115 protein-coding genes and 1 riboswitch (2 of these 116 cut by a window edge) are annotated in these 115,343 nt (G+C 32.6%); of the genes, 80 read left to right on the forward strand and 35 right to left on the reverse strand.

Annotated elements, in window-relative coordinates:
* The 10 genes from ER639_RS07040 to ER639_RS07085 form a co-directional block, all read left to right on the forward strand.
* Positions 1-793, forward strand: partial view of an inorganic phosphate transporter gene (locus tag ER639_RS07040; protein WP_129065075.1) — the 3' portion only. It extends 209 nt beyond the left edge of the window; 793 of the gene's 1,002 nt are visible here — the last part of the coding sequence; its start codon lies off the left edge, out of view; its stop codon occupies positions 791-793.
* A gap of 69 nt (positions 794-862) precedes the next feature.
* On the forward strand, positions 863-1,408 hold the full coding sequence (locus ER639_RS07045) for a PGAP1-like alpha/beta domain-containing protein (protein WP_129065076.1): 546 nt from the start codon (positions 863-865) through the stop codon (positions 1,406-1,408).
* 326 nt (positions 1,409-1,734) lie between these two features.
* Positions 1,735-2,400 carry a GntR family transcriptional regulator gene (locus ER639_RS07050; RefSeq protein WP_129065077.1) on the forward strand — a complete coding sequence of 222 codons (666 nt, stop codon included), beginning with the start codon at positions 1,735-1,737 and terminating at the stop codon, positions 2,398-2,400.
* A gap of 12 nt (positions 2,401-2,412) precedes the next feature.
* Positions 2,413-3,942 carry a gluconokinase gene (gene gntK, locus ER639_RS07055; protein WP_129065078.1) on the forward strand — a complete coding sequence of 510 codons (1,530 nt, stop codon included), beginning with the start codon at positions 2,413-2,415 and terminating at the stop codon, positions 3,940-3,942.
* 13 nt (positions 3,943-3,955) lie between these two features.
* Complete coding sequence (locus ER639_RS07060; protein WP_129065079.1) at positions 3,956-5,323, forward strand: gluconate:H+ symporter; 1,368 nt, start codon at positions 3,956-3,958, stop codon at positions 5,321-5,323.
* Between the two features lie 113 nt (positions 5,324-5,436).
* Positions 5,437-6,069, forward strand: a complete 633-nt coding sequence (locus ER639_RS07065) for a Bax inhibitor-1/YccA family protein (protein WP_129065080.1) — start codon at positions 5,437-5,439, stop codon at positions 6,067-6,069.
* Between the two features lie 94 nt (positions 6,070-6,163).
* Positions 6,164-6,883 carry a YebC/PmpR family DNA-binding transcriptional regulator gene (locus ER639_RS07070; RefSeq protein ID WP_129065081.1) on the forward strand — a complete coding sequence of 240 codons (720 nt, stop codon included), beginning with the start codon at positions 6,164-6,166 and terminating at the stop codon, positions 6,881-6,883.
* Between the two features lie 62 nt (positions 6,884-6,945).
* On the forward strand, positions 6,946-7,428 hold the full coding sequence (locus ER639_RS07075; RefSeq protein WP_129065082.1) for a cupin domain-containing protein: 483 nt from the start codon (positions 6,946-6,948) through the stop codon (positions 7,426-7,428).
* A gap of 18 nt (positions 7,429-7,446) precedes the next feature.
* Positions 7,447-7,854: a VOC family protein gene (locus ER639_RS07080; protein WP_129065083.1), complete on the forward strand. Its 408-nt coding sequence runs from the start codon at positions 7,447-7,449 to the stop codon at positions 7,852-7,854.
* The gene (locus tag ER639_RS07085) at positions 7,821-8,231 is read left to right on the forward strand and encodes a GNAT family N-acetyltransferase (protein WP_240664008.1); all 411 of its coding nucleotides are present in this window, start codon (positions 7,821-7,823) and stop codon (positions 8,229-8,231) included. The genes ER639_RS07080 and ER639_RS07085 overlap by 34 nt, the downstream gene beginning before the upstream one ends.
* On the opposite strand, the gene ER639_RS07090 is transcribed toward ER639_RS07085, so the two are convergent.
* Positions 8,228-8,746, reverse strand: coding sequence for a DUF1697 domain-containing protein (locus tag ER639_RS07090; protein ID WP_129065084.1), 519 nt, complete (start codon positions 8,744-8,746; stop codon positions 8,228-8,230). The genes ER639_RS07085 and ER639_RS07090 overlap by 4 nt on opposite strands.
* Before the next feature lie 76 nt (positions 8,747-8,822).
* Between ER639_RS07090 and ER639_RS07095 the strand changes: the two genes are divergently transcribed.
* The 8 genes from ER639_RS07095 to ER639_RS07130 all read left to right on the forward strand — a co-directional run bounded on the left by ER639_RS07095 (position 8,823) and on the right by ER639_RS07130 (position 17,333).
* Positions 8,823-9,602, forward strand: coding sequence for an SDR family NAD(P)-dependent oxidoreductase (locus tag ER639_RS07095; protein ID WP_129065085.1), 780 nt, complete (start codon positions 8,823-8,825; stop codon positions 9,600-9,602).
* A gap of 273 nt (positions 9,603-9,875) precedes the next feature.
* Entirely contained in the window at positions 9,876-10,262 is a 387-nt protein-coding gene (locus tag ER639_RS07100) for a GntR family transcriptional regulator (RefSeq protein WP_129065086.1), read from the forward strand.
* Positions 10,237-11,139, forward strand: coding sequence for an ABC transporter ATP-binding protein (locus ER639_RS07105; protein ID WP_129065087.1), 903 nt, complete (start codon positions 10,237-10,239; stop codon positions 11,137-11,139). The genes ER639_RS07100 and ER639_RS07105 overlap by 26 nt, the downstream gene beginning before the upstream one ends.
* Positions 11,111-13,006, forward strand: a complete 1,896-nt coding sequence (locus ER639_RS07110; RefSeq protein WP_129065088.1) for a hypothetical protein — start codon at positions 11,111-11,113, stop codon at positions 13,004-13,006. Before ER639_RS07105 ends, ER639_RS07110 begins: the two co-directional genes overlap by 29 nt.
* 49 nt (positions 13,007-13,055) lie before the next feature.
* Positions 13,056-14,522, forward strand: coding sequence for a phospholipase D family protein (locus tag ER639_RS07115; protein ID WP_129065089.1), 1,467 nt, complete (start codon positions 13,056-13,058; stop codon positions 14,520-14,522).
* A gap of 102 nt (positions 14,523-14,624) precedes the next feature.
* Positions 14,625-14,731: riboswitch (SAM riboswitch) on the forward strand.
* Between the two features lie 72 nt (positions 14,732-14,803).
* Positions 14,804-15,826, forward strand: a complete 1,023-nt coding sequence (locus ER639_RS07120; RefSeq protein WP_129065090.1) for a methionine ABC transporter ATP-binding protein — start codon at positions 14,804-14,806, stop codon at positions 15,824-15,826.
* Positions 15,807-16,472, forward strand: a complete 666-nt coding sequence (locus ER639_RS07125) for a methionine ABC transporter permease (protein ID WP_129065091.1) — start codon at positions 15,807-15,809, stop codon at positions 16,470-16,472. The genes ER639_RS07120 and ER639_RS07125 overlap by 20 nt, the downstream gene beginning before the upstream one ends.
* Positions 16,473-16,484: 12 nt before the next feature.
* Positions 16,485-17,333 (forward strand): MetQ/NlpA family ABC transporter substrate-binding protein, encoded by an 849-nt coding sequence (locus tag ER639_RS07130; RefSeq protein WP_129065092.1) that lies wholly within the window; start codon positions 16,485-16,487, stop codon positions 17,331-17,333.
* Between the two features lie 42 nt (positions 17,334-17,375).
* On the opposite strand, the gene ER639_RS07135 is transcribed toward ER639_RS07130, so the two are convergent.
* Positions 17,376-18,680 (reverse strand): N-acetylglucosaminidase, encoded by a 1,305-nt coding sequence (locus ER639_RS07135; RefSeq protein WP_129065093.1) that lies wholly within the window; start codon positions 18,678-18,680, stop codon positions 17,376-17,378.
* A 92-nt stretch (positions 18,681-18,772) separates the two neighbouring features.
* Positions 18,773-19,315, reverse strand: a complete 543-nt coding sequence (locus ER639_RS07140) for a TetR/AcrR family transcriptional regulator (RefSeq protein ID WP_129065094.1) — start codon at positions 19,313-19,315, stop codon at positions 18,773-18,775.
* 129 nt (positions 19,316-19,444) lie between these two features.
* Here ER639_RS07140 and ER639_RS07145 point away from each other — a divergent pair, with 129 nt between their 5' ends.
* The 7 genes from ER639_RS07145 to ER639_RS07175 all read left to right on the forward strand — a co-directional run bounded on the left by ER639_RS07145 (position 19,445) and on the right by ER639_RS07175 (position 25,549).
* Positions 19,445-20,095 (forward strand): HlyD family efflux transporter periplasmic adaptor subunit, encoded by a 651-nt coding sequence (locus ER639_RS07145; RefSeq protein ID WP_129065095.1) that lies wholly within the window; start codon positions 19,445-19,447, stop codon positions 20,093-20,095.
* A gap of 12 nt (positions 20,096-20,107) precedes the next feature.
* Complete coding sequence (locus ER639_RS07150) at positions 20,108-21,799, forward strand: DHA2 family efflux MFS transporter permease subunit (RefSeq protein ID WP_129065096.1); 1,692 nt, start codon at positions 20,108-20,110, stop codon at positions 21,797-21,799.
* An 85-nt stretch (positions 21,800-21,884) separates the two neighbouring features.
* Entirely contained in the window at positions 21,885-22,421 is a 537-nt protein-coding gene (locus ER639_RS07155; RefSeq protein WP_129065097.1) for a ribonuclease FAU-1 family protein, read from the forward strand.
* A 31-nt stretch (positions 22,422-22,452) separates the two neighbouring features.
* Positions 22,453-23,196 (forward strand): TatD family hydrolase, encoded by a 744-nt coding sequence (locus tag ER639_RS07160; protein WP_129065098.1) that lies wholly within the window; start codon positions 22,453-22,455, stop codon positions 23,194-23,196.
* Positions 23,197-23,206: 10 nt separating this feature from the next.
* The gene (locus tag ER639_RS07165; protein ID WP_129065099.1) at positions 23,207-24,085 is read left to right on the forward strand and encodes a LysR family transcriptional regulator; all 879 of its coding nucleotides are present in this window, start codon (positions 23,207-23,209) and stop codon (positions 24,083-24,085) included.
* Entirely contained in the window at positions 24,078-24,737 is a 660-nt protein-coding gene (locus ER639_RS07170) for a GTP pyrophosphokinase (RefSeq protein WP_129065100.1), read from the forward strand. The genes ER639_RS07165 and ER639_RS07170 overlap by 8 nt, the downstream gene beginning before the upstream one ends.
* Before the next feature lie 8 nt (positions 24,738-24,745).
* Positions 24,746-25,549, forward strand: coding sequence for a hypothetical protein (locus tag ER639_RS07175; protein ID WP_129065101.1), 804 nt, complete (start codon positions 24,746-24,748; stop codon positions 25,547-25,549).
* On the opposite strand, the gene ER639_RS07180 is transcribed toward ER639_RS07175, so the two are convergent.
* Positions 25,544-26,185 (reverse strand): MOSC domain-containing protein, encoded by a 642-nt coding sequence (locus ER639_RS07180; RefSeq protein WP_129065102.1) that lies wholly within the window; start codon positions 26,183-26,185, stop codon positions 25,544-25,546. The two genes, ER639_RS07175 and ER639_RS07180, sit on opposite strands and share 6 nt — an antisense overlap.
* A gap of 82 nt (positions 26,186-26,267) precedes the next feature.
* Between ER639_RS07180 and ER639_RS07185 the strand changes: the two genes are divergently transcribed.
* Positions 26,268-27,470 (forward strand): sugar efflux transporter, encoded by a 1,203-nt coding sequence (locus ER639_RS07185; RefSeq protein WP_129065103.1) that lies wholly within the window; start codon positions 26,268-26,270, stop codon positions 27,468-27,470.
* A complete protein-coding gene (locus ER639_RS07190) occupies positions 27,467-27,949 on the forward strand; it encodes a DUF456 domain-containing protein (protein ID WP_129065104.1) in 483 nt (160 codons plus the stop codon). Before ER639_RS07185 ends, ER639_RS07190 begins: the two co-directional genes overlap by 4 nt.
* Before the next feature lie 10 nt (positions 27,950-27,959).
* Here the strand turns inward: ER639_RS07190 and ER639_RS07195 are convergent, their stop codons facing one another.
* Both ER639_RS07195 and rsgA read right to left on the reverse strand, forming a co-directional pair.
* Complete coding sequence (locus ER639_RS07195; protein WP_129065105.1) at positions 27,960-28,646, reverse strand: hypothetical protein; 687 nt, start codon at positions 28,644-28,646, stop codon at positions 27,960-27,962.
* A 517-nt stretch (positions 28,647-29,163) separates the two neighbouring features.
* Complete coding sequence (gene rsgA, locus ER639_RS07200; protein WP_129065106.1) at positions 29,164-30,249, reverse strand: ribosome small subunit-dependent GTPase A; 1,086 nt, start codon at positions 30,247-30,249, stop codon at positions 29,164-29,166.
* 243 nt (positions 30,250-30,492) lie between these two features.
* Between rsgA and ER639_RS07205 the strand changes: the two genes are divergently transcribed.
* Together ER639_RS07205 and ER639_RS07210 are read left to right on the forward strand one after the other, a co-directional pair.
* Complete coding sequence (locus tag ER639_RS07205) at positions 30,493-30,963, forward strand: DinB family protein (protein WP_129065107.1); 471 nt, start codon at positions 30,493-30,495, stop codon at positions 30,961-30,963.
* 129 nt (positions 30,964-31,092) lie between these two features.
* A complete protein-coding gene (locus tag ER639_RS07210; protein WP_129065108.1) occupies positions 31,093-33,120 on the forward strand; it encodes a cation:proton antiporter in 2,028 nt (675 codons plus the stop codon).
* 40 nt (positions 33,121-33,160) lie between these two features.
* On the opposite strand, the gene pflA is transcribed toward ER639_RS07210, so the two are convergent.
* Positions 33,161-33,913: a pyruvate formate-lyase-activating protein gene (gene pflA, locus ER639_RS07215; protein WP_129065109.1), complete on the reverse strand. Its 753-nt coding sequence runs from the start codon at positions 33,911-33,913 to the stop codon at positions 33,161-33,163.
* A 94-nt stretch (positions 33,914-34,007) separates the two neighbouring features.
* Positions 34,008-36,257 carry a formate C-acetyltransferase gene (gene pflB / locus ER639_RS07220; protein ID WP_129065110.1) on the reverse strand — a complete coding sequence of 750 codons (2,250 nt, stop codon included), beginning with the start codon at positions 36,255-36,257 and terminating at the stop codon, positions 34,008-34,010.
* A gap of 246 nt (positions 36,258-36,503) precedes the next feature.
* On the opposite strand from pflB, the gene ER639_RS07225 reads away from it, so the two are divergent.
* Together ER639_RS07225 and corA are read left to right on the forward strand one after the other, a co-directional pair.
* The gene (locus ER639_RS07225) at positions 36,504-36,980 is read left to right on the forward strand and encodes a GNAT family N-acetyltransferase (RefSeq protein WP_164993388.1); all 477 of its coding nucleotides are present in this window, start codon (positions 36,504-36,506) and stop codon (positions 36,978-36,980) included.
* On the forward strand, positions 36,973-37,920 hold the full coding sequence (corA, locus tag ER639_RS07230) for a magnesium/cobalt transporter CorA (protein ID WP_129065112.1): 948 nt from the start codon (positions 36,973-36,975) through the stop codon (positions 37,918-37,920). Before ER639_RS07225 ends, corA begins: the two co-directional genes overlap by 8 nt.
* Here the strand turns inward: corA and ER639_RS07235 are convergent.
* The gene (locus ER639_RS07235) at positions 37,917-38,423 is read right to left on the reverse strand and encodes a cupin domain-containing protein (protein ID WP_129065113.1); all 507 of its coding nucleotides are present in this window, start codon (positions 38,421-38,423) and stop codon (positions 37,917-37,919) included. The two genes, corA and ER639_RS07235, sit on opposite strands and share 4 nt — an antisense overlap.
* A gap of 121 nt (positions 38,424-38,544) precedes the next feature.
* On the opposite strand from ER639_RS07235, the gene ER639_RS07240 reads away from it, so the two are divergent.
* The 7 genes from ER639_RS07240 (at position 38,545) to ER639_RS07270 (ending at position 47,028) form a co-directional block, all read left to right on the forward strand.
* A complete protein-coding gene (locus tag ER639_RS07240) occupies positions 38,545-39,444 on the forward strand; it encodes a DUF5068 domain-containing protein (RefSeq protein ID WP_129065114.1) in 900 nt (299 codons plus the stop codon).
* A gap of 30 nt (positions 39,445-39,474) precedes the next feature.
* Positions 39,475-41,013, forward strand: coding sequence for a DNA-binding protein (locus tag ER639_RS07245; protein ID WP_129065115.1), 1,539 nt, complete (start codon positions 39,475-39,477; stop codon positions 41,011-41,013).
* Positions 41,014-42,696 carry an immune inhibitor A domain-containing protein gene (locus ER639_RS07250; RefSeq protein ID WP_129065116.1) on the forward strand — a complete coding sequence of 561 codons (1,683 nt, stop codon included), beginning with the start codon at positions 41,014-41,016 and terminating at the stop codon, positions 42,694-42,696. It abuts the gene before it with no gap.
* A 222-nt stretch (positions 42,697-42,918) separates the two neighbouring features.
* On the forward strand, positions 42,919-45,324 hold the full coding sequence (locus ER639_RS07255; RefSeq protein WP_129065117.1) for an immune inhibitor A domain-containing protein: 2,406 nt from the start codon (positions 42,919-42,921) through the stop codon (positions 45,322-45,324).
* A gap of 213 nt (positions 45,325-45,537) precedes the next feature.
* Positions 45,538-46,074, forward strand: a complete 537-nt coding sequence (locus tag ER639_RS07260; protein WP_129065118.1) for a GNAT family N-acetyltransferase — start codon at positions 45,538-45,540, stop codon at positions 46,072-46,074.
* Positions 46,071-46,547 carry a 2-thiouracil desulfurase family protein gene (locus ER639_RS07265; RefSeq protein ID WP_129065119.1) on the forward strand — a complete coding sequence of 159 codons (477 nt, stop codon included), beginning with the start codon at positions 46,071-46,073 and terminating at the stop codon, positions 46,545-46,547. The genes ER639_RS07260 and ER639_RS07265 overlap by 4 nt, the downstream gene beginning before the upstream one ends.
* Positions 46,548-46,563: 16 nt before the next feature.
* Positions 46,564-47,028 carry a GNAT family N-acetyltransferase gene (locus ER639_RS07270; RefSeq protein ID WP_129065120.1) on the forward strand — a complete coding sequence of 155 codons (465 nt, stop codon included), beginning with the start codon at positions 46,564-46,566 and terminating at the stop codon, positions 47,026-47,028.
* Between the two features lie 4 nt (positions 47,029-47,032).
* On the opposite strand, the gene ER639_RS07275 is transcribed toward ER639_RS07270, so the two are convergent.
* The 4 genes from ER639_RS07275 to ER639_RS07290 form a co-directional block, all read right to left on the reverse strand.
* Positions 47,033-47,494 carry a DUF188 domain-containing protein gene (locus tag ER639_RS07275; protein ID WP_129065121.1) on the reverse strand — a complete coding sequence of 154 codons (462 nt, stop codon included), beginning with the start codon at positions 47,492-47,494 and terminating at the stop codon, positions 47,033-47,035.
* Positions 47,484-48,152 carry a cell envelope integrity TolA family protein gene (locus ER639_RS07280; protein WP_129065122.1) on the reverse strand — a complete coding sequence of 223 codons (669 nt, stop codon included), beginning with the start codon at positions 48,150-48,152 and terminating at the stop codon, positions 47,484-47,486. Before ER639_RS07280 ends, ER639_RS07275 begins: the two co-directional genes overlap by 11 nt.
* A 144-nt stretch (positions 48,153-48,296) precedes the next feature.
* On the reverse strand, positions 48,297-48,716 hold the full coding sequence (locus ER639_RS07285; protein ID WP_129065123.1) for a MarR family winged helix-turn-helix transcriptional regulator: 420 nt from the start codon (positions 48,714-48,716) through the stop codon (positions 48,297-48,299).
* Positions 48,717-49,029: 313 nt separating this feature from the next.
* Positions 49,030-49,887, reverse strand: coding sequence for an undecaprenyl-diphosphate phosphatase (locus ER639_RS07290; RefSeq protein WP_129065124.1), 858 nt, complete (start codon positions 49,885-49,887; stop codon positions 49,030-49,032).
* A gap of 137 nt (positions 49,888-50,024) precedes the next feature.
* Between ER639_RS07290 and ER639_RS07295 the strand changes: the two genes are divergently transcribed.
* The 3 genes from ER639_RS07295 to ER639_RS07305 all read left to right on the forward strand — a co-directional run bounded on the left by ER639_RS07295 (position 50,025) and on the right by ER639_RS07305 (position 54,207).
* On the forward strand, positions 50,025-51,638 hold the full coding sequence (locus ER639_RS07295; RefSeq protein ID WP_129065125.1) for an ABC transporter transmembrane domain-containing protein: 1,614 nt from the start codon (positions 50,025-50,027) through the stop codon (positions 51,636-51,638).
* Positions 51,622-53,247, forward strand: a complete 1,626-nt coding sequence (locus ER639_RS07300; protein WP_129065126.1) for an amino acid ABC transporter ATP-binding/permease protein — start codon at positions 51,622-51,624, stop codon at positions 53,245-53,247. Before ER639_RS07295 ends, ER639_RS07300 begins: the two co-directional genes overlap by 17 nt.
* Before the next feature lie 123 nt (positions 53,248-53,370).
* Complete coding sequence (locus ER639_RS07305) at positions 53,371-54,207, forward strand: DegV family protein (protein ID WP_129065127.1); 837 nt, start codon at positions 53,371-53,373, stop codon at positions 54,205-54,207.
* Between the two features lie 27 nt (positions 54,208-54,234).
* On the opposite strand, the gene ER639_RS07310 is transcribed toward ER639_RS07305, so the two are convergent.
* Positions 54,235-54,669, reverse strand: coding sequence for a MarR family winged helix-turn-helix transcriptional regulator (locus tag ER639_RS07310; RefSeq protein WP_129065128.1), 435 nt, complete (start codon positions 54,667-54,669; stop codon positions 54,235-54,237).
* Positions 54,670-54,872: 203 nt separating this feature from the next.
* Between ER639_RS07310 and ER639_RS07315 the strand changes: the two genes are divergently transcribed.
* The 9 genes from ER639_RS07315 to ER639_RS07355 all read left to right on the forward strand — a co-directional run bounded on the left by ER639_RS07315 (position 54,873) and on the right by ER639_RS07355 (position 64,112).
* Positions 54,873-55,772 carry a CobW family GTP-binding protein gene (locus ER639_RS07315; protein ID WP_129065129.1) on the forward strand — a complete coding sequence of 300 codons (900 nt, stop codon included), beginning with the start codon at positions 54,873-54,875 and terminating at the stop codon, positions 55,770-55,772.
* An 8-nt stretch (positions 55,773-55,780) separates the two neighbouring features.
* On the forward strand, positions 55,781-56,656 hold the full coding sequence (locus ER639_RS07320) for an aldo/keto reductase (RefSeq protein WP_129065130.1): 876 nt from the start codon (positions 55,781-55,783) through the stop codon (positions 56,654-56,656).
* A 233-nt stretch (positions 56,657-56,889) separates the two neighbouring features.
* Positions 56,890-57,642, forward strand: coding sequence for a DeoR/GlpR family DNA-binding transcription regulator (locus ER639_RS07325; protein ID WP_129065131.1), 753 nt, complete (start codon positions 56,890-56,892; stop codon positions 57,640-57,642).
* Positions 57,639-58,553, forward strand: a complete 915-nt coding sequence (gene pfkB / locus ER639_RS07330) for a 1-phosphofructokinase (RefSeq protein WP_129065132.1) — start codon at positions 57,639-57,641, stop codon at positions 58,551-58,553. Before ER639_RS07325 ends, pfkB begins: the two co-directional genes overlap by 4 nt.
* Before the next feature lie 11 nt (positions 58,554-58,564).
* On the forward strand, positions 58,565-60,448 hold the full coding sequence (locus tag ER639_RS07335) for a PTS fructose transporter subunit IIABC (RefSeq protein ID WP_129065133.1): 1,884 nt from the start codon (positions 58,565-58,567) through the stop codon (positions 60,446-60,448).
* A gap of 204 nt (positions 60,449-60,652) precedes the next feature.
* Complete coding sequence (locus tag ER639_RS07340; protein ID WP_129065134.1) at positions 60,653-61,429, forward strand: alpha/beta fold hydrolase; 777 nt, start codon at positions 60,653-60,655, stop codon at positions 61,427-61,429.
* A gap of 271 nt (positions 61,430-61,700) precedes the next feature.
* A complete protein-coding gene (locus ER639_RS07345) occupies positions 61,701-63,050 on the forward strand; it encodes a hemolysin family protein (protein ID WP_483306233.1) in 1,350 nt (449 codons plus the stop codon).
* The gene (locus tag ER639_RS07350; protein ID WP_129065135.1) at positions 63,050-63,355 is read left to right on the forward strand and encodes a DUF3817 domain-containing protein; all 306 of its coding nucleotides are present in this window, start codon (positions 63,050-63,052) and stop codon (positions 63,353-63,355) included. The genes ER639_RS07345 and ER639_RS07350 overlap by 1 nt, the downstream gene beginning before the upstream one ends.
* 52 nt (positions 63,356-63,407) lie before the next feature.
* Positions 63,408-64,112 (forward strand): pseudouridine synthase, encoded by a 705-nt coding sequence (locus ER639_RS07355; RefSeq protein WP_129065136.1) that lies wholly within the window; start codon positions 63,408-63,410, stop codon positions 64,110-64,112.
* Positions 64,113-64,175: 63 nt separating this feature from the next.
* Here the strand turns inward: ER639_RS07355 and ER639_RS07360 are convergent, their stop codons facing one another.
* Entirely contained in the window at positions 64,176-64,961 is a 786-nt protein-coding gene (locus ER639_RS07360) for a TIGR00266 family protein (RefSeq protein WP_129065137.1), read from the reverse strand.
* Positions 64,962-65,100: 139 nt separating this feature from the next.
* Here ER639_RS07360 and ER639_RS07365 point away from each other — a divergent pair, with 139 nt between their 5' ends.
* Positions 65,101-65,937, forward strand: a complete 837-nt coding sequence (locus ER639_RS07365) for an aldo/keto reductase (protein WP_129065138.1) — start codon at positions 65,101-65,103, stop codon at positions 65,935-65,937.
* A gap of 193 nt (positions 65,938-66,130) precedes the next feature.
* Positions 66,131-66,859, forward strand: a complete 729-nt coding sequence (locus tag ER639_RS07370) for a YwiC-like family protein (protein ID WP_129065139.1) — start codon at positions 66,131-66,133, stop codon at positions 66,857-66,859.
* A gap of 94 nt (positions 66,860-66,953) precedes the next feature.
* Here ER639_RS07370 and ER639_RS07375 read toward each other — a convergent pair whose 3' ends face one another.
* From ER639_RS07375 to queC, 5 genes are all read right to left on the reverse strand, one after another.
* Positions 66,954-67,205, reverse strand: a complete 252-nt coding sequence (locus ER639_RS07375; protein WP_129065269.1) for a GlsB/YeaQ/YmgE family stress response membrane protein — start codon at positions 67,203-67,205, stop codon at positions 66,954-66,956.
* A gap of 146 nt (positions 67,206-67,351) precedes the next feature.
* Positions 67,352-67,954: a hypothetical protein gene (locus ER639_RS07380; protein ID WP_129065140.1), complete on the reverse strand. Its 603-nt coding sequence runs from the start codon at positions 67,952-67,954 to the stop codon at positions 67,352-67,354.
* A 67-nt stretch (positions 67,955-68,021) separates the two neighbouring features.
* The gene (gene queE / locus ER639_RS07385) at positions 68,022-68,741 is read right to left on the reverse strand and encodes a 7-carboxy-7-deazaguanine synthase QueE (RefSeq protein ID WP_129065141.1); all 720 of its coding nucleotides are present in this window, start codon (positions 68,739-68,741) and stop codon (positions 68,022-68,024) included.
* Positions 68,734-69,153 (reverse strand): 6-carboxytetrahydropterin synthase QueD, encoded by a 420-nt coding sequence (gene queD, locus ER639_RS07390; protein ID WP_129065142.1) that lies wholly within the window; start codon positions 69,151-69,153, stop codon positions 68,734-68,736. The genes queE and queD overlap by 8 nt, the downstream gene beginning before the upstream one ends.
* Positions 69,153-69,818, reverse strand: coding sequence for a 7-cyano-7-deazaguanine synthase QueC (gene queC / locus ER639_RS07395; RefSeq protein WP_129065143.1), 666 nt, complete (start codon positions 69,816-69,818; stop codon positions 69,153-69,155). The genes queD and queC overlap by 1 nt, the downstream gene beginning before the upstream one ends.
* Before the next feature lie 160 nt (positions 69,819-69,978).
* Here queC and ER639_RS07400 point away from each other — a divergent pair, with 160 nt between their 5' ends.
* The 5 genes from ER639_RS07400 to ltaS all read left to right on the forward strand — a co-directional run bounded on the left by ER639_RS07400 (position 69,979) and on the right by ltaS (position 75,689).
* A complete protein-coding gene (locus ER639_RS07400) occupies positions 69,979-70,551 on the forward strand; it encodes an anthranilate synthase component II (RefSeq protein ID WP_129065144.1) in 573 nt (190 codons plus the stop codon).
* The gene (locus ER639_RS07405; RefSeq protein ID WP_164993389.1) at positions 70,535-72,286 is read left to right on the forward strand and encodes a bifunctional chorismate-binding protein/class IV aminotransferase; all 1,752 of its coding nucleotides are present in this window, start codon (positions 70,535-70,537) and stop codon (positions 72,284-72,286) included. The genes ER639_RS07400 and ER639_RS07405 overlap by 17 nt, the downstream gene beginning before the upstream one ends.
* A 59-nt stretch (positions 72,287-72,345) precedes the next feature.
* Positions 72,346-72,564: a hypothetical protein gene (locus tag ER639_RS07410; RefSeq protein WP_129065146.1), complete on the forward strand. Its 219-nt coding sequence runs from the start codon at positions 72,346-72,348 to the stop codon at positions 72,562-72,564.
* A 71-nt stretch (positions 72,565-72,635) separates the two neighbouring features.
* Entirely contained in the window at positions 72,636-73,586 is a 951-nt protein-coding gene (locus ER639_RS07415) for a 5-oxoprolinase subunit C family protein (protein WP_129065147.1), read from the forward strand.
* Between the two features lie 162 nt (positions 73,587-73,748).
* On the forward strand, positions 73,749-75,689 hold the full coding sequence (gene ltaS, locus ER639_RS07420; protein WP_129065148.1) for a polyglycerol-phosphate lipoteichoic acid synthase LtaS: 1,941 nt from the start codon (positions 73,749-73,751) through the stop codon (positions 75,687-75,689).
* Positions 75,690-75,759: 70 nt separating this feature from the next.
* On the opposite strand, the gene ER639_RS07425 is transcribed toward ltaS, so the two are convergent.
* On the reverse strand, positions 75,760-76,572 hold the full coding sequence (locus ER639_RS07425) for a ZIP family metal transporter (RefSeq protein WP_129065149.1): 813 nt from the start codon (positions 76,570-76,572) through the stop codon (positions 75,760-75,762).
* A gap of 105 nt (positions 76,573-76,677) precedes the next feature.
* Between ER639_RS07425 and ER639_RS07430 the strand changes: the two genes are divergently transcribed.
* On the forward strand, positions 76,678-78,555 hold the full coding sequence (locus tag ER639_RS07430) for an ABC-F family ATP-binding cassette domain-containing protein (RefSeq protein ID WP_129065150.1): 1,878 nt from the start codon (positions 76,678-76,680) through the stop codon (positions 78,553-78,555).
* Positions 78,556-78,560: 5 nt separating this feature from the next.
* Complete coding sequence (gene recQ, locus ER639_RS07435) at positions 78,561-80,324, forward strand: DNA helicase RecQ (RefSeq protein WP_129065151.1); 1,764 nt, start codon at positions 78,561-78,563, stop codon at positions 80,322-80,324.
* 40 nt (positions 80,325-80,364) lie between these two features.
* Here the strand turns inward: recQ and ER639_RS07440 are convergent, their stop codons facing one another.
* Positions 80,365-80,892, reverse strand: a complete 528-nt coding sequence (locus ER639_RS07440) for a hypothetical protein (RefSeq protein ID WP_129065152.1) — start codon at positions 80,890-80,892, stop codon at positions 80,365-80,367.
* A 216-nt stretch (positions 80,893-81,108) separates the two neighbouring features.
* Between ER639_RS07440 and ER639_RS07445 the strand changes: the two genes are divergently transcribed.
* The 5 genes from ER639_RS07445 to ER639_RS07465 all read left to right on the forward strand — a co-directional run bounded on the left by ER639_RS07445 (position 81,109) and on the right by ER639_RS07465 (position 86,241).
* Positions 81,109-82,026: an ABC transporter ATP-binding protein gene (locus ER639_RS07445; RefSeq protein WP_129065153.1), complete on the forward strand. Its 918-nt coding sequence runs from the start codon at positions 81,109-81,111 to the stop codon at positions 82,024-82,026.
* A gap of 1 nt (position 82,027) precedes the next feature.
* A complete protein-coding gene (locus tag ER639_RS07450) occupies positions 82,028-83,545 on the forward strand; it encodes an ABC transporter permease/substrate-binding protein (RefSeq protein WP_129065154.1) in 1,518 nt (505 codons plus the stop codon).
* Positions 83,546-83,559: 14 nt separating this feature from the next.
* Positions 83,560-84,627: a histidinol-phosphate transaminase gene (gene hisC, locus ER639_RS07455; RefSeq protein ID WP_129065155.1), complete on the forward strand. Its 1,068-nt coding sequence runs from the start codon at positions 83,560-83,562 to the stop codon at positions 84,625-84,627.
* Between the two features lie 68 nt (positions 84,628-84,695).
* Positions 84,696-85,229 (forward strand): 5' nucleotidase, NT5C type, encoded by a 534-nt coding sequence (locus tag ER639_RS07460; protein WP_129065156.1) that lies wholly within the window; start codon positions 84,696-84,698, stop codon positions 85,227-85,229.
* 112 nt (positions 85,230-85,341) lie between these two features.
* Positions 85,342-86,241, forward strand: a complete 900-nt coding sequence (locus ER639_RS07465) for a diacylglycerol/lipid kinase family protein (protein ID WP_164993390.1) — start codon at positions 85,342-85,344, stop codon at positions 86,239-86,241.
* An 83-nt stretch (positions 86,242-86,324) separates the two neighbouring features.
* Here ER639_RS07465 and ER639_RS07470 read toward each other — a convergent pair whose 3' ends face one another.
* The 4 genes from ER639_RS07470 to ER639_RS07485 all read right to left on the reverse strand — a co-directional run bounded on the left by ER639_RS07470 (position 86,325) and on the right by ER639_RS07485 (position 91,273).
* Positions 86,325-87,824: a peptide MFS transporter gene (locus ER639_RS07470; RefSeq protein WP_129065158.1), complete on the reverse strand. Its 1,500-nt coding sequence runs from the start codon at positions 87,822-87,824 to the stop codon at positions 86,325-86,327.
* Positions 87,825-88,034: 210 nt separating this feature from the next.
* Positions 88,035-89,543 carry a peptide MFS transporter gene (locus tag ER639_RS07475; RefSeq protein WP_129065159.1) on the reverse strand — a complete coding sequence of 503 codons (1,509 nt, stop codon included), beginning with the start codon at positions 89,541-89,543 and terminating at the stop codon, positions 88,035-88,037.
* 181 nt (positions 89,544-89,724) lie between these two features.
* The gene (queF, locus tag ER639_RS07480; protein ID WP_129065160.1) at positions 89,725-90,225 is read right to left on the reverse strand and encodes a preQ(1) synthase; all 501 of its coding nucleotides are present in this window, start codon (positions 90,223-90,225) and stop codon (positions 89,725-89,727) included.
* 172 nt (positions 90,226-90,397) lie between these two features.
* A complete protein-coding gene (locus tag ER639_RS07485; RefSeq protein WP_129065161.1) occupies positions 90,398-91,273 on the reverse strand; it encodes a DMT family transporter in 876 nt (291 codons plus the stop codon).
* 393 nt (positions 91,274-91,666) lie between these two features.
* On the opposite strand from ER639_RS07485, the gene nrdI reads away from it, so the two are divergent.
* From nrdI to ER639_RS07505, 4 genes are all read left to right on the forward strand, one after another.
* On the forward strand, positions 91,667-92,071 hold the full coding sequence (nrdI, locus tag ER639_RS07490) for a class Ib ribonucleoside-diphosphate reductase assembly flavoprotein NrdI (RefSeq protein ID WP_129065162.1): 405 nt from the start codon (positions 91,667-91,669) through the stop codon (positions 92,069-92,071).
* Positions 92,034-94,139 carry a class 1b ribonucleoside-diphosphate reductase subunit alpha gene (gene nrdE / locus ER639_RS07495; protein ID WP_129065163.1) on the forward strand — a complete coding sequence of 702 codons (2,106 nt, stop codon included), beginning with the start codon at positions 92,034-92,036 and terminating at the stop codon, positions 94,137-94,139. The genes nrdI and nrdE overlap by 38 nt, the downstream gene beginning before the upstream one ends.
* A gap of 69 nt (positions 94,140-94,208) precedes the next feature.
* Complete coding sequence (gene nrdF, locus ER639_RS07500) at positions 94,209-95,177, forward strand: class 1b ribonucleoside-diphosphate reductase subunit beta (RefSeq protein WP_129065164.1); 969 nt, start codon at positions 94,209-94,211, stop codon at positions 95,175-95,177.
* 227 nt (positions 95,178-95,404) lie between these two features.
* Complete coding sequence (locus ER639_RS07505; protein ID WP_129065165.1) at positions 95,405-96,121, forward strand: FixH family protein; 717 nt, start codon at positions 95,405-95,407, stop codon at positions 96,119-96,121.
* 68 nt (positions 96,122-96,189) lie between these two features.
* Here ER639_RS07505 and murB read toward each other — a convergent pair whose 3' ends face one another.
* Both murB and ER639_RS07515 read right to left on the reverse strand, forming a co-directional pair.
* Positions 96,190-97,107 (reverse strand): UDP-N-acetylmuramate dehydrogenase, encoded by a 918-nt coding sequence (gene murB, locus ER639_RS07510; protein ID WP_129065166.1) that lies wholly within the window; start codon positions 97,105-97,107, stop codon positions 96,190-96,192.
* Positions 97,108-97,153: 46 nt separating this feature from the next.
* Positions 97,154-97,672 (reverse strand): GrpB family protein, encoded by a 519-nt coding sequence (locus tag ER639_RS07515; RefSeq protein WP_164993391.1) that lies wholly within the window; start codon positions 97,670-97,672, stop codon positions 97,154-97,156.
* A 67-nt stretch (positions 97,673-97,739) separates the two neighbouring features.
* On the opposite strand from ER639_RS07515, the gene ER639_RS07520 reads away from it, so the two are divergent.
* Positions 97,740-98,627, forward strand: coding sequence for an EMYY motif lipoprotein (locus ER639_RS07520; RefSeq protein WP_164993392.1), 888 nt, complete (start codon positions 97,740-97,742; stop codon positions 98,625-98,627).
* A 31-nt stretch (positions 98,628-98,658) separates the two neighbouring features.
* On the opposite strand, the gene ER639_RS07525 is transcribed toward ER639_RS07520, so the two are convergent.
* Positions 98,659-98,865 carry a hypothetical protein gene (locus tag ER639_RS07525; RefSeq protein ID WP_129065169.1) on the reverse strand — a complete coding sequence of 69 codons (207 nt, stop codon included), beginning with the start codon at positions 98,863-98,865 and terminating at the stop codon, positions 98,659-98,661.
* Between the two features lie 135 nt (positions 98,866-99,000).
* Here ER639_RS07525 and ytxJ point away from each other — a divergent pair, with 135 nt between their 5' ends.
* Positions 99,001-99,321, forward strand: a complete 321-nt coding sequence (gene ytxJ, locus ER639_RS07530) for a bacillithiol system redox-active protein YtxJ (protein ID WP_129065170.1) — start codon at positions 99,001-99,003, stop codon at positions 99,319-99,321.
* A gap of 54 nt (positions 99,322-99,375) precedes the next feature.
* Positions 99,376-100,431 (forward strand): glycerate kinase, encoded by a 1,056-nt coding sequence (locus tag ER639_RS07535; RefSeq protein ID WP_129065171.1) that lies wholly within the window; start codon positions 99,376-99,378, stop codon positions 100,429-100,431.
* 37 nt (positions 100,432-100,468) lie between these two features.
* On the opposite strand, the gene pepT is transcribed toward ER639_RS07535, so the two are convergent.
* The 5 genes from pepT to ER639_RS07560 all read right to left on the reverse strand — a co-directional run bounded on the left by pepT (position 100,469) and on the right by ER639_RS07560 (position 104,962).
* Complete coding sequence (gene pepT, locus ER639_RS07540; RefSeq protein ID WP_129065172.1) at positions 100,469-101,692, reverse strand: peptidase T; 1,224 nt, start codon at positions 101,690-101,692, stop codon at positions 100,469-100,471.
* Positions 101,693-101,770: 78 nt separating this feature from the next.
* A complete protein-coding gene (locus ER639_RS07545) occupies positions 101,771-102,220 on the reverse strand; it encodes a threonine/serine exporter family protein (RefSeq protein WP_129065173.1) in 450 nt (149 codons plus the stop codon).
* A gap of 10 nt (positions 102,221-102,230) precedes the next feature.
* Entirely contained in the window at positions 102,231-102,980 is a 750-nt protein-coding gene (locus ER639_RS07550) for a threonine/serine exporter family protein (protein ID WP_129065174.1), read from the reverse strand.
* A 45-nt stretch (positions 102,981-103,025) separates the two neighbouring features.
* Positions 103,026-104,090, reverse strand: a complete 1,065-nt coding sequence (gene gdpS, locus ER639_RS07555) for a GGDEF domain-containing protein GdpS (RefSeq protein WP_129065175.1) — start codon at positions 104,088-104,090, stop codon at positions 103,026-103,028.
* Between the two features lie 11 nt (positions 104,091-104,101).
* A complete protein-coding gene (locus ER639_RS07560) occupies positions 104,102-104,962 on the reverse strand; it encodes a YitT family protein (RefSeq protein WP_129065176.1) in 861 nt (286 codons plus the stop codon).
* 278 nt (positions 104,963-105,240) lie between these two features.
* Between ER639_RS07560 and ER639_RS07565 the strand changes: the two genes are divergently transcribed.
* Positions 105,241-106,296, forward strand: a complete 1,056-nt coding sequence (locus ER639_RS07565; protein WP_129065177.1) for a glycosyltransferase family 4 protein — start codon at positions 105,241-105,243, stop codon at positions 106,294-106,296.
* Positions 106,297-106,323: 27 nt separating this feature from the next.
* On the opposite strand, the gene ER639_RS07570 is transcribed toward ER639_RS07565, so the two are convergent.
* On the reverse strand, positions 106,324-106,953 hold the full coding sequence (locus ER639_RS07570; protein WP_129065178.1) for a YigZ family protein: 630 nt from the start codon (positions 106,951-106,953) through the stop codon (positions 106,324-106,326).
* Positions 106,954-107,072: 119 nt separating this feature from the next.
* Between ER639_RS07570 and ER639_RS07575 the strand changes: the two genes are divergently transcribed.
* The 8 genes from ER639_RS07575 to ER639_RS07610 form a co-directional block, all read left to right on the forward strand.
* A complete protein-coding gene (locus ER639_RS07575; protein WP_129065179.1) occupies positions 107,073-107,924 on the forward strand; it encodes a DegV family protein in 852 nt (283 codons plus the stop codon).
* 131 nt (positions 107,925-108,055) lie between these two features.
* Positions 108,056-109,303 carry a DEAD/DEAH box helicase family protein gene (locus ER639_RS07580; protein ID WP_129065180.1) on the forward strand — a complete coding sequence of 416 codons (1,248 nt, stop codon included), beginning with the start codon at positions 108,056-108,058 and terminating at the stop codon, positions 109,301-109,303.
* Positions 109,281-109,970, forward strand: a complete 690-nt coding sequence (locus tag ER639_RS07585) for a ComF family protein (RefSeq protein ID WP_129065181.1) — start codon at positions 109,281-109,283, stop codon at positions 109,968-109,970. The genes ER639_RS07580 and ER639_RS07585 overlap by 23 nt, the downstream gene beginning before the upstream one ends.
* Positions 109,971-110,056: 86 nt before the next feature.
* Entirely contained in the window at positions 110,057-110,614 is a 558-nt protein-coding gene (gene hpf / locus ER639_RS07590; protein ID WP_129065182.1) for a ribosome hibernation-promoting factor, HPF/YfiA family, read from the forward strand.
* Between the two features lie 142 nt (positions 110,615-110,756).
* Positions 110,757-113,285, forward strand: coding sequence for a preprotein translocase subunit SecA (gene secA, locus ER639_RS07595; RefSeq protein WP_129065183.1), 2,529 nt, complete (start codon positions 110,757-110,759; stop codon positions 113,283-113,285).
* A 2-nt stretch (positions 113,286-113,287) separates the two neighbouring features.
* Positions 113,288-114,398 (forward strand): peptide chain release factor 2 gene (gene prfB / locus ER639_RS07600; protein WP_483306234.1). Its coding sequence is split into 2 segments (ribosomal slippage): positions 113,288-113,344 and positions 113,346-114,398, totalling 1,110 coding nucleotides; the frame shifts between segments, so codons are not numbered across the junction.
* A gap of 12 nt (positions 114,399-114,410) precedes the next feature.
* A complete protein-coding gene (locus ER639_RS07605) occupies positions 114,411-114,731 on the forward strand; it encodes a c-type cytochrome (RefSeq protein WP_483306236.1) in 321 nt (106 codons plus the stop codon).
* Positions 114,732-114,946: 215 nt separating this feature from the next.
* On the forward strand, positions 114,947-115,343 hold the beginning of the coding sequence (locus ER639_RS07610; protein WP_129065185.1) for a C40 family peptidase. It continues 530 nt past the right edge of the window; the window shows 397 of its 927 coding nt (coding positions 1-397); its start codon is at positions 114,947-114,949; the stop codon falls past the right edge of the window.

The raw sequence follows: 115,343 nt of genomic DNA on the forward strand, positions 1-115,343 counted from the left end.
CATCGTTGACCCATTCACTTTACAGAATGGTTCAGTTGTTATTTTAGCAGCATTATTTTCAGCTATTGCTTGGAATTTAATTACTTGGTATTACGGAATTCCAAGTTCTTCAAGTCATACTTTAATCGGATCAATTGCAGGTGCTGCAGTAGCATCAGGTGGATTTGGTGTATTACAGTATGCAGGATTTACTAAAATTATTGTCGCATTAATCATCTCACCATTATTAGCATTTGGTGTTGGGTTTGTTATTTATACCATTATTAAAGTGGTATTTAAAAATGCAAACTTGACACAAACAAATAGAAACTTTAAATTCTTACAAATTTTCACAGCGGCAGCACAAGCATTTTCACATGGATCAAATGATGCACAAAAAGCAATGGGTATCATTACGATGGCATTAATTTCAGCTGGTATGCAAACAGGTAGTACAGAACCTTTATTCTGGGTACAAATGGCCTGTGCAACAGCAATGGGTCTAGGTACAGCAGTTGGTGGTTGGAAAATCATCAAAACTGTTGGTGGTAACATTATGAAGATTCGTCCGGCAAACGGTGTTGCTGCTGACTTATCATCAGCTTTAATCATTTTTGGTGCAACATACATTCACTTACCAGTATCAACAACACACGTTGTATCATCTTCAATTTTAGGTGTAGGTTCATCACACCGTGTTAAAGGTGTTAAATGGACAACTGCACAACGTATGATTATTACATGGGTAATCACATTACCGATTTCAGCATTAATCGCTGCGGTATGTTACTTTGTGTTAAATATTTTCTTTTAAAATTATTTTTGGGTAAACTACAAGTGTGTAGTTTACTCTTTTTTTTATATCAATTTAAGGAGTGAGGATATGAAACATATTGTATTTGTACATAGTGCAGGTGTTCAATCAAAAACAACTGGTAGTAATCCATTGATTCAAAAAATACAATCAAATGTGTTTGGATATGAATGGCATTTAAGTGAGTATCCTAGAGAACAAGGACAAATTTATGAAGCGTGGTTAGAAGTGTTATTGAAAGATTTAGCAACGATTAATGATGAAGATACAGTTGTGTTGATAGGACATTCATTTGGCGGTAGTGTCATCATGAAATACCTAACTGAAAATGAAATTGTCCATAAAGTAAAACAAGTGATTATGATTGGTTCACCATTTTGGGGTCATGATGAAAAGTTTAGTGATTCTTTAAACAAATTGAAAAGCGATGCATCAAAACATTTAGCAGAGGATATTGAGGTTTATCATATCCAATCAACAGATGATGATCGTGTAGATTTTAGCCATCAATCAGCATGGAAAAAAGCATTTCCAAGATTAGAAACGATACAATTAAATTCAGGTAAACATGAGTTTCATGATGGCATTGAAGTATTATATGATATTTTGAATTAAGCAAAGACAAATGTCTTTGCTTTTTTTGTTGGTTTGGTGATTCACTGAGTAGTTGAGTATTTGGGTAGTGGCACTCAAAATGAATCTGAGTGCCACAACTATCTGAGAAATAGGCGAATTCTTGAGTAGTGGCACTCAAAATGAATCTGAGTGCCACAACTATCTGAGAAATAGGCGAATTCTTAAGTAGTGGCACTCAAAATAGATCTGAGTGCCACAACCACAAGATACTAGTCACTAACAAAACAAATCAAAAGAAAACGTTTACAAACATCATGTTTTGTATTACCATACTTGTATACAAGTATACGAAAGGGGTTTCATAAATGATTCCAGAGCAATGGTTAGAAAATTTATCGAATGGCGAACGTATTGCCCAAGATTTACGTTTAAAGATTGTGTCTAATGCTTTTGCTCCGAATGAAAAGCTTTCTGAAAATCAATTGGCATCGATGTATGAAGTGAGCCGTTCACCCATTCGTGATGCGATTAAAATATTAGCTAATGAAAATTTAATTATCCCAGAACGTATGGGTGTAGTAGTTAAAGGTATTACTGATAAAGATATTAAGGAAATTTATGATGTCCGCTTAATGATTGAACGTTTTGTTTTCGAACGTCTTTGTAATGAAGATAAATCGGATTTACTAATCCAATTAAAAAAAACAATTGAAATGATGAAAATAGCTGTGAAGTTTAAGGATGCAAAAGATTTTTCATATTATGATATTCAGTTTCATCAAATTTTTATTCAATCGATTCACCATAATCAGCTGTTTTATTTATGGCAGCAAATCAGACCGTTAATGCAAATGTTAGTTTTAATTGATATGACGAAGCGTATGAATGATGCATATGATGACTTTAACCGTGTGATTGAGAATCATGAATTGTATTTGGATGCGATTGAAAAAGGAGATAAAGCGTTATTCAAAAAGGCGATGCATTTAAATTTTGATGATGTGGATGATAGTGTCCATCATTTATTCTAAGGAGGGAAGTCCATGTATTATATCGGAGTAGATATCGGTACAACAAGTACGAAATCAGTGTTGTATGAACGTTCAGGTAAAATCCTAGCAACACATCATGTAGAGTATCCATTACTCACACCTCAACCTGATATTGCTGAGCAAGAACCAAAAGCGATATTTGATGCGGTTTTAATGACGATTAAACATGTGATTGATACTGTATGTGCAAAACCTGATGAAATAAAGTTAATCAGTTTTTCGAGTGCGATGCATAGTTTGTTGGTGATAGATGAGCATCATCAGCCAATCACGAATAGTATTACATGGGCAGATAATCGTAGTAGTGCCTATGCGAAATTGATCAATGAAAAATACGATGGATTAAATATTTATAAACGTACCGGTACACCAATTCATCCAATGAGTCCGTTATGTAAAATCATGTGGATGAAAAATGAAGATCAAGCTACATTTAACCGTGCACATAAATTTATCGGTATTAAAGGATATGTTTTCTATCAATTGTTTGGTAATTATATTGAAGATTATTCTATCTTATCTGCGACTGGATTATTTAATATTCATCAACTTACATATGATCAAGAAGTATTGGATTTACTAGGTATTCAAGCATCGCAATTGAGTGAAGCTGTTGATACAACAACAATAGTGACTGGTTGTAAAGATTTATACTGTGATTTATTAGGCATTTCAAAAGAAACGAAATTTGTGATTGGTGCAAGTGACGGTGTGTTAAGTAATTTAGGTGTCGATGCGATTAAACCGGGTGAAGTGGCTGTTACGATTGGTACAAGTGGTGCAATTCGAACAGTGGTAAATGCTCCAAAAATTGATGATCATGGCAGATTGTTCTGTTATGCATTAACTAAAGATCAATGGGTGATTGGTGGCCCCGTAAACAATGGGGGTGTCATTTTACGTTGGATTCGTGATGAATTTGCAGCAAGTGAAATCGAAACGGCGAAAAGATTAGGCATTGAGACATATGATGTGTTAATGGAAATTGCAAAGCGTGTACCACCTGGAAGCAACGGTTTGTTGTTCCATCCATTCTTAGCTGGAGAACGTGCACCATATTGGAATAGTGATGTTCGTGGGTCGTTTATCGGACTCACATTAAGTCATAAAAAAGAGCACATGATTAGAAGCAGTTTAGAAGGTGTTATTTTTAATTTATACACAGTGTTCATTGCATTAAACGTATTGATGGAAAATGAAGTGAAGACTTTGAAGGCGACAGGTGGATTTGCTAAAAGCCCGCTATGGCGTCAAATGATGTCTGATATTTTCGAATCAGAATTAATCGTTCCAGAAAGTATTGAAAGTTCATGCTTAGGGGCGGTTGTACTTGGTATGAAAGCAATTGGTGAAATTGATGATTTTTCTGTAGTGAGTGACATGGTTGGAAAAAGTAAACCACATTATCCAATTCATGAACATGTGATTGAATATCGCAAGTTATTGCCGATTTATATGAATGTTGTGAAGCAACTTGAAATAACATACACAGAAATAAGTAAGATTCAAAACAAACATTAGGGAGGAAATCACAATGAATTTTTTTAGTGAGCAATGGCCATTAATTACCGTTGTCATTGCAATTATAATCTTATTAGTATTAATTATGGGATTAAAATTAAATACATTTATTTCATTAATCATTACTGCTTTTTCAACAGCAATTTTATTAGGAATGCCGTTAGATAAAGTTGTGCCAACAGTCGAAGCAGGTATGGGGGGTACACTTGGTCATATCGCATTAATCTTTGGTCTTGGTGCAATGCTTGGTAAATTGCTTGCCGATGGTGGTGGTGCAACACGTATTGCCCACACTTTAATTGATAAATTTGGTTTAAAACGCATTCAATGGGCAGTTGTAGTCGCTGCATTCATTATCGGTATTGCTTTATTCTTCGAAGTTGGTTTAGTGCTTTTAATTCCAATCGTTTATACGATTGCTAAAGAAACAAAAATTCCTGCATTACATTTAGGTATTCCAATGGCTGCGGCATTATCAGTAACACACGGTTTCTTACCACCGCATCCTGGCCCAGTTATGATTGCAAAAGAATATGGTGCTAATTTAGGTGATGTATTATTATATGGATTTATCATTGCAATTCCTGTAACAATTATTGCAGGGCCCTTATTTAGTAAACTTGCTAAAAAAATTGCACCAACAGCTTACACAAAAGAAGGAGATATTTCTTCTTTAGGTAAAAATGTTGAATTTAAATTAGAAGAAACACCAGGATTTATGATCAGTACGTTAACAGCGTTGTTCCCAGTCATTTTAATGTTAATTGCAACAGTAGTGAAATTAGTTGTTGAGGCTCAAAGTTTAACTGTTAACGGTTTTATTAAAGTGATTTACTTAGTTGGTGACGCATCAACAGCGATGTTAATTTCAATTTTAATTGCGATTTTTACTATGGGTATTATGAGAAATCGTACGATGAAACAAACGATGCAATCTGTGACTGATGCAATTTATCCAATTGGCATGATGATTTTAATTATTGGTGCTGGTGGTGCCTTTAAACAAGTATTAATCGATGGTGGTGTTGGTAAACACGTAGAAACATTATTTACAGATTCAAATGTATCACCAATACTACTTGCTTGGATGGTTGCTGCAGTGTTACGTATTGCATTAGGTTCTGCAACAGTGGCAGCAATTTCTACAACAGGTATTGTGATTCCTTTACTTGCGACAACTGATGTAAATTTAGCGTTAGTCGTACTTGCAACAGGTGCGGGTAGTGTAATTGCAAGTCACGTGAATGATGCTGGTTTCTGGATGTTCAAAGAATATTTCGGTTTATCAGTTAAAGAAACTGTATTAACTTGGACATTGCTTGAAACGATTATTTCAGTAAGTGGTTTAGTGTTCATCTTATTATTAAGTTTATTTGTATAAATTGATAATTATTGCGGTTTCATTAATGATTGAGAGAATTCATTAGACTTTAATGTTAGAACCCCTTAAACTAATATTATCCAAGAGGAAATATGAGTTTAGGGGTTTTTATTATGAACAATCAATATTATCAAGACATTTCTCGTAGTTCATCAATTCGCCAAGCGTGGCTTTATTTTATGTATTACTGGTTAATCTTTGCAGTGGGGACGTTTATCGGCCAATTCGTACCACCAGCAATTCACCAAACGATTTCAATCGTACTATTTGCTGTGATTATGTTATCACTTTTCACTAAAGCAGGACGAAAACACGGTGCTTTAATTGCGAACATTTATGCCTTAGCAATGGGTGTATTAAGTTATACTGCATTTATGTATTATTTAGCTGTATTAGGACAAGTTGCATTTTATCAAAATATCGGTCTTGCTGTAGGATCATTCTTTGCATTTGGTGCAGTAGGTTACTTTGTTGTTAAAGATGCTTCGAACTTAGCAAGAATTTTATTCCCTGCATTAATCATTTTAATCATCGCAAGTTTTATCGGTATTTTTATTCAAATGCCAATGTTCCAAGTGATGATTACAGTATTAGGTTTAGCAGTGTTTTATGGCTATACAATTTACGACTTTAACCGTATGGCACGTGGTAATTTCACACCAAGAGAAATGGGCTTTAACTTATTCATCAACTTATTAAATATCATTCTTGATATCTTAAGATTGGCTTCAATATTAAAAGACTAATGAAAAGACTGCTAAGGCGGTCTTTTTTTAATGTGCAAATGTATTTGTTAAGTGTATAATAATAAGAGATAAAATTAAGAAAGAAGCGTGTATTATGGGACGTAAATGGAATAATATTAAAGATAAAAAGGCTGCAAAAGACAAAAATACAAGTCGAATTTATGCGAAATTTGGACGTGAAATTTATGTAGCGGCTAAATCTGGTGAGCCAGATCCAGAATCAAATCAAAATTTAAAATTCGTTTTAGAACGTGCGAAAACATATTCAGTACCTAAGCATATTATTGACCGTGCGATTGAAAAAGCAAAAGGTGGTTCTGAAGAGAACTTTGATGAGTTACGTTATGAAGGATTTGGTCCAGGTGGTTCAATGTTAATTGTTGATGCATTAACAAATAATGTGAATAGAACTGCGAGTGACGTGCGTGCTGCATTCGGTAAAAATGGTGGGAACATGGGTGTATCAGGATCTGTTGCATACATGTTTGATAATACTGCAGTATTTGGTTTTGAAGGTAAAACAGCGGATGAAACGTTAGAATTGTTAATGGAAGAAGACATTGACGTTCGTGATGTCATTGAAGAAGATGACCATGTTGTTGTTTACGCAGAACCAGATCAATTTGCAGTAGTTCAAAATGCTTTAAAAGCAGCTGGTATTGAAGAATTTACAGTAGCAGAGTTATCAATGGTACCTCAAAATGAATTAGAATTATCTGCTGATGATTTAGCAGTATTTGAAAAATTAGTTGATGCCATTGAAGATCTTGAAGATGTACAAACGGTACACCATAACGTAGCTTTACCAGAATAAACATTTAAATACACAAAAAAGCATCTTGTTTGAGATGCTTTTTTATTACATTAGGAGATTTTATGAATAAAGAATCGTTAATTCGTCAATTAAATTTACAACCACATCCTGAAGGTGGATATTATCATCAAACTTATATATCTAAAGATTCAGTAGGTAATCGTGCATTATTTACAAGCATTTATTTCTTATTAGAATCGGGAAATATCTCACATTTTCATCGTATTGATGCAGATGAAATGTGGTATTTCCAAGGTGGCGATAGTTTAACAGTCCATATGATTTTAGAGGATGGCACGTACCAATGTGTACGTGTTGGTTTAGATGTTGAAAACGGAGAAGTACCTCAATTTTTAGTTCCTAAAAATACTATCTTCGCTTCAACAGTGGAGGATAACAATCAATGGAGCTTTGTTGGTTGTATGGTTGCGCCAGGATTTTTATTTGAAAAATTTGAACTGTTCACACAAGCGGAACTGATTGAACAATATCCACAACATGAAGCAATTATAAAAAAATATGCATTAAAGTCTTTACCTGAATAAGAATAAGGAAGTGCATTTATGAAACAAAAAATTACACCATTTTTTATGTTTAATGGTACTGCTGAAGCGGCCATTCATTTTTATTTATCTATTTTTCGTAACTCAGAACTTGTTACTATTCATCGATACGGTAGTGAAGGTCCTGGGCCAGAAGGATCTGTTAACCATGCCATTTTTAAATTATACGGTACAGAATATATGGCTATTGATAATTCGAATGCTGTAGACATTCCATTGACACCTGCAACAAGTTTTGTGATTCATTGTGAAACATTAGCTGAGATTGAATATTTATATGAATCTTTATCGGAGCACGGTAGGATATTAATGCCATTAAGTGAAATGCCACCAGTTGCAGAAAGATTTTGCTGGATACAAGATAAGTTTGGTGTGTGTTGGCAATTAAACTTACCATTACTCAGATGATTAGAGCATTTAAGTCGTCAGATATTGATGCTATTCAAGCAATGAATCAAAGCGAAGGTTGGGATAATTTAGTCGTACGGCATGAGCAAACATTGAACAGTTGGAAAAATAGTGTGGCGTTCGTATTTGAAGAAAATAATGAAGTCATCGGCTGTATTCGTGCAATAACTGATGGTTATGTGAGTTTGTATGTATGTGAATTATTAGTACATCAAAATCATCGTAAAAAAGGCATTGGCAAAGCATTGATGGGTTATGTTCATGATTTATATCCAACAACAAGAATGGAGCTACTCGCAACAAGCAGCTCCAAAAGTTACTATGAATATGATTTTAGACCTTTTTATGGTTTTAGAAGAACTTACGGCGAGTCTTAGTCTAATTTTTGAATGATCTTCTCTATTGTTCGTAAATTACGACTGGTCATAAATGGTTTATATTTTGCTTTACCTAAGCATTTTCCGAAAGGACTGTCTAATGTCAGTCTTTTTTTTACTGTCCAAAACAAGTAATCATCAGAAAGCTTTAATTGTTCAATCGTTGAATCAAATTCATGATGACTCAATTCGTTAAGTATAGAAGTATCATTTGAAAAAATAACATAAGGCTGCATTTCGTCGCTTAAAGTAAAAGGATAAAGTTGTAAAACTTTCTTTAGTGCTTCAGCAGTCATTAATATTATAAATGCTTCATAATGAAATGATTTACTTAATTGGTTTTCAATCATTATTTTTAACTGGTCCATTGGGAGTGTACTGTCAAAAATCATATTACCTGTTTGTAAAACGGGTATTACGCCTAAATCAATTTCTGCCATAGATACTTTTAATGCTTGATTCGTGATTTTAATACCATTGACATTAACTCCGCGTAAAAGTGCGACAAATTTCATAAATTCAGTCCTTTTTAAACAAAGTTTATCACGGAATTTGCTATAGTTATAGTATTAACATATAGGAGGCTTTACGATGGAATTGAAATTACAAAATAAAGTAGTAATTATAACAGGTTCTTCAAAAGGCATCGGAAAAGAAACAGCATTGTTATTAACACAAGAAGGTGCACATGTTATTTTGGCTGCAAGAAATGAATCAACTTTAAAAGAAGCCGTACAATATATAGATGAACGTACTGGAAAAGTCCTCAATTATGTCGTTATGGATGTAACAAAACCAGAAGATTGTCAACGATTAGTAGAAACAGCAATTGAAAAGTTTGGTCGACTTGATATATTAATTAATAATGCTGGAAGTGCATTTGCTCAAAATTTTGAAACTGTTTCATTGGAAGATTGGCAAAATGATTTGAACTTAAAACTGTTTGGTGCTATTCAAATGAATCAAGCAGCCATTCCACACTTAAAAAAACAAGGTGGTGCCATTGTAAACTTAACAGCAGTCGCAGGCAAAACACCACCTGCCAATACATCACCAACATCGGTGACACGTGCAGCTGGATTGGCACTCACTAAAACATTATCAAAAGATTTAGCACCATATAATATCCGTGTGAATGCAGTCTGTATCGGCTTAATTCGTTCTGGACAAATTGAAAAACGTTGGCAAAATGAAGCGCCAGATCAAACGTGGGAAGCATATGCGAGAGACCCAAAACATAATATACCTTTAGGCAGAATTGGAGATACAAGAGAAGCGGCAAATGTGATTGCTTTTTTAGCAAGTGATGCTGCAAGTTATGTGACAGGAACAGCCGTAAATATAGATGGTGGAGTAGCACCAGCGTTATAAACAAGAGGCTGGAACTGAAGTGTTCTGCCACAAGCAATAACCGATAAAAACGTATAAATCGCTTTTTGATTTATCGTTTTTTTGGTTTTTGTCGTAGTGGCAACTTCTGTTTCGCCGTTTATTCTAGAATTTATGAAGAGGTTTAGACATCAAATGATGTCTAAACCTCTTCTTTTCTATGCAAAAAAATAATGCTTTTACAAATGCTTGCAATTGCACTGTATTAACTGTATTATATTGTATAGTACAGATGATACAGAAGGAGGGTAACAAGTGATTCACATTGACCCAAGAAATAGATTACCCATATATGAACAACTGACTAATGCGATAAAAATGCAAATTATGAATGGTGTACTAGAACCAGATGAACAATTGCCATCTGTGAGACAGCTCGCTCAAGAATTAACGATTAATCCGAATACGATTCAAAAGGCTTATCGAGAACTAGAGCGATTAGGTTTAACTTATTCAGTACCTGGTAAAGGAAGTTTTGTCAATCCGGTTGAAGAAAATATACATAAGGAGCAAATCAATATGTTAAAAGAACAACTTGATAAAGTCATCCATGAACTCATGGTTTTAGGATTGTCAAAAGAAGAAATCATCGCACATATCAAAAGGGGGGAAACACATGATAACCATCAACAAAGTGAGTAAACAATTTGGCGCGTTTAAAGCGGTGAATGATACGTCATTACACATACAGGCGGGATCAATTCACGGTTTACTTGGCTCGAATGGAGCGGGTAAAACGACATTACTTAAAATGGTTGCTGGCATTTATCAAGTAGATGGTGGCGAAATTTTATTTGATGACCAAAATATTTACGAAAATGAAGCGTATAAAAGTCAAATGATTTTTATTAGTGATATCCCATATTTCTTTACGAATTCGTCGTTAAAAGATATGGCCAATTTTTATGCGGATATGTATCCAAGTTTTAGTTGGGAAAGATTCAATCAATTGGTTGAACTGCTTAAATTTAATCCAAATAAAAAGCTTTCTAAAGTATCTAAGGGGATGAAGCGTCAAGCTGCGTTTGTTCTAGCAATTGCTGCGAGACCGAATGTCTTGTTGTTAGATGAGCCATTTGATGGTTTGGATCCAATTATGAGACATACTATCAAAAACTTATTGATTCAAGATGTTTCTAAACATGAAATGCATTTATTTGTATCAAGTCATAATTTACGTGAGATGGAAGACTTTTGTGACAGCGTTTCTATTATGCATGAAGGAAAAGTACTTTTAGAACGTGATTTAGATGAACTTAAAGGTGATATTTGCAAGCTTCAAATGGCATTCAAACAATTACCAAACGATAAATTCTATCAATCATTAAACATTGTTGATAAAAAAATTAAAGGGCGCATCGTAACGTGTATCATTAAAGGTGACTTTGGCGACATTGAACAGTACATTACCCAGCAAGAGCCATTAATGTATGACATATTGCCATTAACCCTTGAAGAAATCTTTGCATATGAGCTAGGAGGTTACGGTTATGCAATTGAAAACATCATTGTTGAATAAAGCGTTATTTAGAAATTTCTCATCTGTTATTTTATTTTTAACCATCATTAATCTTATATGCACATTTTTATTGGTCCCTTTTAGTTATATTATGGTTTACATAGATGGAAGTACCATTCATCATTACAGTAAATACTTTGTAGGCGTCCCTGAAATGTTGAGGTTATATTTCTTTGGAGCAATGCTATACAGTGTTTTATGTGGTGTATTTATTACGTATTTCTTGAAAAATCAAGATGCAAGTGACTTTGTACATAGTTTACCTGTGAAAAGAAGTACAATATTAACAACGATTTATGTGACTTTCTTAAGTCATGGATTAGTAAATTTATTGCTAAATGGCTTCATAACATTCTTATTCGGTTTTAAATTTGCAAATATTAGTTTTGAGAAATTATGTTTTTGGATTGTGTTTAGTTTGGCGGTATACTTTATTTGTTTCACTTTTACAATGATGATGTCGCTATTCATTAATAATTTATTAACACATTTGATCTTAACGATTGTTGTTGCGATGTCACCGTTTATTATTGGTACATTGGTCTACACAACACATATGATGAACTTTGTTGGATTAAATCATTTTCCACAGAAATGGGTTACTTATTTAACTGTACCAGCAAAATTAATAGAAGAACTATCAACAGAACAATTTAATTGTGTTTATTGGTTTATCGTTATCGTTGTCAGTGGCATCATTACGGTGTTCAACTTTTACATTTACAAGAAAAGAAAGAATGAACGTATCAATGAAGCCTATTCAAATTACATTGTTCAATTTATCTTTTATTTAGTAACAATGCTAATTGCCACTTTACTAGGAGGCATCATATTTAGAGGATTAATCATTGATAATAAGTGGTTAATGATAATCGTTTATATTGTTGCATTTAATATTGTTTATGTCTTACTCGAAATGTTAGCACAAAAATCTGTACGCATTACATTTTACAAACAAATGTATGCAATCACATTTGTATTTGTAACAATCGGCATATTAGTGACCTTTTTTATAGGGCAAATGCGTGAAAATTACATTCCGAAAACTGAAGAAATTAGTAGTGTGAAAGCAAATATCCATCAGACAACATCAGATGACAAGGAAAACATATTAAATACAACAGCGATGGATGATACAAAATACATTGATAACATGACGAAAGTGCATCAATACTTGATTAATCATCATCGTGAAAATGGAGACAATCATTACAATATTACTTACCGCTTGAAAGATGGACGTACTGTAAAACGTCAATATTTTATTATGTCTAAGGATGAAAATAAAATAAAGAAAATGGCATATCAAGGTGTAAATAAAGATAAAATCATGTCTTCAATTAAATGGGATGAGTTATCTAAATTAGATATCTCAATTGCTGAAAATTCGGGCAGTGAACCTGAGGAAAAAAAACTCAATACGATGCAAGTTAAAGCATTATTGCCAATACTAAAAAAAGAACTCAATTCTGAAATGAGTGGCAATAAATATGAAGACTATGCAAATGGACGCTACTTTATCAATTTCACTGAAAATGAAAGAACTGTTATTTATAGCAGCTCTTACTCATATGGTATTGCGATGAATCTATACAACCAAGAGTTATTAAAAGCATATAATAAAATTGGCATAAAAGATTCACCGTCAGACTTTTTACCTAAAGGGGATGTTTATCTCATTGGTAAAAAGAAAGACTTTGATGCAGCAGTAAATAGCGATAATATGCTTGAAACATTTAATGTGAAAAAACAAGATCGAAAAGCTTTTGAAGCCAAGTTCAATCAATACGGTGCGAATACTGATGGCAATTACTTATATTTCATAAAAAGCGATTCAGGAACGACGTTATTATTAATGACAAATTAAGCGCATTTGCGCTTTTTTTGTTATGTTATAATCGGATTGAGGTGATCATTTGGCTAAAAAGAGACCAGTAAGAAAGAAGAAAAAGAAAAAATCGTTATTCAAACGATGGCTATATTTTATATTAATCATTTATTGTTTAGCATTTATATATGGATTAGTAAAACCAATGCCAGGTGGGAGTTCTAAATGGTATGAAGTGAGTAAGACGAATGATGCACAATTACTTTTGGATAATACGTATGAGAGTAATGGCCAAATGCATTACAATCATCATATTTTCCAGGAAATATTAAATACCATACGTGATGCAGATGATTTTATTATTTTAGATATGTTTTTGTTTAATGATACTTACGATGGGAAAGAAAATTATCCTAAATTGACGACACAATTGACGGATGCATTGGTGCAAAAGAAAAAAGAAAACCCAAATATTCGCATCTATATGTTAACGGATCCTATTAATAGTTTTTATGGAAGTTATACACCAAAACATTATCAAAAATTGCGTAATAACGGCATATTGTTGTATGAAACGAACTTAAATAAATTACGAGATTCCAACCCGATTTACTCAGCACTATGGCGCCCAACATTGCAGGTGTTCGGAAATGGTGGTAATGGAATGATTAAAAATATCTTCTCAAAAAATGCACCGAATGTTACAGTACGTGGTATGGCCAAATTGCTGAATATGAAAGCAAATCATAGAAAAACAATTGTCACTGAAGATGCAACAATCATTTCGAGTAGTAATCCTCATGACCCAAGTGGTCATCATCAAAATGTAGGACTTAAAATGAGCGGACAAATTCAAGAAGATGTGATTAAAAGTGAAATTGCTGCGATTAATATGAGCGGTGGGAAGCTAGAATTTAACGACTTCAAAATCAATAACCGTAAATTTAATAATCGTATGGATTATGATACGACTTTAGTCACTGAAGGAAAAATTCGTGATGCACTCATTGATGAAATTGAACGCCGTGATGACAATGATACGATTAAGATGGGGATGTTTTATTTATCAGATCGTAAAGTCATCAAATCGTTGTTACATGCAGCAGATCGCGGTGTAAAAGTCCAAATCATACTAGATGTGAATAAAGAAGCATTTGGTAAAGAGAAACCAGGTATCCCAAATAAATCAGTAGCGCATGAATTGGTTTCAAAATCAAATGATAAAATACAAATCAAATGGGCAGTCAGCCATGGTGAACAATATCATACCAAATTTACATTGCTTGAAGATAAAGATAAAAAAGAATCTCACTTAATGTTAGGGAGTGCCAATTTAACGAGAAGAAACATACAAGATTACAATATGGAAACCGATGTATTAATCACTGGAAAAAGTAACTTGCCAGTATTTAAAACATTAAATCAAGACTTTGATGCGAAATGGAACAATACATACGCCCACGTCACGGATAATTATAACGTTAAAAAAGATCCAAGCTTTATGAAAACATTGATTTATAGAATCCAAGAATTCAGTGGATTGTCGAGTTTTTAAATGATGTTATGAATATTAGATATAGTGAATATTCAAACAATTTTCAATTTACTGTTGACGAATCATTTTTTCACATGTAATATGAATATCAAATTTAATAAACACTTATCAAGAGAGATTGAGGGAAATGGCCCGATGACATCTCAGCAGCGGACTCTATTTAGAGCACTGTGCTAATTCCATCAAGCGTTATGCTTGGCAGATAAAATGTGATGTGCGGTTACGCCCATGTGTTTGCTAAGCAAATGCATGGGCGTATTTTTATTTTAGGAGGCGTAGTTATGATATATATTCAAAACGTAGTTAAACAATACCAAACTAAAAAAGGTGTTGTAACTGCTCTAGATGGTGTAAGTATCAAAATTGAAAAAGGAAAGATTTTTGGCATAGTTGGCTATTCAGGTGCTGGCAAATCTACATTGCTACGCATGATCAATAAACTTGAAGCACCAACCTCAGGATCAATATTTGTTGAGGGTGAAGATATTACTAAAGTAAGTGAAAAAAAGCTAAGAAAAAAGCGTCAAAATATTGGAATGATATTTCAAAGCTTTAACTTATTTAGATCAAAAACGATAGAAAACAATATTAAGTACCCACTTAAACTTACAAAACAATATTCAAAAGACGAGATTAATACACGGGTGGATGAATTACTAGAATTTGTTGGGTTAAGCGATAAGAAATATGATTATCCGAGTCAACTTTCAGGTGGTCAAAAACAAAGGATTGGTATCGCAAGAGCATTAGCTACAAACCCAGATATCTTACTTTGTGATGAAGCAACAAGTGCACTTGACCCAGAAACGACCGACGACATATTAGCGTTATTAAAGAAAATTAATAAAGAGCTCGGTATTACAATCGTTATCATCACACATGAAATGGATGTTGTAAAATCCATTTGCCATGAAGTGTGTGTGATGGAAAAGGGCAAAGTAGTAGAACAGAATAATGTGTTTGATTTATTTACAAATCCAATTCATAAAACAACAAAGCGATTTGTACATAGTGTCTTAAACGATGATATACCATCAGTCGTCAAAAATGATCGACATATCTATCGATTTATTTTCAATCAACAACAGATACTACAACCAGTACTCAGTAAGGTTGGAAGAATGTTTGAAGTTGATTTTAATGTACTTTACGGCAGTATCACTGAGTTAACAGATAAATTGTTTGGTAATTTACTGATCGAAGTTGTAGGGGAGACTGGAAATCAACAAAAAGCACTTCAAACGTTAGCAGCATATGGCATTGAAATTAAGGAGGTTGAAGGATTTGAAAACAGACTTAACTGAATTTTATCCCGTTATCATTCAAGAAACTTGGAATACCTTATTTATGGTCTTCGTTACTTTGATAGGTGCAGTTTTAATAGGTTTACCTTTGGGGATTTTACTATATGCATCAGGTAAAAACAGAGTGTTGGAAAATAAATGGATTAATACAGTATTAAATGCATTAATCAATACCATTAGACCAATTCCTTTTATCATTTTCCTCGTTGCATTGATTCCAATCACACGATTATTAGTAGGAACAACGATTGGAACATGGGCAGCGATTTTTCCAATGACGATTGCAGCAAGTTTATCAATCGCTAGAGTAGTAGAAAATAATATTATTTCAGTTGATAAAGGGGTTATTGAAGCTGCGCAAGCAATGGGAAGTTCAAAGTTCGATATTTTATTTAAAGTATTGATTCCTGAAGCAGCAGGTAGTTTGATACTTGGACTCACATTTGTAACTGTCTCATTAATTGAATTTTCGGCTGTAGCGGGACTAGTAGGTGCGGGAGGTATTGGCTATTTAGCATTTACATATGGCTATCAAAGATTTGATGTGGCGGTCATGTTTGTCACAGTCGTTGTATTAATCGTACTTGTACAAATCACACAATTTATTGGTAACAAAGTAGCAAATATATATACAAATAGATTATAAGGAGTGTTTTAAATGAAAAAATTATTCGTATTATTTTTAAGTTTAGTTGTATTATTAGCGGCATGTGGATCAAAAGAAAGTGGTAAACAAAATAAAGAAATTCGTATTGGGGTAACAGGCGTAGATGGAAAGGTTTGGGATGTCATTAAGAAAAAAGCTGAAAAAGACGGCATTAAAATTAAATTGGTAGAATTTCAAGATTATACAGCACCAAATAACGCGTTAGATCAAGGAGATATTGATTTAAATGCATTTCAACATTTTGCATTTTTAGATCAATTCAAAAAGGATCATCATTTAAAATTGTCAGTCGTTGGAACAACTGTATTTGCACCATTAGGCGTATATTCTGAAAAAATTAAAGATATTAAAGAATTGAAGAAAGGAGATACAATTGCAATTCCTAATGATGTAACCAATCAAGCACGTGCATTGAGATTACTTGAAAATGCAGGGGTATTGAAGTTAGAAAAAGATTTTGGATTATTTGGTGGGCCAGACAAGATTAAAGAAAATAAATTGGATTTAAAAATTAAAGCGATTGATGCGCAACAAACGCCAAGAGTATTACCAGATGTAGCAGCATCTATTATCAACAATGGTGTTGCTGGAAAAGCGGGATTAGATCCAGCAAAAGATCCAATCTTTAAAGAAGATCCAAAATCAGAAGCGGCAAAGCCATATATTAATGTGATTGCATCTAAAACTAGCGAAAAAGATAATAAAACATACAAAAAGATTGTAGAGTACTATCATTCTAAAGAAGCAATTGAAGCTGTAAAGAAAGATTCAAATGGTGGTGAGTTTGTTCATAAGTTAAATCAAAAAGAAATCGATAAGATTGAAAAAAGTTTGAAATAATTTTATAGGATATTGAAAAACACCTCGAAATTTTTCGAGGTGTTATTTTGTGTAATGAATAAATTGATAATTGTTGCCTGAAATTCCTAATCGATTGTAGAAACTAGCGATGTAATTTGCATTTGCGCTTGCCCATTGAATATCTGTTGCATATTGGCTATCTCCTGGTGCAAATGGATTCCATCTCATTGTATATAATGTGTTTTGGTTTTCTGAAACGAATCCTTTTGAAATGAATTCAGCACCACCGATGATGGCTTTCTCAGGTGTGTCCCAGCCTACATTTGCTGCATATTTTAATCCGTATTTTAATGCATCTTTGTCGTATGCACCTACACCATACATGTTGTAGAATTTCTTATTTGGATCTTCGCCTTTAACGTGACGTCCGTTAGCTAGGTGACTTCGTCCTTCGGCAGTTTCTAAAAATGCATGTGAGATTAAATAGATTTCATTAATATGGTACTTTTCACTCGCTGTTTTAAAGGCTTGTCCTTTACCTTCTAATATACCTTTACCTTGGAGTAACACATTTAATTGTTCAGCTGTTAATCCTTGTGATTGATTTAACACTAAAAATTGATACTTTTGAATCGGATCATTAATCAAACGCTCAGTATCCATAGCTCGAAGTACTAAACTACGTCTTGCATTTGTCCATTTCACACCGTTTGATACTTGTGGTTTTGGACTTAACTTCATTTGGATATTTGCTGCATCTGTTAATGTTGTTGGCACTGTTTGATGTTGTACGCCCGGTGTATTTACTTGATTAGTATTGGCAACGGGTTCTTTTTTAACAACGGGTTTAGGCAACGGTTTACGTTTAAGTTGGTCTGAACTTGTTTGAATCCATCCTGTAACACCATTTTTAAGCTGGCCATAAATAAATGTTTCATTACCAACTTTAATACTTTTCTTTACCGTTAATACTTCATTTTTGCCAACACGATCAATGACTTGTTGATCCGTACCATTCGGTGTGTTGTATAATTTCGTTGAAGCCGATTGAACGGTATAAATGTTATTTTGAACCTTAAGTGGTTTGATGGCATCGATCTTTAAGTCTTTTGCACGCACATATCCAATCGCGTTATTGATGTTTTCTGTAGTTTGTACACGGAAATACTTTTCGCCGTTAATAGTAGTTGAGTCGTTAATATACAATGTATAGTTCGCAAATGTACCAGCAATTTTTTTACTCATCGCTGCTTTATTCGTAATAATAATAGCTTGATTATTATTTATCTTACCAAGCTTTAACGTAGACTCTGCCTTTGCTGTTAACGGTATTATTATAGAAGAAAGTGCAACTGCACTGATAGTTATAGCTTTAAATATTTTCATAAGAGCCCCCAAATTTGTTGTATTATCACGTATTATAGCAAATTGTGCACGGCTAAAGAATCAATAATTGTAAAATTAACAATCTCTTAATATTACCTGTTGGTCTTTAATATATTATTGAACACGATGTCACTGATTTCACATGGATGCTCTTTACAATCTTGTTGTAACCAGAAGAATAGAACACCAAATTGTCCACCAATTGTGTAATTGACAAAGTAATCAGGGTTCTTTAAATGAAATTGGTTAATGATTTCAGAATAACTTTGTCTTAGACTGCCTATCAATTTTTGGGTAAAGTTTTGTGCTGGGTGTTTGGTTATTAATATTTTGAAGAAACGCTGATTTTCATAAATATATTGAAACAATGCATTGATATAATTTTTAACGTAGATTTGCTTATTTTGTGCATTGGTAATGCCTTCTGTTTTTGTCTTTACCATATTGATAATATTTTCAATGTGGAAGTCAATCATGCTGTCTAATAAATCGTATTTGTCTAAATAATATGCATAAAATGTTGAACGATTAATGTTTGCTTCAGTACAAAGCATTTTAATTGTTATTTCTCTAAAACGATATTCATCCATTAAATTTACCAAGCTGTTTTCTATGATTTGTTTTTTCTCTTTCATATATACTCCTAAAGCCCTATTTTTAAATATTTTAATCAATATCCGACAAATACACAAATTTTGTTGGTTGTATAGTTAAGATATCGATATATAATATAAAACATGTTTAAAAATTAGGAGGACATATCAATGAAAAAATTAATAATGATTAACATTATTACATTAATTATTTTAGCAGTTGGGGGAGCGACACTATTTCATTTCTATAATGAATCAGTGAATTATGTGAAAACAGATAATGCTAAAATTGATGGCGATCAATTAGCAATCGCTTCACCTGTTGCAGGTAAATTAGTGAAGTTCAATAAAGAAACAGGCGATAAAGTCGATAAAGACGAAAAAGTTGGTACTGTAATGGGTCAAGGGGCAGATGGAAAACCATCTAAAGTAGACATTACTATGCCACAAAACGGAACTATTGTTAAAACACAAGCAACTGAAAATGGTTTTGTAGGTGCTGGTACACCAATCGCTTATGCATATGATTTAAAAAAATTATATGTAACTGCAAATATTAAAGAAACTGAAATTGATGGTATTAAAAAAGGGCAAGACGTAGATGTATATGTTGATGGATATAAAGATACAACTTTATCAGGTAAAGTAAAATCAATTGGTTTAGCGACAGCTTCAAGCTTTAGTTTATTACCATCTTCTAATGGTAATGCAAACTTTACAAAAGTGACTCAAGTTATCCCAGTTAAAGTTGAATTATCAACAGATAAATCTTTAGATGTAATTCCAGGAATGAATGTAACAGTACGCATTCACAAAAACTAAGGAGGTTTTTTTATGACCTCAATGATTATATTTTATTGTGTGTTTTCAGCATTTGTTTTCTTCTTAATGAATCGAATTGTATTAAGACAAAACAAAAAGCAACAAACGCCACCTGTGAAAGTCGAAACTGAACAAACTGAAATTGATGTGAACAAACCAATTTACGAACAAGTGAAACGTCCACAAGCACAAGTTCAATTTGGTAAAGGTGTTACGTTACCAAAAATTATTGCTGCTTTAATGACAGGGATGTTCGTTGCGATATTAAACCAAACATTAATTAACGTTGCATTACCCGTTATGATTAATGACTTTAGTATTTCAACTTCGACAGCACAATGGTTAACGACAGGATTTATGTTAGTAAACGGGATATTGGTTCCTGTTTCTGCATATTTAAATCAAAAGTTCTCATATAGACAGCTATTCTTATTCGCAATGGTCTTTTTTACGATTGGTTCAATCATCTGTGCATTATCAGTGAATTTCCCAATGATGATGACAGGACGTGTGATTCAAGCGGTTGGTGCAGGTATTTTAATGCCTTTAGGTACAAACGTATTTATGACAGTCTTCCCACCTGAAAAACGTGGAGCTGCAATGGGTATGATGGGGATTGCCTTCATCTTAGCGCCAGCAATTGGGCCAACATTAACAGGTTGGGTAATTCAAAACTATCACTGGAACATTATGTTCTACGGGATGAGTGTTATCGGAATAATCTCTATCATCATTGGTTTATTCTGGTTTAAGATTTACCAACCGTTACGAAATCCAAAATTAGATGTGCCAGGTGTCATATTCAGTTCATTAGGATTTGGTAGTTTACTTTATGGATTCTCAGAAGCAGGTAACAAAGGATGGGATTCAGGTATTGTTGTAACAACAATGATTATTGGTATTTTCTTTGTTATATTATTCATTTACCGTGAAATGTCTATGAAAGTACCGATGATGGATTTACGTGCTTTGAAATATTCTGGTTTCTCATTTACTTTATTAATCAATGTTATCGTGACAATGAGTTTATTCGGTGGGATGTTATTATTACCAGTATATTTACAATCTATTCGTGGGTTCTCACCACTTGATTCAGGATTGTTATTATTACCAGGATCATTATTAATGGGATTAATGGGACCAATTTCTGGTCGTTTATTAGATAAAATCGGTATTCGTCCAATTACTATCTTTGGTTTATTAATCATGACATATGCGACTTGGGAATTAACAAAATTAAGTATGGATACGAGTTATAGTCATATTTTAAGTATTTATATCCTTCGTTCGTTTGGTATGAGTTTCATTATGATGCCAATTATGACAGCAGGTATGAATGCTTTACCACAACACATGATTCCACACGGTAATGCGATTAGTAACACAGTACGACAATTGGCAGGTTCAATAGGGACTGCCGTGTTGGTAACAGTAATGACACAACAAACAACAGCACATATTGGAGATATCGCCAATACATTAGACAAAACACATCCAGAAGTGATGGGACAATTTTCACAAATTGGACAAAGTGTAGGCTCTAGCCAAGCGGGCAGTCAATTGGTGATGGGATATATGCAAAAGTTTGCAACAATCAATGGTATCAATGATGCCTTTTGGGTAGCAACAGCCTTAAGTGCACTAGCTTTAGTATTGTCATTTTTCCTTAAAGGGAAAGATCATTATAGAGCTGAAGAACAATAATTCAATATACAAGTATAAACAAGTCGAAAATAATACTTTTTTCGGCTTGTTTATTTTTATATAATGAGTGTAAGGAGTGGTCGATTTGAAAACAAAGTATATCGATAAAAGGTCATGGCGACGTCTGTTGGATAAAACGTATAGTGAAAAGAGAATTGAAACAAGTACATTTGATGGCATCGTTGGATTAATTACGATGAAAAAAGTAAAATCACCATTAGAAGTAGAAATATTAGGGGAAAACGTTCGTGTTGTCGATGTAGGATATCAATGGTTACAAATATTGCCAAAGGATAAACATTATAGTATTACAGTAATGTACAATGAAAAGCATGAGCCGATACAATATTATTTTGATATCAACGAGAAAAATATTCTTGAATTAGGCAAAGCGCGTGCACATGATTTGTATTTAGACGTACTTGTATTACCAGATGGACGATATGAATTAGTAGATGAAAAAGACTTACATCGAGCTCTAAAACATCAAGATATTACAAAAGCGCAATTTGATTTTGCTTATCAAGAAGCAGAAGCAGTTATGGAAAGTGTCGAAACAAACTTTTTACAATATGTTGAATTAGCGAAGTATTGTAAAGGGGAAATTAGCAATCCTAATTAGGATTGCTATTTTTTGAATTAGGGGTGATCTTATGTTTGATAGTCATATTCATTTGGATCAGTATGATGATTTAGTTTTGGATAAGATGCTTATGGACGTTAATGGTGTTATCGCTGTGAGTATGGGGATGAAGAGTTTTGAAAGGTTATTAAATATAAAGCAAAGATATAACAAAGTTCATATCGCATGTGGATTCCATCCTGAGCAAGTGATTGATATGAATGAAGTGAATGCTTTATTAAATCAAATTGATAAGCATCATGATGAACTTATCGCGATTGGTGAAGTCGGTTTGCCGCAATATTTGATGCGTGAGGATGATTCTATTGATCAACAATCCTACATCGATGTTCTTGAATTATTTATTCAAAAAGCAGCCAAATATGATTTACCGATTGTATTACATGCCGTATATGATGATGCTTTGATTGTTTTGGATTTATTAAAGAAACACAATATTAAGCGTGCGCATTTTCATTGGTTTAAAGGTAGTGATGCGGTGCATGATGCTATTTTAAGTACAGAGTATATGGTGAGTGTAACGCCTGATGTGACTTGGGACGATAAAACAAGACGTGTGATTGAAAGGTTTCCATTAGAAAGGTTAATGATTGAAACGGATGGGCCATGGCCTCATAAAGGTTTTGTTAAAGAAGAGATTGCACAACAACTTTTTGGTATAATTGATGTGATTCATGATATAAAAGGTGTATCTACAAGTGACGTAATACATCAAGTCAATGAAAATACAAAGAATTTCTACCGATTAGAATAGAGGAATGCCAATGAAGATTGATGATTATAGGTTGCTTGTCGCTTTAAGTGAACAAGGCACATTACGTAAAGCAGCAGACACGTTGTATATTTCCCAACCAGCAGTAAGTCAACGTTTAAAGACGATTGAAGATGAATGGGGTACTGATATTTTCATTCGTACTAAGAAAAAATTAATAACGACTACAAACGGCGAATTGATTATTCAACATGCTAAGAAGATGTTAAAAGAAGAGACAAACTTAAAAGAGATGATTCAGTATTATGAAGGTACTGTGAATGGTAAGTTGTCGATTGGTGTTTCTAGTTTGATTGGTCAAACCATCTTACCGAAAGTATTAGAAAAATACATTAAATTATATCCTGAAGTTAAAATTAGTCTTCAAGTTGGCTCGAGTACACGCATTATGCGTAATCGCCAAGATTTTCATGTGTCTGTAATCCGTGGGACTCAAATTATGAACATGCAAAATGAAGTATTGATGAAAGATAGACATTATTTTATTTATCCAAAAGATAAAAGCGACCAACTTAATACATTACCAATGATTGAGTTTCAAGCGGATCCTATTTATTTAAAGGATATTGAAACTTGGTACACAGAGCAATTTAAAGAAACTTATGCGCCGCAAATTAAAACTGATCAAATTGCAACGTGTAAGGCTCTACTATTAGCCGGTGTAGGTATGACGGTATTACCTGAAGTGGTTGTAAATGATATTGATCAATCGTTATTTGAAGTACAACTTTTATCGGTAAATGAACATGATTTATTACGTGAAACATTTTTGTGTTATGAAAGTGATATGTTAAGTTTGCCTCAAGTGAAAGCTTTTATTGAAATGATGAAAGCTGAAGTGTCCTTATTAGGAGATGTGATGAATGACTGAGTTGAAATTTTTATTGGAACAAGTTGAAACACATGATTATATTCGAGATATTGCTGAGAAATTTAATTATTTCTTCAAAGAATATGAAATGGGCTTGTTAGAATTACAAAGTGATATTGAAATCATCGATCTTGAATGGCAAGCACGATATGGTTATTCTCCATTCGAACATATTAAGACACGTATCAAATCACCGATGAGTTTAAAGGAAAAGATTGAGAAAAAGGGTGTTGATTTCACTCCTGAAGCGATACGCGAAAATATATTTGATATTATCGGTGTACGTATAGTGACGAGCTTTGAAGATGACGTTTATCAAATTTATGAATTATTAAAGAATCGTAACGATTTACGTATTAAGCGTGTTAAAGACTATATCAAAAATCCAAAACCAAGCGGATATAAGAGTTTGCATCTTATCGTGGAAACAGAGCTTGTTTTATCAGAGGGTGTAAAGTGGATTCCAGCTGAGATACAAATTCGAACGCTCGCGATGGATTTCTTCGCTTCTACAGAGCATAAACTACAATATAAATATAATACGAAAGCATTAAGTGATGACATTAGAAATGAACTTAAGGAAATTGCGGATGTTTCAAGTGCGCTAGATCAAAAGATGACTGAAGTACGTAATACTATATTATTAGACTGAGGTGGCTTATGATTCAATCTGTATTAGAAAAAGGTATTGGCTTAATGAACGAAGATGCTTTAATAATTAATGATAAATTGAAAGTATACGGTGTTATAGATGGTGTCACGAGTCTTGCTGGTGTAGTGATTGATGGTAAGTCGCCAGGATTTTTGGCAAGCCAAGTGGTGAAGCAATCGTTTGAGTCAACGACTTTAAATAATTTAGACAAAATGACCATTGAAGCGAATGCGAATATTCAACGTTTGATGGATGAAATGCACATTGAAATCAATAAGAAAGCAGATCGATTTCAATGTTGCCATGCGGTCGTTCAATTAAAGGATGATAAAATCTTTTATACAAGTTCTGCGGATTGTGTTATTTATACAATAGGTGATACAGTGCAACAAATTGTTCCCACATTTAAAAAAGATAAAGAAAGTAAATCGGTCTCTAAGTGGTTAAAAAAGTATCCGAATGCATATGAACTAAAGGCATTACCTGAAGAAATGATTCAAGCTTCAAATACAGCTAAAGAAGCGGCGAATGAAATGGGTGGATACAGTGTCATGAATGGGGATGTGTTGTTTAATCAAGCATTTAATGCAGGTGAAATAAATAAAGCGAATATCACACACATTTTAATTACTACTGACGGCTTTTATGACATAGAAAATGTTGGGTTAGAAACATTTGTACGTCAATCATTAAATGGACTTGATGTTTTTTTAGAAGACATGATTACTAAAGAAATTGTAGACAAAACAAAAACGCTTTACCCGCGCGTAAAGGTACACGATGATAAAGCGGCAGTACTTATCAAACTATAGTTTTTCTAATTGTGATTGAAACTTTTCTTTATGACTTAACGGTAACGCATCGACTAAAAGCGCTTTTTCTAAAAGTGCTTTATTTTTTTTGTCATGATATTTCAGTGTATTAAATTCATCAATCGTAAATTGAACTGGATGTCGTTCAATAAGTTCTAAAGCATCTCCAGGATGTACTGTACCTTCTTTAAGCACTCGGAAATAACAACCTGTCGCATTTTTAGCGAGTATCATTTTTACGATATCTGGGACTCCATGGATTTGGGCAATAGTATTGCATGGACCACGTGACTCCGTTACTTGAATGATGCCTTCACCAAGTTTAAACGTATCGCCTATTGCAATATTATCCTTTGTTAATCCTCTTGTTGTGATGTTCTCACCAAATGCTGCATATTCTGGCATATTAGGGATGTATGATTCCCAAAGTGCATAATCATCTTTATCGTATAAACAAATGGCCTTATCAACACCGCCATGTAATTTATATACGTGTTCATCACCAACTAAACCTAATTTATTTAAATATGTAGGTTCAGTAATCGGTGTTTTTAAATAAGCTGTATGTATTGTTTTATCGCCAACATTGACATCTTTTGCTTTACCACTACATATTTGTAATATTTCGAATTTCATGACTACAACTCCTTTTCATTACAAAGTTACTTGTTTTCATCTATAATATATGAATACGAATAAAAATAAAAGTTGGTGAGTTATGTTAATCGGATTATTGAAGATTAAAAATTACAAATTGTTCTTAATGAACATGATATTACTCGGTATGGGACTTGCCATTACTGTACCGTTTTTTATTTTATATGCAACCAATGGATTAGGCATGTCTCGAGGTCAATATGGACTATTAATGGCGCTTGCAGCATTGGCAGGCTTTTCAATGAATACGATGATTGCAAGATTCTCGGACTCAGGAAAAGTGAACCGTAAATGGTTGATTATATTTAGTTTAATGATGGCAGCTTGTGGGTTTAGTGTTTATTTCTTTATACACTCAGTGTTTTGGTTTATTATTTTATACGTTTTATTTATTGGATTAGCTGCTCCCGCAATGCCTCAAATGTATGCTTCAGCAAGAGAGAGTATTAATGAATCTGCTTCTAGTAAACATGCAGTGTTAGCAAATACTGTTTTAAGATCAATGTTTAGTTTAGGATTTTTATTTGGACCATTAGTTGGCACGGTATTATTAAATAAATTTGGTTATGATGGTTTATTTGGTGGGACTGTGGTTTTATATGTTGTTGTAATGGTCACAATGTTATTCTTTTTCAAAGATATTAAAGTTACACCAGTAAAAGTAACATCAAGACAAGTAGAAACACGCGCACCGAATTTACTACGTGATAAATACTTACTTGTGCCATTTCTTGCATTTGTAATGCTTCATGTTGGTCAGTGGATGTATACATTAAATATGCCGTTGTTTGTAACAGAATATATCAATGGCAAAGAGGCGGATGTAGGTCATTTAGCAAGTTTATGTGCGGGTCTTGAAGTACCATTTATGATTATTTTAGGAGTGCTTGCAAGTAAGTTTCAAACGAGAACTTTGCTGATGATTGGTGCTGTTTTCGGTGGAGGTTATTATTTTTCAATAGGTGTATTTGATAGTGTTACTGCGATGTTAATCGGGCAGTTAGGATTGGCATTTTTCTTAGCGATATTGTTAGGACTTGGTATAAGTTACTTTCAAGATATTTTGCCGCAATTTCCTGGGTATGCATCGACGTTGTTTAGTAATGCTATGATTGCTGGTCAATTGATTGGGAACTCATTAGGTGGTGTGATGAGTGATATTGTTGGTTTAGGAAATGTCTTTTTCATATCTGCAGGCTTTATATTCATTGCATTTATTTTATTAATTTTTACAAAACCAGTGAACATGGAGGAATTACAATGAGTATGTTATGGTGGATTATTGTTATTTGCGCCTTTTTACTTGGGTTTGCAAGCTTATTAGTACCGATGATACCAGGTGTTGTCGTGATGTGGGTTGGTTTTTTAACGTATCACTTTGGCATTGATCATCATAAGTTATCGATTTGGTTTTGGTTAGCTATGGTCACATTAACAATCGTGATATTAGTAAGTGACTATGTGGCAGGAAGTTATTTTGTAAAGAAGTATGGAGGAAGTAAAGCAGGTGAAATCACAGCAGCATTAGCGGTATTTGCAGGAAGCTTTATATTCCCCCCATTCGGAATCCTTATTGTACCTTTTGTAGCAGTAATGGTTGTAGAACTAGTGTCACACCAAGATTTCAAAAGAGCATTTGATGCGAGTATCGGATCGTTATTTGGATTTTTAGCAAGTACATTGGCCAAATTTATGATTATGGTTGTTATGATATTATGGTTTATATTTGATATTATCGTATAAAAAAGTTCGCCTAATTTGGCGAACTTTTTTGTTTGGAATATTTTCGAAAAGGTTTTGTGAGTTGCTTGATGATAATGATAAGTGTGACGATAATAATCCAATAAATATACCAATGGATGTATTGTTTTGGACCTAGATGAATTTCATTTTTAAATTCAATTAAAATAATAGGTACTATGGCATAGATTAAATAAAGGATGAGATTATTAACTTCAAATATCTTCTTAGGCTTAAAAGCATTTTTGATCACATTATGTTTAATGATTTGAGCTGCAGAGTAAATCAATGCTGCTGCGATAATAACAGATATGAAGAACGGTATGATATAAATTTTGTTAAATTGATTGGCGTATAATTGTAAGTATGTTTCTTTTACACCGAAATATAAGAAATATGCAGTAACTAATATGCAGCCATATATATAGGGAATGAATTTATTTAAATCTTCATTGAATGAAGCCTCTATTAATAGGTGATCTGTGAAACTTTTTTGATCATGATTAAAGAAAGTTTCAGGATTAATATGTTCTAATTGAGCTTGTCTTAAATCATCAAGTAATTTGAGTAACAATGTATGAGCTTTGTGTATGTTTATATTTTGATGGGTAAGTAAATAATTTTTACTTTCAAAGTATGCGTTTTTGTACTCGCTATAAAGTAATAATAACTTTTCGTGTTCTTCTTTCTCAAAAGACATGGAAACACCTCGATAAATCGTAATATTTTGATTTATGATATCACAAGGTTGTTAATAAATGAAGTGATGGTGTTTTGGGTATGTTAATTTAATGAGTAGTGGCACTCAAAATAAATCTGAGTGCCACAACGACATGAAATCATGTGAAAAAATTGAGTAGTGGCACTCAAAATGAATCTGAGTGCCACAACGAAGTGAAATCATGGGAAAAATATGAGTAGTGGCACTCAAAATAAATCTGAGTGCCACAACGAAGTGAAATCATGGGAAAAATATGAGTAGTGGCACTCAAAACGAATCTGAGTGCCACAACGATATGAAATCATGTGAAAAAATTGAGTAGTGGCACTCAAAACAAATCTGAGTGCCACAACGACAAGAAACCATGTGAAAAAATTGAGTAGTGGCACTCAAAATAAATCTGAGTGCCACAACGTCAAGAAATCATGTGAAAAAATTGAGTAGTGGCACTCAAAATAAATCTGAGTGCCACAACGATATCAACCACATTAATTATCTATCTTCTATTTCCTTTTAACTTACGCATCTCTGCACCGATCTTAGTGTTTTTCTTCCATAAATCTTTTTGTTCACGCATCAATGCTTCATTATTTTTTCGTTCATGAAAGTCTAACTCGCGTTTGTATTTTAAATAACGGTCATAACGTGATGCATCAAGTGTTCCACTAGCTAGTGCTGCTTGTATTTGACATCCTGGTTCATTTTGGTGGGTACAATCATTGAATTTACATTGTGTCATTAGTGTTTCAATGTCTTCAAATTCTGTTTGTAGGCCATGGTTATCACCCGTACTCCAAAGTTGGAACTCTCTCATACCAGGTGTATCTATTAATATGCCACCATCTTCAATGATCAATAATTCTCGATGTGTTGTGGTATGTTTGCCTTTGTCATCACTTTCACGGATAGCTTGAGTTTGCATGACTTCTTTACCTATTAATCTGTTGATTAATGTTGACTTACCAACACCTGATGAGCCTAAAAGTGTACCTGTTTTATTAGGTTTCAAATAATCCTTTAATGCATCTATATTTGTATCTTCTTCTGTTGATACAAAATAAACCGGTACACCAAAAGCAACGTTTTGGATTTCAGCTTCCATGATTTCTTTGTCTAAATCACTCGCTAAATCTGCTTTAGTCATCACAATAATCGGTGTTGCACCTGAGTCATATGTTGCAATCAAGTAGCGTTCAAGTCGATGGATGTTAAAGTTATCGTTGCAACTCATTGTTAAGAATGCATAATCAATATTTGCAGATATGATTTGAGGCTTAGTTTCATTGCCAGCAGCATTTCGTATGAAGCTTTGAGTACGTGTAAGTATATGTTCAATTGTCCCTTTTTGTTCGTTATCCCAAGGTTTGATTAATACAAAATCACCTACAGCTGGTAGTAATGTAAGGTCAGTTAATTGATATTTGAATTTACCAGGTAACTCACATAAATATGTGCCTTCTTCAGTGATCACACGGTATAAACCTTTATGTTGGGTAGAGATGCGCCCTTTGATTAATGCAGCATCGATTTGTTGTGCTTCTTTATTTAATGATTCTGTAAATCCTAATTGAAATAAGTTCATATTCGTCTCCTTTTATAAAAAAATACCCGTGGCAAAGAACCACGGGTACAATGGAAACGTTTAAGAAACGTACGATGCCCATGATTCTATAGTGTCGATTGTCATCATTAACTTCATCATAAGGCATCATCCTTTCTTTTTTTTCAATAATATAAAAAATACCGTTTGAAGTCAACTTTTAAATTTGTCACAACATAATATATCCTTTAGAATGATATTATGAAAGATTATTAGGAGGCTATTATGTATACTTCAAAACAGCAATTAGTACAAGATGTAAAAATGCTAACAGCAACGACACAAACTTGTATCAATGAATTAACTGACGAATCTTTATCTCAAGCGGTATCTGAAAAAGATCGTACTTTAGGAGAAATTGCTTGGCACATTACAACAAGTGTTGTAGGATTTGCGAATCAAGCTGGATTAAAAGCTGAAGGTGCTGGCTTTGGTGCGGATATGCCTGAGTCTGCTGAAGCGATGAAACAAGCTTATCAAGAAAATGCGAATGCTGTTATCGAACAATACGAAGCTTTAACAGATGAAGATTTAATGAAAGAAGTAGACTTCTTCGGTCATCCAATGCCAATGGGGGCTTTGTTAAGTGCGTATACTTTACATGAAGTACACCACCGTGGTCAAATGACTGTATTAATGCGTCAAGCAGATTTGAAAGTTCCTTCTATTTATGGACCTTCACGTGATGGAGAATAATTAAACTTAAGCTTAAATGTGTAGGTTGCTACATTTTTAAGCTTTTTTATTATTGTACGTTTATAAGTATAATTTTGTATTAATTTTTAGTATAATTAAGCAAATCTGTATATACAAAGTAGGTTATTTATGGAAAATTTTATTGTAATGATTAGTTTAATAGTTGCGGTTATTATTTCAACTATCATACAAAGCTATTTGCCAAAAGTCCCATTAGCATTTATTCAAATCGGGTTAGGGTTGATGATATTTTTAACCCCAATACCTATCAAACTAGAGTTTGAACCAGAACTCTTTTTAATTGGGATTATTGCACCGCTGTTATTTTTGGAAGGTAACCATGTTTCAAGAATTACTTTGATAAAGTACTTGAAGCCCATCATATTAATGGCGATGGGGCTTGTATTTATTACGGTTATCGGTCTTGGCTACTTCTCACATGCTTTGATACCTGTGGTACCACTCGCAGCCTGTTTTGCACTTGCAGCAATTATTTGTCCTACAGATGCGGTTGCAGTCGGTGCGATTGCCAAAGGGAAGAAGTTACCTAAAGGTTTGATGACCATTTTAGAAGGTGAAAGCTTACTTAACGATGCTGCAGGTATTTTATGTTTTAATATTGCAGTCTTGGCATTAACAACAGGTGAGTTTAGTGCAGGCAATGCTGTTTTAAAATTTCTTGAAACGAGTATCGGTGGTGTACTTGTCGGTATCATTATTGGTGTTTTATTTGTTCAAATGCGTATTCGATTGATTCGTGCCGGATTTGAAAACGATTATATTTATATATTAATACAGTTGCTGACACCGTTTGTAATTTTTATGATTGCTGAAAGTTTTCATTTTTCGGGTGTTATTTCAGCGGTAATGGGCGGTATTATCCATGGTATGGAACGAGATCGTATGAGCCAAGCTACGACAAGACTTCAACTAGGTTATGATAATACTTGGGGCTTATTATCGACAGTTTTAAATGGATTAGTATTCGTTATTTTAGGCTACTTAATTCCAGACGTATCGATTCAAATTTTCCAAGCAGATAAAGGCTTTATGATGTTACTCTTTTACACAATCATTATTGCTTTAATCCTATACATCATTCGTTTTTCATGGGTTTATTTGTTATATGATATCTTTTATATTCCTGAAAGTAGGTTTGAGCGTATTTTAAACCGTGAAAAAGGGATTGTAGAAATTCGCCCATCACGTTTTAAATATGCACTTGTTGCATCGGTTTGTGGGATTCATGGTACGATTTCAATGGCCATTGCATTGACGCTTCCACACATGATACATAATCAAACCTTTGATGCGCGTGATGAACTATTATTTATTTCAGCAGGTATTATTGTAATCAGTTTAGTCGTCGCTCAACTGGTATTGCCATTTATAACTGAGTCTGAAGAAGAAAAAGAAAAATCATTAATGTCATATAAAGAAGCACGCATTAAAGTAAAAGAATTTGGCTTAAAGTATATTAATGAAAACACGACAACTGAAAATAATTTGGTTGCAGGGAACTTGTCACATCAATATTCGATGCAGATTAGTTTCATTAAAAATTTAGATTACAGAAAACAAAATACGAAAGAAATGGATCGATTACAAGCTATAGCGATGAGTTGTGAAATGGAAACACTAGATGATTTGGTTAGTCGCAATGAAATTACGGATACACAGTTTAATAACTACGTCCAATATACAGAAAGAACGAGAACTTTCCACAGTGTGAGTAGTTTTAGAAAAATGTTATTTATTATAAAAATGAATCGAAGAAGACGAAAAATTTTGCAACAAGTGAATGCATCAAGCTCGTTATCAATTAGAAACAACTTAAAGGAATTAGAAAATATAGCACGCATCGTTCATTATAATGTTGTGAATCGATTGTCTAAGGAAATGACGAGAGAAAACAGTTTAGAAGTGGCATTAATTTCAGATGGTTATTTAAGTAGGATTGATCAATTGAAACGTAATATTCAATCTGAGTCCATTGATGATGAAGAAACAATTTTAGCACTGGATGTTTTAGGTGCTGAGAAGAATTTAGTATATAAGCTTGTGACAAATAATAAAATTAGTACAAGTGTCGCTGTAGAATTAAGACAATCATTAAATTACGATGAAATGTTATTGTTAAATGGATATGATCATTAAAAAAGCATTGAAACATCCTAGGATGTTTCAATGCTTTTAATTATGATAATGGTGTTTTTCCTTTAAAGTTTACATAGCGATACGCTTGTTCAACTTCCTCATCAGTAGGGGGTTCCACATCTGTTAATTGATATGGTACACCTAATGCTTGCCACTTATGTACACCTAATTGGTGATAAGGTAATAATTCGAACTTTTCAACATTATCTAGTGAATTGATGAATTCACCCAATTTTTCTAAGCTTTCTTTGTCATCTGTTAATCCAGGAACAAGAACGTGTCTGATCCAAACAGGTTGCTTTCTTTCTGATAACATTTTAGCAAACTTTAAAATGTGTGTATTTGGCTTTCCTGTTAGTTTTAAATGTTTGTCATTATCAATATGTTTAATATCTAACAAGAATAAATCAGTATATTTTTGAAGTTCATCAAAATGATGCATAAACGCATGTGTATCATTGACACAACCAGCAGAAGTATCAATACAAGTATGAATATCATTTTCTTTTAATAACCTAAATAATTCTTCTAAGAATGGCAATTGTAGTAATGGTTCGCCACCACTTACTGTAACGCCACCACCAGATGATGCGAAGTAAGGTTTAAATGGTAAAATTTCTTCTAGCATTTCTTGTGCAGTTACTTCTCTTGATGGTTCACCAATTTCCCACGTATCCGGGTTATGGCAATATAAGCATCTTAAAAGACAACCTTGTGTAAAAATAATAAATCTTAATCCTGGGCCATCGACTGTACCAAGACTTTCAACAGAGTGGATATGTCCTTTAATCATAATTTCACCTAATTTCATTTAAAAAATAATACCAAGGTGCATGCACCTTGGTATTTAATTATAACTTATTTATACTTTTATGACTTGATTTTAATTACATTTTTTCGTGGAATGTTCTGTTAATAACATCTAATTGTTGTTCGCGAGTTAATTTGATGAAGTTAACAGCATAACCAGATACACGGATTGTTAATTGTGGATATTGTTCTGGATGTTCCATTGCATCAAGTAAAGTTTCACGGTTAAATACGTTGATGTTTAAGTGATGACCTGCTTGAGTTGCATAGCCATCTAAAATACCTACTAAGTTACGTTCTTGAGCTTCTGCTTCTTTACCTAATGATTTAGGTACGATTGAGAATGTATTTGAAATTCCATCTTTACAGCAGTCATATGGTAATTTAGCTACTGATGATAATGATGCAAGCGCACCTTTAGTGTCGCGTCCGTGCATTGGGTTTGCACCAGGTGCAAATGGTTCACCAGCTTTACGTCCATCAGGTGTGTTACCTGTTTTCTTACCGTATACTACGTTTGAAGTGATTGTTAATACACTCATTGTATGTTCAGAATCACGGTAAGTTTTATGTTTACGTAATTTAGTCATAAATGATTCTACTAATTCAACAGCGATATCATCTACACGTGGATCGTTGTTACCGTATTTAGGGAATTCGCCTTCAGTTTCAAAATCCACTACTAAACCTTCTTCGTTACGAACAGGTTTAACTGTAGCATATTTGATTGCTGATAATGAGTCAGCAGCTACTGATAAACCAGCGATACCTGTTGCCATTGTACGGATGATTTCAGTGTCATGTAATGCCATTTCGATTCTTTCATAGCTGTATTTATCATGCATGTAGTGAATGACATTTAATGAGTTGATGTAAACACCAGCTAACCAATCCATCATTGTATCTAATTGTTTGTAAACAGTGTCATAATCTAATACTTCGTCAGTGATTGGTGCGAAGTTTGGTCCAACTTGTGCACCTGATTTTTCATCTTTACCACCGTTGATAGCATATAATAATGTTTTTGCTAAGTTTGCACGAGCGCCGAAGAATTGCATTTGTTTACCAATTTTCATTGCACTTACACAACATGCGATACCGTAGTCGTCTCCATAGCTTTCACGCATTAAATCATCGTTTTCATATTGCACTGAGCTTGTTTTAATACTCATTTTTGCACAGTATGTTTTGAAGTTTTCAGGTAACATTGTAGACCATAAAACTGTTAAGTTTGGCTCTGGAGCTGGTCCTAAGTTATCTAATGAATGTAAGAAACGGAATGAGTTTTTAGTTACTAATGGTTTACCATTAATACCAACACCACCGATTGATTCAGTTACCCAAGTTGGATCACCTGAGAATAATTCATTGTAATCTGGTGTACGAGCAAATTTAACTAAACGTAATTTCATGATGAAGTGGTCAATGATTTCTTGAACTTCGATTTCAGTGATTGTACCTGCTTTTAAGTCACGTTCAGCATAAATATCTAAGAATGTAGATACACGACCTAAACTCATTGCAGCACCGTTTTGTTCTTTAATTGCTGCTAAGTAAGCTAAGTAAGTCCATTGAACTGCTTCTTTAAAGTTTTCAGCTGGACGGCTTAAATCGAATCCGTAAATGTTTCCTAATTCTTTTAATTCATTTAATGCTCTGTATTGTTCAGAAACTTCTTCACGTAAGCGAATAACGTCTTCTGACATTGTTGTTGAAATGTTATGGAAGTCTTTTAATTTTTGTTCCATTAAGAAATCTACACCGTATAAAGCAACACGACGATAGTCACCGATAATACGTCCACGACCGTAAGCATCTGGAAGACCAGTGATAACCCCAGCTTTACGACAAGCTAACATTTCTTTTGAGTAAGCATCGAATACACCTTGGTTATGTGTTTTTCTGTAATCAGTAAAGATGCGTTCTGTTTCTTTATCTAACTCATAACCATAAGATTCACAAGCAGCTTTTGCCATACGGATACCACCGAATGGTTGCATAGAACGTTTGAATGGTTTTTCAGTTTGAACACCAACGATTGTTTCTTTATCTTTGTCTAAATAGCCTGCAGCGTGAGAAGTGATTGTTGATACAACTTTTGTATCCATATCCCACATACCGCCACGTTCACGTTCTTCTTTAGATAATTGCATTACTTGATCCCATAATGCTTTTGTGTTTTCTGTAGCTGGTGCTAAGAATTCGTCGTTACCTTCGTATAATGTATAGTTTAATTGGATAAATTCACGAACGTCCACACGACGATTCCATTTTCCTGTTTTAAATCCTGCCCAAGCATTCGTTTTTTTAGTTTCTTCTTTAAACATAATTTTTCCCTCCAAGGAATTTTTATTGTTCATTATTTCACAATCTTATTATATCAAATGTACAGAAAAGCGTATTCTTTTTTTAAAAAATAAAGTGTCAAAATTAAAAATGTAGTATTATCAAGCATTTTACTGTAATAGTACAGGCGTAAAAATGCGCGATATTTATATAACAGTTTCATTGTAACAGTAATTGACTTCCTTATTCAAACAATCCTATGTAAAATGAGTAAGGGAGTGAAAACGATGGAGCTTCAGTATTTATATAAAAATAATGATAAAGTCATTAAGCAAATCGCACATATCCACGAGCATATCCCTTATCAGTATGATCAAAATTATGAAACGAATGCTTTAGAAATTGCACTTAGAATTGAAAGTATGAAATTATTATTAGCATACAACGATGAGATTTTCTATGTTACGGATGGCGATGATAATGAACATGCACCAAGGATTATTGCATATATTTGGTATACGATTGATTGTAATAAAAATGAGACATTCATTTATATTAAATCGACGTATGTTCATCCAGATTATCGTCAACAAGGATATGCAACCCTGTTAAAAGACAGCGTTAAAAATGTTGCAATACAAAAAGGGATTAATAGAATAGAAAGTAAAGTGCATAAAAATAATATAAGCATGCGACAATTAAATTTAAAATTAGGGTATAAAATAAAAGATAACATTATGTACTTAGAGGTGCCTCATGATTAGAACAATGTATATAGATGAAGAAAATAAAATTCATCAATGCCATACTCCACACGAGATGGAAATTCATCCTAAATTATTATGGGTGGATATGTCAGAACCAACACTAGATGAAAATTTATTATTAAGTCAGTATTTTCAATTTCATCCTTTATCGATCGAAGATGCGACAAGTGTGAGACAAAGACCAAAATTTAAAGAGTATGAAGATTATTTATTTTTCGTCTTTCACGCTATTGACTTAACGACAATGAAACCAGAAGAAATAGATGTGTTTATAAACGATAATATGATCGTGACGTATCATAAAGAGAATTCTGAAGAGGTTGATAAAGTTTGGGGACAAATTCCTTATTCAAAAGCCGCTGAAAAGTTAACGACAAAAGATATCATGTATCGTATTTTAGATGGGATTGTCGATAATTATTTTCCGTTCGTATATGATCTTGAAGATAAAGTGTTCTCGTTTGAAGATCGTCATTCGGTGAACATTTCTACTGAAGAGTTGATAGAAGAAACCTTTGATTTAAGAGAGGATTTACTATTAATCCGAAGAACGGTATTACCGATGAAAGAATTGGTTTATCGTTTGTTAGAAGGTAAGTTATTTATTATCAGTAAGAAGCAACGATTGTATTTGCATCATATTAATGACCATTTAATCAAACAGGCAGAAATGATTGAGTCTTCAAGAGAGATGACTTCTGATATAAGAGACAACTATATTTCATTAAACTCATTTAAAATGAATAATATTATGAAAATCTTAACGATTTATTCTGTCATATTTATGCCATTGACATTAATAGTAGGGATTTACGGAATGAACTTTGATTTCATGCCTGAGTTACATATGAAATATGGTTATCTTGCAGTATGGATTGTGATGATTGGCATCACAGTCGGTATGATTTATTATTTCAAATTAAAAAGGTGGTTTTAACCACCTTGAACGGTATTACAATGATATAAGTTATGCCATTCTTTAAACATCGGACCTTGTGTATTGTACACAGGGTCTGTTTTTGGTAACGGCACACTGTTGATTTCTGAATTCACTTTGCTGAGATCATTAATAGACGTTTCTATTTTTACGTCCACTTGTTCAGGATAACTTAAAGCAACTTTAAAATCTTTAGTCGATTCTAGTAAACGGTGCCCATAACCTGCAGGTAACAATAAAACTTGTCCTTGAGTTATTTTTTGTTTTTGACCGGATTCACCACCAATCATTAATGTAGCCTCGCCGCTTAAAACACCGATGGCTTCATGGGTATTTGGGTGATAATGATGATAATCAAAAACAGAACTCTCGAACAATATTTTCCATCCTGCTTGTTTAAATTGTGATTTCACATCAACAGTTTCTTTATAAACGATAGCTGGTAATATCATATGATTCGGTGTTGATTTTGATACGGGTGCGTGTATGATTGAATATTGCATAACATCCCTCCTTCCTTCATTTTATATAAATCTGAATATGGATGCATCCAATGTGTTTTTAGCAAACAAATGTGGTGGAATATGTTAAACTGTTACTAAGTATAATTAAGGTGGGATAACATTGAAAAAAGTATTCATTTCAATGGCAACAGCAAGTTTATTGCTTACAGCATGTGGCTCTGATGAACAAGATGCGAAATTAACAAAAGAAATTGACGCATTAAAAAAAGAAAAAGCGCAACTTGATAAAGATTATGATGCATTGAAAAAAGAAAATAAAAAAATAAAAGAAGATTTAGATAAAAAGAAATCTGACCTTGATGATGAGAATAAAAAACGTCAAAAAGCATTAGAAAAAGAAGTTGAAAAAGAGCAAAAAGAGAAACTTGAAAAAGAAAAAGCATTAAAAAAACAAAAAGAAGATGAAGAAAAAGAACGTTTGAAAGATAAAAAGGCAAAAGAAAAGGACATTTTAGAAGCAACAAAGCAAAAAGAAATGCCAAATACCATTGCTTCATCAACTAACGGAGAAACATCACTTGTATACACGAAAAATGATGTACCTATTTCATTAAATGATGCAGGTATGAAAGTTGAGATTGATAAGTTACAAATTTTTAAAGTAACGAAGATGCCTAAAGGACAAGTATTATTGTTTGATGGTGCGACAACTGGTTATGTCGTTTTATATCAAGTAAGAACAGAAAACACAACGAATGAAACGTTATATTACAACAACAACACAAAATTTACAGCGGGTAACCATTCGGTATTTTCAGATTTTGCTTCTTTTATTAAACCAGAGATGCACGAATCAGAAATGAAGACAACGAAAAATAATTACAATGCATATGCACCAAAAGAAAGTACTATCAGCTATAAATCTATCGCGATTAGCGAAGCGGATTATAAGTTATTAAAGAATAAAAAAGCTTCACTTGTTATACAAGGCGGCATTTCTAAATCAAAAACATTTGATAACCAATCACAAACAACATCAAAACCATTTACATTTGATTAAGTATAGTGATCAAATTGAAAGGACATACTATTGAAACGATTATTAATATTAGGACTAAGCAGTTTACTATTAGCCAGTTGCGCGCCACAAGTTTCTAAACTTGCCTCAGAACCGAATGCCGAGGCGGATGTTTTATTTGACGCGAGCCACGGAGAAACAGCCGGGGAAGCGGATTGGGTCATCGATGGCGGATTTTCTAGTTTTGCAGATATGATTCAAAAGATTGATTTAAAGGTTACATCAACAAAGTATGAAGATGAGATTACGTATGACAAACTCAAAAACTATAAAGTATTTGTCATGCCAGAACCGAATATACCTATGAAATCTAGTGAACAAGAGGCGTTGGTGAAATACGTAAAAGCTGGTGGCAGTGTGATGATGATTAGTGACCATTACAATGCAGACCGAAATTTAAATCGATTTGACGCTTCTGAAGTATTTAACGGATATCGTCGAGGCGCATTTGATGACATCACAAAAGGGATGAAGCAAGACGAAAAGGCTTCATCTCGAATGCAAGGTGTTACATCAAGCGACTTTTTAAATGACAACTTTGGTGTGAGATTCAGATACAATGCATTGAATAATGTTAAAATTCAAACGAACCAAAGTGATAATGCGTTTGGCCTTTTAGATGGTGTTAAACAAGTCAATATGCATGCGGGTGCAACAATAGCTATTACCAACCCAGATATTGCAAAAGGTATTATATATCCAGGTAAATTATCACAAAAAGATAAATGGCCTCATGCTGTAGATCAAGGCGTTTATAGCCAAGGTGGAACAGATGAAGGCGCTTTTGTTGCAATCAGTAAAGTAGGCAAAGGGAAAGCAGTTTTCATTGGTGATTCATCTATGATTGAAGATGATACACCTAAATATAAACGTGAAGATAATGGACAAACCAAAAACACTTACGATGGATTTAATGAAGCCAATCATAAACAATTATTAAATAATTTAATGAAGTGGTTAAGTAAGCAAGAAGATTATACGTCATTTAAAGGTAAAGTAAGCTTAAGTGAAAAAACATCATTACTTTCAATGGAATCACCACAAAACTCAACTGAACCGAAACATGAGCCATGGGGAACACCATCAAGTCATTATAAATGGTATGATCAAGCGACGTTTGCTAGCGGTAGTTTCGGTAAAGGATCTAAAATACCGAATGCGACGAGTACAAAGCAATCCAATAACATAAATAGCAACACTAAAGGTAATAGTAACAATCAAAGTAGCAGTAATCATAATAGTAATAATTCTGGTACTCATCAAGATTTAGACGTTCAAATAAATCTAAATCATCCATACATAAAGATTGATGTATTATCTCAAAAAGCATTAGATGATATACATGTTGAAATATTTAGTAATGGGCAACAAGTAGGCTTATTTGATGGTAATCCACCAGGACCATCTAGAAGTTACGATATGAGAAAAAATGGCGATACATACAAAGTGTATTTCAACGGTAAAATTGCAAGAGAAGCTGATCAAACCATAACTGTAGTTGTAAAATCTGGTGATAATATTTTAGAAGAAAAAGAAATGCAGGTGAATTAATTGAAAAGAAAATTGAAATTTATAATCCCGTTAACAGCGGTGTTAATATCAACTTCAGCAGTGGCGCATGCTGAAGACAATGTTGTATTAGACAATCAAGATAAAATAAAAACGCAAGAAAGTGTCGTTACCAAGTCTTTAGTAGCACCGAAAAAATCAAGTGTACCTGACTTTAAAAAGCGTATCTATAGAGGGAAAGTACATAAAGAAAAAGTCCTAGTTGTACTAATGGATTTTAGTAACAGTAAAAATTCAACATTAGCACCGTCTCAAACTAAAAATTATCATAAAAAATACGATAAAGCCTATTACCAAAATTTATTCTTTGGAAAAAATTCAATCGGTCCAGATGGAAAGAAATATCATTCTCTAAAAACGTATTATCAACAAGTGTCTGGAAACAGTTTAAGTCTTTCTGGGCAAGTTGCTGGATGGTATCGTGCCAAATATCCATTAGAATATTATGGTCATCATAATGATCAAAAGGTGACAACATTAATTAAAGAAGCGGCAAATAAAGTAGCGAAAGATAAATCAATCAATATGAACCAATATGATCAATATGACTACTATGATTTAGATGACGATGGTAATATCTTTGAACCAGATGGCATCATTGATAAATTGGTCGTTGTTTTTAGTGGAGTTGGTGAAAGTGAAGGTGGCGGTCAGTTTGGCAATAACTCAATTTGGGAACACGTGAGTGAAGTTGAGTTTGATAAGAATGGACAACCACAAACAATACCTAACACTAAAAGTAAATACTCTAAATTTTATAAAAATCGTTTAGCTGTAGCTGAATATGGTGTATTAGCAGAGGACAGCTCAATCGGTACATTTAGTCATGAATTTGGTCATATGTTAGGCTTAATTGACGAATATGATACTGCACCGAGTGCTAATAATCACGCCGGTGAACCGGTAAGATACTGGAGCTTAATGAGTTATGGTGCAGATACCGGAGCGATTGTTGGAACGAGACCCGCTGGATTATCCCCATTTGCGAAAAGTGATTTACAACAAATATATGGTGGGAATTGGCTATTAGGAACAGAATTGAGTTATAAAAATATCACATCTAAGAAAAAATACTATTTGATTGATCAAGCAAGTATTAAAGGTGTGAATAACGATGTCGTGAAAATTAATTTACCTCAAAGTAAAATTAAAACAAAAACAGGTACAATTAAACGTGCAAATCGTTATTACTTATTAGAATGGCGTTCACATAATGGTGTTGATAAAGGATTGTCACAAATAAGAGATCCATTTGGTTTAAATCAATACGGTAAAGGATTACTCATTTGGTATGTGGATGAATCTTATAGTGATAACTCGAATTTAGTGAAGCACCCTGGTAAAAGTTTAGTAGGTGTTGTGGACAGTACACCTAAACCTCATATTGCAAGTAATGACTTAATACCAATGACAGATACACAAATTTTTGATGCACCATTTAATACAAAATCATATGGCAATTATAATAATGATCCAAACTTCATGTTCAAAAAGTCAAATACTAAACCTGTTTCATTATTTAATGACAAAAACTATAGTCAAAAAATCATTAATACATTTGATATTCAAGATGCATCAAGAGTGTTACCACAGCTTGGCATCAAAATAAAAGTAGAAGACCAAAATGCCGATGGTACAGTAGGTAAAATTAGTGTTTATAAATAATTTACACAGATTCAAAAGCTATTAGCTGAGGATAGAGTGAGACACATGTCTCACTCTTTTTTTATAAATTTTATTCATTTTATATGCATTTTCTGTAAAAGTATTCATTTTTGTCATACAAGTGTAATGTCAGAAAATTAAAAATCTTATTTACAAATATTTCGGGATACGACATAATTGTACTATATTCAAAATATTCTAATAATTAATGGAGGACGGGTTATGACATTTAATCGTAAAAACAAAAAGGTGATTTCATCATTTCTTGCATTATCTCTAGGTATTTCTTCATTAGGTTTAACAAGTGGTGCAGCATATGCGGAAGAAGGACTAAAGTCAGCCAGCAGTTCAAGTTATTACAAAGGTTCAAACTTTGATTATTCAATTGCAAATGAAGAACGCATTATTAAAATGTTGAAAAAAGAAGGATTATTAGCGAAAAATGCATCTGATAAAGAAGCACAAAAAGCTGTGAAATCTTTCTTAAAGAAAAAGCAAGAAGCTGAAAGTGTTAAAACAAAAAATAAAGGTAAATTTGACAAGAAATATAAAAAAGTAAATGAAAAGAATGCAAACGGCAAAAAAAATAAATACTTAAAAGGTAAAGGAAAGAAAAAAGGGCATTCAAAAAATTTACCATCTGTACAAAAAGAAGCATACACAGGTGAAAAACGTACAGATAAAATCCTTTTGTTAGCGATTGATTTCCCGGATTATAAACATTCTACTATTAAAAAAGAAGATTCAGATATGTTCTATGAAGATTATCCAATGAGTCATTATCAAGATATGGTATTTGGTCAAAATGGTTATAAAGGACCAAATGGCGAAAACTTAATCAGTATGAAACAATACTACCAAAATCAATCAGGTGGTAGTTATGATATTGAAGGACAAGTGCATGGATGGTATACAGCTAAACATGAAGCAGCATATTATGGCGGGAACTATCCAGATGCCAACGGTAGCGATGCAAAACCAAAAGAATTGGTTAAAGAAGCATTAGAACAAGCGGCAAAAGATCCAAACATTAATTTAAGTGAATATGACAAATGGGACCGATATGATTTAGATGGAGATGGTGTATTAAATGAGCCTGATGGTCTTGTTGATCATGTTATGATCATTCATGCTTCTCCTGGTGAAGAAGCTGGCGGTGGTCAATTAGGAACAGATGCGATTTGGTCACACCGTTGGAGTTTAGATATGGATAGTAACGGGGAACCGTATACAATTCCTGGTTCAAAATCTAAAGTTGATAACTTTGGTGGAAAATTAGGTGTTATTGATTATACGATTCAACCTGAAGACGGTGCTGCTGGTGTATTCAGCCATGAATATGGACATGATTTAGGATTACCAGATGAGTACGATACAATTTATTCAGGTAAAGGTGAACCCGTTTCAAGTTGGTCTATTATGTCGAGTGGTAGCTGGGCTGGTAAGATTCCAGGAACAGAGCCAAGTGGATTTGATGCTTATATGAAAGAGCAATTACAAGGATTACACGGTGGGAACTGGCAGACAGGTTCAGAAATTGACATTAAAGATGTGACAAGTACACCTCAAGAATTTTTATTAGATGAAGCGTCGACAAAAGGTACAAATAACGATGTTGTTAAAGTGAATTTACCTGACAAGGTAACGGATGTTGTTAAGCCTGTAGAAGGTAGTAAAGTATATCACAGTGATGCCGGAGATGATTTAGAAACTTCAATGAAGACAACAGTTGATTTAACTGGTAAAAAGGCTGCAGAACTAACATTTAAAGCATGGTACGATATTGAAAAAGGATATGATTATGCATACGTTCAAGCATCTACTGATGGGGAAAAATGGACGAATTTAGAAGGTAATATCACAAACAATGATGATCCAGAAGGTGCTGGTGCGAATATGGGTAACGGTATTGATGGAAAATCAGATGGTTTTGTCGATGCGAAATTTAACTTAGATCAATTCGCAGGAAAAAAAGTACAATTACGTTTCTTATACAAAACAGATGCAGGATACACTGCACCAGGTCTATATATTGATGATTTAAAAGTAACTGCTGATGGTACTGTCATTGCAAAAGATGGCGCTGAAGGTGATGGCATTTTTGAATTAAATGGCTTTAAAGTTTCTGATGGTAAAAAGTATAGTAAAAACTATTACTTATTAGAATGGAGAAGTCATAATGGTGTTGACCAAGGATTAGCACATTTAAATAAAAATAGCTCAATCATGAGTTATAACCAAGGTTTAACTACAATTTATGTAGATGAAAGCTATAGTGATAACCATGTTGGGAAACATCCAGGATACGGTTATGTTGGATTTGTTGACGCAGATCAAAATGCATTGAAATGGCAAGGAGATACACCAGACTTTGCTTCAACACAATATCAAATTCGCGATGCTGCGTTTAGTTTAACAGACCAAGATCCTTTAAAAGTAACTTTAAACGATGGTTCAGTATTAACGGATAATAGCTTAAAAGGCAATCCATTATTTGACGATAGCCAAGACTACTCAAACCCATCTCAACCTCATGCAGGTAAAATCTTACCTAAATTAGGATTGAAAGTGAAAGTAGTTGGTGAATCAAAAGATAAATCAACAGGTAAAATTATTATCTATAAATAAAATTGTAAAGGGGATTAGACATTCATTGTCTTATCCCTTTTCTAATTTGTGGTAAAAGTGGCGCAAAGTTAGATGTGTTCGCACAAAGAATTCCAGGTTATAGAAAATATGGCACGAAGTAAGCTTTATTCCCATTTGGTTGATAAACGCTTTTGACCAAGTCTATTTATTTTTTGTTATAATAGTATTAAACCATTTTTCAAGGAGTCAAGGATGATTTACATTGAAACAGATCGTTTAATATTAAGAGATTATAAAGATAGTGATCTACCTATTTATCAAGAAATGAATAAAAATTTTAATGTGAGAAGATATTTTCCTGATGTGTTAAGTGATGAAAGAAGTCAACTTGCATTTGAACATACGAGAGATATTTTACAACGTGATGGCATTGGCTTATTTGCAGTTGAAGAAAAGAGTAGTGGTGCATTTATTGGTTTTGTTGGTTTACAATATTTAGTGCCATATACCAAGTTTGACTTGGATATTATGCCTTGCTATGAGGTTGGTTGGCGTCTTCATGAACCATTTTGGCATCAAGGTTATGCGACTGAAGCGGCTGCTGCAGTTCTTGAGTATGCAAAAGAAAAAGGGATAAATCGTATTTATAGTTTTACCGCGAAAATAAATTTACCGAGTATTCGTGTGATGGAAAAAATTCAACTAAAATATATTAAAGATTTTATGCATCCATTAGTCGATGAGGCATCTTTGAAGCTACATGTACTTTATGGAGGCGAATTGCAATGATATTGATTAGTAGTTGCTTAATAGGTGAGCCAGTGAGGTACGATGGGCAACACCAATTAAAGGGAAATTTAAAAACACTTCTAGAAAAAGGTGTAGCAATTCATGCATGCCCAGAGTTATTAGGAGGGTTACCAATTCCACGTCCTCCTGCAGAAATAATTGGTGGCGATGGTTTTGATGTACTAAAAGGTCATGCAAAAGTGATGACGCAACATGGTGAAGATGTTACGCCTATGTATATAGAAGGTGCTAAACGTACTTTGGCACTTATTGAAAAAAATGATATCCATGCAGTGATTTTAAAAGCAAATAGTCCGAGTTGTGGTAGTGGAGAAATATACAATGGCCATTTTGATGGGGTGAAAGTTAGTGGGGATGGCGTAACGAGTGCATTATTGAAACAAAATGGTATACAAGTATATGATGAGCTCAATGTACCTGACACATTATGGTCTAATTGTGATATGATATAGAAATTGGAGTGAGCATATGTTAAATATAAAACCTGTACATAATGGCAATGAAGTTGCATTATCACATTATGAATTACCTATTAAACAAATGATTTTTTCTGGACATCCAAGATATATCATCACACGTAAAAAAGAAAATTATTATCCTTATGTTATCGAATTAGACAACGAAGTTATCGGTGTATTTGCATTGGAAGTCGGTGGAATTTTAACCCAATTCCAATTTGATCCTAAAGGCATTTACTTAAGAGGATTATCAATCAGTTATCACCATCAACAAAAAGGTTATTTTAAAGACATTATCCAATTGATTGAACAAGAAATACAAAAAAGATTTAATGACAAAGAAAATTTATATTTGACTGTCAACGTAAGAAATAATGCTTATTTTGCATTCATTAAGTCTGGATTTATTGATGAGAAAAGAACAATCAAACAAGGTATAAGTCACTTAAAAGTAATGAAAAAGCACTTATCATAAAATTTTAAGATAAGTGCTTTTTTAATATGCGTTTAAAGTTTTCACGATCATGGTGTGTGAATTTTTTTGGACCACGAACGCGTTTTTTTGCTTTTCTTAATTGTAGGTGGTCATGTCTTGTTTGTAACAATAAATCAATGGTATCAATACTATAAAAAGTACCATTATGATGTAATACTTCTACGGATTTATTTAATAATAAACTTGCTAAACCATAATCACCTGTAATGACCAAATCATGTTCTTTTGTCATTGCAGTGATTTTATAATCTGCGCTGTCATGTCCAGTGTCGACGTAGTATGTTGCGACGAACTCCGGATAATCAGCATTAGTATAATGTGCGTAATCTTTAATTAATACCAACTTGATTTGTTGTTGTGTTTCTAAAAATAAATCTTGGATGACTTCAATGGTTTCTTCAATGACAGGAGAACTGTCCGCATCGATAAATATTTTATTGACCAAGATGCTGTTTCATTTCTTGACGATGTTTTTCAAATAACGGTGCATTCGGTATAATGACCGTTGCATTTGATTCTTGAGGTTCACGTCTAAATAAACCAAAACGTTTTTTTGATTGTTTCTTTTGTTGTTTTAATTCGATTTTACGTTGTTTTTCATTTTCTTTTTGACGTAATTTATCATCTTTTAAACTTGCTTGCATAGCTTTTATAAGACGCTCTTGTCTATCTTTAATCTTCTTTTGTTCAATATTTTGACGTTCTTCTTGTGTTGCTTTTAAATTTTTATTTAACGTTTCGATTAATTTTTGTTCTTTCTTTGCACGTTTTTCTTGTGCCTTTTCAAAATGTTTATGTTGATTCATTTGTTGATTGTATTTCACGCGTTTTTGAATTTTTTGATTGTTATTTGTAACAAAATTTTTAGTAGAAGTAGCAGCCGCTTTAATGTGTTGTGCTGTTTCAACTGTTTTATCTTTTGCTTCAATTGTTTTCACTTTTGTTTTATAAGCTAAATCTTTTGAATGATCATATGTTTTTAAAGTAAAAGCTTTTGCACGCTGAACTTCTTCATGATCTTTAATACGTTTTCTTTCATTAATTAAAGGCACTAATATTAATGCTGCCACGTTGATTGCTGATTTTACTTTTGTTTTATCCATAAGGCACCTCTTTCATCTATAAATAATTTCGTATTTTATTAAATAATATCACTCACAAGTCTTCATTATAAGGATTGATTATATTGTATCTTATATTGATAATATTTACCCTAAAAAAAGAAACAATAAACAGATGTTTATTGTTTAGTAAGTCATATTTGTTGTGATTTTATTTGCTAAATACATTAATCGATTATAATCTTCTGTGCTAAGTTTAGAGCAATGGTAGACGATTTCTGGTACGCCACATAATTCATTAATTATTTTTTCACCCTTTTTAGAGAGTCTTACTTGAACGACACGCTCATCTTCTGGCTTTCTTTCACGAATTACCAAATCATGTTGTTCCATTTTCTTTAAGATTGGTGTAATGGTACCTGATTGGAATGCCAGTTTTTCACCTAAAGTTAAGACGGGTAATGTACCAAATTCGAACAATACCATTAATACTAAGTAGTGTTGATAGCTGATATCGTAATCTTTTAAAAATTCTTGATTATATTTTTTTATCATTTCCCTTTGCAATAAGTACAATTGGAAATCTACAGTTTTTTCTTTAGTCATATGGACTCCTTTGTATATACAAAACAAATTTATTTAATATTAATACTACCATTACTTGGTTGTTAAATCTATATTAGCATAAAATCATCATAGATATTAAAGAATAGTGTATTACACAATTTTTATTTTAAAAAATAGAGAGAAATATAGCAAGTGTAGAAATGGTATATATACTAATACATATCATTGAGTGGTTTTATATATATTATTTCACTATTTTTATCGATAACAAAATTCTCAAACACTATAAAATAAAAAAGAGCAAGACGATACGTCTTACTCTAAAAATATATTAATTGATGAATTATTATACTTATAAATTATGGCCGATACCAAATCCGAAATACAATACTGCAATAATTGCAACTAACACTAAACGGTAAATGGCAAAAGGAATTAATTTAACACGATTGATTAAATCTAAGAATAAACGAATTGATAATACACCAAAAATAAAGGCTGCAATAAAACCAACGATGTAGAATAGGATGTCACTTGAATGAATGTATTCAATATTTTTGATTAAACTTTTTGCACTTGCTGCAAACATAATTGGTACAGCCATAATAAAAGTGAAATCACTCGCTGCTTTATGGTTCATTTTTAATAGCACACCTGTTGAAATTGTAGAACCTGAACGAGAAAAACCTGGCCATAATGCTAAACATTGCATAATACCTATAATCAATGCGTTTTTGTAAGTGATTTGGTCAACAGTTGTTGGATTTTGTACTTTTTTACTATATAAATCCGCAACAATCATTAAGATTGCACCTAATGCTAAACCAACCAATACAGTTGGTACTGAGAATAAATGTTCATCGATAAAGTCATTAAACAATAATCCTGTAATCCCTGCTGGTAATAAACCTAAGAATATATGTAATAAGTTAAGACGTTGTCTTTTACCTTCGATATTTTGTACTTCTTTTTTTACATGTAACATTTCAATAAAGCGATGTCTAAAAATCCATGCAGCTGCAAAAATTGAACCTAATTGGATTACAATTTTAAATGTGTTGGCTGCTTCTTTATTACCTAATACATTTGCCGAGTGTAACCACATATCATCTACTAAGATTTGATGTCCTGTTGATGAAACTGGCGCAAACTCCGTTAAACCTTCGACAATACCAAGAATTAATGCTTTGATGAGTTCAAAAAATATCATTTACTTTCCACCTTCTATATAAATTCCATAAAAGTATAACACACTCATTATGCACTGACTAATTTTAGCTTACAAATATGGTGTATTATTTTGTGTTTCATTTCGAATAAACATATAATAAATGAAGGAGTGATTATGTGAAAATTTTAACAAGAACTTTGAGGGAATATCCTCTCTATTTAATAGGTTTATTTATTTTTGCGATAGCTTTAAGTTTCGCCATTATTATTCAAAACACTACTATAGCAAAGATTATTAGTGAATTATTAATACATCATACAGTAGCACCTGTTTTTGCTATTTTATTTATCGTGTTAATGATGCGTATGTTTTGTAACTTTATAATGAAGCAATTTGGTACACGAATTGCATTTTTGGCTAAGCATCAATTAAGAAAAAGATTGATTGACACAAAGGGTGAAGTGGGCACACTTATGAATGCAATGAATGAAAGTATGGAACAAATTGATCCATTTTATAGTGAGTATGTGCCCCAAGTCTTTAAATCGATGATAGTACCAATGGCAATATTAATTTTTTTGTTGTATTTTCATATACAGACAGCGCTAATTATGTTGATTACATCACCTTTTATTCCAATTTTTTATATAATTATTGGTATTAATACCGAGAAAAAAGCACAGGCACAAATGTTGCAATTGAATCAATTTTCAAACTATTTTTTAAATACCTTTAAAGGGATTATGACAATCAAATTATTCCAATATGAAAAAGAAACCCTTCAAAAAATGGAAGACTATTCGGAAAGGTATAAACAAGATACGTTGACGATTTTAAAAACTGCATTCTTATCAACGTTAATGATTGAATTTATTGCAATGTTATCTATAGGGATTATTGCATTAGAAGTAGGTTTTGCTTTAATTGTATTTCATTCTGTTAGTTTTTATGAAGCGATTGTTGTTTTAATGTTAGCACCTGAGTTTTACAATGCGGTAAAAGCGTTAGGGATGGCATTTCATACTGGTAAAACGGCAAGTGGATACGCTGAGCAACTTCAACAAGATTACCAATTATTTAATGAACAACAAACGTCACTTGATTACAAACAGATGAATCTAAATCAAAAATATCAGCATCATAACGATAGAGAGAATGAAATTGTTTTTTCTAATATACAATTTCAATATGCAAACGGCTTTAATATGGCCATTAATCAAAGCGTGCCACTTCAATCGTATGTGATTACTGGACAAAGTGGTTCAGGTAAATCCACATTTGCAAAATTGATTTCGGGGATACATCAGCCAAATGTCGGAAAAATACAAATGCCAAAAGGTTATGATGGTGAAGTCGTTTATTTAGATCAACATATTCATTTGTTCCATGACACTGTATTAAATAATATTACAATGTATCAGCAAGTGGATATGCAACAACTTGAAGCTTACGCCAAAAAAGTAAATATGCACGAGCGCATCTTATCGTTACCCAATGGCTATGATACAAAAATTTCACCAAATGATTTTTCTGGTGGAGAACAAAAGCGTTTAATGTTACTAAGGTTGCTTGTATTAAAGAAAAAATTACTTATTATTGATGAGCCAAACGCTATGTTGGATGTAGAAACTGAACAATTAATTAGAAATGTTATTGAGGAATTGAAGAAAAATCATATTGTATGGGTAATTGCACATAGTAAAAGTTATTTATCAGAAGGTGCAACTGTAATACATTTTGAAAATGGGCAAATGCGTTTGAAGGAGGTCCAACATGAAGTGGATAGATAAAGAGACCTTAAGAAAAACTTTATATGCAATCATGATTGGCATCATTGGTGCGATGACTGCAATCATGATGTTTAACTTTAGTGGCATTATGCTCAGTAGAGCGGCTGTTGGTGCAAGTCTTCAATCACTGATGATGTTGATTGTATGCATTAAATTATTTGGTGTGATTAGAGCGATTAGTAAGTATTATGAGCGCATGATTAGCCATGAAGCAACATTTAATATGCTAAAAACGATTCGTGTAAACACCATAAGAACATTATTAAATCAACTTATTTATTTAAATAATAAAACCAATATACCGACATTATTAAATCGAGTAGTAACAGATGTTGAACAGTTACAAAATGTATTGCTTAGAGTTATTTATCCACCAGTTATTGCAATATTAACAAGCATACTTACTGCAATCGTGTTCTATCAATATAGTTTTATCGGTGTATGTGTCATGATGGTGGCAATGATCATTATGGTCGTTGGGCTACCTTTAGTATTTAGTGGATGGATTCAAAGGTTATCTCTTAAAAAGAATCAATCGTTTGAAAGTTATCGTACTGCTTTATATGATTATCGATTGCACTTAGATACTGTTCGTATGTTTGATAACAATCAACAATTTCAAAATCGAGTATTACAATTAATGAAGCAATATGAAAAACGTGTTTTTAAAGAAAATCGATTGCTAAGTATTTATGAATCATTGTTAGATAGTATTAGTATGTGTGCTATTTTCTTAGGGTTATATTGGATGGTAAAGGATCCACATTTAAATGAATTAATATTATTAAGCATGATGATGATCATGATTACATTATTTGAAATGGTGATGCCTATGGTACATTTCCCATTTCATCATTCAGCAAGTAGGCAAAGTATCAATAACTTAAATCAATTGACGACAAATGTTTCTATTGAAACTTATCCAACCGTGGAAAGTATTCAATTAAAATCAAGCTCATTAATAAAAACACATCCAATATTAAAAAATATCAATCTAAATATTAATACGAATGAAGATAAACGCATCGGTATAATTGGAGAAAGTGGTGCAGGAAAAAGTTCGTTAATTGAAGTGATACTTGGTTTACATCATATTGAGGGTCAATATTTTTTAAATCATAAAGAAATTAAAACACCAATTCAATTATTGGATGCAGTTAATGTGATGCAACAAGAAAATCATTTTATAGATGGCACTGTAAGTGAAAATATGTTTCAACCCGTTAGTAATGAAGAATTAGATATGTGGTTGAATCAATTGAATTTACCATTTAATCATGCAACTCACATTGAATCATTCGGTGAGAATTTATCGGGTGGAGAAAAGAAAAGGCTACATTTTATTAGGCTTTTACTGCGCAAAAGACCATTATGGCTTTTAGATGAACCGTTTGAAGGTGTAGATGAACAAAATAAAAAAATTATGCAACGTTTATTAAATGAGCATGCAAAGACACATATATTGATTTCGCATCATTTAAGTGATGTGATTGATTTTGATCAGATATATGTGTTGCAAGATGGAGGAATCATTGAATCAGGTTCATTTAATGAATTAATGAACAATTCAACAAAATTTCATGTATGGTTTAATAAACAATTATTATGAATAGAAAATAACGAAATATCATTTTGAACGTGTTTATACAATTTATTGACTGTATTTATAAAAAATATACTTTCAATTAAAAATAAAATGCTATAATAAACTGAATGGATAAGGAGGTAGATTATGAAAGTTGCATGGCTAACAGATACAGCATCAGGTATATTATTAGATGAACATCCAGATATTTACGTCGTTCCGATGGGTGTAATGTTAAATGAAGTACATTATACAGATCAAGTAGACATTACGACAGAACGCTTTTATGAATTATTACAACAATACGGTGATGGTGCCAAAACGACACAACCAAATTTTCAAAGTATACAAGAAACATATGAGTTGATTCAAAGTAAAGGATACACGCATGTGATTGCTGTACATCCTTCAAGTGCTTTAACAGGCTCATTTCAAAGTTCTACAATTGCGAGTAAAGAAGTTGATTTAGTAACAACAGTTATTGATTCTAAAATTGGGAGTTACCCAATTAAAGCAATGATTTATAAAGGTATTTCATTATTAGAAACTGGCCTATCTTATGAAGATGTAGTTGAACAAATAACAAAGTATACGGATGATGCCGTATTATTTCTACAACCTAAAAATCTAAGCCAATTAAAAAAGAGTGGTCGTGTTTCTAAAGCACAAAGTTTATTAGCTGGAATATTAAATATTCAACTGATATTAAAATTTGAAGATGGCAAGATATATCCTATTGATAAAGTAAGAACGAAGAAAAAAGTATTCGAAGGTATGAAAAAACATATATCTGAGGAAATCAATGTATTTAAGCCGAGTGAAATCGCTGTCATATATGCTGGTGATTTAGAGGAAGGCAATCAATACACAAATTGGTTAAAAGAAACATATCCAGACATCAATATTGTTACTGAAATTTTAGTGCCTGTGGCAGGCGTACATACAGGGTATGGAACAATCGGTATTAGTTGGATAAAAGCATAAAAAAAAAACAGGCCTCGGCCTGTTTTTTTATGCTTCAGAAATATTACCGATGAGTTTATCTAGTAATCGTTTTAAGTCATCGAACTCTGAATCCGTTAATAGAGAAGCTTCTCTAATGACTTGAGTTACATTTTGTAATTCGGGTTTTAAAGCTTCACTTTTTTCTGTCAAGTGAATGAATACTTCTCGTTGATCAAGTTCTGAACGTTCACGACGAATTAAATCATTTTGCTCCATACGCTTTAATAATGGAGAAATTGTTCCTGTATCCAATGCAAGTTCAGTTACTAATTTCTTAATATTTACAGGTGATACTTCCCATAAAATTGTTAAGACTAAATATTGAGGATACGTTAGATTGTACTGTTTAAAGATTTTATTAGAATAATATCTTGTCACTTGTCGTTGAGCGTTATACAAACTAAAGCACAATTGTTTTTCAATTTTCAAGTTTTCCGACATCCGTAAATCCTCCAAGCTAAATTCTTATCACATGAATATTTGCATAGTGTGATATTATGTTAATAAACATTAACTTTTTGTTTGACACTTATATAACATATTATATTACTGTACAAGTTGCAAGAGAAAAAGTAATACAAATAAATATTTTTTGTTAAAAAATTGAAAATAGTAACTATTACGATAAAAAGTGAGGCTTCATCATGAATAAAATGGAAATTGTTATTATTAGTGGGTTTCTAGGAAGTGGGAAAACGTCATTAATTGCCAACATTATTAATGAACAAAAAGATAAAAAAATTGCGATATTAATGAATGAATTAGGTGGCTTTAACGTAGACTCTAAAATTTTAGGGACAGATACACCTTATTCGGAAATATTAAATGGTTGTATTTGCTGTGATTTGAAGAGTGACGTAGAAGTACAATTGAATGATTTGTATTATAAACATCATCCTGATATGGTGATTATTGAAGCAACAGGAGTTGCACATCCGATTGAAATTTACGATGCATGTACAGCACCAAGCTTACTTAAATTTGCGACTGTCAATCAAATCGCAACAATCGTTGATTCAATCCGTTTTTTAAATCGTGATCAATATAGTATTACGACAAAACGTTTAATGGAAGAACAAATTCAATATGCGAATACATTAATTCTTAACAAAATGGATTTAATTGATAGTGTACAGTATGAAGCATTAAAAATAGCTTTAGACGATATTAATGATAAAGCAAAGCGTATTGAAACAACATACGGTAAAGTAGATGCATCATTTTTAAATATTACGGGGCATTTAGAGAAATCTCATCAACATCATCATCATGGCATTCAATCGATGGTATATACGTTTAATGGTGCGATTGATGCAAGACAATTTGTGAATTGGTTAATGCAATTAGAGGATAGTGTGTTAAGAGTGAAAGGCTATATTAAATTTAGAGAAAATCCTGAACAAACCGTATTGTTCCAATATGCATATGGCATTCCACAATATGAAGAAGAAATGATGAACTATCCTTTAAAGCTCGTTATTATTGGGGAACAATTAGACAAAAATAAACTTATGAATCAGTTAGATCAACTGCAATTCAGTTAGGAGAACTTATGGAAAAATTAGAGTTATCACAAGTGGTACAAGGATTTTGGCGTTTAAATACATGGCAAATGGACAGTCAAACTCTTAATCGTCATTTAAATGAATTGGTGGAAATGGGTGTAACGAGTATGGATCATGCAGATATTTATGGTGACTATACGTGTGAAGGCTTATTTGGGCAAGCTTTAAAATTATCACCAAATTTAAGAGATTCGATGCAAATTATCACTAAATGTGGTATCGAATTGGTGAGTAAAACTCAAAAGCTGCACGATTATCATCAATATAATTATACGAAAGAACATATTGAAGCTTCAGTTGAGCGTTCATTAAAAGAATTGAATATTAATGAAATAGATTTATTGTTATTACATCGCCCATCACCATTATTAAATCCAGTTGAAGTTGCCGATACATTAAAAGGGTTGCATCAAGGTGGTAAAGTAAAACATTTTGGTGTTTCTAACTTTAAACGTCATCAATTTGATGTTTTACAGAAAGCAATGCAATCAATCGGTTTAAACCTTGAATATAACCAAGTAGAAATTTCACCTCTTTGTTTAGAAAATATTGAAGATGGTACTTTGAATGATATGTTAACTCGAGATGTTGATATTATGTGCTGGAGCCCATTAGCGGGTGGGAATATTTTTAAAACGAGTGAAACAAATCGTGTATTACAAAGTGTGGCTAAAAAATACGAAACTACTATCGATGATATCAGTTATCGATTCATTAACCAATTACCTAATAAAATTCATCCAATTGTTGGATCACAAAACATCCAACGCACTCAAATTGCACAAAAAGCAATGAACAGTTCGCTGGACTCAAAAGATTGGTTTGAAATATATAAAGCTACTTTAGGAAGAGATATTTTATAAATTATTTTGACCGTATTTGAATGAAAATAGGATTCATGCCAACTATACAATATATAAACAAGCATATTCTCCTCAAAAAAATGAGGAGAATATGCTTGTTTTTTATTTTTTAATCAAATTTTGTGACTTATTTGTGAATTTTCGAACAAACTTTGGCTGTTTTTGAATGATTTTGATTGACTTATGAAACCGTTCGCATTATGATGAGATTGTATTCAAGAAGGAGTGTTCAGATGCTTACAATTGAACGACATGAAACCATTTTAAATTTATTACAATCACATGATATAGTCTCATTGCAATTATTGATGGAAGAAACCAATAGTAGTGAATCTACTATTAGAAGAGACTTATCTACTTTAGAACAAGAAGAGAAATTGATTCGTATTCATGGTGGTGCAAAGCGCATTATTGAAAAACATAAGGATGTTGCTTTAGCAATTAAATCTACGAAATATGTGAATGAAAAGAATGAAATTGCGAAACGTGCATCATTACATGTTCAAGATAATGATTGTATTTATTTAGATGCAGGAAGTTCAACTTTGGCAATGATTCCATACTTAACACATCAGCATTTAACGGTAGTAACCAATGGATTAACTCACGTACCTACGCTAGTAAATATGGGCATCGAAGTGTATATGATTGGTGGATATGTAAAAAGTGATACTTATGCTAATGTAGGTGTTCAAGCACGAGAAATGTTACAAGAATTTCGTTTTGATAAAGCGTTTATGGGTGCCAATGGGATTGACTTAGTACATGGTGTTACAACACCAGATATCGAAGAGGCTTCTGTTAAGCATTTGGCTATAGAAAAGTCACGAGAGACTTATTTCTTAGTGGATGAATCTAAGTTTGATGAAGTGACCTTTGCTAAGATTTGCGAACTGGATGAACATGTTAAATTAATAACGAATGAAAGTAATCCTCATATAAAAAAATATCAAAAATTCATATCAAGTAAAGGAGTGAAAAAATGATTTATACAATCACATTAAACCCATCAATTGATTATGTTATGTTTACTGAAAAATTTAATTTAGGTGGATTAAATCGTTCGAAAACGACATATAAATTTGCAGGTGGTAAAGGTATTAATGTATCACGTGTATTAAATACACACGGTATTCAGTCAACAGCACTTGGCTATGTAGGAGGATTTCCTGGGCAATTTATTGAAAATGAATTGAATCAAGCAGGTATTGAAACGAAATTCATTCAAGTTGATGACGATACAAGAATCAATGTGAAATTAAAAGGTGATACTGAAACAGAAATCAACGCTCCTGGGCCGCAAATTTCAGCAGCCAACAGGGAAGCATTGTTATCACAAATTAAAAAGTTAACAAGTGAAGACTTAGTTGTATTATCAGGAAGTATTCCAAGTTCAATGGATCAATTGATTTATAAAGAAATCGCTGAAATTTGTGAACAAAACCAAATTTCGTTTATTGTTGATGCTGAAAAAGCATTATTACAATCAGTATTTCCATATCAACCAGAATTGATAAAACCAAACAAAGTGGAACTTGAAGAAATGTTTGGTGCGACTTTAAATAATGATGCTGAAATGATTGCAATTGCACATCAACTTCAAGCCCAAGGTGTTAAAAATGTAATGATTTCACTTGGTGGGGAAGGTGCACTATTGATTACAAAAGAAGCGGTATATAAAGCAACAGTACCAAATGGTAAAGTGGTGAATACTGTAGGTTCAGGTGATTCAACCGTTGCTGGATTTATTGCTGGCTCGTCACAAGGTTTAGATATAGAAATGTGCTTTAGATTGGCAGTTGCATCAGGTACTGCTACAGCTTTTACTGAAGACTTAGCTACAAAAACACAAATAGATGAAATTGTACCACAAATTAAAATAGAGCAAATCAATTAGGAGGGAAAAAGATGAGAATTACAGAATTATTAACGCAATCAACAATTGCAATGGATTTAAATGCTAAAGATAAGTCATCAGTCATTGATGAACTTGTTGAAACACTTTATAGTGCAGGTAAATTAAATGACAAAGTTGCTTATAAAGAAGCGATTCATGCACGTGAAGCACAAAGTACAACGGGTATTGGTGAAGGGATTGCCATTCCACATGCAAAAACGGATGCAGTAAAAACACCAGCCATTGCATTTGGTAAATCTATTGAAGGTGTAGATTATGAAAGTTTAGATGCCCAACCTGCACACTTATTCTTTATGATTGCAGCGCCAGCTGGTGGTGCACAAACACATTTAGATGCATTAGCAAAACTTTCAGGCATCTTAATGAATGAAGATGTACGTCGTGAATTATTACATGCAACTTCTAAAGAAGAAGTATTATCAATCATTGAAAAACACGATGAGGCTCCTGAGGAAGAAGAAGTGGTATTAGTACCAGAACAGAAATCAACTGAAGAACCATTCATCTTAGCGGTAACAGCATGTCCAACAGGTATTGCACATACTTATATGGCTGCTGATGCACTTAAAAATAAAGCAGCACAAATGGGTGTGAAAATTAAAGTAGAAACAAATGGTTCTGGTGGTGTTAAAAATAAATTAACAGCTGAAGAAATTAAACAAGCTAAAGGGATCATTGTTGCGGCAGACGTAAACGTTGATACTGCACGATTTGACGGCAAAAATGTAGTTATGGTACCTGTAGCAGATGGTATTAAACGTCCGGAAGCGTTAATTAATATGGCTCAAGATGATTCAAGACCTAAATTTGTTGCAACAAACAACAAATCTTCTGAATCTTCATCAAGTGAACGTAAAGGATTTTATAAACACTTAATGAGCGGTGTTTCAAATATGTTACCGTTCGTTATTGCTGGTGGGATTTTAATCGCATTAAGTTTCTTTTGGGGTATTAAATCAGCTGATCCTAAAGACCCAAGTTACAATGAATTTGCGGCATTATTAAATTTCATTGGTGGTAAAAATGCATTTGCATTAATGGTACCAATTTTAGCTGGTTTCATTGCAAAAAGTATTGCTGACCGTCCAGGTCTTGCACCAGGTATGGTTGGTGGTATGATGGCTGTTGCCGGTGGTTCTGGATTCTTAGGGGGACTTGTGGCAGGTTTTATGGCAGGGTATTTAGTTGTAGGACTTAAAAAATTATTCAGTTGGTTACCGCAATCATTAGATGGTATTAAACCAACTTTAATCTATCCAGTATTAGGTGTATTAAGTACAGGGTTATTAATGAATTATGTGGTTAATCCACCTACAAAGTGGTTAAATGAAGCGATGGCAAATGGCTTAAACAACTTAAGTGGTACAAATATTATTTTACTTGGCTTAGTTGTAGCAGGTATGATGGCAATTGATATGGGTGGACCATTCAACAAAGCAGCGTATACATTTGGTATTGCAGCGTTAGAAAGTGGCCACTATGAACCAATTACAGCTGCTATGATTGGTGGTATGGTACCACCACTTGCAATTGCATTATCAATGATTATCTTTAAGAAAAAATATACAAAAACACAACGTGGTTCTATCATTTCAAATATTGCAATGGGCTTATCATTTATTACTGAAGGTGCGATTCCATTCGCAGCAGCGGATCCAGCACGTGTGATTCCATCAATGATGTTAGGTAGTGGAGTAGCCGGTGCATTAGCAATGGCATTTGGATGTAGTATCCCTGCACCACACGGAGGCTTGTTCGTTGCATTCTTAGACAAATCACATTGGCCAATGTTCTTATTAGCGTTAGTAATTGGTACAGTTGTATCAGCTGTTGTTTATGGTATGATTAAACCAAAAGTGAAAGAAGAAATTTAATTTAAATTATTAAAAAATAAATGCTATTTAACACCTGTCATTCATTTAAATGAATGACAGGTGTTTTTTATGCTTATTTTTAAATGTAATTTTGAACGAAAAACATACATTTATTGCTTTTTATTAATTTTTGTTCGATTAATAATTGAGTATTTCGGGTATATCTAATAATATTAAGTAAAGCTTAAGAATGGATGATGCAAAATGTTGTATTATAAAACATATATAAAACATGAAATGGCGCCTTGGGTAACATTTATTCATGGTGCAGGTGGTAGTTCTACCATTTGGTTTAAACAAATTAGATACTTTAGAAAACAATATAATATATTATTAATCGATTTACGTGGTCACGGGAAAAGCAATGAAGTACGCTGGAAAAAGGGTGATTCATTTAGAACATTAGCGGATGAAGTGATTGAAGTTTTAGATCATTTACAGATTCCAACGACACACATTATTGGTATGAGTCTAGGGACAATTGTGTCTCAAACAATTGCTGATAATTATCCAGAACGTGTGACGTCATTAATATTAGGTGGCGCCATTATCAGTTTGGATATTCGTACGAAGTTTTTGTTAATGATTGGACGCATTTCTAAAAACTTTATTCCTTTTATGTTGCTTTATAAATTATTTGCATACATTATTATGCCAAGAAAAGCACATGAAGAATCAAGGCTTGCGTTTATTAATGAAGCGAAAAAAATGAGTCAAAAGCAATTTGTAAAGTGGTTTAGTTTAACGCGATTAATCAATCCTTATTTAAGTCATTTACAAGTATCAACGAAAAAGATACCAACTTTATTTATTATGGGTGAAGAAGATTATTTGTTTATTCCACCAGTAGAAAAAGTCGTTAAAGATTATTCTAATTTTTCTCTAGAAATCATTAAAAATTCAGGTCATGTTTGTAACATTGATCAACCAGATGCGTTTAATGAAATTAGTAATCGATTCATTCAACAATATGCAGGTTAAAGTTGAGTCTTTGAAAAGGGCATTATGATGTCCTTTTCTTTTTTTATAAGTATTCTATGATTACATAGGCATATATTTTATGATAAAATAAAAATAACTATCGATAAATTTGGAGGAGGTGACTACCATTGGGAAGGCCATGAAAAATAATGGTGTTACGCTGTTAAGTAACACAAAAGTCAATATTTATAATATTTTAAAATTTTTTCAATGTGGCATTTGGTGTCACCAAACATTATCCGGAGGTGAATCCCTAGTATTAGGGAATTAATTGGACATATCAACCATAACAACCATTTCAAATTTATTATTATTCGTTTTTTTAATTTTGTTGACTGCGTTATTCGTAGGATCAGAATTTAGTTTAGTTAAAGTAAGAATTTCAAGAATCGATCAACTCGTATCAGAAGGCAATAAGAAAGCCAAACTTGTACAACACATGGTACATGAGTTGGATTATTATTTATCAGCATGTCAATTAGGGATTACAGTAACAGCATTAGGATTAGGGTGGATTGGTGAATCTACATTTGAATCTGTGATTCATCCAGTATTACATTTATTCCATGTACCTACTGAATTAAGTAAACCAATTACAGTTGCAGCAAGTTTCTTTATTGTGACGTTTATTCACGTCGTAATGGGTGAACTTGCACCGAAGTCATTAGCCATTCAATATGCTGAAAAAATGACTTTATCTTTTGCAAGACCACTTTACTTTTTTGGAATCATCATGAAACCATTAATTTGGTCAATGAACGGTACAGCACGTTTGATTTTAAGATTATTCGGTGTTCAGCCTGCTGATCATGATCAAGCGATGAGTGAAGAAGAATTAAAAATTATCATGACGCAAAGTTATCAAAGTGGTGAAATTAATCATACAGAACTTGCATATATGCAAAATATCTTTAGCTTTGATGAGCGATTAGCGAAAGATATTATGGTACCACGTACACAAATGATTTCTTTAACACAGCCTTTTAATATTGATGAGTTATTAGAAGTCATTAATGAACATCAATTTACACGTTACCCAATTACAGAAGATGGGGATAAAGACCATATCGTTGGGTTTATTAACGTAAAAGAATTCTTAACAAAGTATGCATCAGGGGAACCTGTTCGCATTAAAGATCATATTCATGATTTACCGTTAATTCATGAAGTCACACGTATCAGTGATGCACTAATCAAAATGCAACGTGAACGTGTACATATTGCCCTTGTCATTGATGAATACGGCGGTACAGCTGGTATATTAACAATGGAAGACATTTTAGAAGAAATTGTTGGAGAAATTCGTGACGAATTCGATGACGATGAAGTGAATGACATTATTAAAACTGGTGAAAATACATACCAAATTAACGGCCGTGTATTATTAGATGAAATTGAAGAGCAATTTGGTATTGAATTCGAAGATGCTGATGATATTGATACGATTGGTGGATGGATGCAAGCACAAAATCCTGATATCGATAAAGATGATTATGTAGATACAAAGTATGATAAATGGGTTGTATTAGATGCTGAAAATCATCAAATTAAATCTGTTGCATTACATAAAGAATTCAATGCTTCAAGAACAAGTGAAGAAGACGAAGAAGAGGCAGAATAATGCAAATTCAAACTTTAAAAAGTATTTTTAGATTTTTAGGATTTCTTGAAGGCGGATCATTACTTTTACTCTTATTTATAGCAATGCCTGCAAAGTATATGGCAGGTAAACCTGAAGTTGTAACAGTTTTCGGTTCGATTCATGGATTTTTGTTTACCTTGTATTTAATTATATTAGCAGTGTTATTCTTTAAAAAATTATTACCATTTCAGTGGTCGCTAATGGCGCTTGTCGTAGCTTTTATACCATTTGGTACATTTGTTTATGATCATTTTTATATCCGATCAAACTATTATGAAGCATAACAATTGAAATAATAAGGGGATGAGCAATCATCTCCTTTTTTTGGAGGTATTTATGAGAATCAATAAATTCTTATCAGAAGCAGGTATAACTTCTCGTCGTGGAGCGGACAAATGGATTGAAGCAGGGCGTGTAAAAATCAATGGGCAATTTGCTGAAATCGGAAGCAAAGTGACTGACGAAGATGTTGTAACTGTAGATAATAAAGTTATTACTTTAGATAAAGGCTATGTCTATATCAAACTAAACAAGCCAAGAGGCATAACTTCTACAACAGAACGACATATTAAAGGCAATATTGTAGATTTTGTTGGACATAAAGAGCGTATATTTCATATTGGCAGATTAGATAAAGATTCTGAAGGTCTGATATTGCTTACGAATGACGGTGACATTGTTAACGAGATTTTACGAAAAGAAGGTAAACACGAAAAAGAATATGTCGTAACAGTAGATAAACCGATAACGGATGATTTTGTTAAACAAATGTCAGAAGGTGTTGCCATTTTAGATACTGTAACATTGCCTGCGAAAGTAAAAAAGTTAAATAATAAAACATTCAATATCATTTTGACTCAAGGGTTAAATCGTCAAATTAGGCGTATGACAGAAGCATTGGGTTATGAAGTAAAACAATTAAGAAGAATACGTGTGATGAATATATTAGTCGATGATTTAAAACTTGGTGAATGGAAATATTTAACTGAAGATGAGTTAACAACATTGTTTGAAATGTTAGATTACACACCTAAACGCTAATCATTGTTGTTTAATTAAAAAACGTTTGTGGCATCATGCCACAAACGTTTTTTTCAATGTATATTAATCATTAAACATATCGAATAATCCACCAATACCACTTTCACCTGTTTGTTTTCCTGTAACCGGTGCTGCTGCGAAGATTCTTGAAGCAAATCTTGAGAATGGTAAAGATTGAATATAAACTGTACCTGGGCCTTGTAATCGTGCTAAGAATAAACCTTCTCCACCGAATAACTTCGTTTTAATGCCAGGTACTGTTTGAATGTCATAATCAACATCGCTCGTCATACCTACTAAACATCCTGTATCTACTAATAATACTTCACCAGGTGCTAATGTTTTCTTCACGATTGATCCACCTGCATGAATAAATGCCATACCATCACCGTTTAAACGTTGCATAATAAATCCCTCACCACCGAAGAAACCTGCGCCTAAACGTCTTTGGAAAGCAATGCCAACTTGAACGCCTTTAGCAGCTGCTAAGAAAGCGTCTTTTTGACAAATGAATTCACCATTAAATGCACTTAAATCAATTGGAATGATTTTACCTGGGTATGGCGCAGCAAAATAGACGTGATCCTTGCCAGGACTACGGTTTGTAAATGTTGTCATAAATAAGCTTTCACCCGTTAATGTACGTTTCCCAGCAGCAAATAGTTTATCCATTAAACCACCGCCACCACTAGAAGAGCCATCTCCAAAAATGGTTTGCATTTCAATGTTTGGATTCATCATCATCATACTACCAGCTTCAGAAATGACGGTTTCATTTGGATCTAATTCAATTTCTAAATACTGCATATCATCGCCATAAATTTTGTAATCAATTTCATGGTTATTCATTGTATTCTCTCCTTTATTGATTGTTAATATCATTATATAAATTAAAGTAGCAATTGGTCTAATGATATTTAGCAAATCGAGTGCATAACGCAATAATTATCAATTATAATGTGGTTAAGACATATTTGGAGGGATAATTATGGAAAGAAATATCAAATTGAATAATGGCGTTGTGATGCCAAGACTTGGTTTCGGAGTTTACAAGGTTGACAGTGATCAAATGTTATCAGTGTTCAATACAGCCATTGCATCAGGTTATCGTGCGTTTGATACAGCCTATTTTTATTTCAATGAAACAGCTATAGGTGAAGCCATCAAAGCAAGTAGCGTTCCACGCGAGGAATTATTCATTACTACAAAACTTTGGAATGACCATCAAGGCTATGACAGCACGATTGAGGCATTTAACGCATCATTAGAACGTTTAGGGTTAGATTATTTGGATTTATATTTAATCCATTGGCCTTGTCCTAAGGATGATTTGTTTATAGAAACTTACCGTGCAATGGAGGATTTATATAAAGCAGGAAAAATTAAAGCAATCGGCGTCTGTAATTTTAAACAAGAACATTTAGAAAAGTTATTATCTGAAACTGAAATTGTACCAGTAGTCAATCAAATTGAGTATCACCCTTACTTCAATCAAAGTGAGTTGCAAAGTTATTGTGAATCAAAAGGCATTCAAATAACTGCTTGGAGTCCATTGATGCGTGGCGGTGAATTAATGACGCATGAAAAATTGGTTGCTATCGGTGAAAAATATCATAAAACACCGGCACAAGTCATCATTCGTTGGCACTTACAAAGCAACCGTTTGGTCATACCAAAATCAGTAACGCCATCACGTATTGAAGAAAATATAAAGGTATTTGATTTTGAATTATCTGAAGATGAGATGCAGCAAATCAATAATATGAATCTAAATCAACGTCAATTTAGAGACCCATCAGAAGTGAAAATAGGGGATATGAAATAATTTTATTAAGATTATTTTACTTTATGAATTTCTACACATATCAATTCATTTCTTTTAAATTCAGTATTATAATCATTATCATCACAAATCCTAAACAATTGTGAAATTGTCACAAAGTGTTTAGGATTTCATGTATTTTTAATGCATCTTTTGAGTACAATGGAATTAAGAAATTGTCAGTTGAGGTGATGATATGAAATTTAAAAAACCTAATCAACATGGTGCATGGGCAATGATTATCATGCCAGTTTTGTTTGGGATATTTTTAAGTCAATTTAACTTTTATCAATTATTGTTTTTTGCAAGCTGGTTTATGATTTTCTTTTTTATTGATAATGTTTTGTTTTATATGAAACAACGCAAGAAACAAATTGGCTATTTAAAAGGGGCAAGTTTATTTTTAGGGATAGCAACATTACTGTTATTACCCGTTATCATTCACGAAGTACGAATATTACTATTCTTTATTGCGATGATGCCATTTGCATGTGTGAATGTATACTTTGCATCACAACGAGATGAGCGTAATATTTTAAATGATTTTAGTGCAATAATTATTTTTTCAATCGCTGGATTAATTGCTTATTTTTTAGGCAATCATACAGTAGATATCAATATGTTATATGTATTTGGATTTAGTTTCATGTATTTTGTTGGGACAACATTTTATGTGAAGTCGATGATTCGTGAAAAGAAGAATATTAAATTTAAGTATTATTCATTTGGTTACCATGTATTATTGGTAGTTTTAGGTTTTATCATTCATCCACTAGTAGGTATTGCAATCGCACCAAGTTTGGTACGTGCTGTTTATTTATATGGTAAAAATGTAAAACCAATGAAGATTGGTATATTGGAAATTGCAAATGCATGTTTTATTACTTTATTTATTGGGATTTATTTCTATACCATTCTTAAATAAATATACTCAAATAAAAAAGCCACTGCAAATGCAGTGGCTTTAAACGTCTATTCAGACATCAACTATCTGTTATTAAATATCTAGTTAAGCTAAATTATCGTTTGTGCATTAATTTTAAAACAAATGATACAACTAAAATTAATACGATAGTACCTACTAAAGCTGGAATGATGTAGAAACCACCAAATTCAGGACCAAAGTGTGGTAATAACCATCCACCAACTGCTGCTCCTAAGAAACCAGCGATAATGTTACCAATTTTACCTCCTGGAATATCTGTACCTAAAATCACGCCAGCAAACCAACCGATTAATCCACCGACGATTAATGAAATAATAAATCCGATCATAATATAAAGACCTCCTATTTTTTAAATCTTATTAAGCAATTTGTATTGCTTATGTTTAATAAGTACCCCCCTAAAAAAGTGTTAAACATTTTCTTAAAACTTTTTTTATAAAACTTATTCTCGATGTATAAAAAAGAAAGTACTTACAATTCTTTGAAAAGTAAGTACTTCTTAATATATAGGATATATAAGATTCCTATTAGTATATAACAATAAAAATACGGCAAAAATAATGTAAGTAGCATGTAACTGACTGCAAAGCATATTTCACCGACTTGCTTTGGGTGTTTGAAATAGCGATATACATGTTGTTTATTCATATGAAATAACTTTAAAGGACGATCCGTTTCTGATAATTGGAATAAAATGATACCAATAATAAATACTGTTACGCTTAAATAAGCACTTGATTGATAAATAGAATGAATACTTGTATAGAGAATTGCAAACAAAGATAAATTATACAAGAGTGCTATGATAAGGAGCAGCATAGGTGATTTAATATATATTTGATAATGGACATATTTTTTGTAACGTAAATATAAATGTCCTAACATCATCATTAGTTGGAAAACAATCAACGTTTTGTTAATAAAATTACCAACACCGACGATAGGGTATAAAATGAATGCATTTAAAAATGCACTGATTGGCAAAAAGATATAAGTCATTTTTTGTTCGAACTTAAAAAATAACAAAAAAGTGGCAAGCGTGATGATTAAATTGATGATAATGATTGTAATCATTGCTTCCCTCCTAAAAAAACGACTTGAATTGATTATAACAATTCAAGTCTTATTTTGTATATAAATATTAAACGCCTTTTTTATTGCTCCAAATTAATGTGTGGAGTTGTGGCGTGACATAACATGCGTTCATCTCTACATCATCCATAACTTGATTGATTAAGTTTTCATAACGTTCTAATAATAATATTGTGTGATTTTCAACAGTCTCATCTAAATAAGGATTGCCTACTTGTAAGTAAAATGGGATATTTGGATATCGCTTATGTATCATTTTTGCAAATTGGTAATCTTCATCATTAAATATTACGACTTTAAGGCTGACCTGTTGTTTTGATAAATCGAGATTTTGAATAACTTCATCTAAAACATTTAAGTCTTGCTTCATTGACGATGATGGTGGCTTTGGACTGATGGTTAAATCATCAATATTTATCATCCAATCTTGCCATCTAGACCCTTGTGTTTCTAAAGCGACTTTAATGTTGTTTTCATGTAAAAAATCGATAAGTGTATTCATATTTTTAATAAGTGCAGGGTTACCCCCTGAAATCGTTACATGGTCAAATGATTTTCCAATCTTTATGAGTTTATCATAAATTGCTTCTGCTTCCATCATACGAATATCTTCTTTCGCACTGCCATCCCAAGTGAACTTAGAGTCACACCAACTACAACTGAAATCACATCCAGCCGTTCTTACAAACATCGTTTTTCGACCAATGACCATACCTTCACCTTGGATAGTAGGACCGAATATTTCAAGAACAGGTATTTTTTTAGACATGGCGCTCACCTCTGTAGAGGACATAGCTTGTTGGTGTTTCTCTAACGAACACTTGTAGTATTTTAGGTTGATTTTCAAGTGTAGTAAGATGTGATTCAATGATTTCAAATATCGTTTTGGCTACAACTTCAGTCGATGGTGGCTGATTTTTAAAATGAGGATGTTCATTTAATAATGTATGATCGTATTGTTTATGTACGAGTTGTTTAATATCCTGAAAATTGACTAAAAAACCAAGTGGATTTAATGCGTTACCTGCTATTGTGATATTTACGAAATAAGTATGGCCATGCACATTTTGACACATACCAGCTTCATCAAAAGGTATATAATGTGCCGCTGCAAATTGCATATCTTTATTCAATTCATACGCATATGTATGTGCAACGCTTGGATAAATTTGTTGTAACATTATAACCCTCCTCTTGATTGTAAGTATTGATCTAAGCCATTTTTTCTAAGTTTACAGCTTGGACATTCTCCGCATCCATCACCGATGATACCTTCATAGCATGTTAAAGTTTGATTTCTAATATAATCTAATCGACCAAGTTCGTCTGCTAATGCCCAAGTTTCTTTTTTATCCAGCCACATCAGTGGGGTATGAATTTCAAAGTTCATATCCATTGATAAATTAATCGTTAAATTTAATGATTTAATGAAATTATCACGACAGTCAGGATAACCTGAGAAATCCGTTTCACACACACCCGTAATGATATGTCTTGCTTCAATTTGATAAGCAAGTGCTGCGGCAAAAGACATAAACAATAAATTTCTAGCAGGTACAAACGTATTTGGCACGGTTGAGTTGCTTTCAATTGCCAACGTGTGATCCGTTAATGCATTAGGGGACAGTTGTGACAATAATGACATGTCTAAAATGTGATGTTTTAAACCAAGGTCACTAGCAATATTTTTAGCAACTTCGATTTCTAACGCATGGCGTTGTCCATAATTGAACGTCACAAGTTCAACTGTGTCATATTGCTTAAGTGCATGAAAGACGCAAGTCGTACTATCTTGACCACCGCTAAATACAACCAATGCTTTATTGTTGTTTAATTGTTTTTCCAAAGTATTCACTCCAATAAAAAAAGACATCTAACCCTAGCAAGATGTCAAATCTAGTTTTTTATAGAGGGTATAGGCTAGGAACCTCTCTTATTGAATTCGCTACTCATTGTATCAGAAAAAAAGGTATACTTAAAGTATTAGTTTTTTAAGGAGAAAAAATATGATTGTCATGATAGATCACTATGATTCATTTACATATAATATTGTTCATTATATAGAACAAATAAATCCGAAGATTAAAGTGTTCAAAAGTAATGAGGTGACGATTGAACAGCTTAAACAAATAAATCCTACACATATTATCTTATCGCCAGGACCAGGGCATCCTGATGATGCAACATTAGCACATCACATTTTAGATACTTTTATTAATACTCCGATATTAGGTGTTTGTTTAGGGTTTCAAGTAATTGTCTCGCATTTTGGCGGTGAAATCATACAATTACCACCTGTCCATGGTTATAAAAATGAAATTCAATATGAGCCTGTCAGTGTGTTTCGAAATTTAAATGGTCAACAGTTTGTTGGACGTTATCATTCTTTAGGAACGAAAGCAGTACCCAATGCTTTACAACAAACTGCCGTATTAGAAAATGGCATTGTGATGGGTATTATGCACAAAACAAGACCGATTCATGGTATTCAATTTCACCCTGAATCAGTATTAACGGATGAAGGATTTAAGATGGTCGAAACATTTTTAAGTGAGGTACATGATGAAAGCAGAAATTAATTTTCAATTTAATAATGAGATGCGTCATTACCAGTTTGAACAGCCGAAAGCATCTTATTATATTTATCAAAATGAGAGAAGTAAGCTTGAAGCAATACTAGAACAAATTGAGTCATGTAAAGACTATGTCATAATGCTCATTGATTATGAAGCGGCAAAGTTATTCTCTAAAGATTATCACGTTAAACACGTTCATCATCCAATAATTGAAATTCATACGTACGAACGACCATCACAAGTTTTATTTAATCAAAGTCAAAAGGATGTTACTTTTGTATCAACAGAAGAACAATCGTCTATTATAAATAAATTGAATACGATTCAAGATGAAATCAGATTAGGTAATACTTATCAAGTGAATTATACGACGAGATTGACCGGGAATGGTGAAATTAACTATCAAATGTATCAAACATTATTACAAAAGAATAATGGAAGATATACAGCTTATTTCGAAAGAACTAATAGAAAGATTTTAAGCATGTCTCCTGAATTGTTTTTTGAATATGATCCTAAAATCAATCAATTGTTAGCACGACCTATGAAAGGTACAATGCCAGTCACAAATGATGAAGAAGAGACGAAAAGAAATTATCAATTCTTAAGAAGGTCAATAAAAGACCAAGCTGAAAATGTAATGATTGTCGATTTATTAAGAAATGATATGAGTAAAATAGCAACGAAAGGATCGGTAAAGGTACCGAAATTATTTGAAATCACGAAATATGATACCGTATTTCAAATGACCTCTGATATTACAGCTAATATAGAAAATAAAAGTATATTAGATATATTAGATGCCTTATTTCCATGTGGTTCAATTACTGGTGCACCTAAAGTATCGACAATGCAAATTATCGATCGTTTAGAATCAAGTATGAGAGGTATTTATTGTGGTGCAATTGGGCTAATCACACCAGAGAAGGAAATGGTATTTAACGTGCCTATTAGAACAATTGAAGCACGTCATGGTGATTTTCAATACGGTGTTGGTGGTGGTATTACAATCAATTCAATTCCAAACAATGAATATGATGAAATGGTTGCCAAAAGCCAAGTGCTTAACCAAATTGGCCAAGTAAAATTTAATAATGAAAGCGTAAATCAAAAAATTGATTTACCAAATGACTTTCATTTAATTGAGACAATGCGATTTGAAAAAAAATCGATTAAAAGATTAGATTTACATATGAAACGTTTAGCACAATCTGCGGATTATTTTAATATTAATATAGATATTAATGAGATAAAAATGCAATTAAACGAAGCATGTGCTTCGTTTGTGGAAAATCTAACAGAGACACTTCCAATTTTTATGTTAAGATTAACATGTGATTTGAATGGAAATGTTCTTGTTAATACGAAGGTATTACCAAATTCTGGACATGATGCTAAAATAGCTGAAATAAAGCTCACTAAACCGTGCTTTCATCAAAATAAAACGAGTGTAAGGGCACAATATGGTGATCCAAAAGAATTGTTATTACTACATTGTAATGGGGATGCTTTAGAATTTAATATCGGTAACTTAGTATATGAAATTGAAGGTGTGAAATATACACCTAAGTCAAAATATATTTTAAATGGCTGTTTTAAGCAGTCGATTCAAACCGAACTAACTGAGAGAAATATTCATATTGATGATTTAATTAAAGGTCATGGCAACGGTACAATTAAAGTGTATTTAATTAATTCATTGAGAGAATGGGTATTAATAGATAACTTGAAAATGTAGTGATAGTTTGTCAAAATAGGAAAAAGGTAATGTAGAAGTCTTCATTAAAAGGTGATGAAATGATGAATTTACTTGGCATTATAATATTAGCATTGATATTGACTTTAAGTATTAATTATATTAATCGACATATTATAAAATTATTTGAAGCGAATAACATAAAGCAAGCACTGATAACAACGTATGTGACGTTAGGTTGTTCGATAATCGTTGTTTCGTTAATGACCTTATTAATGAGGAATATGGTGATTGATTTTGCAAAAGTGTTCTATCGCTAGATAGGACACTTTTTTAAGTCTTAAGTCCGATGAAAAAAATAAAAATATGTATAAAATTATAGGAGAATATAATGTCTATTGTTTTTGAAACGCCAGGAATGTATACAAAAGTACAAAATATTTCAAATATCGATACAGCCTATCAATCATTAAATGGTCCAGGAGATGTTCTTGCTGTTCAATTAGGCAACGCCTTATTAGGTAATCCTGTTGAAAGTCCTGTAGTAGAAATGATGTTTGTAGCGCCAACGATTCAATTTAGAGAACGAACATTAATCACATTAACAGGTGCTGACTTTAAAGCATATACACAAGATAAATCATTAATGACATACAAAGTGTATTTAATGGAAAAAGGAGATAGACTCTATTTCAAACAACCTAAAAAGGGTGCAAGAGCTTATCTAAACATCGCCGGTGGCATCAATTGTTTTCAGAAAGATTGTGAACATACAATTCAATCAGGGGATCGCTTAGAATTTGAACGTAATTATTCGCCATTGCAAAAGCGTATGATGGAAAACTTAGAAAAAACAAAGGCCAGTGCATGGGGTGTTGATATGTATGCACTAAGTAGATTGTACTATTCTGATGTTTTTCATATTTTAAAGACTAAAGATAGCGAACATTTGTCATTTGAACAGCAAATGACGATGATGAATGATATTTATAAAGTGACGAATCAATACGATCAGTCTGGTTTTTATCTTGAAGGTGAACTGCTAGGTAATCATCAATATGACATGCAATTGTATGAAGCAATTTGTGGTGGCATTCAACTAGACCCGAATGGACAATTGATTATTCATTTAAAACATCATAAAACAATTCATTATCCAATCATTGCTACAATTGTGCCGTACCACTTAAATAAATTGGCACAAAAAAGACCCGGTTCAAAATTGTTATTCAAGTGGATTACTGAAGAGGAAGCATTACAACTTCAAAAGAATTATGAAGCTTGGGTTAAATCTGTTTTAAAACAAATTCAATATATGCATGATTTAGAAATGAAGAAATAAACAAATTACACTTTTTAAAAACTTTTAATACATTTTCCTTGAAATTTTCATGAAAACAGTATAAATTTATATATTGTACATACAAAGTTTTATTACAATAAGATTACAAAATATAAATTAATGTTAACTTGATTAACGTCGGAAAAATAATGGAGGAAAGCAATGAAACAACGAAAAATTGGTATCTTTATGTTTTTGTTAATGACGATTGCAACCGTTGCTATCAAAACATACTTTGCTTATTACGTAGATCTATCACTTGGAGTCAAAGGGATTGTTCAAAATTTAATATTATTAATGAATCCATATAGTTTAGTCGCTTTTATATTAAGTACTTTACTATTTTTTAAAGGGAAAAAAGCATTTTGGTTTGTGTTTACCGGAGGGTTTTTATTAACGTTTCTACTTTATGCAAACGTTGTATACTTTAGATTCTTCTCTGATTTCATTACTTTCAGTACGTTAAATCAAGTAAGCAATGTAGAATCAATGAGTGGCGCATTATGGAGTTCATTCGAATGGTATGACTTCGTATACTTTATTGATACAATTATTTACTTATTCTTATTACTATTTAAACGTGATTTATTCAGTACAAAGTCATTTAAGAAAAAATATGTACCAGTATTAATGGGTGTTTCTGTTGCATTGTTTTTCTTAAACTTAGCATTTGCTGAATCAGATCGTCCGGAATTATTAACAAGAACATTTGACCATAAGTATTTGGTTAAATATTTAGGACCATTCAACTTCACTGTTTACGATGGAGTTAAAACGATTCAAAACAATCAACAAAAAGCATTAGCAAGTGAAGATGATTTCTCAAAATTACGTTCTTACACAAAAACAAAATATGCTGCACCAAATAAAGCAACATTTGGTATTGCAAAAGAGAAAAATGTGATTAAAATTCATTTAGAAAGTTTCCAAACTTTCTTAATCAACAAAAAAATCAATGGTGAAGAAGTAACGCCATTTTTAAACAGCTTATCTAAAGGTGATAAAGACTTCACTTATTTCGATAATTTCTTCCACCAAACAGGACAAGGTAAAACTAGTGATTCAGAGTTAACGATGGATAATAGTATTTATGGCTTACCTCAAGGATCGGCTTTTAGTTTAAAAGGTGATAATACTTATCAATCTTTACCAGCAATCCTACATCAACAACAAGGTTATACAACATCAGTAATGCATGGTGATTACAAAACGTTCTGGAACCGTGATCAAGTTTATAAACATTTTGGTGTAGATAAGTTTTATGATGCAACATATTATGATATGTCAGAGAAAAACTTAGAGAATTTAGGATTAAAAGATAAAGAATTCTTTAAAGAATCTATACCATATTTAAAAGCTCAAAAAGAACCATTTTATTCACACTTAATTACATTAACAAACCACTATCCGTTTACTGTATCTAAAGAAGATGCAACGATTGCATCACCTAATACAGGTAATCCAACAGTAGATGGTTATATTCAAACAGCAAGATATCTAGATGAGTCATTAAAACAATTGTTTACTGATCTTAAAAAAGAAGGCTTATACAAAGATTCAGTAATTATTATTTATGGTGACCACTATGGTATTTCAGAAAACCATAATAAAGCAATGGCAAAATTACTTGGTGAAGAAATCACACCTACGAAATTTATGGACTTACAACGTACTGGTTTATGGATTAAAGCACCAGGATTACAAGGTTCAGTTAACCATACTTACGGAGGTCAAGTGGACGTAGTACCTACAATCTTACATTTATTAGGTATTGATTCTAAACCATACGTATTGTTTGGAACAGATTTATTCTCTAAACAACATAATGATACAATTGCATTCAGAAATGGTGACTTTATTACACCAACAATTAAAGCCATCAATGGTGCATATTATAACAACAAAACAAATCAAATGATTACAGACGAAGCAACGAAGAAAAAAGCAGAAGCGATTAAACGTCATGTAGAAAAAGAATTAGAAATGTCAGATAGCTTATTAAATGGTGATTTATTCAGATTTGAAAAAGATTCAAAAGCATTTACAAAAGTGAATCCTTCAAAATATGAATACAAGAACGGTAAAGTATCTAAGTCAAACTAATAAGACTAAAAATAAGGATAATAACAATAAGAGGAAGAGACACCATGTCTCTTCCTCTTTTTTGATTTGTTTATCCTAACGCCACATCTAAAATCATCATAATTGCAAATCCAACCATTAATCCTAAAGTGGCTAAGTCAGTATTGTCTCCAGATTGTGATTCTGGTATGAGTTCTTCAACGACAACGAATATCATCGCACCTGCAGCAAAACTTAAAGCATAAGGAAGTAAAGGTGTGATTAATAATACTGCAAATGCACCAATACATGCTGCTATTGGTTCAACGATTGCAGATCCTTGACCTAAATTAAATGCACGCCATTTTGATTTACCTTCACCATGGATTGGTAATGATAAAGCAGCACCCTCTGGTATATTTTGAATACCGATACCGATAGCAAGTCCGATAGCACCCATTAACATCGCTGTATTATCAGTCACCACACTACCAAATGCAACACCTAATGCCAATCCTTCTGGGATATTATGAAGGGTAATGGCTAGAAAGAGTAATGTAGATTTTTTTAAATTTGTTTGTGGTCCTTCTAATTGATGTCCTTCGCGTGCTTTCGGGTGTAAGTGAGGGATTACAATATCGAGTAGGCGGATAAATATGCCTCCACTTAAAAAACCTATCGTAGCAGGTAGCCATGCAATATTGCCAGCACGTTCACTAAATTCAATAGCAGGTGCTAGAAGAGACCAAAAACTTGCTGCAATCATTACCCCAGCTGCAAAGCCTTGCATCGTGTTTAGTAATTTGTTATTTATTGTTTTAACAAAAAATACGACAGACGCACCTAGTGCTGTCATGCCCCATGTAAACAAACCGGCCAATAGTGCTTGAATGACTTGCGATTGTCCACTAAACCAATCAATCATAAGTGCCTCCATTCTAAAAAAAGTGTATAATATATTATTACAGTTATTCGTATTATATCAAATCAATGATTTAGGGGATACTAAATTTTTTAAAGGAGTCACCTTGTGGAAGCATACAAAATTGAACATTTAAGTAAACAATATGGAATAAAAACGATTTTAAATGATGTAAGTTTATCTATATCGGATCAAGATGTCATTGCATTGGTCGGTATTAATGGGACAGGAAAAAGTGCATTATTAAAATGTATTGCAAATATAGAAGATCACTCAGGTGTTGTCACACACCCTAAAGGTTATAAAATTGAATATGCAGCACAACAGCCTACTTTAGATCCAAATTTATCTATTACAGATAACGTATTAGATGAAAATCATCCTGTGATGCAGTTGTTCAAAACATATAATCAACTACTTAAGAAAATTGAAACAGACACTAACGAGGAGTATTTGACACAACTCAGTAATACACAAGAACGTATTGAGCAACTTGATGGATTCTCATATCGTGCTGAAGCTGAATCAATATTAACAAAGCTTGGCATACAAGATTTGAGTGCACCTATAGAAGCTTTAAGTGGTGGTCAAAGAAAACGTGTTGCCCTAGCAAAAAGTTTATTAAAAAAGCCAGATTTACTTTTATTAGATGAACCTACTAACCATTTAGATTTTGAATCTATAGAATGGTTAATTCATTATTTAAAACAATATAAAGGTGCTGTCTTGGTTGTAACACATGATCGCTATTTCTTAAATGAAATTACGAATCGAATTATTGAATTACGTGACGGTAAGTTGCGTTTTTATACAGGTAATTACGAAAGTTATATCGAACAAAAATCAACACAAGAAATCATTGAAGAAAACCAAAAACAAAAAGAAAAACAATTGTATAAACAAGAGCTCGCGTGGATGAGAGCGGGTGTAAAAGCGAGAACAACGAAACAACAAGCAAGAATTGATCGTTTTAGCGACATTGAATCTAAAGTTAAATCTCATCAAACAAAAGAAACGATGGAAATTAATCTTGCGAACCAACGTCTAGGTAAACAAGTATTTGAGTTTGTGAATATTGGGATGCAATTTAACGACAAAGTTTTATACAAAAACTTTAATACAATTGTTCAAACATCGAGTCGAATTGGGATTGTTGGACAAAACGGCACCGGTAAGTCAACTTTACTGAATATCATTTCAAATCAATTATCACCTAGTAATGGAGAAATGATTACAGGTCAAACGGTTAAAATTGGTTATTATAAGCAAGAAGAAATGAAATTGAATGAACGCATGCGTGTGATTGATTTTTTACGTGAAATCCAAGAAACTGCAAAAACTGCTGATGGCACTAAAATATCTGTAACACAACTTTTAGAACGATTTTTATTCCCTTCGCATATGCATGGCACCTATATTGAACGTTTAAGTGGAGGAGAACGTAAAAGATTATATTTATTAAGTTTATTGATTCAAGGACCGAATGTCTTATTACTTGATGAACCGACAAATGATTTAGATACAGAAACATTGACGATTTTAGAGGACTATTTAAATACATTTAATGGTGCAGTGATTACAGTAAGCCATGATAAGTACTTTTTAAATAAAGTTGTTGATCGTTATTGGTATATTCATGATGAGATGATTGAAGTTTTACTTGGAGATTTTGATGATTATTTAGAAAAGAAAACGCAAGTTCAAGAGCAACAAGCAAAGGCAAAGCAAGAAGGAAAGCATATCAAGATTGATGTGCCACAAAAAGAGAAAAAACGTGTTTCATATAAAGATAAGTTGAGATTTGAAGCATTATCCGAATTAATAGAAACATTAGAAACAGAAATAGAATCCATAGATAATCAAATTGCACAAGAAACAACCAATTATGATAAGTTAAATCAACTTACTTTATTACGTCAAGAAAAAGAAGCAGAATATGAAAGTGCATTTGAAGAATGGGACGTTTTATCTGAAAGAATGGAGTAGTATGAATGTATGACGTATTAGAACGATACTTTGGCTATACGTCCTTTAGACCCGGACAAGAGCAATTGATTCAAAATGCAATGAATCAAGTTCCCACACTAGGCATATTACCGACAGGTGGGGGAAAGTCTATTTGTTATCAAGTTCCTGGCTTAAAAAAAGGCGGCTTAACACTAGTTATCAGTCCGTTAATTTCGTTAATGAAAGACCAAGTAGATCAACTACAGGCTGCAGGCATAGAGGCAACGTATTTAAATTCGACATTAAAGGTGAATGAAGTTAAAACTATCGAAGCTGGTTTAAAAGCGGGAAGATTTCAATTTTTATATGTTGCACCAGAACGTTTTTCACAAAAAAGCTTTATCTATTTATTACAAAGTTTAAATATTACACTAGTTGCATTTGATGAGGCACACTGTATTTCTAAATGGGGACATGATTTTAGGCCGAGTTATAGAGAAGTTGTACAAAATGTATTAATGTTACCCCAACCATTTACAATTATGGCATTAACAGCTACTGCAACGATAGATGTCAAAGAGGATATTTGTCAGTTATTAAATATTCAAAATGAACACGTGATTGAAACGAGCACTAAGCGTGAGAATTTATCTTTTCAAATCGATCCAACTTATCAACGTAACTTATTTATATTGGATTACATTAAGTCTCACCCAAAAGATTCAGGGATTATTTATACTTCAACAAGAAAGAACGTAGAAGTTATTAGTGAATTTTTAAAGACAAAAGAGATTAACCACACCATTTATCATGCGGGTCTCTCGAAGCAAGAAAGAGACCATAATCAGCACTTATTTGTAATGGATGATGTGCCTATAATGATTGCGACTAATGCATTTGGAATGGGGATTGATAAGTCTAATGTAAGATTTGTTATTCATTATAATTTACCACAAGATTTAGAAAGCTATTATCAAGAAGCTGGACGTGCTGGGCGTGATGGATTAGAAAGCGAATGCATTCTATTATTTGCTGATCAAGATATTCGTTTGCAAGAATTTTTTATTTCTAGAACTGGAAATGAAGAAATACAAACTTTAAAAAAACAAAAGCTCAATAAAATGTTACAATATACAAAAACAAAACAATGTCTACAAGCAACGATCATTAATTACTTTAATCCAGAAGAACAATTATCGAAATGTGGGAAATGTACGAATTGCTTACACCAAGAAGAAAATTATGATATGACGATTGAAGCCAAAAAAATTATCAGTTGTATGATACGTCTAAAAACACCTATTGAAAAATCAATATTAACACAATTGTTAAGAGGTGAATCAAGTGCATATATTCAAAATCATGACTTCGATAAAATTAAAACATTTGGTGCGATGAAGTCTTACGCATCTAAGCAAGTACAAATATTTATAGAGACCCTTTTATTTAATGGCTATTTGTTAGAAGTTGATGGTAAGTTAATATGTGATGCATCAGTTACTGATATCATAAAAGATAAGCAATCCATTTGGACGTATTATAAACCACTTGAATACAATGAGCGTGTAGAAATTTCTACATTACATGGTATGGATGAAGGGTTATTCGACACTTTAAAACAAGTTCGAAAATCTTTAAGTAATGACTTAGGCGTGCCACCATTTACGATTTTCTCAGATAAAACGTTACAAATATTTGCGACAAGAAAACCAAAATCAAAAGATGAGATGATTTTAATTGATGGTGTTGGATCATATAAATTAAAGCACTATTGCCCTAAATTTATTGAGGCCATTGCAACTTATTAAATAAAAACCGAGTATGGTCTATTCCATACTCGGTTTTGTGTTAATTTGTAGGTTGTTCTTGTGGTTGTGTTTCAGCTGTAGGCTCTGTAGGTTGTGTATTTTCTGTTGATGCAGGTTGTGATTGTGTTTGTGTTTCAGGTTGTGCTTGAGTTCCAGGTTGTGGTTGAGGCTGTGCTTGAACTTGATTTTCAGCTTGAACAGGGTTTGGTTGTGCTTGTTGTACTTCTGTCTGTGTTTCTTGAGTTACTGGAATTTGTTCAGTTTGTGTTTCTGTTTGAACAGGTGATTCAGCAGTTACAGGCGTTTCATTTGTAACATTTTCAGATTCTTTTGTTTTTTCTTTGACTTTTTTCTTATCTTTCTTTTTCGTCTCTTTTTTCTTATCTTTCTTTTTCGTCTCTTTTTTCTTTTCGGCCTTTTCTTTAGCTTCATTTTTCACAGCTTTGTGAATTTCTTCCTCTTGTTTCTTTATTTCTTGTTGTTTATTGTGTTGGTATGAATAAATAATAAAGGCTGCAAGAGCAACACTAACAACGATAAATAAAATTTCAAATAGCTTTTTACTCATAAAGAACCCCTCACTATTAGTCTGTAGTAATAGTTTACTAAATCTCATATCAATCGACAAGTACCATAGTTTTTTAAAAATATAATATAATGATAGACCAATTAATAGTCTGACAGCTAAAAAATAATGATAAAAAGTCATAATATTTGTTATTACGCTTTGATTTAGGTTATATGTAAATGATGAAACTATTTATAAATAATGAAGAGGTGGCACATGATAAAATTTGATCATGTTTCAAAAGCATACGGAGAAAATACAGTAGTAAAAGATATTAGTTTTGAAATTAAAGAAGGCGAATTTTTTGTATTAATTGGACCGAGTGGTAGTGGGAAAACGACAACACTCAAAATGATTAATCGATTGATTGAATTAACGGATGGCTATATCTATTTTAAAGGTCGCCCTATTAGTGAGTATCAATTGGATGAAATGAGATGGGATATAGGCTATGTATTACAACAAATTGCCTTATTTCCTCATATGACAATTCGTGAGAACATGATGCAAGTGCCTTTAATGAAGAAATGGCCAACCAAAAAGATAGAAGATGAAGTTAATCGATTATTAAATATGGTAGGTTTAGATGCTGAAACATATAAAAATAGATATCCTGATGAATTATCTGGTGGACAACAACAACGTGTAGGTGTCGTACGTGCTTTAATGGCAGATCCTCCGCTTGTATTAATGGATGAGCCTTTCAGTGCATTAGATCCTATCAGCCGTGAAAAATTGCAAGATGATTTATTGAAGTTACAAAATGAAATCCACAAAACGATTGTCTTTGTAACGCATGATATTGGTGAAGCACTAAAATTGGGTGATCGAATATGTTTAATGAATGAAGGTAAAATAGAACAAATAGATACACCGGAAGGATTTATCAATCATCCTAAAAATGAATTTGTGCAATCTTTTATGGGTGACTATTTAAACACGCATAAATATGCTAGAAATGTTATGAATCAAGATGTTACACCTGTAGAAATCAGTGTACAAGCAAGTGATCCGATTCAAGTTGTGTATGACCATCTTGCTAAAGTACCAAAAATCAATGTAATCGAATCGAATAAGATTATTGGATCGATTACGCAACAAGATGTCATTCGCAGTTTGAGTCAGGAGGGTTAACATGGGCACATTTATGAATGTATTAAACGAACGTAAAAGTGAATTATTGAGCACTTTATTTGAGCATATTCAATTGTCCTTTATTGCACTTTTAATCGCAACTTTAATTGCCATTCCTTTAGGGATAGTATTAACGAGAAAAGAGCGCATAGCAGAAGTCATTATTAATGTAACGGGTGTATTGCAAACTATACCATCACTTGCACTATTAGGTTTGATGATTCCGATATTCGGCATCGGTAAAGTGCCTGCGGTCATTGCATTAGTTATTTATGCACTGTTGCCAATTTTACGTAATACGTATACAGGTATTAAAGAAGTAGATCCATCATTAAAAGAAGCATCAAGAGCCCTAGGTATGAACACTTTTAGAAGGTTATCTAAAGTTGAAATCCCGATTGCAATGCCGGTGATTATGGCAGGAATTAGAACGGCAATGGTATTGATTATTGGAACAGCAACGCTTGCGGCGTTTATTGGTGCTGGTGGATTAGGCGATTTAATACTACTAGGCATCGATCGCAATGATACGAATGTATTATTGCTTGGCGCAATTCCTGCAGCCATTTTAGCAATCATTTTTGACTTTATATTAAGACGTATGGAGAAATTGAGTTATAAAAAAATGTTAACGATTATTGGAACTACATTTTTAATTTTCTTAATCATTTCTTTAATGCCATTATTGAGTGGTGGCAAAGATAAAGAAATTACTTTTGCAGGTAAACTCGGGACAGAACCTGAAATCATCACTAATATGTACAAAATCATCATCGAAGATAAAACAGATTTGAAAGTGAATGTTAAACCTGGTCTTGGTAAGACATCATTTTTATTTAACGCTTTGAAATCAGATAATATTGATGGTTATTTAGAGTTTACCGGTACAGTTTTAGGAGAAATTACAAAGGAAACGCCTCAATCAAGTACCGAACAAGCTGTATTTAAACAAGCAAATGACAGTATTAATAAAAAATATGACATGTCATTGTTGAAACCGATGCAATATAATAATACATATGCTTTAGCAGTCAAAAAATCATATGCTAAAGCACATGATTTGAAGACAATTAGTGATTTAGAGAAAGTAAAAGATGAAGTGCGCGCTGGATTTACTTTAGAGTTTAATGACCGAATGGATGGCTACAAAGGGATTCAAAAGAAATATGGCATTAAGTTTAATCAAGTCAAAACAATGGAACCTAAAATCAGATATCAAGCCATTGAATCTGGTAAAATTGACTTAATGGATGCCTATTCAACAGATGCAGAGTTAAAAAAATACGATATGGTCGTTTTAAAGGATGATAAGCATTTATTTCCACCATATCAAGGTGCACCATTATTAAAAAACAGTACCATCAAAAAGTATCCAGAGGTTGTTAAAGCATTAAATACTTTGTCTAATCAAATCACAGATGAAGAAATGCAAGCGATGAATTATGAAGTTGCCTATAAAAATAAAAAAGCAAATGCAGTTGCAAAAGCATACTTAAAGAAACACGGATTCATCCATTAACGAGGAGTGATATCATGAAACAACAACTAGAACAACTTCAAGTATATTCAGCAGGGATGTCTGAAGCAGCATTAAAGAAAAAAACAGGATATACTGGATTTTTTACGAAGCTTGCCTCAAATGAAAACCCAATTGGACCTTCTAAAAAAGTAAAAGAAGCAATCGTTAATGCATTACATTCTGGCTTGAATTTAAGTGAATATCCAGATTCAGAGGCAACGCAATTAAAAGAAGCTTTAGCTAATTTTTATGGCATTCAAAGTGAACAATTATTTGTGGGTGCTGGCTTAGATGAAGTGATTATGATGATTTCAAGAGCTGTGTTAACACCTGGTGGTGAAATATTAACGAGTGAAGGAACGTTCGTTCAATACAATACACATGCAATCATTGAAGCAAATGAAATTGTAACTGTACCGATGCAACAAGGACGATTTGATTTAGATGCATTTCTTCCAAAAATTTCTGATAAGACAGGTATCATATGGATTTGTAATCCAAATAATCCTACAGGAACATATGTGGATGAAACGACTTTAGTAAATTTTCTAAAACAAGTACCTACACATATTCCTGTTGTATTAGATGAAGCGTACTTTGAGTTTGTTGATGCACCTGATTTTCCTAATACATTGCATTTACAAAAACAATTTAAAAATATCATCATCTTAAGAACGTTTTCGAAAGCTTATGGGTTGGCAAGTTTTAGAGTTGGATATGCGATTGCGTCAAAAGAAAATGTTGATGTATGGAATAAGGTGAAGTTACCCTTTAATGTAACTACGTTAAGTTTAATCGCTGCTGAAATCGCCTTAGAAGATCAAGCCGCATTAAAAACTTATGTGAAAATGAACAATAAAGAACGTGAAAAGTACTTTAATAGTAAAGTCAGTGAACATTTTTTACCGAGTCAAACGAACTTTATCTTTGTAAAAACTGATGATCCAGAATCGCTAAATCAACTGTTACTTCAGCATGGCATTATTGCACGACAAATGCCAATAGGTGTGCGTATTACAATTGGCAAACCTGAAGACAACGATATTGTTATTCGAGCATTGGAATCATTCTTTAAAGCTTAATTTATCCAATGTTTCATATTGTTACGTTATAATAGATATAAGAATGATAAACGATAGGAGTCAAAACAATGAGAGAATCAATCGCAATTGATATGGATGAAGTTTTAGCGGATACACTGAAAAAAGTCATTTTTCAATTTAATGAAGCGACAGGTTTAAGTATTGCAGAACAAGATCTTTATGACAAGAAGTTAAGAACAGAGTATCCTGAGCATGTAGATGCTCTAAATAACTTGTTGTTAGATAAGTCATTTTTTAGAGATTTAGAAGTCTTTCCAGATGCGGTACGTGTGGTAGAAAGATTAAACGAACACTACGATGTTTTTATTGCAACAGCTGCAATGGATGTACCGACTAGTTTTGATGCAAAGTATGCTTGGTTAAGAGAACATTTTCCATTTTTAGATCCACAACATTTTATTTTCTGTGGTTATAAAGGGATTGTTGCAACGGACTATTTAATCGACGATAATCCAAGACAACTGAAAGCATTTAAAGGTACTGGTATTTTATACAATGCAATTCATAACCAAAGCGTTGAAGGATATACAAGAGTAAATAGTTGGAAAGATATTGAACAATATTTTTTAGCTGATAAATAATAGCCATTTAGAAATAATCTTTAAAATGTTTATTTCTTAAGAAATCGGTAATAGTTTAATAATAAATCGAAATCATCCAAACCATTGGATGATTTTTTTGGAGGTCTTTTTGATGAAGTTTAAACGTGGGATATTATTTTATCATGATAGCGCTGGGCAAGGTGATGTTAATGATATTATTGGAGAAGTCACAAAGAACTTATCAAGAATGGTAGATGAACTGTTAATATTTCGTAGTACTGAAAAGGGTAATATATATGATTATATTCAAGATAAATCAAACACGAATGATTTAGATATTTTAATGATTCTTGGTGGTGATGGTACTGTCCATGAGTTAATCAATGGTGTGATCGATGCTTCGTTAGATATTCCAATAGCAATATTACCTGGAGGTACCTTTAATGATTTTACGAAAAACTTAAATTTAAATCCAAATCCTATTATGAGTTCAGAGCAGTTATTAACGGCAGAGCTAAATGAATATGATGTTATTCAAGTGAATGATCGATATGCACTTAACTTTGTTGGCTTTGGACTTATCGTTGAAAATGCTCAAAATATTGATCAAGAAGCTAAAAGTAGAATTGGGAAGTTCAGTTATTTATTCTCAACCATCAAGACCATTACAAATCCAACATTTTTTGATTATCAAATAACAACTAATCAAAATATTTACGAAGGTAAGTCATCTATGATTATAGTAGCAAATGGAGAATTTGTAGGCGGCAATCGTATACCACTAACAGAACTTTCACCTCAAGATGGCAAACTGGATGTGTTTATATTTAAGGAAAGTGGTTTGAAATTGTTTGGCGAATTAATGAAAGAAAAGTCGGTAACCAATTGGAATGATATTAGTCGAAATATAGAACACATTTCAACGACTGAATTGAAGATTGAGACGAGCAAGACGATGGATGTTGATTTAGATGGAGAAATTGATATTATAACACCATTAAATATAAAATTGATTCCAAAAAGATTAAACATACTAACCGCTCAAATATAATAAAAACCGTAAGTTACGATTTACTAATCCTAACTTACGGTTTATTTTTATTTAGTATTAAAAAATTAACTTATAATAAATGCTTAGTGAATACCATGCATTTTTTTAGATACCCATTTATTAGATAATAATAATATTAAGAATAAGGCCATTGCAATGCCACCAAGTAATAAGAAGTAGTTGAAGTAGCCCATTGGTTCAACTAATTTTACTAACTGTGCATTTAATGCTTGTGCAGTTGCATTTGATAAGAACCATAAACTTAACATTTGTGAGTTGAATGCTTCAGGTGCTAATTTAACACTTGTAGCAGAACCAGTTGGAGATAAACATAATTCACCAACGACACAAATTAAGAATGAAGCAACTAACCACATTGGATTAATTAACTTTTCACCAGACGCCATAGGCACTAACATGATTAAGAAACTTAAACCTGCAAGAAATACCCCAATTGTAAATTTAATCGGTGTTGAAGGATTGCGTTTACCAAGTTTAGTCCATAACGCTGAAATAAATGGTGCTAATAATACGATAAAGAATGGGTTAATTGATTGGAACCAAGCTGCTGGAATTTTGAAATCGATGCCCATAGATTTACTTAAATCTAACTGTGTACGTGTATCCGCAAATACAGCTAATACGTTAGCCCCTTGTTCTTGGATGCTCCAGAAAAGTACTGATGCTAAGAATAAAGGAATATATGCAATTAATCGAGATTTTTCGATTTCATTAACATCTTTACTGCGATACATCGTTGTCCAATAAATGATTGGTAAGAATACACCTAAGAATGTAACGACCATAGAGAACGTTTTGAATGTTAAAATGCCTGCTAAAATTAATCCAACGATTAATACGATTAATACACCACCAACAATCGCAAACATTTTACCATAACGTTTCTTTTCTTCATCATTTAATGGGTTAGTTGGTTCTAAACCAACTAATGCTAATGATTTACGGTTAAAAATAATATAAACGATTAATGCTAGTGCCATACCAATGGCTGCTGCTAAGAAACCAATATGATAGTTGTATTTCTCTTGTAACGCACCAACAACTAATGGTGATACGAATGCACCCATGTTAACTGACATGTAGAAAATAACAAATCCAGCATCCATACGATCATCGTTCTTGTGGTAAAGACCACCTAATACGTTTGAAATGTTTGGTTTCATTAAACCTGAGCCTACAATGATTAAGAACATAGAAGCTAAAAATGCAGGAATACCAAATGGTAAGCTCATTGCGATATGACCAAACATGATTAAAGTTGCACCTGTCAATAAGGCTTTACGTGAACCTAAAATACGGTCTGCTAACCAACCACCGAGAATACCAGTCATAAAAATCAATGCACCGTACATTGAACCGATACTCATTGCAGTCGTTTGGTCCATACCAAGACCGCCTTTAGCCAATGTTGCATACATATAGTATACTAAAATGGCACGCATACCATAGTAACTAAAACGTTCCCAGAACTCTACAAAGAATAAAATTCCTAATCCTTTAGGATGTCCAAAGAACCCGGTTTGAGGCACACTTTCAACTTGCTGTTCGCGTGTGTACTTCATAAATATCACCTTTTTCTGTTTTTTAAATTTTTTGACAACTTTTAGATTGCTCAAGTCATATTTTATCATTTAATATTTTTTATACAATATATTCATGAATATACAGAATATTAAAAAAACATCGACATTATCAAATTATGATAATGTCGATGTTTTTTTGTAAATGCGTTTATTGAAAAATTATACATGCATGAATAAATGTGCAGTTTATTAGTGGATACCACGCATGAATTTCTTCATAAATGGACTAACGAGTAATAAAATAACACCTAATCCTAACGTTACTAAACCAATATTGTTGAAATATTGATATTTTTCAACTGAATCATAGTAATCTACTAATTTAGCATTCACAATTTGTGCAACGGTATTTGCTAAGAACCAAATACTCATCATTTGTGATGTAAATGCTTGTGGTGCTAGTTTTGTCGTTGTTGATAATCCTACAGGTGAAATACATAATTCAGCCATTGTTACTAATAGGTAACTTAATACTAACCAAATTGGATTCATTAAGTGCCCACCGTGTGTTAATGGATATACCATTACTAAATAACTGAATGCTGCTAAAAATAATGCAATACTAAACTTAACAACTGTTGGTGGATTAAAACGACCTAATTTTACCCACATCCATGCAAATAATGGTGCTAAAGTCACGATAAATAATGGATTTAACGATTGGAACCAAGCAGCTGGAATTTTAAAGTCAATTGCACCATTCGTTAATGTGTGTAAATTTAATTGTGTGTTTTTATCAGCGAACGTCGCTAATACTGTAGAACCTTGTTCTTGAATACTCCAAAATGCAACGGCAGCAAAGAACAATGGAATGTATGCAATAACGCGTGCCTTTTCATCAGATGTTGCTTTTTTTGATAATAACATTGTAATGAAATAGAAAAACGGTAAGATAATACCTACAATTGATACTAAGTTCATGAAACTTTTTAATGATAAAGTGCCCATTGCAGCAGTTGCAATAAAGTAAATTGCGACAACAGCAATGATAATACCAACAGTAGTCATTGTTTTTTTCTTTTCTTCAGGCGTAACTGGGTTAGGAATATCTAGTCCAGATAAACCAAGAGTTGGTTTTGCTCTTAAGATATAAACCACTAATCCAAAGAACATACCAATAGCTGCAACCATAAATCCTGCATGGAAACCAACGTTTTCTTGTAACCAACCAACGAATAGTGGTGAGATGAATGCGCCTAAGTTTATACTCATTACGAATAATGTGAATGCAGAGTCTACTTTAGGATCATTTTTATGATAAAGTTCACCAACGTTTGTTGAAATGTTAGGTTTAAGTAAACCTGTACCTAATATAATGAATAAAAGGGCAGCTAATAATAATGTAAAGTTATTTGGTAATGATAATAGAATGTGACCAATCATAATTAGAACTGCACCAAAAAGTATCGACTTTCGTGTGCCGATGAAGCGGTCAGCTAACCAACCACCAATAACACCGCTCATATAAATTAAAGCACCGTAAATTGATACAATTTGCATCGCAAGTGCATCAGGAAGTCCGAAACCTCCATCTTTAACTGAATAGTATAAGTAGTAAACTAAAATTGCTTTCATTCCATAATAACTGAATCGTTCCCAAAACTCAGTTACCATAAGCGTAAACAGACCTTTTGGATGACCAAAGAAACCAGTACGTGGCATACTGTTTACGACTTCTTCACGAGTATGTGATGCCATAAATAAAAACCTCCATATATAATGTGCAATATTTAAAAATTTTAAATGCAATATTGATATCATACATGACTTCTTATTTTTTGACAATTCAATTTTTTACAAAAGATATGTTTATAGAATAAAATGCATAAAAATAAAGCATAAGATAGTAACAATATCTTATGCCTTATTAACGCATTAATTATCTGTTATTAATGTTTTCTGGATATAAATCGTGGTTCATTAAACGGTATTGCGCCATTTCTTCATATTTCGTTCCTGGTCGACCGTAGTTTGTATATGGATCGATTGAAATGCCACCACGTGGTGTGAATTTGCCCCATACTTCAATATAATGTGGATCCATTAATTCAATTAAGTCATTCATAATGATATTCATACAATCTTCATGGAAATCTCCGTGGTTTCTGAAGCTGAACAAATATAGTTTTAGTGATTTAGATTCAACCATTTTAATATTTGGAATGTATGAAATATAAATTGCAGCGAAATCAGGTTGTCCTGTGATTGGGCATAAGCTTGTAAATTCAGGGCAATTAAATTTTACAAAGTAATCGCGGCCTTGGTGTTTATTATCGAATGATTCTAAGATTGATGGATCGTATTCGTATAAATATTTGTTGTTTTGATTACCAAGTAATGTGATGTCTTGTAACTCGTCTTTTTGTCTTCCAGCCATAATAGCCTCCTAAAATTTTTTATTGATTGCTTTTCTTTTTTCTTTCTCATTTAGAGCTTCTCAATGCTTTTTTATTTTATTTTACAAGATGATGTATACAAAGCCAATTGTTATTCATTCACCAATCGTATATAGAGACTGAATAAGGATATATTAGTTAAATAGTGAAAGGCATTTAATGATTTTCTTTAGTTTGTTGTATACTTGCTTGTTTCACCTTCATAAACATATAATAACTTGCAAAGAAAATGATAAAGTAACCGATGAAGCTAAATACATCTGGTACTTGTTTAAAGATAACGAAACTGATGATTGCACTGAATAATACTGTAGAATAAGTAAAAATTGAAATGTCTTTTGCAGGTGCATAATGATAAGCAATTGTAATACCGAATTGTCCGATGGTTGCAAATACACCTGATAATAATAGTAGTATAGTTTGTTTCATTGTCATGGGTTGATAATTTAAGAGTACCATTGGTAATAATACGATTGTTGAAAAGAAGCTAAAATAAAATACAGTTGTATAAAATTTTTCTCGTGGTCCGAGTATACGTAACATTGTATAAGCAAGGCCAGCAAATATTGCTCCCAAAACACCAACTAATGCCACCATCATATCACTACTGAAACTAGGTTTAATGATAAATAATGCTCCGATAAATCCAACAATAATTGCATACATTTGATACTTCTTAATCTTTTCACTTAAAAAGAAACTACAAAATAAAATCGTAAAGAACGGGCTTAATTTGTTTAACATATCGGAATCACTTAAAACCATTTTATCTATAGTATAATAATTGAGTAAAACACCAAAGAGTCCAAATGTGCTACGTAGAATAAGCACTTTTTGGTTTTCTAATCTTCCAAATAATCTATCTTTCGTTTTTATTACAATAATTAATGGAATGATCATGCCCACAATATTTCTAAATAGAGATTTTTGTATCACAGGAATATCTCCTGACAATTTTACAAAAGTGCCCATTAAACTGAATCCGAGAGAAGCGATTAATAAAGCGATAATACCTTTTAATTTGGGGTTCATAAAAATCTCCTCACTAAACATCAAAATGTGTTGCAAAAGTCATTCTAACATAAAACGACGTGAATAATTGTTCAAAAAAAATAAATCAAAGTTTCAATATCCAATTAGTTCACGCATATCAAGGTGTTAAAAAAGCAGTTGAAAAGTCAAGGGGAAAAAGGGGTAATTTTTCGATTCATTTTTATTGAAAAGTGTCACTCTCATGCTATAATTATTCGTATATGTTGTGGTAATGTTCTAACACAAACACTATATATAGTGTTTGTGTTAGAAGACTGCCACAACAAAAGATTACAATCTTTCCTTTATGAATGGATTGTATTGGATTATTTTTTAGGCATTATTACAGCAAGATATTCATCAAGAATACGGACTAACATTGGAGGCGTTCGTATGAAAGTGATTTTTTATTCTCTTACAGGAAATGTAAGACGGTTTATAAAGAAATCTAATTATTCAAATGCACAAGATTTATATGAAGTGCAAAATAAAATCATTGATTCACCATTTATCATCATGACAAGTACCATTGGTTTTGGTCAAGTGCCAGATGATGTGATGCATTTTTTAGAATTAAATCATGCAAATTTGCGCGGTGTGATCGCCAGTGGCAATAGAAACTGGGGGCAAAATTTCGCGAAATCAGGTGATATCATTGCAAGTCAGTTTCATGTGCCATTACTGATGAAATATGAATTACATGGTAATGCAGATGACGTAACAAAATTTTTATCAATCATGGAAAAGGTGGCAATACAAAATGAAAACTTTGACAGAGAAAAAGTACAATCATATTGAATTAAATAACCAAGTAACAAAGCGCCGTGAAGACGGTTTTTTTGATATTGAAAAAGATCAAGACGCATTACGTGTTTATTTAGAAGAGGTTAATGATAAGACAATTCATTTTGAGACACCTTTAGAAAGACTGCATTATTTAGTCGATGAAAACTTTTACTATGACTTGTTCCAAGAGTACACAGAAACAATGATTCAAGAGATAGTTGCATATGCTGAGAGTATTCCATTTCAATTTGCAAGTTACATGTCAGCAAGTAAATTCTTTAAAGATTATGCTCTAAAAACAAATGATAAACAAAACTATTTAGAAGATTACAAACAACATGTGATTATTGTGGCATTATACCTTGCTAAAGGTGATGTTGAAAAATCAAAATCATTAATCAATGCGATGATTGAACAACGTTACCAACCGGCAACACCTACATTTTTAAATGCAGGTCGTGCACGTCGTGGTGAGTTAGTTTCTTGCTTCTTATTAGAAGTAGATGACAGTTTAAATTCTATTAACTATATCGATTCAACAGCAAAGCAGCTTTCAAAAATTGGTGGCGGTGTTGCGATTAACTTGTCTAAACTTCGTGCGCGTGGTGAAGCAATTAAAGGCATTAAAGGTGTAGCAAAAGGTGTATTACCAGTTGCCAAAGCACTAGAAGGTGGCTTTAGTTATGCAGATCAACTTGGACAAAGACCAGGTGCTGGAGCTGTATATTTAAATATCTTCCACTACGATGTACTTGAATTTTTAGATACAAAAAAAGTAAATGCAGACGAGGATTTACGTTTATCTACGATTTCAACTGGATTGATTGTTCCTTCAAAATTCTTTGATCTTGCAAAAGCTGGTGAACCATTCTACATGTTTGCACCACATACAGTTGAACGTGAGTATGGTGTGACTTTAGATGACTTAAACATTGATGAAATGTATGATGAATTGGTTGCTAATCCAAACATTATGAAGAAGTCAAAAGATGCTCGTGAAATGTTAAATTTAATTGCACAAACACAATTACAATCAGGTTATCCATATTTGATGTTTAAAGATAATGCAAACAAAGTACATGCCAATTCAAACATTGGTCAAATTAAAATGAGTAATTTATGTACGGAAATCTTCCAGTTACAAGAAACATCAATCATTAATGATTACGGTACTGATGATGAAATCAAACGAGATATTTCATGTAACTTAGGTTCATTAAATATCGTGAATGTGATGGAATCTAAAAAGCTAAGAGATTCAGTCCATATTGGTATGGATGCTTTAACGACTGTAAGTGATGAAGCGGACATTAAAAATGCACCTGGTGTAAGAAAAGCCAATAGAGAATTACATTCAGTTGGATTAGGTGTTATGAATTTGCATGGTTATTTAGCTAAAAATAAAATTGGTTATGAGTCAAAAGAAGCAAAAGAATTCGCAGCTGCGTTCTTTATGATGATGAACTATTATTCAATTGAAAGATCTATGGAAATTGCGATTGAGCGTAATGAGAAGTATGTTGATTTTGAGAAGAGTAATTATGCTGATGGTAGTTACTTTGAACAATATTTAACAAAAGATTATGCACCAACTTCTGATAAAGTAAAAGCATTATTTGAAGGTATTCAAATTCCAACGAAAGAAGATTGGGCAAAATTAAAAGAACAAGTAATGAAAAACGGATTATTCCATGCTTATCGACTTGCAATTGCACCAACGCAAAGTATTTCATATGTTCAGAACGCAACAAGTTCTGTAATGCCAATAGTTGATCAAATTGAGCGACGCACATATGGTAATGCTGAAACATTCTATCCGATGCCATTTTTATCACCAGAAACAATGTGGTTTTATAAATCAGCATTTAATACGGATCAAATGAAACTAATCGATTTGATTGCAACAATTCAAGAACATGTCGATCAAGGTATTTCTACAATACTATTTGTAAACTCAGAAATATCAACGCGAGAATTATCAAGATTGTATGTATATGCACATCATAAAGGGTTAAAATCGTTATACTATACGAGAAATAAATTATTAAGTGTAGAAGAATGTACAAGTTGCGCAGTTTAATCACATACTAGATAACACGGCATACGCCGTGTTATCTTATGAGTAAAAATATAAGTTAGAGGTGACACTTTGAAAGCAGTTAACTGGAATACACAAGAAGATATGACGAATATGTTTTGGCGTCAAAATATCTCACAAATGTGGGTTGAAACAGAATTTAAAGTTTCTAAAGATATTGCGAGTTGGAAAGAGCTAACGGAAGATGAGAAATATACATTTAATCACGCACTTGCAGGATTAACAGGACTAGATACGCAACAAGCAGATGATGGAATGCCATTAATCATGATGCATACACAAGATTTACGTAAAAAAGCAGTTTATAGTTTTATGGGTATGATGGAAAATATTCATGCTAAAAGTTATAGTCATATTTTCACAACGTTATTACCATCTAAAGAGACAGATGAATTATTAAATGAATGGGTGCCAAATGAACCACATTTAACATATAAAGCAAATAGAATTTTAGAAAAGTATCATGCGTTATGGAAAAAGGATGCATCTATTTATGAACAATACATGGCACGCGTAGCGAGTGTATTTTTAGAAACATTTTTATTCTATTCTGGGTTTTATTATCCTTTGTATCTTGCTGGACAAGGTCGTATGACTACAAGTGGAGAGATCATTCGAAAAATATTATTAGATGAATCTATTCACGGAGTATTTACTGGACTTGATGCACAAAGTTTACGTAAAGAAATGTCTGATGATGAAATTGTAAAAGCAGACAAAGAAATGTATACGATGTTAGATGATTTGTATCGTAACGAAGCATCATATACTAAAATGTTATATGATCGTGTTGGTTTAACGGAAGATGTATTAAATTATGTGATGTATAATGGGAACAAAGCACTTGCAAACTTAGGATTTGAACCTTATTTTGAAGAACGCGGATTTAATCCAATCATTGAAAATGCATTGAATACAAGTACTAAAAACCATGATTTCTTTAGTGTTAAAGGTGATGGTTATGTGCTCGCATTAAATGTTGAAGCGTTACAAGATGAAGACTTTATTTTTGAAGATTAGACAATTGAAATTTATATAAATTGAAAAATCCTTAATGTAAACATTAAGGATTTTTCTTTTTTATACAAACTGATTATTTTGTATTTTTCATGAACAAATTTTGACGAAAATATTAATATATTGGAATTGTCACGATTTAGCCATTGTATAAAATATCAATACAAGCAATAATATTAACTGTTGTATAACACCAAGTAATTTATTTAAGTGAATAGGGGCGAAACATTTTGAAAAAATTATTAGTATTGACTTTATCAGCGACAATGCTCGCGGCATGTGGACAATCAAACAGTGGTCATGAAGGACATGAGAAATCATCAAGTGAAACAAAAGTAAAACCTGTGACAGTTGAATTGACAGTGCCAAAAATGACAAAAGCAAATGAAAAAGTTACATTAAAAGCACTTGTAAAACAAGATGGAAAAGCAATTAACGATGCAGACGAAGTGATGTTTGAAGTAATCAATACAAAAACAAATAAATCGGATAAACAAAAAGTAACAAAAGCAACAGATGGTTTATATACTTTAGACTATACCTTTAAAGAAGATGGTTCATATAAAGTAATTTCTCATGTTACAGCCAAAAATCAACATACAATGCCAAGTAAAATGGTAACAGTTGGTGAAACAATGGCTCATGAACATCATGATCACCATGGGGGTATGATTCATATTATGCCAATTACAGCTAAAGTGAATGAAAAAACAAATTTTATGATTCACGTACATTCTAGTGATGACAAAGCGGTGAAAGATGCAGAAACGAAATTAGAGATTAAAACACCAGATAATAAAACGGTTTGGATTGAATTAAAACAAACAAAAGATGGTCAATACGAAGGATCTGAAACTTTTAAAACACCAGGTAAGTATCATGTAAAAGCACATGCTGAAAATAAAAAGTTCCATACACATGAAGAAAGTGATTTTGAAGTGAAGTAATTAAACGTACTAATCTGTAATAACATAAAAAGGGGGATGAGACATAATCTCATCCCCCTTTTATATTATTATTTTAAACCTTCGCCTATCACTCTCACTTCAGGCATTAATTCAACACCTGAATGTTTAAGTACTTCTTGTTTAACATGTGCAATCATTGCTTCATAGTCACTTGCAGTACCATTATCAACATTTACGATAAAGCCGGCATGTTTTTTTGAAACTTCTACGCCACCAATTCTGTAGCCTTGTAATCCAGCTTCTTGGATCAATTGACCAGCAAAATGTCCTGGAGGTCTTCTAAAGACACTGCCACATGAAGGGTATTCTAATGGTTGTTTTTCTTCACGTTTCGCTGTTAAATCTGCCATAACTGCTTGAATAACATTAATGTCGCCACGCTTTAAGTTAAATGTTGCTTCTAAAACAACATAGCCACTTTCTTGAATCTTACTTGTTCTATAATCTAATTCTAATTCCTCGTTTGAGAGAATCAACATATTACCTTCTTGATCAATGACTTTCGCATTGTCAATACAATCTTTAATTTCTCCACCATAAGCACCTGCATTCATAAATACAGCGCCTCCAACAGAGCCAGGAATGCCACAAGCAAATTCTAATCCTGTTAAATGGTGTTCACGTGCTGTTTTAGAAACTTCAATAATTGCAGCACCGCTTCCAGCAATGATTTGGTCGTATTCTACTTGAATATCAGTGAGTTGTAATAAACTTAATACAATCCCACGAATACCACCGTCACGAATGATGATATTTGATCCGTTACCTAAAAAAGTAACTGGAATATGATTGGCTTTAGCATATTTAATAATTGTTTGAACATCTTGGTAATTTCTTGGAGATATATATAAATCGGCATTGCCACCTGTTTTAGTGTAAGTATAATTTTTAAGTGGTTCATTGATTTTAATTGTATCTGGTTGAATCAACTCAGATAAAGCATTTTTTATGTCGATGATTTCCAAAGTATTAACGCCCTTTCGATAAAGTCACATTTATTATATCAATTATTTATGCTTTTTGCGAATTCACATGACATTGTAACCATTCTGACTTATTTGTTTCATAAATTTGCTTTGAAACAGTAGAATCAATTTTAGATTTAAAGGTGTTAAATTGCTCACATAGATCTGCGTGGTGTTCTAAAACACGTTGAGCATTAATGTATTTTTTAAATTTTGTACTGTTTTCTTCAACGATATGTAATCTCACTTTTTCGTTCAACGTTTTTAAATCATCAAACTTTGAAAATACACATTTCTTTTCATAAGGATGGTGTAGACGATAAAATGATTGCAAATTTAATCTCTTTTCATCTAGTGTTGTCATTTGATGCAAGCTTTTAACAACGACTAATACATCTAAAATATGAGAAGATTGGCTGCCTTTGATTGCAGTCGATCCAACATGATAAGTTTTAATAACAGGTGTGTCTAACAAATTCATAAGGATTTTATCAATTTGATGATATAATATTTTAAAGTCTTGATAAACACCGTCATTTAACGGTGTAACGTATGATTTTGGCATAGGATCCCTCTTTATGTTTAATTTCATATAAATCTTTTGTATAATGATTATATCAAGGAGTCGTGATATGAAAAAATATTATTTATTATTTTTCGTTTTGTTGATGACCTTTTATCTTGTAGGGTGTTCAAATGCACTGAAATCTGACATAAATGATTACAAAGTGCAAATGAAGAACGTTCAAAAGGAAGAAAAGAAACTCGTTGAACAAATCGATGCATTACATTTAGAAAAGATAGACCAACTCATTGGTTCTGAAGTAACAGAAGATAAAAAGAAAAAGTTAATTCATATTGAACAAAAGATTGATCAAGAAATATTACCACAATACAAAAAATATGAGTCACTTGTTAAAAAAGTAAAACCTAAGACAAAAGAAGTTAAAGATGTGCATGCGATGTATTTAGATAACTTAAAAAAGAAAAAAAAGTTTATAGATACATTGAGCGACTATATTCATGCATTTAATGATTCTATTGCTTCAAATGAAGAAATATTAGAATACACAAAAATATTCGAAAAAAATAAAGCTTTAAGTGAGAAGTTCCATGCGAAAGCACAAAAGCAAAGTGATGAATCTAAAGATTTGGCAACTATTACTGAAGTGATCAATGCAAATAGCGATGATTTAAAGTCTAAAGTTGGTTATTTATCTGATACACATACAGTCAAAGAAAAAACAAAATATATTGACCAAACTTTAATTCCACTACTAAAAAAACAAGTAGATAAATTAAATAAAACGAATATTAAATCTAAAGATGTAATTGGACTAAGAAAAGCAACGATTGAAATCAACTATAGCTTAATAAATTACTATAAAGAACGTAAGAATGCGATGAAGATTGAAGAACAACTTCAAAACGTTCCGATTCAAAATATTTTAGAAAATACAAAGTATATTAAATCGCTTGATGACAAATATTATGAGTCACTTAAAAATTTAGAATCTTAATAAAAAATAAGTATCCATCGATACTTATTTTTTATTTGGGAGTGTTATTTGATTGTTGTTTTTGCTTTTTGTTCAAATAAATATTTCTTGCAATCACAGTAATAATCCAAACTGCAAATACAAGCACGATGATTAATGACAAACCAAATTGGTGTTTAAAATCAACGACAAATAATAACACGTAAATGAATAGACATGAATTAATTGTGTCTAAAAAGCTCCATCGTTTTGTTGGCATATGTATTCTCCTTAAATTTATTATGTTTTTATTATAGCAATGTGTATAATAATGAGATAGGGGTAAAAAGTTATAATTGCATAATTAACAATGAAGTGTTATATTCTTATAATCGAAATATTCCGAGGTGAAAAAATGGTGATTAAAATTAATTCAATTGATCAATTTAAGCAAGTGATTGATACAAATGAAAAAGTGTTTATTATTAAACATTCAAAAACTTGTCCAATTTCTCAAGGTGCTTATGATCAATTTGAAAAGTTTCTTTATGAAAGAGATATTGATGGTTATGCAATTATTGTTCAAGATGCGAGAGAAGTCTCTGATTATGTAGCCAGTTATACTAATGTGAAACATGAATCGCCACAAGCATTTTATTTTGTCAACCAACAAGTTAAGTGGCATGACAGCCATAGTAATATAACAATTTCTAGTCTGTCGAATGCAGAAGAGTAAAAATATGAGCTTGTGACAAATGTCACAAGCTTAATTTTTTGGAGGATAGGTAATATGAAAGTTCTAATAGCAATGGATGCATATTTTAATATTTTACAATCACACCATGCAAATCAATTTGTTCATGACGGTATTAAACAGGTTATTCCTGATGCAAATATCGTAATGGTGCCGCTCTTTTTAAGTCATAAAGATATGATTGATTCATTATTAATTTGGGATAAAGGAAAGAAAATTCACAAAAAAGTAACTTCAGATATTCATAATCAGTCACAAAAAGAAGTTACATTAGGTTTAATTGGCAATGCTTTAATAATAGATGGTAAAAATACAATTGGTAACAGTACATCGTCATATGCTTTAGGAGAAGCGATGATGTATGGTTTGGATTTAATGGTGCAAGAAATGATTATTTCTATTGGGAACGTAAATAGTTATGATTTAGGTGCGGGTATGTTACAAGCATTAGGTGCAAAATTTTATGACCGTAATGGAGCATTAATGCAAATCGTTACAAGAGACGATTTAAAGCTTGTTCGTGGCATTGACGTGACACAAATGGATGATCGTTTGGCACAAACAAAAATCACTTTAGTGAGCGATGAAAATTATCATTTATTTGGTAAATCAAGCCAAATTGCGAAAAGTGATGTGTCAGAAACTGAAAAACAATATATTGATAATAGTATTTGGTATTTAAATGAACAATTTAAAAAAGTAAATGTATTTTTAGATGCAAATCAAGGTGATGCAGGTGGTATTCAAGCTGTAATGGCCGCCTTATTCAATGCAGAAACAAAAACAAGTCAATCATTAATATTTGAACGTACGGATTTGTTATCGTTATTAAGAGAAGCGGATTTAGTCGTATACGGTGGAGCAAATGGTACAGCACATAGTTCTTTAGTTGCAAATGCACTCTATGACTTTCATGATGGTACGAATATGCAATTGTATTTGACTGCCGGTAAGTCCTATTCTAATATCACACAACAGGAAAATTATTATCAGTTTAATGTATATCCTGAAGTGACGGAATCCACTGAAGATATTCATATTGGGATGCAGTTAACCGATGTCGTAAGTAGTTTTATGCGTATACAAAAATAAGGAGCCCTCGGGCTCCTTTTTTAATTATTGATATTCATTATGCTCTTTTTTCAAATGTAGATAAAATACCAACGATATTCATTACTGATTTCTCCATATCGTCAATAGAAACATATTCATATGGACCGTGGTAGTTTTCGCCACCAGTAAAGATGTTCGGTGTCGGTAAGCCCATGTAAGAAAGTTGAGAACCGTCTGTACCACCACGAATAGGTTCAACAATTGGTTCAATGTTTAAAGATTTCATGACTTCTAAAGGAATATCAATCAATTCAGGATATGCTTTGATTTTTTCTCCCATGTTGTAATATTGATCGTGAATATCTATCGTAACATGTTCTTCACCATATTCGCTTTGAATAGATTTAGAGATGCTTTCCATTAGTGCTTTACGAGCTTCAAAAGTATCTTTATCATGATCACGGATGATATATTCCAAAGTTGCTTCTTCAACAGAACCATTTAAATCATGCAAATGGAAGAATCCTTCATAACCTTCAGTTTGTTCAGGGCGTTCATCACTAGGTAATTGGTTATGGAATTGAATGGCTAAATTTAATGCATTAATCATTTTGTCTTTAGCGCTTCCTGGGTGTACATTAACGCCTTTAAATGTTACTTTAGCTCCTGCAGCATTGAAGCTTTCATATTGTAACTCACCACGAGTTGAACCATCCACTGTATATGCAAATTGTGCACCGAAACGTGCAACGTCAAATTTATGTGGGCCACGGCCAATTTCTTCATCAGGTGTAAATCCAAAACGAATTTTACCATGTTTAATTTCAGGATGTTGAATTAAATATTCAATAGCAGTCATGATTTCAGTAATACCAGCTTTATCATCTGCACCTAATAATGTCGTACCATCTGTTGTCATTAAAGTATGCCCTCTATAAAGTTCTAATTCAGGGAATGTTGACTTACTAATTATTAAGCCTGACTTTAAAGTAATATCTTCACCATCATAGTTTTCAATAATTTGTGGATTGACACCAGTTCCATTGAAGTCAGGTGCAGTATCAACATGTGATAATAATCCAATTACTGGAACATCTTTGTCAGAATTAGATTCTAAAGTTGCAAATAAATAACCATTTTCATCTACTTCAACCTCTAATCCTAAGCCTTTGATTTCAGATTCTAATAAACGAATTAAATCCCATTGTTTTTCTGAACTTGGTGTTGTTTGACTATTTGGATCAGCAGTCGTATCAATTTTGACATATGTTGATAAACGATTGATTAATGTTTGTTTCATGATGTTACCTCCAATTTCATATTATAATTAAATATTATTATACATAATTGTATAAGTAAATATTGTAAATACTTAATCTTATTTTACGATTTTTGGTTTAGCAAACTTATTATTAGTTACGAATATCTGGAATAAAATTTCTGCTAAAATAATACCAAACGCAATGGCACCCGAAACCAATGCTGCTTCAACACCTTTAGAAATAGCAGTGTTGGTTTCAGAAATAATTAAATGTTTCGTTGCATCATAAGCGATACCACCAGGGACAAGTGGTATGATACCAGCAACATAAAAGATAATGACGGGCCTTTTATACAATCTTGCAAAAACAAGTGCGCATAAACTTAACAATAAAGAGCCGAAAAAAGAACTAATGCTCATAGAGATACCTTGCTCAGTTGCAATTGTATAAACAATCCAGCCTATCGCTCCTACAAAACCACAAGGTAGCAACAGTCGTCTTGGGGCATTGAATATAATAGAAAAGAATAAAGTTGCAAAGAAACTGAATATAAATTGTAATATCATATTTTTCCTCCTAAAACATCATTAATGCTATTGCAACACCCGCACCGATTGCAAATGCAGTAAGGCTTGCTTCTATTCCTTTTGAAATACCAGCGATTAACTGGCCAGCCATTAAATCACGAATGGCATTTGTGATCAAGACACCGGGAACAATAGGCATCACACTTGCAATTATAATTTTGTCAATGGAATAACTTAATCCTAAACTGATAAATAAAATTGCAACTAAAGCAATCAGTAAACTCCCAGCAAACTCCGCAAAGAATTTAATTCGTGTAAATAGGTGAATAGACTCTGTAATATAATAACCGATACTTCCAGCGATAATAGCAGGAACTGCATCGAGCCATTCTCCTTTAAACATAAATAGAAATAACGCACTGACAATACCTGATGCCAATACTTTGAGCCACATTTTATATTGTAAATTAGCTTTATCTAAATCCTTTAATGCATCTTTTGCAGTATCAATTGATAATTGGCCAGAAGTAATGCCTCTTGAAATGGCATTCGTTTCAGAAATTTTCTCTAAATCTGTTGTTCTTTCATTGATTCTAAGTAATCTTGTTGAACTCTTATCGTTTAATGAAAAAATGATTGCAGTAGGGGTAACAAAACTATGTGTATGATCTAGACCATAGTAATTTGCAATACGGGTCATCGTATCTTCAACACGGTATGTTTCTGCACCTGACTCTAATAAGATTTTACCTGCAAGCATTGCGATATCAATTACTTTTTGCTCATCATATTGACTCATAAGGGCCTCCTATAAAAATAAGTGGCAACCATCGTTGCCACTTTATTATCTAATAATTGGGTTAAACATAACAGTATTTGCACCTTGATTTTTTGCTTGGTGCAACATTTCATCTGCTTCTTTGAAAATTTTTCGATGTGCTTTTTCTTCTTGTTCAAGCATGTGTCCAATACCAACTGAAACTGTTAGGTGGATGGTTTCTTTATTTGGTAAATGGAAAGTTGACACTTCAACACCATTTCGTATGCTTTCAGCAACTTTCACGATGTTATCCAACGACTGTCCTTTCATAATGAGTGAGAATTCTTCTCCACCATTTCGATACGCTGTCGCACCTTGTGGCATATAGTTAATTAGAACTTGTGACATTTGTTTTAATACAGCATCACCAGCTTTATGACCATATTGGTCATTTACAATTTTGAAATCATCAATATCAATTAACAATAAAGATAAAGACGTTTTTTGTTCTGTTAATGCTTTACTTTGTTCGTTTAAATATCTGTCAAATTCTCTGAAATTACCTAAGCCTGTTAAATAATCGACTTTATCTTCGTTTTGATAGCGTTGAATTAAATTATAAATACGCCAAATGTCCACAAAGACTAGGCCAGAGAATACTGACAAAATAAAACTTGTAATGATAATGAAAATTAATTCTTGGATATTAAATAATGCAGTAAATAACGATGTAATACTGATTATAATAATACTAATTGCATTTAACCATTGTAGTGAAACGAAATCACTAGATTTAATAAATGGACCAACTGTTCCTATCACTCCTGCAATGACTAGTAAATACCAATTACTCGAAAAGTCATGATGGAAAATAAAAATATCTGTTAAAACGATGATAATACTACTTAATGTCGTATAAATAAAGTCTGTATATCGACCTAAAAATAGTAAAGGAACAAAACTTAAATTAAAGGCGATATTATGATACTCAATTGGATAGGTGATTAATAGTATAGAAATCAGCGTCATTAAAAAAGTAATATAATTTTTTGAGAAGACGATTTCTTTTTCTTCGTAAAATTGAAAGCGATGAAATAAATATATTCCACTTACAGTCACAGCGACGTTATAAATAATTGCTTCTAACATGTGAACCTCCTTTATTTCTTTATGTCATAAACTTTTTCGGTTGAAAAACCTCTTCCAATGATGTCCGACGTATTTAAAAAGATAACAAATGAATTTGGATCTTCACGTGAAATCACTTGTTTAAAATAAATAGCTTCTTGTTGTTCCATTACTGAAAATAAAATACTTTTTTCATTTTTATGATATGCACCAAAAGCATTTACAGTTGTGACACCACGATTAACGGTATCGTGTACTAATTTAACAATTTGATCTTCGTGATCAGTAATAATAAAGACTAATTTATTATCCATTGTTTGTAATTGTACAATATCAATGACTTTACTTGTCACATAAATAGAGATTAATGCATATAAAGCAAGTTCTAAGTCAAATACAACTGCACTAATAATCACAACAATGGCATCGACTAGCATTTGACAAAAACCACTTGAAAATTTGGTATATTTTTTGACGATTTGAGCGAGTGTAGCTGTGCCACCTGTCGAACCATTCCCACGATAAACAATACCTAATCCAATACCTAATACAATACCACCGTATAATGCACCTAATAAAGCATTATGAATGCCCATTTTTACTAACGGATCAGTTAAGAAAATTGTAAAAGGGACTACAAAAGTTGCAATCATCGTTTTTAATGAGAATGCTCTACCTAATATAATCCATCCTGCGATAAAAATAGGAACATTAAATGCAAATTGGATAATGTAAGGCTTAATGTGCATGACTTCGTATAAAATAGTACTAATCCCTGATATACCACCAGCAGCAATTTGAGCAGGTAGTAAAAAGAAGTTATAACTTAAACCAACGATAATTGAGCCGATAATTGTGTATACGATATCAATCAAATGTCTGTTATTTTTCATTACGATTCCCCTTAAAAAAAATAGTAAAGCTCTGCTTTACTATTTTGAATTTGATGCGTCTGAAACACCTAAGTTATCTTGCATACGCGATTTAATATCATCTTTTGAATTTTCATTTATTGTGAAGTTCCGAAGACCTAATTTATAGGATTTAACCGTACTATTATGGCTTAAAAAGACGTTTTAGTCAATGGCAAACCATGGTTATTCCGATAAAGTGATAGTATGAAAATCGTTATTATGCTATAGTAAAGAGGAATTTATTACTGAGGTGGCATATGTTTACTCTGAAACTCATAATTATGACAGCACTCACATCTTTTTTAATCACTCCTTTAATCATAAAGCTATCGATTATGACGGGCGCATTAGATAAACCGAACTATAGAAAAGTACATAAAACACCTACTTCGATATTAGGTGGTATTGTCATACTTATTTCATTTGTCATTGGATTGTTTATTGCGCATCCTGTTGAACCTGAAATTAAACCAATTATCATTGGCGCAATATGTATTAACATATTAGGTGTTGTGGATGATTTATATGATTTAAAACCTATTGTTAAGTTGATTGGACAGTTGTGTATTGCATCAATCGTTGTATTTCACAACATCACTTTAGATTTGATCACTTTACCGTTTGGTATTGTCATTGAATTTGGTGTTTTAAGTATACCGATGACCATTATATGGATTGTAGCCGTTACGAATGCAATTAACTTAGTTGATGGATTAGATGGACTGGCTTCAGGTGTGTCATTAATTGCATTAACAACCATTGGTTTTATTGCTATACTTCAACAAAACATATTTATTATGATGATTTGTAGTGTTTTAATAGGCTCATTGATTGGCTTTTTAAGATTTAATTTTTATCCTGCTAAAATATTTTTAGGTGATAATGGGGCGATGCTCTTAGGCTATATTATCGGTGTATTAAGTTTATTAGGGTTTAAAAATATTACATTAATATCTTTGTTCTTCCCAATTATCATCCTTGCAGTACCATTTATCGACATGGTATTTGCAATGATACGACGCTATTTAAAAGGACAACCGATTATGCAAGCGGATAAATCACACTTACATCATCGATTGTTGGATTTAGGATACACACATCCCCAAACAGTCATACTAATTTATTCAATAGGGATATTATTTAGTATTGCATCAATCATCTTGTATTTATCTACGACTTTTGGTGCTATATTGATTGTATTGCTCATGTGCATTACAATTGAATTAATTGTTGAATTTACTGGGTTAATAGATGAAAATTATCGACCGCTATTAAATTATATAAATAAAATGATTGCGAAATATACAAATTAAACCGTTTGCTTTTGCAAACGGTTTTTATTATAAGTTGAACGGTAACATCTTTTCTTCTATAAGTAACATTTCAGCAGTGCCTTGTGTTTGATTGGTAATGAATTGCTTAAATTCATCCTCAAGTTCATTTGTGATTTGAATTTCGTAAGTAACTTTATCTGTGTAGATGGTATTTAATACGATGAAATCAGTTGATTCAATTTGGTGTTCGAATTTACCAGTTTGATCATATTGTATGGTTACACGGTAGATTTTAGCGTTTTTCATCATTGCTTTACCAGATTTTGAAATGGCTTCAGAAACACCGTTTTGATAAGCACGAATTAAGCCACCTGTACCGAGTTTAATACCACCGAAATAACGTGTTACGATGGCAACAGTGTTATGAATATCCGCTTTCTTTAAACACTCTAACATTGGCACACCAGCTGTCCCTGATGGTTCACCATCATCATTTGCTTTTTGAATTTGATGACTATCACCAATTGTATAGGCAGAGCAATTATGATTCGCTGTTTTATGTAAAGCTTTTATCTCGTCAATTTTTGTTTTTGCTTCATCTTCACTATCTACTTTAAATAAATAAGTAATAAATCTAGACTTATTAATGATAGTTTCATTTTCAACATCTGATTGAATGGTAATATAATTCTTCATTTAAAACACCTTTCGACAAAAAGTTTCAATATCTTCACTTTACACCAAATAAAGTAGAATTGCTTTCTTTTTATGTGTAATGTCGTTATTATATATAGTGTATAGTTGGGAGGTTTAGTATGAAAATAGCTTTAATAGCAGATTCAACCGCTTATTTAACTCAGGATCAAGTTGAAAGATTTAAAGTTAATGTCATTGATTTGAATGTATTGTTTGGAAATGAAGTGACAAAAGAATCTGAGATGAATGTGACATCATTTTATGAGCGTATGAGAAATGAAAAAGAATTACCAACTACGAGTCAACCAGCTATTGGTGACTACGTTCAGTTGTTAGAATCTTTGAAACAAGATGGTTATACTGATGCAATTGCTATTCACCTATCAAGTGGTATTAGTGGTACTTACCAAAATGCAATTACTGCTGGTTCAATGGTAGAAGGTATTAACATGCACGCTATCGATAGTGAAATCGCATGTATGCCTGCAGGGTTTTATACTGCTAAAGCTGCAGAATTAATTGAAGCAGAAGTTCCTGTAACTCAAATTGTTTCGGCGATAGAAACATTGAAAAGTGAAACAGCGGCATATTTCTTAGTAGATGATTTGAAAAATTTACATAAAGGTGGCCGTCTAACCGGAGCGCAAGCATTTATCGGAAGTATGCTACAAGTGAAGCCAATTCTTCATTTTGTTGATACTAAGATTGTGCCATTTGATAAAGTGCGTACGAAGAAAAAAGCGATGAAGCAAATTGAAAGTTTAATTGCAGACTTCGTAGGCGATGAAACATTTACTGGTACGATTATTCATGGCAATTGTGAAGCGGAAGCTAAAGCTTGGTTAAATGCGCTTCAAGAAAAATATCCAGATGTTCGTTTTGTTTTAAGTCATTTTGGCCCAGTAATTGGGACTCACTTGGGCGAAAATGCATTAGGGTTTGGCGTGACGAAGTCAAAGTTAAACATTTAATTTTGAAGTTTTAAATTTTTTATTTTAATTTGATTTTAATTGTATTTAATTTTTACGTTTTCATATTTTTTATTTATTTTAATAATTATTCAGCACACGATGTTTTCGTGTGCTTTTTTTATGGAGGATTTATGATTGTTTATCGAATTGAAGATTGTGAACCTACTAAAAGTATTGATTTGAAGGGTTATAAATGTAATGTATGTTGTAACCAAGAAAAACACTTATTTCATACTTACTATCATATTGGTTATGAAGAAGAAGTCACTTATTGTAGGTGTTGTATGATGGGACAGTCTAATTGTGATATCGAAAGTGTAAAGATTGATCAAACCCAGGAGATGTTGCCTTTTCATCTTGGCTTTTCATTAACACCACTGCAAACTAAAGCCAGTCAATTTATTTTGGCGTGTTTTAAAGACAGAAAAGACTGTTTAATCAATGCGGTAACTGGAGCAGGGAAAACTGAAATGGTTATTGAAGCCATTCATACTGCACGAGCGCTTGGATTCAATGTTGCACTTGTTTCACCACGTGTTGATGTAGTGAAAGAGCTGAGTTTGAGGATGAATCAATACTTAAAGCAAAAAGAATTAACGAATGCATACGTGTCAACTTTGTATGGTGGACATCATACCATTGAAAACATGCATTTTATAATTGCTACAGTGCATCAATTAATGAAGTTTAAAAATTATTTTCATCTTATTTTCATTGATGAAATAGATGCATTTCCTATGACGACAGATCAAAGGTTACATCGTATTATTAATGCTTCTAAACATCCCTCGGGAATGATTGTTTATTTGTCAGCAACACCACCTAAAACAATCGAAATGAAATGTAAAGACACAACGATTAAGATACCGATGCGTTTTCATCAAAGACCGTTGCCTATTCCTCATTTAAAATTTGTTAATTCAAAGCAATTCATACGTTGGATACGTAGTGATATCACTAAAAATAAAAAAGAAATCACTTTATACTTTTTTAATCATATTGAGGCAATGCAATCTATATTTGAAAGTTTAAATATAGAAGGCGGTGTAATGGTAGATGCGAGCGATATAGATAGACATGAGAAAGTTGAGTCGATAAGAAAGAGGGAATATCGATATGTATTTACGACAACAATTTTAGAACGAGGATTTACGGTGGAACATTTAAACGTCGTCGTCATAAATAGCCATCTATTTACTTGGGATAGCTTAGTACAAATTGCTGGACGTGTTGATCGAAAAGGAATAGAAAAGAACGGTAAAGTCACCTTTTTACATCAAGGTGTTAGTTTATCGATGCTAAAAGCACTAAAATACATTCAACGAATGAATCAATTACGCTTGCAAGAGGTGAACGATGACAAAATGCATTGTTTGTAATACTGCGATTCCAATGGAATTTGATATTAATCATATATTTAGTAAAAATAAAGTGATTTGTGAACATTGTATAGAAAAAGCGTATCGATTGGAAACTAGAAGGTGTCCGACATGCCACAAAAAATTAACCGAAGATGAAACAGTTTGTTTAGATTGCCAATTTTTATCTCAATATTTTGAACCATTTAATCATATATTTTTTGTTAGTGATTATGATGAGTGGATTAAAGCACAAATTCATCGCTATAAATCTGATGGTGATATATTACTTTCAAAATATTTTGCAACATGTTTATTAAAAAACTATCCGAAATCATTTTTTTATAAATATGATTATGTTATTCCAATTCCTTCATCGATTGAGCGGCAAAAATTAAGGGGATTTCGGCATGTAGAAACCATTTTAGAAGAAGCAAAGATTAAATATGAATCCATTTTAGTAGCGAAACATCGAATGAAACAATCTGAACTCTCTAAAATAGAGCGTATTCATCAAGACAATCCATTTACCATCGATTGTGAAAAAGAAGCTATATTAAAAGATGGTATGCACATTTTACTCATCGATGATATTTATACAACAGGACTTACTGCACATCATGCTCAAAAAGTATTATTACACAAAAAAAAGCTAAATATTGACATGCTAGCGTTTGCAAGAGTCTGACAATTTGGTAAAATAGAAGTAAGAAAAGGAGTAAACAAAATATTTGTTAACCTATTTGTTTACTTTTGGAAAAGGAGTCGATTTATATGTTTAAATTTGAAATCCACGGAGATAATATCTCAGTAACAGATGCGATCAGAAATCACATCGAAGAAAAAGTAAGTAAGTTAGAACGTTATTTTACTAATGTGCCTGAAGCAACTGCACATGTAAAAATTAAAACTTATCAAGACTCTAAGTCTAAAGTTGAAGTGACTATTCCACTTAAAAATGTAACTTTACGTGCTGAAGAACGACATGCTGATTTATATGCAGCAGTTGATTTAATTGTTGAAAAATTAGAGCGTCAAGTACGTAAACATAAAACAAAAGTTAACCGTAAATTCCGTGAAAAAGGTGTGGAAAAAGAAATTTTCCCTTCACTTCCAGAAATTGAAGAAGTGAAAGAAGAATCAGCTGATGAAATTGAAATCATTCGTTCAAAACAATTTGATTTAAAACCAATGGATTCAGAAGAAGCGGTATTACAAATGAATATGTTAGGGCATGACTTCTACATCTTTAATGATGCTGAAACTAATGCGACTAACATCGTATATCGTCGTAAAGATGGTAAATACGGTTTAATTGAAACTAATAAGTAAACCATTTTAGCCTGAGCCAAATGCTCGGGCTTTTTAAATGCTTATTGAGTGATAAATATTTCATTTAAATTTCAATAAATGGTATTATTATAAGATAAAATGTAAAAAAATATTCATTGCAATAATCATAAGGAGAATTAAAATGGGATTCATTAAAAAAATGTTAGATGGTACAAGTAAAGAGTTAAAGACCCTTTCAAAAATTGCCGACAAAGTTGAATCATATAAAGACGAAATGGCTGCTTTATCTGATGAAGCCCTTAAAGAAAAAACGATTAAATATCAAAACGATTTAAAAGAGATAGAAGATTATAGAAAACAAGAAAAATATTTAGATGATATTTTGCCTGAAGCATACGCAGTGGTAAGAGAAGCTGCAAAACGTACTTTAAACATGTTCCCGTTCAAAGTGCAAGTAATGGGTGGTACAGCGATTCACCGAGGTGATATTGCAGAGATGAGAACTGGGGAAGGGAAAACGTTAACAGCAACAATGCCAGTTTATCTAAATGCATTAACAGGTCGCGGGGTACACGTTGTAACGGTCAATGAATATTTATCAAGTGTTCAAGCTGAAGAAATGTCACACTTATACAACTTCTTAGGTTTATCTGTCGGTGTGAATTTAAATAGTTTATCAACTGAAGAAAAACGTGCTGCTTATGAATGTGATATTACTTATAGTACGAATAATGAATTAGGTTTTGACTATTTAAGAGATAACATGGTGACGTATAAGGAAGAACGTGTAATGCGTCCGTTAAACTTTGCCATTATTGATGAGGTAGACTCAATTTTAATTGATGAAGCAAGAACACCATTAATCATTTCAGGACAAGCTGAAAAGTCTACAAGTATGTACATCCAGGCGAATGTTTTCGTTAAAATGTTACGTGAAGAAGAAGATTATAATTACGATGAAAAAACAAAAGGTGTTCAATTAACTGAAAAAGGTATCGACAAAGCAGAAAAAATGTTTAAAGTCGATAACTTATATGATGTTAAAAACGTAAACATTATGCACCATATTAACATTGCTTTAAAAGCACACCGTTCGTTTACGAAAGATGTGGATTATATGATTGATGAAGGTGAAATTTTAATCATCGATCAATTTACAGGTCGTACAATGCCAGGACGCCGCTTCTCTGATGGAGTTCACCAAGCAATTGAAGCTAAAGAATCTGTTGAAATTCAAAATGAATCAAAAACAATGGCATCTATTACGTTCCAAAACTTCTTCCGTATGTACAATAAATTATCAGGTATGACAGGTACAGCAAAGACAGAAGAAGAAGAATTAATGAGTATTTATAATATGGCTGTTACTCAAATCCCAACGAACCGTCCAATTCAACGTGAAGATAAAGCGGACTTAATCTTTGCAACTGAAAAAGGTAAGTTAAAAGCGGTTGTTGAAGATGTGATTGAACGACATAAAAAAGGACAACCCGTTTTATTAGGAACAGTTGCTGTTGAAACAAGTGAATACATTTCAGACTTACTTAAAAAACGTGGCATTCGTCATAATGTATTAAACGCTAAAAACCATGAACGTGAAGCTGAAATTGTTGCGAACGCTGGTCAAAAAGGTTCTGTAACAATTGCGACAAACATGGCAGGTCGTGGTACGGATATTAAATTAGGTGAAGGCGTTCAAGATTTAGGGGGATTAGCAGTAATCGGTACTGAGCGTCATGAATCAAGACGTATTGATGATCAGTTACGTGGTCGTGCTGGACGTCAAGGTGATAAAGGTTATTCAAGATTCTACTTATCATTACAAGATGAATTAATGGTTCGATTTGGTTCAGAACGTATGCAGACAATGATGAGCCGTTTAGGAATGAATGATGACGCACCGATTGAATCTAAAATGGTGTCACGTGCTGTTGAATCTGCGCAAAAACGTGTAGAAGGTAATAACTATGATAGTCGTAAACGTATTTTAGAGTATGATGATGTTTTACGTAAACAACGTGAAATTATGTATAAAGAACGTAATGATATTTTAGAAACTGAAGACTGTTCTGAACAAGTGAAGTCTATGATGACTGAATCAGTTAAGCGTTTAGTTGATCGTCATTTTATTGGTGATGAAGATAAATATGATTATGAAGACTTTGTAAAATATGTTGAAGATATGTATCTTCAAGAAGGTAAATTATCAATCAAAGAAATTGAACGACAAGATAAAGAAGATATCGTAGAAATTGTGATGAATAAAGTCATTGAACAATATGCGTCACAAGAAGCTGAATTGGGCGAACAAATGCGTGAATTTGAACGTATGATTTTATTACGTACAATTGATATGAAATGGACAGATCATATTGATTCAATGGATCAATTACGTACAGGAATCCATTTACGTAGTTATGGTCAAATCAATCCATTACGTGAGTATCAAAATGAAGGACTTGTCATGTTTGAAGATATGTTAGAAAGTATTGAAGATGAAGTGAGTCAATTCATTTTAAAATCACAAATTAGCAAAAATGAAGAAATTGAACGTGAACACATACAAGGTGAAGCGATGATCGCACAAGACGGTAAAGAAAAAGTTAAGAAACAACCAAAAGTAAAAGAGCATGATATCGGTAGAAATGATCCTTGTCCTTGTGGTAGCGGGAAAAAATATAAAAATTGTCACGGGAAAGATGGAAACTAAGCATGGAACAGTTTGAAATTAATAAAACAATCAATTCACTAGCAGAAACTATTTCAAGTTTTAGGGGGTCTCTTTGACTTAGAAGAAAAAGAGACAAACATTCAAGAATTTGATGAAATGATGGCTGACCCAACATTTTGGGATGATCAAGCAAAAGCGCAAGACATCATTAATCAAAGTAATGCATTAAAAGAAATTGTCAACGGCATTCAAAGTATTGAAACGCAAAAAGAAAATGTAGATGTCTTATTTGAAATGCTTAAAGAAGAGCCAGATGAAGAAACAGAAAAAGAGCTTATAGATGCATTAAAAACACTTGAAGCGGATGTTACTCAATTTGAATTAAAGATGCTTTTAGATGGCGAACATGATGCGAATAACGCTATTTTAGAGTTACATCCTGGTGCTGGTGGTACAGAATCTCAAGATTGGGGTCAAATGTTACTACGAATGTATCAAAGATTTGCAGATGCCAATGGCTTTAAAGTTGAAACACTAGATTATCAACCTGGGGATGAAGCGGGTATTAAAAGTGTGACGTTGTTAATTAAAGGTCATAATGCATACGGCTATTTAAAAGCTGAAAAGGGTGTACACCGATTAGTGCGTATTTCGCCATTTGATTCATCTGGGCGACGTCACACTTCATTTGTAAGTTGTGAAGTCATACCAGAATTTGATAACGATAAAATTGAAATCGAAGTCAAACCAGATGAAATTACAGTAGATACATACCGTGCAACAGGTGCGGGTGGACAACATATCAATACTACAGATTCAGCAGTACGTATCACACATAAACCAACAGGTGTTGTTGTCACATGTCAAAATGAACGATCACAAATTAAGAATCGAGAGCAAGCGATGAAAATGTTAAAAGCAAAGCTTTATCAACGTAAATTAGAAGAACAAGAAGCTGAGTTATTAGCGATTCGCGGTGAACAAAAAGAAATCGGATGGGGTTCTCAAATCAGATCTTATGTATTTCATCCTTATTCGATGGTTAAAGATCATCGTACTAATGCAGAAACAGGTAATACTGGCGCAGTGATGGACGGCGATATTTCAATGTTTATCGATGCGTATTTAAAATATCAAATGGCTTCAAAATAACTATTAGAGGTGATTCGAATGAAAAAATTAGCAGTATGGTCTGTAGTTGGATTGTCAGCTTTACTTGTAGCTTGTGGTGGAGGAGAAGAGAAGAAAGAAAGTGCTTCTTCTAAAGATGAAGGTTATCAAGCATATGGAAGAAATTCTTGTGTAGGATGCCATGGTAAAGACTTAGAAGGTGCGAGTGGTCCAAAACTTACGGATATTGGGAAGAAATACTCTGAAAAAGAAATTTTAGATATCATTAAAAATGGTAAAGGTACAATGCCTAAAAACCAAGCAACTGGTGAAGATGCAAAATTAATCGCTAAATATTTAGCAAGTAAGAAATAAATTGATTACTAAAAAAGCCTAAGACATTAAAATGTCTTAGGCTTTTTTAGTGTTAAATGATTATTTTCAGAAGATTACTTTATATAATGAAGTGTTAACGTTTATATTACAAACATGTAACATATGTAAATTGGGAAATATTATATGCTATTATTTTTAAGCAATGTGGTTTAACCACAAGATGAGAATAAATTTTTTTGGAGGCAATTTCAATTATGAAGAAAACATTATTAACAGCTGCAGTTGTTACAACAGTTGCAGGTATTTCATATCAAGCACAAGCTGAAAGTTACGAAGTAAAAAGTGGTGATTCATTATGGACAATCGCTAAAGAAAATGGCACAAGTGTTGCAGAATTAAAATCATTAAATAAATTAGATAGTGATTTAATCATTGTTGGTCAAAAATTAAAAGTAGAAAACAAAGATTTTTATACAGTTAAAAAAGGTGATACATTAAAATCAATTGCTAAACACTTTGATGTTTCAGTTAAAGAATTAAAAGCATGGAACAATTTATCATCTGATAAATTAAAAGTAGGTAAAAAACTTATTGTATCTGAAAAAGGATTCGAAAAATCTAAAAAACATGTTAAACCAGTCACTAAAGTGA

Source organism: Macrococcus sp. DPC7161 (assembly GCF_004117835.1).
Lineage (GTDB): Bacteria > Bacillota > Bacilli > Staphylococcales > Staphylococcaceae > SDSC01.

Coding starts and splice junctions, on each gene's coding strand:
- ER639_RS07045 (WP_129065076.1), top strand. CDS start 863: ATGAAACATATTGTATTTGTACATAGTGCAGGTGTTCAATCAAAAACA.
- ER639_RS07050 (WP_129065077.1), top strand. CDS start 1,735: ATGATTCCAGAGCAATGGTTAGAAAATTTATCGAATGGCGAACGTATT.
- gntK (WP_129065078.1), top strand. CDS start 2,413: ATGTATTATATCGGAGTAGATATCGGTACAACAAGTACGAAATCAGTG.
- ER639_RS07060 (WP_129065079.1), top strand. CDS start 3,956: ATGAATTTTTTTAGTGAGCAATGGCCATTAATTACCGTTGTCATTGCA.
- ER639_RS07065 (WP_129065080.1), top strand. CDS start 5,437: ATGAACAATCAATATTATCAAGACATTTCTCGTAGTTCATCAATTCGC.
- ER639_RS07070 (WP_129065081.1), top strand. CDS start 6,164: ATGGGACGTAAATGGAATAATATTAAAGATAAAAAGGCTGCAAAAGAC.
- ER639_RS07075 (WP_129065082.1), top strand. CDS start 6,946: ATGAATAAAGAATCGTTAATTCGTCAATTAAATTTACAACCACATCCT.
- ER639_RS07080 (WP_129065083.1), top strand. CDS start 7,447: ATGAAACAAAAAATTACACCATTTTTTATGTTTAATGGTACTGCTGAA.
- ER639_RS07090 (WP_129065084.1), bottom strand. CDS start 8,746: ATGAAATTTGTCGCACTTTTACGCGGAGTTAATGTCAATGGTATTAAA.
- ER639_RS07095 (WP_129065085.1), top strand. CDS start 8,823: ATGGAATTGAAATTACAAAATAAAGTAGTAATTATAACAGGTTCTTCA.
- ER639_RS07105 (WP_129065087.1), top strand. CDS start 10,237: ATGATAACCATCAACAAAGTGAGTAAACAATTTGGCGCGTTTAAAGCG.
- ER639_RS07110 (WP_129065088.1), top strand. CDS start 11,111: ATGCAATTGAAAACATCATTGTTGAATAAAGCGTTATTTAGAAATTTC.
- ER639_RS07120 (WP_129065090.1), top strand. CDS start 14,804: ATGATATATATTCAAAACGTAGTTAAACAATACCAAACTAAAAAAGGT.
- ER639_RS07130 (WP_129065092.1), top strand. CDS start 16,485: ATGAAAAAATTATTCGTATTATTTTTAAGTTTAGTTGTATTATTAGCG.
- ER639_RS07135 (WP_129065093.1), bottom strand. CDS start 18,680: ATGAAAATATTTAAAGCTATAACTATCAGTGCAGTTGCACTTTCTTCT.
- ER639_RS07140 (WP_129065094.1), bottom strand. CDS start 19,315: ATGAAAGAGAAAAAACAAATCATAGAAAACAGCTTGGTAAATTTAATG.
- ER639_RS07145 (WP_129065095.1), top strand. CDS start 19,445: ATGAAAAAATTAATAATGATTAACATTATTACATTAATTATTTTAGCA.
- ER639_RS07150 (WP_129065096.1), top strand. CDS start 20,108: ATGACCTCAATGATTATATTTTATTGTGTGTTTTCAGCATTTGTTTTC.
- ER639_RS07160 (WP_129065098.1), top strand. CDS start 22,453: ATGTTTGATAGTCATATTCATTTGGATCAGTATGATGATTTAGTTTTG.
- ER639_RS07165 (WP_129065099.1), top strand. CDS start 23,207: ATGAAGATTGATGATTATAGGTTGCTTGTCGCTTTAAGTGAACAAGGC.
- ER639_RS07170 (WP_129065100.1), top strand. CDS start 24,078: ATGACTGAGTTGAAATTTTTATTGGAACAAGTTGAAACACATGATTAT.
- ER639_RS07175 (WP_129065101.1), top strand. CDS start 24,746: ATGATTCAATCTGTATTAGAAAAAGGTATTGGCTTAATGAACGAAGAT.
- ER639_RS07180 (WP_129065102.1), bottom strand. CDS start 26,185: ATGAAATTCGAAATATTACAAATATGTAGTGGTAAAGCAAAAGATGTC.
- ER639_RS07185 (WP_129065103.1), top strand. CDS start 26,268: ATGTTAATCGGATTATTGAAGATTAAAAATTACAAATTGTTCTTAATG.
- ER639_RS07190 (WP_129065104.1), top strand. CDS start 27,467: ATGAGTATGTTATGGTGGATTATTGTTATTTGCGCCTTTTTACTTGGG.
- ER639_RS07195 (WP_129065105.1), bottom strand. CDS start 28,646: ATGTCTTTTGAGAAAGAAGAACACGAAAAGTTATTATTACTTTATAGC.
- rsgA (WP_129065106.1), bottom strand. CDS start 30,249: ATGAACTTATTTCAATTAGGATTTACAGAATCATTAAATAAAGAAGCA.
- ER639_RS07205 (WP_129065107.1), top strand. CDS start 30,493: ATGTATACTTCAAAACAGCAATTAGTACAAGATGTAAAAATGCTAACA.
- ER639_RS07210 (WP_129065108.1), top strand. CDS start 31,093: ATGGAAAATTTTATTGTAATGATTAGTTTAATAGTTGCGGTTATTATT.
- pflA (WP_129065109.1), bottom strand. CDS start 33,913: ATGATTAAAGGACATATCCACTCTGTTGAAAGTCTTGGTACAGTCGAT.
- pflB (WP_129065110.1), bottom strand. CDS start 36,257: ATGTTTAAAGAAGAAACTAAAAAAACGAATGCTTGGGCAGGATTTAAA.
- ER639_RS07225 (WP_164993388.1), top strand. CDS start 36,504: ATGGAGCTTCAGTATTTATATAAAAATAATGATAAAGTCATTAAGCAA.
- corA (WP_129065112.1), top strand. CDS start 36,973: ATGATTAGAACAATGTATATAGATGAAGAAAATAAAATTCATCAATGC.
- ER639_RS07235 (WP_129065113.1), bottom strand. CDS start 38,423: ATGCAATATTCAATCATACACGCACCCGTATCAAAATCAACACCGAAT.
- ER639_RS07255 (WP_129065117.1), top strand. CDS start 42,919: ATGACATTTAATCGTAAAAACAAAAAGGTGATTTCATCATTTCTTGCA.
- ER639_RS07260 (WP_129065118.1), top strand. CDS start 45,538: ATGATTTACATTGAAACAGATCGTTTAATATTAAGAGATTATAAAGAT.
- ER639_RS07265 (WP_129065119.1), top strand. CDS start 46,071: ATGATATTGATTAGTAGTTGCTTAATAGGTGAGCCAGTGAGGTACGAT.
- ER639_RS07270 (WP_129065120.1), top strand. CDS start 46,564: ATGTTAAATATAAAACCTGTACATAATGGCAATGAAGTTGCATTATCA.
- ER639_RS07280 (WP_129065122.1), bottom strand. CDS start 48,152: ATGGATAAAACAAAAGTAAAATCAGCAATCAACGTGGCAGCATTAATA.
- ER639_RS07285 (WP_129065123.1), bottom strand. CDS start 48,716: ATGACTAAAGAAAAAACTGTAGATTTCCAATTGTACTTATTGCAAAGG.
- ER639_RS07290 (WP_129065124.1), bottom strand. CDS start 49,887: ATGATATTTTTTGAACTCATCAAAGCATTAATTCTTGGTATTGTCGAA.
- ER639_RS07300 (WP_129065126.1), top strand. CDS start 51,622: ATGAAGTGGATAGATAAAGAGACCTTAAGAAAAACTTTATATGCAATC.
- ER639_RS07305 (WP_129065127.1), top strand. CDS start 53,371: ATGAAAGTTGCATGGCTAACAGATACAGCATCAGGTATATTATTAGAT.
- ER639_RS07310 (WP_129065128.1), bottom strand. CDS start 54,669: ATGTCGGAAAACTTGAAAATTGAAAAACAATTGTGCTTTAGTTTGTAT.
- ER639_RS07315 (WP_129065129.1), top strand. CDS start 54,873: ATGAATAAAATGGAAATTGTTATTATTAGTGGGTTTCTAGGAAGTGGG.
- ER639_RS07320 (WP_129065130.1), top strand. CDS start 55,781: ATGGAAAAATTAGAGTTATCACAAGTGGTACAAGGATTTTGGCGTTTA.
- ER639_RS07325 (WP_129065131.1), top strand. CDS start 56,890: ATGCTTACAATTGAACGACATGAAACCATTTTAAATTTATTACAATCA.
- pfkB (WP_129065132.1), top strand. CDS start 57,639: ATGATTTATACAATCACATTAAACCCATCAATTGATTATGTTATGTTT.
- ER639_RS07335 (WP_129065133.1), top strand. CDS start 58,565: ATGAGAATTACAGAATTATTAACGCAATCAACAATTGCAATGGATTTA.
- ER639_RS07340 (WP_129065134.1), top strand. CDS start 60,653: ATGTTGTATTATAAAACATATATAAAACATGAAATGGCGCCTTGGGTA.
- ER639_RS07350 (WP_129065135.1), top strand. CDS start 63,050: ATGCAAATTCAAACTTTAAAAAGTATTTTTAGATTTTTAGGATTTCTT.
- ER639_RS07355 (WP_129065136.1), top strand. CDS start 63,408: ATGAGAATCAATAAATTCTTATCAGAAGCAGGTATAACTTCTCGTCGT.
- ER639_RS07360 (WP_129065137.1), bottom strand. CDS start 64,961: ATGAATAACCATGAAATTGATTACAAAATTTATGGCGATGATATGCAG.
- ER639_RS07365 (WP_129065138.1), top strand. CDS start 65,101: ATGGAAAGAAATATCAAATTGAATAATGGCGTTGTGATGCCAAGACTT.
- ER639_RS07370 (WP_129065139.1), top strand. CDS start 66,131: ATGAAATTTAAAAAACCTAATCAACATGGTGCATGGGCAATGATTATC.
- ER639_RS07380 (WP_129065140.1), bottom strand. CDS start 67,954: ATGATTACAATCATTATCATCAATTTAATCATCACGCTTGCCACTTTT.
- queE (WP_129065141.1), bottom strand. CDS start 68,741: ATGTCTAAAAAAATACCTGTTCTTGAAATATTCGGTCCTACTATCCAA.
- queD (WP_129065142.1), bottom strand. CDS start 69,153: ATGTTACAACAAATTTATCCAAGCGTTGCACATACATATGCGTATGAA.
- ER639_RS07400 (WP_129065144.1), top strand. CDS start 69,979: ATGATTGTCATGATAGATCACTATGATTCATTTACATATAATATTGTT.
- ER639_RS07405 (WP_164993389.1), top strand. CDS start 70,535: ATGAAAGCAGAAATTAATTTTCAATTTAATAATGAGATGCGTCATTAC.
- ER639_RS07410 (WP_129065146.1), top strand. CDS start 72,346: ATGATGAATTTACTTGGCATTATAATATTAGCATTGATATTGACTTTA.
- ER639_RS07415 (WP_129065147.1), top strand. CDS start 72,636: ATGTCTATTGTTTTTGAAACGCCAGGAATGTATACAAAAGTACAAAAT.
- ltaS (WP_129065148.1), top strand. CDS start 73,749: ATGAAACAACGAAAAATTGGTATCTTTATGTTTTTGTTAATGACGATT.
- ER639_RS07425 (WP_129065149.1), bottom strand. CDS start 76,572: ATGATTGATTGGTTTAGTGGACAATCGCAAGTCATTCAAGCACTATTG.
- recQ (WP_129065151.1), top strand. CDS start 78,561: ATGTATGACGTATTAGAACGATACTTTGGCTATACGTCCTTTAGACCC.
- ER639_RS07440 (WP_129065152.1), bottom strand. CDS start 80,892: ATGAGTAAAAAGCTATTTGAAATTTTATTTATCGTTGTTAGTGTTGCT.
- ER639_RS07445 (WP_129065153.1), top strand. CDS start 81,109: ATGATAAAATTTGATCATGTTTCAAAAGCATACGGAGAAAATACAGTA.
- ER639_RS07450 (WP_129065154.1), top strand. CDS start 82,028: ATGGGCACATTTATGAATGTATTAAACGAACGTAAAAGTGAATTATTG.
- hisC (WP_129065155.1), top strand. CDS start 83,560: ATGAAACAACAACTAGAACAACTTCAAGTATATTCAGCAGGGATGTCT.
- ER639_RS07460 (WP_129065156.1), top strand. CDS start 84,696: ATGAGAGAATCAATCGCAATTGATATGGATGAAGTTTTAGCGGATACA.
- ER639_RS07465 (WP_164993390.1), top strand. CDS start 85,342: ATGAAGTTTAAACGTGGGATATTATTTTATCATGATAGCGCTGGGCAA.
- ER639_RS07470 (WP_129065158.1), bottom strand. CDS start 87,824: ATGAAGTACACACGCGAACAGCAAGTTGAAAGTGTGCCTCAAACCGGG.
- ER639_RS07475 (WP_129065159.1), bottom strand. CDS start 89,543: ATGGCATCACATACTCGTGAAGAAGTCGTAAACAGTATGCCACGTACT.
- ER639_RS07485 (WP_129065161.1), bottom strand. CDS start 91,273: ATGAACCCCAAATTAAAAGGTATTATCGCTTTATTAATCGCTTCTCTC.
- nrdI (WP_129065162.1), top strand. CDS start 91,667: ATGAAAGTGATTTTTTATTCTCTTACAGGAAATGTAAGACGGTTTATA.
- nrdE (WP_129065163.1), top strand. CDS start 92,034: ATGAAAACTTTGACAGAGAAAAAGTACAATCATATTGAATTAAATAAC.
- ER639_RS07515 (WP_164993391.1), bottom strand. CDS start 97,672: ATGCCAAAATCATACGTTACACCGTTAAATGACGGTGTTTATCAAGAC.
- ER639_RS07520 (WP_164993392.1), top strand. CDS start 97,740: ATGAAAAAATATTATTTATTATTTTTCGTTTTGTTGATGACCTTTTAT.
- ER639_RS07525 (WP_129065169.1), bottom strand. CDS start 98,865: ATGCCAACAAAACGATGGAGCTTTTTAGACACAATTAATTCATGTCTA.
- ytxJ (WP_129065170.1), top strand. CDS start 99,001: ATGGTGATTAAAATTAATTCAATTGATCAATTTAAGCAAGTGATTGAT.
- ER639_RS07535 (WP_129065171.1), top strand. CDS start 99,376: ATGAAAGTTCTAATAGCAATGGATGCATATTTTAATATTTTACAATCA.
- pepT (WP_129065172.1), bottom strand. CDS start 101,692: ATGAAACAAACATTAATCAATCGTTTATCAACATATGTCAAAATTGAT.
- ER639_RS07545 (WP_129065173.1), bottom strand. CDS start 102,220: ATGATATTACAATTTATATTCAGTTTCTTTGCAACTTTATTCTTTTCT.
- ER639_RS07550 (WP_129065174.1), bottom strand. CDS start 102,980: ATGAGTCAATATGATGAGCAAAAAGTAATTGATATCGCAATGCTTGCA.
- gdpS (WP_129065175.1), bottom strand. CDS start 104,090: ATGTTAGAAGCAATTATTTATAACGTCGCTGTGACTGTAAGTGGAATA.
- ER639_RS07560 (WP_129065176.1), bottom strand. CDS start 104,962: ATGAAAAATAACAGACATTTGATTGATATCGTATACACAATTATCGGC.
- ER639_RS07565 (WP_129065177.1), top strand. CDS start 105,241: ATGTTTACTCTGAAACTCATAATTATGACAGCACTCACATCTTTTTTA.
- ER639_RS07570 (WP_129065178.1), bottom strand. CDS start 106,953: ATGAAGAATTATATTACCATTCAATCAGATGTTGAAAATGAAACTATC.
- ER639_RS07575 (WP_129065179.1), top strand. CDS start 107,073: ATGAAAATAGCTTTAATAGCAGATTCAACCGCTTATTTAACTCAGGAT.
- ER639_RS07580 (WP_129065180.1), top strand. CDS start 108,056: ATGATTGTTTATCGAATTGAAGATTGTGAACCTACTAAAAGTATTGAT.
- ER639_RS07585 (WP_129065181.1), top strand. CDS start 109,281: ATGACAAAATGCATTGTTTGTAATACTGCGATTCCAATGGAATTTGAT.
- hpf (WP_129065182.1), top strand. CDS start 110,057: ATGTTTAAATTTGAAATCCACGGAGATAATATCTCAGTAACAGATGCG.
- secA (WP_129065183.1), top strand. CDS start 110,757: ATGGGATTCATTAAAAAAATGTTAGATGGTACAAGTAAAGAGTTAAAG.